We start from the raw sequence: 115,343 nt of genomic DNA on the forward strand, positions 1-115,343 counted from the left end.
GTAAAAGCGATGTCGTTGTGGGATAGAGCGATGCTGTCTAGACGTTTCATCATAGAAACCATCAACGACCAGTTAAAAAACATCTCTCAAATAGAGCACTCTAGACACCGCAGCGTACATGGTTTTATGCTCAACATGATTGCGGGACTCATCGCCTATCAATTGAAAGACAATAAGCCACAACTGAACATCACTAACGCAGAGTTTAATGCTATTACAGTTATGGCTTGTTAAACCGATCTCAGGTTAGGTAATTTCCATGACTACATGACTACATGACTATTTAGTACTTTTATATTCACTTAAAACTAAAGGGAGTCAATGCTCCCTTTATTGTTTCTAAGCTGCGCTAACTTAATTAACTATCACTGTACATGAGTTAGACTCATGGCTACAGAACTTAAATTAGTTCCACCAACCTTTTGCTGAAATCACTTCAAGGTGATTCAAGCCTTCAGGCAACTTAACTTTTTTACGCGCTGGCTTGGATAAACCGAGTGCTTTTTTGATTGAATTTAACATAGTCACTCTCCTTAACCTGATTAATGTTATGCAACTTCAGAGTTAATAAATTTAACGTAAGGATGTCCTGCGACTTCGAGAGGTTTGAACTTCACGTAAGGATGCCCAGCGATTTCAAAAGGTTTGAACTTCACGTAAGGATGCCCAGCGATTTCAAAAGGTTTGAACTTCACATAAGGATGCCCAGCGATTTCAAAAGGTTTAAACTTCACATATGGATGCCCAGTTACTTCTACTGGAGCAAGTTTAACTGCAGGTTCTTCTGAAGTAATTGACTTAGCTGCTGGTTCTAATTTAGTGCTATCTTCAAGTGCATAAGTATTTACTGCAAAACTAATTGAAGATAATAAAGTAACGGCGGCAAGGATTCCTTTCATCATTCTAATTCTCTCTCAGGGTAGTTGATATTGATTTATTATTGACACTGATAGTGCTGTTGCACTTGTTGTGCCAATGTTGTAAGTCGCAATCAAGTTGAGAGTAAATTGATTATGTAATGTTGCTTTTTGTGTTTAGCTTTATCATGTCTTCTTGGAGTAGTAAGGTAAATTCGGTCTCCTTTATGGCCTTACTAAAAATATAGCCTTGAATTTCTTCACAGTTGAGTGCCCGTAAAATGTTCAATTGTGCAGCTTGTTCTACCCCTTCACCTACAACAGAAAGCCCCATGTTATGGGCGATAGTGATAATAGAATCGACCATTTTGAGATCGCGATCAGACTTATCAATATCGTCAACAAAAGCTTTATCAATTTTTAAAGTATGAATCGGGAAACGTTTTAAGTATGAAAGGGACGAGTATCCAGTGCCGAAATCATCGAGTGCTAAACTAACGCCCATTTTAGCCAGTTGCTGCATGACAATAATAGCCGTTTCCGGCTGTTTAATGACGGTACCTTCAGTTATTTCTAATTCAAGATGACATGCAGGTAGTTTAGTGAGTCTTAATGTTGACTCTATTCGCTGTTGAATATCGGGCAGTGCAAATTGACGTGACGATAAATTGACGGCGACTCTGCCGCTGAATATGCCTTGTTCACGCCATTTCTGTGCTGCGAAACAGGCTTTGCGTAAGACTATTTCACCAATTTCAACAATTAAGCCGTTTTCTTCAGCAAGCGGAATAAAATCATTTGGGGGTATCAAGCCATGTACTGGATGATTTAATCTGACTAAAGCCTCCATACCTGCAATTTTACCGCTTTTAAGATCAACCTTAGGTTGATAATAAACTTCAAATAGATCATCTTTTAAGCCTTCACGGATAAGATTTTCTACTTCTAATTGCCTAATTGCATGTTGGTTCAAGGACTCAGAATAAAACTGGTAGCAATTACCTCCCGCAGACTTAGCATGGTACATAGCAATGTCAGCCTTTCTCAGTAATGCTTGCTCGCTTTGTTCATCTTCTGGGAACAGCACTATACCAATACTTAATCCTAGGACTAGCTGTTCATTGCTAACGTCAAATGCAGGTTTTAATCCCTCAATAATACGGTTAGCAATCGCAGCGCTGGCGCTTATATCTGAACCCTTGTCTAATACAATGGCGAATTCATCTCCGCCTAGACGATAAATACTGGTATTTTTAGGAAGTAAGGACTTAATGCGGGTAGCAACGAGCTTTAATAATGCATCCCCAATTTGATGGCCTAAGGAGTCATTAATACGTTTAAAATTATCAAGATCAAGTACCATAAGCGCATGAGCTATTTCTCGATTCACTAGGTTACTTAAGGTCACTTGTAAGTTGGAGCGATTTGGCAGTCCAGTTAAGAGATCGTTATTAGTTAATTTTCTAAGCTCTTCTTCTTGCTGCTTACGTCTTGATATATCAGAAAAAACACCAACATAGTGTGATAATTCGCCTAACTCATCATAGATAGCATCGATAGTGAGCTCCATATGGAAGTGACTGTTATCTCCTCTGGCGGCTTCGACTTCATTTGCCCAGCGACCTTGCTGTTTTAACATGGTTCTGATTTGGGTGGAGAAGGTTTCTGGATATAAATCAAATGTGAGTAAGTTGCCAATAAAGTCATTTCGGTTACGTAATGAAATTTTACAGCAAGCTTCGTTGACTTCGACAAAACGGTATTCGTTGTCGAGGATAAACATACCTTCCGAAATGTTTTCAATTGCTTTTTCAAAGAGTTTTAGTTGTTCTTCCTTTTGTTTAAACTGACTAATATTTTTAATCGTTCCAGTCATTCGCAGGGCATTATCTTTGTCATCCCGCTCTACAATTTTGGCACGGTCTAAGATCCATACCCAATTGTCGTCTTTGCCTTTTACCCTATATGCGGCTTCAAAATGATCTGTTTCACCATAAAAATGCTTATTGAGTGCTTCACGAACACGTTCTTGATCCATAGGATGTATATTACTCTCTTCATCCGATTTACCTGAACGATGTCCATCACGGGGAAATTCAAGTGCTCCCCAAATATTGGAGCGAAAAATGTTGCCAGTTTCTATATCCCAGTCCCACATTTCATCACCACTTCCCCAAAGGGAAAGTTTTAATCTTTCTTCGCTGAGTACAATCTGTCTTTGTGTTTCTCTACGACGTAGCACCGTTTTTATTACTAGATATGAGATACATAATACAATTGCAGCATAAATAGATTTTGCTTGAAATGATGACCACCAAGGAGGTGTTATAATGACAGCAAGCTCTTTTGTTGCTGCTTTTTCACCGGAAAGTGAGTTAACCGCATAAACTTGAAAAGTATAATTTCCTGGAGATAAGTTTGTATATGTTGCTGAGTTTGTTCCATTTGCAGGTATCCATATATCAGAAAGGCCAAACATCCTATAGTAGTAGTTAGTTGATGAGTCGTCTGACATGGGAGATATAAAGTTGAACGAAAATGGATAGTCAGAGTATTTCAATGATATTTTATTAGATGCTGCGATTGATTGTATTAGATAGTTACTTTCTTGATTTTGAACTATATTAAATACTAAGAAATCTGATATTTCTGTTTTATTTACCTTGCTTTTCTTTACATAGCTTACAACATCTTTAGGTGATACTAGACTAATTCCACTGATCCCCGCAAGTAGAGTGTTACCGTTTATATTAATACCATTTGGAGCATTGTACTCATATTGACTCCCATTTGATGTTTTTAAGGTATAAGATACTTTACTGTTTTTTTCAAAAATAATGACTTCACTTAGTGATGAGGCTGTTATAAAACCATCATTATCTACAATGGCGTAGATCTCTTTATTGTTAGAAAGTATTCTCGAAATTTTTTTACTGGTATCATTATAAAGCATCAGTGATGTTGATGTTCCGAAGTAAATGCCATTATCACTTTTTTCGATGCTGTAAGTTATTTCATTGTTTAAGTTTTCTAATAACCCATTTTCATATTTTTTCAGTCCATCTTGTCCGGCTATATATATTAGGTTGTCAGATGTTAACTCTACGTCAAAAATTGGCTCATTCTTTTTTGTATCAATGCTGTTAGTAATTTCACCATTTTTGATGATTAAAACTTTCCCATCAGGTGTGCCAGCAGCAATTGTTAAACTATTTTCATTAATAGAGAGTGATGATATTATATTTTTGCTAATCAACCTGGATGAATCATCTTTCTGTAAAAATAACCCTGCATTAGTACCAAAATAAAGTCCATCATCACTTAGAACTGCGTATTTGTATCCTTGAGTATGAGTGCTGAAACTTTTGATTAGGTTTAAATTTTCATCAAAAAGATTTATTTTTTCAGAGTCAGATGAAACCAGAAAGCCTTTAGTGTTTTTTGTAAGATGCCATGTGCTATCGGTGGTTAAGTTGGTTTTCTGCACTAAATTATTTACTTTTTTTACAATAGTGATGCCTTGATCAATACTTCCTAGTATAGACATATCTTCGGTTGCAAAAAATGAAGATGTTTTATCTGTGCTATCTGTGGCTAGAAGTCCTACAATGCTATTTTTAGAAATATTAACTATATTTTTATTAGTGATACCATAAATAGTGTTTTTGTGTTTCGTGAGTTGAGAAAATACTCGTGGATCAATTTTTACTATTTTATTGTCCTTATACTTATATAGTCCATCACTTAATGATATGAGTAGTGTTGAGTGATCTTCTTGCTCGAAATCAATTGTTTTTTTAGCTATCTCTTTTAATTCATTCTGGGTGAGCTTAAATAACGTACCTGCATAATCTCTTATGTAATAATCGTCGCCTACTTTTATCGTTTTTTTGATTTCACTTAGGCCTTTATTTGAAAGTTCGTATGTTTTTTCTTTGTTATTTATATCTATAATTGCTTTGTTAGTTCCAACAATTAAACTCTTATCACTTGAGTTGAGGCTCCAAACAGGAGAGCTTTTTACCGACAGTCCATACTGAGAAAAGGATTCTTGAAGTTTATCATATACGACTAAGCCACTATCGGTTCCAACATATAAAATGCCTTTATCATCAATAAGTAAACTTCTAATAAAAGAGCTGGGAAGGCCTGTTCTGGTATCATTAGCATAAAAATGCTTAAAGTTTTTCCCATCAAATCGATTTAATCCATTAAATGTTCCTATCCATATATAACCATCATTGTCTTGAACGATAGACGTAACAGTGCTTTGGGAAAGTCCTTCTGGGACACCAAAAGATTGTGATTGGAGAATAATAGGAGATTTATCAGAAAAGGGAGATGCGTTTACGTCTTCGAATGCATGCAAGCTAAAAAAAGCGAGCAAGACGATTTTAAAGAGTGCTTTAGGCATAGTGTTTGTTCTTATTATCCGAGGATGCCATGAAACAATTGTGTTACATCACTTTTCCAGAAAGTGAGCGGTTTGTCAAAGTGGAGTCTGCAGAAAATCCTTTTAACAGCATGTAGATGCAGTAAAATTGTTCGGTGCTGAAGTGGTAGAACATAGGCTAGCCATGTTTTACATCAGGATTACGCCCAACACTGAAAGATACGACTATAGTTGGACTGATTTGTAGCGGTTCTGTTTGTTTACCTAACTTTGCTCACAAATGTGTGAGCAAAAGTGTTTTTTGTTTAGAAATTAAACTTTTCTGCCGTTTGCTTAAAAACTTTAAGATCCGTGATCATTTTGTCTGACATCAGCGCGGCTTGGGTTCTGTGTTGTTCACCTGTGCTAAATAACACTAAGCGATCGCTGTGCTTAGTACGCATTTTACGCATCATGAATTTGAGTAAATCAGTGCGGGTGAGCTTAGTGATTTCGTCTACGACGAGTTCTCTTTGGTTAAATTGATAATCTCTATTGCCGACACTGACCCAATAACGTTGACTGCGAGTTTTGAGGTTCGCGTCGTGCTCCATGATTTGATTAATCAGACCTACCTTTGTGCTTTCCCATTCTTCGTTGGTGATTTGCATCACTGCATAATTAAAGTCGGCAATAAACTCATCGATGGCCTCTAATAAATGCAGTGGCCCAGTTGTGGGTGACTGAATATAGAAAATAAGTCCAGGATGACGATTGAGCGGCAGGTAACCTGTGCCTACCATATAGCCCAACTGTTTTTCAGTACGCAGCTCATGGAAAAAGGTGGACGACATAGTGTGATTCAGTAAGCTAAATAGCGCCATTTTTTCGGGTGTTGCCACGGCAGATTGGTAATACACAATAATTGCGCTATCTTGATGATCTATTGCGAGCTCTCTCAGTAACGTGCCTTGGCCTGTTAAATTCACCAATTCTCTGGTGGACTCGGCGCTCGGCGTCGAAATTAAGGATAAAATGTGCTCTAAACGTTTGCCAAGAGCTTGTGCTTCAGAGACTAACCAATCCCCGTAGACTAACCCTTCAAGATAGATCTTTTCGTAGAAGGCGCGTACATGGTTATGTAAATCTTCTAGGCTAATATCTTCCAACATTTGAGCCATGCGTGCTGGTTCATAACTGCTTTTTTGCAGTGTAACAGTCAGGCTCGTAAATAATTGTGAAATCGGTTTAGCTTGTGTTTGATTCTGCCAACTGCGCAGTAGCTGAGATTTTATGAGGGCAAAGCGCTCTTCGGTAAAATTGCGCTCTCTGGCTTTATGGATTAATAGCGCTAATAACGTTTCTTGATTGCCGGTAAAGCCCGATAAATGCAGTGTAATTCCGCCTTGATGCGGATAAATGTTATAGCTTAATCCAGCAACTTCGGCCTGATAGGTTGGCTCGGTGAGATAATCGAGTAGCATTTCAACATATAAGCGGGTGAGGGCGGCATGCCTTGGCGTTTTACTTGCCTGCTCTGAATCCAGCGATAAATACATGTGACCTTTTGGCACATTAAACTCATCATCTTTCTTATGCCAAATGCGGTATCCAGTTGATTCAGCAACTATCACTGGCACGTCAACATCGCTCTTATCCGGACGGGCAATCGAGTCGGCGACAATAAAAGGATTTGCAGCCGGTAGTTGTAATTCAGGGCGAATACTGTTCACTTGCCAACGAGCTAGGGACTGTGGCGCAATTGGGCGGACTTTGTACGGCGTGTGATACCAGTTAGCTTTACGATCGGTTTTAACCGATTGGGCTATAAGCTGCAGGCGCATATTCTGTGGCACCATGAGCTCAAGTAGCTCAATGGTTTCAGGGATATCCAGCCCATCCATCCGATAATCGCCAAAGACCAAGTCTTCGACCTCATAGTGATGCATATTAATGCTGAGATGGCTGGCTAAATCGAGTGATTTAACTTGCTCTTGATAACGAAACGCCATTTTGAGCAGGTTTGCACGCTCCAAATAACGCCATTCATCTAAGCCTTGGGTTTTGATAAGTTCAATATACTCAAAACAGCAGCTGATAATTTCATCGAGATTGCCTAGCCCTTTATCGGTTAACTGTAAACCGATACTGTAATCCTTGAAGTTATAACCATTTACACCGCCGCCCGCAGACAAGTTGTTCACTAATCCTTGTTCTTTCAGATACGACAACAGACTGCCATGACTCTCATTGCCTAAAATATGGCTGATATAAGTCAAAGGCTTACGTTTGTAGTAGTGATCAATTCCTGGGAAATTAAAACTGATGCTTAAGCGTTTTTGCTCCTTAAGCGGCACAATATCGATTTGCCTCAACAGTTCTTTTTCTGAAAATAGTGGTACTTGAGGATAGTTTTTCACTAAGTTCAAGTTTCGGATCCCACTAAAATAGTGGCAGGCTAAATCTTGTAATTCATCAAGGGAAAGCGGAGCGACTAAGCACAAGGTCATTAAGTTGGCGCTGTAATGGCTTTGATAGAAATCGAGTAATTCACTACGTACCTGTGCCTGTTCTCCGCCTAAGGTGACTAAGTTACCCACGGAAAATTTCGAAAATGGATGCAGTGGGTTGACTGTCTCTTTGAGTACTTGATAGGTTCGACGGATATCATCTTTTAGTTTTAAACTAAATTCAGATTCAATAGCTTGGCGTTCTCTATCGACTAAATCTAAATCAAATTTTGGGGCGATAAAAAATTGGCTGAATCTGTCTAAGGAGTCGGCAAACACTTCTTCATTGATGGTGAAAAAGAAGTTAGTGTGCTCTGTGCCTGTCCAAGCGTTATTGCTGCCACCATGCTGGTTGATAAAGGCGTGATACTCGCCTGAGTCTGGGAATTTCTCAGTACCTAGAAAGAGCATATGCTCTAAAAAGTGCGCCATGCCGGGTCTATCTGCGGGATCATCAAAATGACCCACGCCTACAGCCATAGATGCGGCAGCTTGGCTGGCATCTTGGTCTTCAACCAATAACACCCTGAGTGCATTATCTAATACAAGATAACGATACTGGCGGTGATCATTTGGACTTTTATATATGGACTGAGAGGCTTGCAAAGAGACACTCCGGTAACGATAGCTTGTTATATATTGATAGTCTTAATGGTTTTTAGCAAATATCTCTTGTGTTTATCGACTAAAGATTAAGTCTTGTGAGGTTTGTTGAAACGGATTTTAGGGCTACAATTGGGATAAAACAAAAACAAGTTTGAGTCGCGAGAGAAGTATGCAGCTATTTTTGATGAGACATGGTGACGCCGGATTTAATGCTCAGTCTGATAGAGACAGAACACTGACCGATGTTGGAAGGCACCATACTGTGTTGATGAGCAACTGGCTAGCTCGCAGTGTGGCTGATTTCGATCTTGTTTTAGTTAGTCCTTACTTACGAGCACAGCAAACGTGGCAGGAACTGAGTCAGCATTTTCCTGAGCCGCGTAAGTGGTTAGTCGCCGATGATCTTGTGCCTTCTGGCGATCCCGCTAATGTAGCCGCCTTGGTTGTGGCTTATGCTGAGTTATACAAAGCGGATAAAGTACTAGTGATTGCTCACATGCCGTTACTGGGCTACTTAGTCAGTGAGTTAGTGGCTGGCGTTGAGCCGCCATTATTCGCGACGTCAGGCATTACGCTCATTGATAAACATGCCGAGCAAGCCTCAATCGTGTGGCAGCACGCCCCGCATAGTATTAGCTAATCTAGGTTTATATCTCTTTTACAAAACAAACGGCCCACATTAAATGGGCCGTTTGTTTTCGCTAAATAGTAAGTGTTAAAGCCTAAGCCGATAGCTAGCTAACGTCTATGCGGCAGCTCGCCAATATCAATCAGCACTAATAACGCCGCATCGCCCCCCCATTCTTTAGGCGCCTGATGGAAAGCTTTCACCATAGGATGCTGCACTAACCACATGGGAACTTGTTGTTTCAATATGCCACTGCCATAACCATGCATAATGCAGCAGCACAGGCTCTGTTGTTTGACGCAGGCTTGGATCAGTGCCGCTAACTCAAGTTTGGCTTCCGATTGGCGATAGCCGTGTAAATCCAGCAGTAAATCTGGCTGGTAATCTCCACGTCTGAGGCGTTTGAGTTCTAAACTGTCAACACCTTCTTCTAACCAACGCATCGGCCCTTGTACAGGCAGTAGTGGCTGATAAGTATCTGAGAAATAACTGTTAGCATGCAGTTGCTGCTCTTTCAGTTCTATTTCCTGTTTGGTTTTTAAGGGCATGCGAAAGTGTCGCTTATTTTGGGTGATGGGTTTAATTCCATCAATAAGCTTTGAGAACATCGCCAAGCCTTCTTTGTCGTCGTCTTTATTCATGGCGGGTATTCTATTGAATCCTATGGTTTCTGAATAGAGTTCAGTTACAATGTTTGCGAACAAACTAGCGGGAGCACGTTTTGGATAAGATCTTTGTAGATGAAGCTGTGACAGAATTACGTACTATTGGCGATATGTTACGTTGGGCCGTGAGCCGTTTTAACGATGCCAATGTGTATTATGGTCATGGTACTGATAATGCGTGGGATGAAGCCATCGCCTTAGTTTTCCATGCCTTACACATACCCGAAGAAATCGGTCAGCAAGTGATTTTAAGTAACTTGACCAGCAGTGAAAAGCATAAAATTGTCGAGTTGATCATTCGTCGGGTGAGAGAGCGCTTACCTGTGCCTTACTTGACCAACAAAGCGCGTTTTGCTGGGCTTGAGTTTTACGTCGATGAGCGCGTGTTAGTGCCTCGTTCACCGATTGCCGAAATGATCGCTAACCGTTTTAGCCCTTGGTTATATAACAAGCCAGTCACACGTATTTTAGATTTATGTACTGGCAGCGCTTGTATCGCGATTGCCTGTGCCTATGAATTTGAAGACGCCGAAGTCGATGCGCTGGATATCAGCGAAGATGCCTTAGATGTGGCGCAAATCAATATCGAAACCTTAGGTGTGATGGACAGAGTATTCCCGATGCAATCGGATCTGTTTTCGGCCATCCCTGAAGGGCCTCAGTATGATTTGATTGTTTCAAACCCACCTTATGTGGATGCCGAAGACATTGGCGACATGCCTGATGAATATCATCATGAGCCTGCCATTGGTTTAGCCTCAGGTCGCGACGGCTTAGATTTAACCAAACGTATACTGGCCAATGCCGCGCAATACCTAACACCAACGGGTTTGCTCGTAGTCGAAGTCGGTAATTCTATGGTGCATTTGATTGAGCAGTTCCCAGAAGTGCCATTCACTTGGATTAACTTTGAAAATGGTGGCGATGGCGTATTCGTATTAACCCGCGATCAACTGGTCGAAAATCAGTCAGTGTTCGGCATTTATCGCGACGCACAATAGCCTAAGATAGCAAATTAGGTTGAGACTTTTCCCGCTGCCAGTTAGGCTTGCAGCGGGAAAATAAATTGTCCAGTGGTCGCTGGACACGGAGCGATGAACAAATAACCTAAGGTGTACAAAGCGGATGTCTGGAAACAGTATTGGTCAAAATTTTGTAGTGACGACGTTTGGTGAGAGTCACGGTGTTGCACTGGGTTGCATTATTGATGGTTGCCCACCAGGGCTTGAATTAACCGAAGCCGATATGCAGCATGATCTTGACCGCCGTCGCCCAGGGACATCCCGATATACCACGGCCCGTCGTGAGCCCGATGAAGTGCGGATTTTATCCGGCGTTTTCGAAGGTAAAACCACGGGCACCTCGATTGGACTCTTGATTGAAAATACCGATCAACGCAGTCAAGATTACTCTAATATCAAAGATTTATTCCGTCCAGGACATGCCGATTATACCTACCAGCAAAAGTACGGTATGCGTGACTACCGCGGTGGTGGCCGCTCTTCAGCCCGTGAAACCGCGATGCGGGTTGCGGCGGGTGCGGTGGCTAAAAAGTATTTAAAGCAAGTTCACGGTATCGAGATCTACGGCTATATGTCGCAGTTGGGTCCTATTTGTGCGCAGACCATTGATCTTGACCAAATTGAGCAAAATGCCTTTTTCTTCCCCGATGCTAGCAAGCTTGAAGCGCTCGATGAATACATGCGTGAGCTGAAAAAATCCGGTGACTCGATTGGCGCTAAAATCTCCGTCATCGCGACAGGTGTGCCAGTGGGTTTAGGTGAGCCAGTATTTGATAGACTCGATGCCGATATCGCCCACGCGCTGATGGGTATTAATGCCGTCAAAGGTGTTGAGATTGGTGATGGTTTTGGTGTCGTGACGCAAAAGGGCTCCGAAGGGCGTGACTTAATGTCGCCGCAAGGCTTTGAATCCAACCATGCGGGCGGTGTACTCGGTGGGATTTCGTCGGGTCAGCCGATTATTGCCCATATTGCGTTAAAACCCACATCAAGCATCAGTGTGCCAGGTCAAAGTATGACGGCGCAGGGTGAAATGGCCGAAGTGGTCACTAAAGGTCGTCACGATCCTTGTGTTGGGATCCGCGCGGTACCGATTGCCGAAGCTATGCTTGCCATTGTGTTGATGGATCACTTATTAAGACACAGAGCGCAAAATCAGGATGTGCGTAGTCATACGCCAGTGCTTGGTATGCGATAAGTGGCATGAAATAGCTGGTATGCGATAACGATACAATGAGTGGCATGAGATAAATGGAATGCGTTAATGTCAACTTCTTCTAGCACAAGCCGGCAATTGCGCTGGCTTTGTGCCTGCTATTTTTTCTTCTTTTCTATTCTCGGCACTATGGTCCCTTATCTTGGGGTCTTCTTCGAAAATCGCGGTTTTAATCCTCAAGAAATTGGCTTTTTACTCGCCATCCTGATGGCGACGCGCATCGTTGCGCCGAATGTGTGGGCTAAAGTGGCTGACCGAACGGGGATGCGCGCCGAGCTGATCAAAATGGGCGCGGGAGCCGCCGCGCTGGCGTATTTGAGTTTCTTCTACCATGGTGGTTTTGTGTATATGGCGCTGAGTTTGGCCCTCTATACTTTCTTTTGGAATGCGATCCTCGCCCAGCTTGAAGTGATCACCTTAGAAACCTTAGGCGAGAATGCCAGCCGCTACGGTCAAATTCGCAGTTGGGGCAGTGTCGGTTATATCTGTCTTGTTGTCGGTGCGGGCTTTGCCATTGGTCAGTGGGGCACTGAGGTGTTGCCTTATATCGGTTTGTCATTATTTATCGGCATGTTAGCCAGTGCGTTGCCATTACCAGCAAATCGTTTAGTGCGCGACACCAGCCAAGTGCGGCCGCCATTGCAATGGAATCGGGCGATCATTTGGTTCTTAGTCTCGGCCATGTTACTGCAAATGAGCGCGGGACCTTTCTACGGCTTCTTCGTCTTATATTTAAAGCAAGCGGGTTACTCCGAATCCTCGGCGGGGATATTTGTCGCCCTTGGCGCTATGGCCGAAATCGTGATGTTTATGTTCGCGCCGCGTTTACTGGGTCGCTTTGGCGTGAATACCTTATTGATTGTCAGTATCGGCATGACTTGTCTACGTTGGTTATTGGTTGCCTTCGGGGTAGATAGCGTGTTGTGGCTTGGTTTTAGCCAATTATTACATGCCTTTACCTTTGGTTTAACCCATGCGGCATCGATTCAATTTGTGCATAAACATTTTGATGCGAGTCACAGAAGCCAAGGTCAAGCCCTATACGCCAGTTTAAGTTTTGGGGTTGGCGGCGCGCTCGGTACTTGGATTTGTGGCTTTATTTGGGGCGATGGTAGCGGGGCGGTTTGGTCTTGGGTATTTGCCGCAGTATGCGCCTTTGCCGCTATGCTGGCGGTATTCTTTATCCCTAAGGATAAACCGAGTGTTGCAGCCCATACGGCCTAGTCATATCCATTAAAATAAAAGTATAAAAAAATCAAAAGATTGCGTTAAGTGAGGTAAAGGGTGATTCGGTTTCGTTTAGGGTTAGTTATCAATCCATTAGCTGGCTTAGGTGGCAGTGTTGGCCTTAAGGGCAGCGATGGCGTTGCCGAAGAGGCGATCGCCTTAGGCGCTGAACCCAAAGCCGCCTTGCGTATGATGCAGGCCCTCGAGGTTATCCGTGATTATAGTGATGACATTGAAGTCATTACCGCTTCAGGCATCATGGGTGAAGACGCCGCTAAAACACTCGGTTTTACCACGCGAGTGGTGTATCAAACTCCGGATAAAACTCAGGCACTGGATACGCAGGCCGTTGTGCGTGCGCTGCTGGATGAACCGCTGGATTTACTCCTTTTTGCCGGTGGCGATGGTACGGCCCGCGATGTTTACTCCGTATTTGAACAAGCCACTATCGACGACAAACTCCCTGTGCTCGGCGTGCCTGCTGGGGTGAAAATTCATTCCGGCGTTTACGGTATTACGCCCCATGCGTCTGGCATGGTGGTCAAGATGTTACTCGATGGCGAACTTGTCAGTTTGATGTCCGCCGATGTGATGGATATTGACGAAGTGGCTTTTCGCCAAGGCGCAGTGCGCGCTAAACGATTTGGTGAGCTCTTAGTGCCCGCCGAGCCGCGTTATGTGCAAGCGGTGAAGATGGGCGGCAAGGAAGTCGATGAACTCGTGCTGGCCGATATCGCCGCCGATGTGATCAATCAAATGGAAGATGAACTGTACATCATGGGCTCTGGCAGTACGGTTGCCTTTGTGATGGAAGAGTTAGGCCTCGATAATACCCTGCTCGGTGTTGATCTCATTCAAGATAAAAACCTTGTTGGCAGTGACTTAACCGCGAATAAATTACTCGAACTGACCCAAGATAAGCCGACTAAGTTGGTGATTACCTTAATTGGTGGCCAAGGCCATATCTTAGGGCGCGGTAATCAACAGTTGTCGCCCGAGCTCATTCGGCGCATCGGAAAAGACAATATTATTATCCTTGCCACAAAAACTAAGCTAAAAGCACTTGATGGACGACCACTAATTGTGGATAGTGGCGACCCTAAATTAGATAGCGAGCTTGGCGGCTATTATAAAGTGACGACGGGCTACCATGATTACGTTATGTATCAGGTGGCCAATCCAGATTTATTGGTCGCAGCAGATGTGTCGGCCAATCCAGTATTAATGGAGAGTTAGACCCATGTTAGAGCATTACGAAGACGCATTAGAACAGTGGATCGCCAGCGTTGTTAGCCATGGTGATGACGATGCTTTGTTTGCCTGTGGCTACTTACAGGGCCATGTGGCCGTAGTGTTGTCGCAATTAGAAGCGCAGGGTGAAACGGATCTTGATGCTTTAATGCTAAAAATGACCGACTGTTTAGCGCTCGCGCGCCAAGAATTAAATGATGCCGATTATGCCTTGGTTGAACAAGCATGGACACAGCTGCAGGCAAAGATTATAGGCGAATTGGATGTTGCCTAGCTCCCAGCCGATGACTGACAACGAGCACGTGACTAATACCGAAGTAACGAGTGTAGAAATGCCGAGTGCTGAATTAGCCTGTGAGCAAACGCTCGATGCCAGCGCGGTATTTATCGGTTTAGTGAATCCTAAAACGCCCGTTAACGTCGGTGGCATTATGCGCGCATCGGGTTGTTATGGCGTCGATGGCGTATTTTACACTGGCAGGCGCTACGAGTTAGCCGCGCGTTCGGGTGCAGTGCAATACCATGTCGATACTAAAGATGCTGGCGAGCGCATTCCGCTCACTGGCGTCACTTCATTGTTAGCCGCGGTTCCGGCGGACACTCAGCTTATCTGTGTCGATTTGGTGGTGGGCGCGACGCCGCTGCCGGATTTTGTTCATCCCGCGAAAGCCTTTTATGTGTTTGGTCCTGAAGATGGCACCATTGGCCAAGAGATTATCGATAAAGCCGATGCCGTAGTGTATGTGCCTACGGTCGGGTGTATGAATCTTGCGGCTTCGGTCAATGTGTTGCTATACGACAGATTGGCTAAATCCCACCGTGAGGCTGCAAGCCTGACATCGAGCCTAGTATCTGGTCTACCTTCGAACTTAAGCGGCGATGCGCTCATCCGTCAGAGTCGTGATAACAACAATCGTACTCGGGTGAAAGGGCCCAGAGCGCCGCGAAAACCTCGACATGTTGAATCCAGTAGTGTCGGGTCTAGCAGCCTTGAACCTAGCAGCATTGATAACGCGATAGCCATCACAGCAGCTTAATTGGTTTAAAAATAACATTTTTAAAAAGGGATTAAGCCATGGCTTAATCCCTTTTTTATAGCGCTCAAAAACGTTATTTTTCTAGCGATTGATTGCCTAGAGCGCTTTGCCCTTGAGCAATTTTCGCAGCCACATACGATTAGGGTTGAGTTTACACAGAGTAGCTTTATCGAGTGGTATTGGCTCGCCGCAAAGCTGCGCCGCGAGACATTCGGCGGCCAATGGCCCAGAACTTAACCCCCGTGAGCCTAACCCACCGAGAATATACAGCCCTTGATGCACCGGCGCTGGCGTGGTTTGCCAGTAGTGACGACTCTCTTTCGTGAGTTGATGTTGCGCATAATCCTTAATAATTTGCGCCACATCGGGTGCGCAGCCCATCATAGGGAAATGATCCCGCGTCACCATACGCACGCCAACACGGGCATTGTTGCCACTCATGTCGATATCTTCAAGCCAAGGCTGATTGGGATAACTCTCGTGCATTTTGGCGAGGTTTTCTTGTTGCTCCTGCGGGCAAAAATCTAGATGCTTAGGTTCTTTAACGTAACTCGCGCCAAGGCAGTGGAGTCCTTCGTGACTCGGGGTTAAATAACCGTTGGCGCACAGCACAGTCGCGAGCTGACTCAATTGAAATTGAGCGGGCACATGGCTGACTTGGCCGCGAAAAGGGCTAATTTGTAATTTGTTGCTGGCATCAAATTGCGTGAGCGCTGCGCCATTGGCGAGCACAACTTGCGCAAAGGGGCCAAAGCGATGCTTAGCGGTGATTAAATACCAACCTTCACTTTGATACTCAATTTCAAGGATCTCAGTCTCCAAATGGAGTTTGACCTCAGAAAGCTGCTGCGCTTTTTGTATTGCGGCTTCGGCATATTCGTAGGGACAAACCCAGCCAGCCAGCGGATAGAAAAAGCCTGATTTGTCAATATTAATGTTCGCAAGAGAATTAGCCTGCTGCGCATCGACTCGATAGGCAATTTCACTTGGCCAGTTCTGGCTTTGAATAATTTTATCGAGTCGTAATTGGCTGCGTTCATCGTGGGCAGTTTGCAATACCCCGCAAAAATCATGGGAAATCGGCGTTTGATTTGGGGCGGGGACAGATGTCAGCGCCTGTACTCGACGGCGGCTAAATAAAAATGCCTGCTGGAAGAAGCGGCTTAATTCATCATTTTCCGGTGTCAGCAGCGGATAAATCGCCCCTTGGCGATTGCCCGAGGCGCCTTGGCCAAGCTTGGCATCTTTACAAAAGAGCTGCGTACTTTTGCCGCGTTCCGCCAAAGACAGTGCCAAATGCGCCGAGGCTAACCCGCCGCCTATGATGGCAATCGAGCTGGGCGCGTCCGAGGGTAAGATTGCAGCCATAGGATTAAAGGCATAGGCTTTAGCATCTTGCTGGCGTAAGACGTGGCGCTCGTGTAACAAAATGGCATCAGGCTGAGGGTTTGTCTGTATTGCAGCGCAGGTAAAATCCCTCTCCTCAAAGCCGCAGGCTTGGAAACGGCTCACTGGTGTTTCGCTTAGTCCGCTTGATTCGTTTAATCCAATCGTTGCAACAGTGGCGCTATCGTCACTGAGTTTTGCCATCTGCCAATGGATCTGCTGATTTAACCCATTTTGTAGATGGGGCAATACCAGCCAGTGCTGAACGGGGTGAAGCGGAGAATGGATGAGTGAACAGAGCTGGGATTGAATATCACCAAAGTGCAGGTCGATTGTGGTACGACCGTCATCAAAAATTAATCTCTGACAACCTATAATAGCTGTCGGCTCTGTATGAAGTAAGCGTTGGGCAAGTGGCTCAAGTTCAGGCACTTTGGTTAAACCGGCGGATTGATCCCAAAGTAATTTAAGTTCGTACGCATTAATCGGATTGGGTTCGAATACGTTAAGGAGTAATCGTTGGTTAGGGTTCGTCTGAGTGCGCCACCAAGATAAGAGTTCAAGCCCGTTACCTAAACCGATTTGCCCTAATACTAAGAGTTTTTGCTGTGAATGAGCCTCAAATATCCGCTGCTGATAAATGCTCAATTTGCTGAGATAGTGTGCATCAGTGTGAGCTGTTGCGGGATAAAGGTTGATTAATTGCGGGTAATCGCGCTTAATTTGGCAAGGTTTATTGGGCTCTGCAGTCAAAGAAATTTACTCTCGGTCTCATAATTGGCATTATTTTACTCGCCTTTATGGAAAGCTGACCACTTAATTGAGTCAAAACAGATACTATTGGCTCAGCGAAAAGTAGGTACTGACATGTACACAATGGATAGCAATAAAATGAAAAGAGTCGTGATCACCGGAATGGGTGTTGTTTCAAGTATCGGTAATAACAAGCAAGAAGTGACCGAGTCACTGAAAGCGGGCCGCAGTGGTATTACGCATTCAGCTCAGTTTGAAGAGATGCAGTTACGTAGCCATGTATGGGGTGACATCAAGTTAAACCCTGCTGAGCATATCGATCGTAAGGCATTGCGTTTTATGGGTGATGCAGCAGCTTATGCCTACATTGCTATGCAAGAAGCGGTTGCCGATGCCAATTTAACTGAAGAGCAGTATTCAGATCCGCGCGTAGGTTTGATTGTGGGTACAGGCGGCGCATCATCGTCTAACCAAGTACAATCTGCCGATACATTGCGTGAAAAAGGCGTTAAACGCGTAGGTCCGTATATTGTGCCTCGCATCATGTCGAGCACGGCCAGCGCTTGTTTAGCCACGCCATTTAAAATTAAAGGCATGAATTATTCTATCAGTTCAGCCTGTGCAACTAGCGCCCACTGTATTGGTCACGCCGTTGAACTTATCCAAATGGGTAAGCAAGACATGGTGTTTGCCGGTGGTGCTGAAGAAGTGGATTGGACACTGACCATGGGCTTCGACGCTATGGGCGCACTGTCAACCAAGTACAATGCCACACCCGAAAAAGCCTCTCGTACCTATGATGCAGACCGTGATGGTTTTGTGATTTCTGGCGGCGGCGGTATTTTAGTGGTTGAAGAGTTAGAGCATGCTCTGGCTCGCGGCGCAAAAATTTACGCTGAAGTGATTGGTTATGGCGCGTCTTCAGACGGTTATGACATGGTGGCACCATCGGGTGAAGGCGCTGTGCGTTGTATGCAAATGGCGATGATGGATGTCGATACCCCAATCGATTACATCAATACTCACGGCACTTCAACGCCAGTGGGCGACGTGCGTGAATTAGAAGCGCTACGTGAAGTTTTCAAAGACAAGTGCCCACCGATTGCATCGACTAAGTCTATGACAGGTCATGCATTAGGCGCCGCAGGCGTACATGAAGCGATTTACAGCTTAATCATGATGGAAAACAGCTTTATTGCCCCAAGCATCAATATCGAAAATCTGGACGAAGCGGCGAAAGATATGCCTATCGTGCGTGAATATCGCGATGCTGAGCTGAATACTGTCATGAGTAACAGCTTTGGTTTTGGCGGTACAAACGCCACGCTAGTGATGCGTAAATTCAAATAAGTTTGTTTATCAAACGCGATAGAAGGGAAGCTTAGGCTTCCCTTTTTTATGGGCGTTTTTTGTAAACCTGTTGCATCGACAAGGATTTATCCCATTAGTCTTGTTAGAATACCGAGCATCTTGATGCCTTCCATTCCCATTTTTCAGATCAGGTGCCCATGAAGATTTTAGTCGATGAAAATATGCCCTTTGTTGAACCGTTATTTGGCGATCTCGGGGAAATTATTCCTGTTAATGGCCGCACGTTAACCGCAGCGCAAGTGCGCGATGCCGATGTGTTATTAGTGCGCTCAGTCACCAAAGTGAATGCCGAGTTGCTCTCGGACAATCATCAACTGAAGTTTGTCGGCAGTGCCACTATAGGCACAGATCATGTGGATTTAGCCTACCTTGCCGAGCGTAATATCCCCTTCTCTAATGCGCCAGGTTGCAATGCGACTGCGGTTGGGGAATTTGCTTTTATCGCTATGCTGGAGCTAGCACAGCGGTTTGATTCGCCGCTTAAGGGCAAGGTCGTCGGCATAGTGGGCGCGGGTAATACCGGTACTGCAACAGCAAAATGTTTGCAAGCCTACGGTATTAGCGTGTTGCTTAATGATCCCATCAAAGAGAAACAGGGCGATCCGCGCAGTTTTGTGAGCTTAGAAACTATCATGGCGCAGGCCGATATCATCAGTTTGCATGTGCCCATCACGCGCACGGGCGAGCATAAAACCAAACATTTGTTCGATGAGGTGCGCTTAAAGGCGCTCAAACCCAATACATGGTTAGTGAATTGCTGCCGCGGTGATGTGATAGATAACAAAGCACTTGTCAGAGTTAAACGCCAGCGTGATGATCTCAAACTTGTACTTGATGTGTGGGAAGGCGAGCCAACACCGATGCCTGAACTGGTGCCACTGGCTGAATTTGCCACCCCGCATATTGCAGGTTACAGCTTAGAAGGTAAGGCGCGCGGCACTTTTATGCTCTATCAAAAGCTGTGTCAGTTACTTAATATTGCTGCCGATAAAAGTCTGCTGGATCTCTTGCCAAGCTTTAACATTAAGGCGGTCGAACTTGCGACCGCGCCGAATGAAAAAGCGTTATTACAGCTCGCGCGTTTTGTCTATGATTTGCGCGATGATGACAAGATGTTCAGAAATACATTCTTAAATGAGAATGGCTTCGACACTATGAGAAAAAATCACCAACATAGACGCGAATTTAGTGCATTGGCGCTGGCTTATGACGGTCAATCTGAGGTAGATTGGTTGTCCAATTTAGGTTTTTCAGGAGTCGGTCAGTAGCTATGTCACAGGAATTTAATGTTGTCGTTTTAGGTGCATCGGGCGCAGTGGGTCAAACTATGATAGAGATCCTCGAAGAGCGTAATTTCCCGGTTGCCAATTTGTACCCTTTAGCCAGTAGCCGCAGCGCCGGTGAAACGGTCAGCTTTCATGGCAAACAAATTACCATTCTCGACGTAGAAACCTTCGATTGGACCCAAGCTCAAATTGGTTTCTTCTCTGCAGGTGGTGATGTTTCCGCCAAATGGGCACCGATTGCCGCTGAAGCAGGCTGTGTTGTGATTGATAACACCTCTCACTTTAGATACGACATCGATATTCCTTTGGTTGTACCTGAAGTGAATCCGCATGCTATCGCTGATTTCCGCAATCGCAATATCATTGCTAACCCAAATTGCTCAACGATTCAAATGCTGGTGGCACTTAAGCCTATTTATGATGCCTATGGTATCAGCCGCATTAATGTGGCAACGTACCAGTCAGTATCGGGCACAGGTAAAAAAGCTATTGAAGAATTAGCGCATCAGTGCACTAAATTACTGCAAGGTTTACCTGCTGACGCTGAAGTCTATCCAAAACAAATTGCTTTTAACGTATTGCCACAAATCGATAAATTTATGGATAACGGCTATACCAAAGAAGAAATGAAAATGGTCTGGGAAACCCAGAAGATTTTCGGTGACGATGAGATTTTAGTGAATGCGACCGCCGTACGTGTGCCTGTGTTTTATGGTCACTCAGAAGCCATTAATATCGAAACTCGTCAGCCTGTTGATGCCGAAGACGTTAAAGCTTTACTGCGTAATGCCGAAGGAGTGGTATTGTTTGAATCCGATGATGATTATCCAACAGCAGTGACAGATGCCGCAGGAACCGATCCGGTTTATGTGGGGCGCATTCGTAAGGATATTTCTCATTCTCACGGGATTAACTTGTGGGTCGTGTCAGACAATATTCGTAAAGGCGCAGCCTTGAACAGTGTGCAAATTGCCGAGATCTTAGTGAGAGATTATTACTAAGCATTAGATTGCATTTGATGCCCATTGAAAAGCCTGCTGTCAGCAGGCTTTTTTTGTTTTACAATTGTGAACAGTAGCAGGGCGGGGATTTCTGGTTTATAGTAATCTCAATAAATACAATTGCCTAAAGCCTGTTATCAGTGAGATAACTTTATAGCGCTTCAAAGGGAAGGATTGATGAAATTTCGCACTTCGTATCTTGTGGGTCTAATGGCCACTGTTTTAGCTGTTTCTTCTACCGCTTATTTTATTGATCCCGCCGTTGCTGCAGATACACCAAGATTAAAACCCTTAAAAATCATGGGGCCAGACGGACAGATCCGTCAAGTTAACAATCAATATGGTCCAACGACATCGAAAGACACTTTTTGGAGCATAGCGCAAAAAGTCCGTCCTGATGCCAGTGTAAGCGTCTATCAGGTGATGGCCGCCTTATACGATGCTAACCCTCATGCGTTTAACTCTGCCAGTTATAACAGTTTAGAACGCGGTATGATCCTGCTCATTCCGTCTAAAGAAGTCATGCTGTCGATCCCCAATCGTATGGCAATAGCCAGAGCAGAGCAAAGTGATAGACAATCTCGGGCTCCGGCGAAAGCAACGTCTAAACCGCCAGCTAAGGTGACGACAGCGAAAGCGCCAGTCAGGGCTCCTGCGGTGATTGTTGAAACGAAAGTGACACCACCTAAAGCGGTTGCTGAAACACCTGTTCCAGAAAAGCCCAAGATGCTGAGTTCAGATGTGACGGCGCGGTTAGAAGCGGCAGAAAGCAAAAATCTGTCATTAACCGATGAATTAGCCCGCACGCAAGATCAACTCTCAGTGCGCACTTCAGATGTTGAAGCGCTAAAAGTTAAAGTTGAAGAATTAAATCAACGGATTGCTGTGCTGGAAGAAACACTTCAAGCCAGTAAACTACAAAACCAAGCCTTGAAAGCTGAGGTTGAAGCTGCGCAAGTGCCAGAGACGACAGCTGTTGAAGCTGAAGTAGAGGCAGAGGCACCTATTGAGCCCGATGACTTGTGGCGCAATATCCTTAATAGTCCTGTGTTATTGATTGCCGCGGCTGTGATCCCTGCCTTGTTCTTACTGCTTGCTGTGTTCTGGTTCCTGCGCCGTAAACGCAATAAAGAACGTCGTGAAATGCAGACACAAGAAGCGGTTATGGCCGCCGGTGCCGCTGGGATTGCGGGTACCGCCATCATGGACATGGATGATGACGATTTAGACGATATGGCGGTACATTTAGATTCTGACCATGCGGACTCCATCGATAGTCTTCTTGATATGGGCAGTGTCGATTTACAACCTGAGCAAGATTTGACTGACTCCCACGATCAGATGGATATCGCGTCAGAGATGTTTGTCGACCCCGGTACGACTGCCGAACCTGAGGTTGAAGACGAAGGGCAATCTCTTGATGATCTGTGGGCCGAAGCCATGGGCGATCAGGAAGAGGATATTGTTGAGGAGAAACCTAAATCTGGCAATATTCTTGAGGAAGCCGATCTTGATGCACTATTAGCGGGCCTAGGTTCTGACAACAGCACTTCTGAAGACAGCACCGAAGCCGAAGAGGATTTAAGTGAATTAGAGCGTAACTTTGCGAACGATTTAGCTCAAGAAGATGACAGTAATGATGTTACTTCTAAGCTGAATGATGTTGAAGTCGCAGACACTAAACCTGCCGATGAAGCCATCGCGGATGACGATGATCTTGATGCATTACTTGCCGAGTTTAGTGTTCCTGCAGAAGATACTGAGATTGCACAAGCGCCTGCACCAGACGTGGTTGCGTCTGATGATGAAGATCTCAGTGCTGCCATCGCGGCAGAACTCAGTGATGAGCTAGATGATGAAATTGGCGGAGAAGACATTGATGATATCGATGCCTTATTAGCTGATTTCGATAAACCAACGCCAGCCGCTGAACCTGAAGTCGAACCTGATCTTGGCGCTGAAATTGCTGCTGAACTAGATGCGGAGCTTAATGAACTGGGCGTAGAAGACACCGATGACATCGATGCCCTGTTAGCCGATTTCGATAAACCTGCAGAACCTGAAGTTGAACCTGATCTCGGTGCTGAAATTGCCGCAGAGCTAGACACTGAGCTTAATGAACTGGGCGTAGAAGATACCGACGACATTGACGCCCTGTTAGCCGATTTCGATAAACCAGCAGAACCTGAAGTTGAACCCGACCTCGGCGCTGAAATTGCCGCAGAGTTAAACGCTGAGCTTGATGAGCTGGGTGTGGAAGATACCGATGATATTGATGCTCTGTTAGCGGATTTTGATAAACCGACGCCAGCGGTTGAACCTGAAGTCGAGCCCGATATTCGTGCTGAAATTGCCGCTGAGTTAGACGATGAGCTTAATGAATTAGGCGTAGAAGAATCCGATGATATTGATTCACTACTGGCGAGTTTTGATGCTGAGCCTGAACTCAAAGTCGATGCCGAAGATGATGATATCAGTGCAGAAATCGCAGCAGAATTAGAAGCTTCGTTACCGGAAGACATAAAAGGTGAAGCGTCAGGTGATGATGATTTAGATGCACTCTTAGCTGAGTTTGATGTGCCGGAGCAATTGGATGCCGATGAAGATGAATTCGACTTCGATATGGAAACGGCGCAGCTCGATTCAGAAGACAATTCAGTTGACGAAGATAATTTACTTAAAGGCATTGGTGCGGCTCACTCTATCGATGGCACCGATGATACTTTTACATTAGTCGAGGAATTGAGTGACGATAACGACGCAGATGTATTAGCGACGGCCGCAGTCACTTTGGCCGCTGCTGCAGCCGCGGCCAGTGTTAAAGAAAAAGAATCTTCTTTCTTTAATGATTTAAAAGCCAATAAGAGCAAAGATCCCCATGTGCTCGATTGGGACTCAGAGCTAGATTTTGCGCCTAAGGCTAAGCCTGCGGCAACGCAAGCAGATGTAACGGCTAATGATGTTGAGCCTAACAAAGATGCCACAGCGGTCGATTATGCTTCTCAAGAGAAGCCCATTAAGGCTACGCGTAACGATATTGATTTTAGTGAAGATTTTAAACTTGATATCAAAGAAGACGCGGATGATTTGGACCTTGAGCAAGGGCTAGACTTAAGTGACGATAATGTGCTCGCCGCTTTTACAGCCAATACAGATTATGACGATGAAGATGTGTTGACGTCGGAAGACAGTTTCTCTCTGGTCGATGATCATAATCTTACCGTCGATGAAGCCTTGGCTGCACTCGATGCCCAGGAGTCGCGAAAAGCGCAGAAAAAGTTTGTTCCTGACCATGATTTAACCAGTTTTCAAAATGAAAACGGTTTTATCGACATCGACAAGTTGCTGAATGATGCCGATGAAGAGGGGGCTGATACCGATTTGTATTCGGAAGTTGACGTTGAGATGAGTGATGTCGGTGCCTTAATCGGTGATGCCGCGATGATCGATGTTGATGATGAAGAAAACTCAGTCAACGCTAAGCTGGATTTAGCGCGTGCTTATATCGAAATTGACGACAGCGACAGTGCGAAAGCCCTGCTCAAAGAAGTGCAAATTGACGGTAACGAGCGCCAGCAGGATGAAGCTGGACGTTTGCTCAAAGAGATTAGTTAATCCCGGTTGAGAGTGTTTCAATCTAACGGCGCCTTCAGCGCCGTTTTTTTTATGGGCTGCTGTGATAAAATGCGCCGCTAAATCAATTGTGAGGATAAGTGGATGCGGATTGCATTAGGTATTGAATATGACGGTAATGGTTATTTTGGCTGGCAACGTCAGGCCGAAGTCGATTCAGTACAAGGGCAATTAGAACGGGCGTTATCGATAGTGGCCAATGAGCCTATCGGCGTCTTCTGCGCTGGCCGTACCGATGCGGGCGTGCATGCCACAGGCCAAGTGGTCCATTTTGAAACCAATGCTATTCGTAATGAAGGCGCATGGACCTTAGGGGTGAATGCTAATTTGCCCGACAATATTGCCGTTCGTTGGGTCAAAGAAGTCGACGACAGTTTCCATGCGCGCTTTTCGGCCACCGCCAGACGCTACCGCTATGTGATTTATAATCACACTTTTCGGCCTGGGATTTTACGCCATGGTGTAAGCCATTATCACGGCAATATCGATGCTGACAAAATGCACCAAGCGGCACAGGCACTCTTGGGTGAGCAGGATTTTACCAGCTTTCGCGCTGTCCAGTGTCAGTCGAAAACACCGTTTCGTAATGTGCATTGCGTTAATGTCACGCGCCAAGGTATGTATGTGATTGTTGATATCGCTGCGAATGCTTTCTTGCATCACATGGTGCGCAATATTGTCGGTTCATTGTTAGAAATCGGTCTAGGTAATCAGCCACTGACTTGGATGGGCGATTTGCTCGCGTTAAAAGACAGAAACCAAGCCGCAGCAACGGCTAAACCCCATGGACTCTATTTAGTTGATGTGACTTATCCAGAACAATATCAATTACCTAAGCTCGCCATTGGGCCATTATTCATGTTGGATTGAAAAGATCTTATTTGAGAGATAATCGAATACGAGGATATACAGACATGCTTACAGTACCAGCGTCAAATGCAGCATTGGAACAGTGGTTGGATTATTTGCTATCTATACATCCAACCGAAATCGATATGGGGTTAACCCGTGTCTCTAAGGTCGCGCAAACCCTGGGTCTTTTGGATTTAGGTACAACCAAGATAGTGACAGTGGCGGGGACGAACGGCAAAGGCACCACCTGCGCCATGCTCGAAAATATTCTGCGCCTATCGGGTTTGACTGTGGGCGTATACAGTTCGCCACACATGCTGAAGTACAACGAGCGAGTGCGTATCAATGGTAGCGATGTCAGTGATAGCGGTTTTGTTACGGCATTTGAGCAAATTGAAGCCGCGCGCGGCGATATTTCTCTGACCTTTTTTGAGTACGCTACGCTCGCAGGCTTGATACTCTTTAAAACCGCTCAGCTTGATGTGGTTATCTTAGAAGTCGGTTTAGGTGGACGGTTAGATGCTACCAATATTATCGATGCCGACATTAGCGTACTGACGTCGGTCGATTTAGACCATGAAAGTTATCTCGGTAATACCCGTGAGCTTGTGGGCCGTGAAAAGGCGGGCATTTTCCGCAGTGGTAAACCTGCCATTGTGGGTGAACCCAACTTGCCACACACTGTCAATGATGTCGCCAATGAGGTTGGCGCCATCTTGTATCCTGTCGGTAATGAATTCAGTTATCAAGCCCATGGCAATCTGTGGGATTTTCAAGGTCAAGTGCTCAAACTGCACGATTTAGCGTTACCAACTTTGCCATTACCTAATGCGGCGACTGTATTGGCAGTGATTGAACAGGGCTGGCCGGATATCACGCCTTCAATTATTGCTGAGGGTATTAGCACTGCTCGGTTAACGGGTCGATTAGAGCGGGTGAGTGAGCAGCCGTTAGTGTTACTCGATGTTGCCCATAATCCCCATGCGGCGCGGTTTTTGGTACAACAGTTAGCGCCAATCGTTGTGGGTAAGCGCGTGTTCGCCCTTTGCGGCATGTTGAAGGATAAAGATATTGCAGGTGTGTTGCCTGTGATCAATCCACTGATCGACACTTGGTATTTGGTCAGTCTGCACGGTGAGCGTGGCGCGAGTTCGGCCATGCTACGCAAAACATTAGCCACTGAGGCTGTTGCATTTGAGTTTGAGGACATATCTGAGGCTTGGTCTGCATTAAAAGCGCAAATTAACCCAGATGATGTGGTAATTGTGTTTGGCTCCTTTTACACTGTGGCAGGTTTTAAGTCTCAATTTATGCAGGAAGTCAGTTTTGTCTAGCCAGTTTCATAATCGTTTAGTCGGCACTGTGGTGCTGGTTGCGCTTGGGGTAATTTTTTTGCCGGATATTTTGGATGGCAAAAAAGATCGCCAAGAAGAGCAGTTTTCCGAAATTCCTTTGCGCCCGACCGTGATTGAGCAGCAAAAAGCCGACGATGATATGTTTGAAGTCTTGTCGGCCGAGGATGCTGCTGCGCTGAATGGGACTGAGGTCGCCTTAGCCGAAATGCCAGTTAATGCTGACAATGAAAAGTCTGTCGCCGCGCCAGTAATCGAAGTCGCAAAGCAAGATGTTAAGAAAGACGTTAAGCCTGATGTTAAAAAAGCAGAGCCTAAGCCTGAAACTAAACCTGAAGCTAAAAAAGAGCCGCCTAAAGCCACTGTAAAAACTGAGCCGGCTAAAAAAGCGGACGCTAAAGCGACTACTGTGGCTAAGGCTGAAAAGCCTAAAGCAGAAACGCCCAAAGCCAGTGCAGCCAAAGAGGATGCCGTTAAAGTGGTCAGCCGTGACAGCTTGAAAAGTGGCTTTACCTTGCAGCTTGGCAGTTTTAACAACGCAACGAATGTTAAAGCCTTGGTTGCACAGCTGCGTAAGAGTGGTTTTAAAGCGTACACTATTCCTGAAAACCCTAAAGATGGCGTATTAACTAAAGTGTTTGTCGGACCCGATGTGTCTGAGGCAAAGCTGAAGAAAGTACAAGTTGAGGTGGAAAACCTCACGCGTCTCAAGGGCTGGATTGTTCCTTTTAATCCCTTAGAATCTTAATGGTGATACAACACTCGAGACTGAAAATGATTTATTTACCTCACTAGGGGTGAGAATCGTTTCAGTCTCTGGTAGAATCGCGCCGTCTTAAAGCCCATGTCGGAAAGCCATCTCAATGGTTTGGATTGATTACGCTATCATATTCGTCATCGGATTATCGACTCTCATCAGTCTGATCCGTGGATTTGCCAAAGAAGCCATGTCCTTAGTGGTATGGTTTGCGGCTTTCTTTGTTGCCAGCCAATTTTACCAAGATCTTGCCGTTCACTTAACACAAATGAACGATGAGATGCTGCGTAATGGCGTTTCTATTGCCATCCTCTTTATTACCACTTTGGTACTCGGTGCCTTAGTTAACTATATTCTCGGACAACTTGTTGTCAAAACCGGATTATCTGGCACTGACAGGCTTTTGGGCTTGTGCTTCGGTGCTATTCGAGGCGCGCTTATTGTGAGCGCCTTGTTGTTTTTCATGGATGCTTTCACAGGATCTCCCAACTCCCAATGGTGGAAAGATTCTGTGCTAGTACCCGAATTTGGCGTTGTTATTCAATGGTTTTTTGACTATTTGGAAAATACCTCCAGCTTTGTACCCAAACTATAAGAAAGAAAATAAAATAATCCTAAGTGATAGAACATCTTACAATGAGGAAGCTTACCCATGTGTGGTATCGTCGGAATAGTTGGCCAATCATCGGTTAATCAGACCATTTATGATGCACTGACAGTGTTGCAGCACAGAGGTCAGGATGCGGCAGGTATTGTGACCATTGATCGTGGTGCTTTCAGACTACGTAAAGCCAATGGTTTGGTTAAAGACGTTTTTGAAGTCAAACATATGCAACGCCTACAAGGTAATGCTGGTATTGGCCATGTGCGTTATCCAACTGCGGGCAGTTCAAGCGCATCTGAAGCGCAGCCTTTCTATGTTAACTCGCCATTTGGGATCTCATTAGCCCATAACGGTAACTTAACCAACACAGTCGAATTAGCCGAAGGGCTGATCAAAAAACGTCGCCACGTGAACACCACTTCGGATTCTGAAGTCTTGTTAAACCTGTTGGCCGACGAACTGCAAAAAACCACGAGTTTGACCCTGACGTCGGAAGAAGTGTTCGATGCGGTCGCTAACGTACACCAACAAGCTCGTGGCGCCTACGCGGTTGTTGCCATGATTATTGGTCAAGGCTTAGTCGCGTTCCGTGACCCATTTGGTATTCGTCCTTTGGTATTAGGTAAGCACGAAACTGCCACTGGCACTGAGTACATGGTGGCTTCTGAAAGTGTGGCACTCGATGCAGTTGGCTTTGAAGTGATGCGTGATGTAGCACCGGGTGAAGCGATTTATGTTTCAATTGACGGTCAGCTGTATACCCGTCAATGTGCAGCCGAGCCTAGCTATGCACCTTGTATCTTCGAATTCGTCTATTTTGCCCGTCCAGATTCGACGATCGACAAAGTGTCTGTATATGCAAGTCGCGTCAACATGGGCGCTAAGCTTGGCGAGAAGATTAAGAAAGAATGGTACGATCACGATATCGACGTGGTTATTCCTATTCCTGAAACCTCTTGCGATATCGCGCTGGAAATTGCCCGTTGCATGGATTTACCGTACCGCCAAGGTTTTGTGAAAAACCGTTATATTGGCCGTACCTTCATCATGCCTGGTCAACAGGAGCGCAAGAAGTCAGTGCGTCGCAAGTTGAATGCGATTAACACTGAGTTCAAAGGCAAAAATGTCTTGTTGGTGGACGACTCTATCGTTCGCGGTACGACCTCAGAGCAAATCATCGAAATGGCCCGTGAAGCAGGAGCTAAGAAAGTGTACTTTGCCTCTGCCGCACCGGAAATTCGTTTCCCGAACGTGTATGGTATTGACATGCCAACGTCAAACGAGCTTATCGCCCACGGTCGTGATGCCGATGAAATCGCCAAGTTAATTGGTGCTGATGGCATTATTTTCCAAGACTTACCCGATTTAATTGAAGCGGTAAGAATGGAGAATCCTGCGATTAAACGTTTCGAAACGTCCGTATTTGATGGTCACTACATCACAAACGACGTTGACCAAGCGTATTTAGATCACTTGACGCAACTGCGAAATGACGATGCTAAAGCCGATCGAAATAAAGATATCGGCACTAACTTAGAGCTGCATAACGTCTGTCACCCATAAGGATTGTGGGTAATTCAGTATCGTAAAGTTTGTGTCCTTTTTGTTCTAAACGATACAAAAAAAGCCAGTGAGAAATCACTGGCTTTTTAATGGCTTATATTTGCTTAACGGAGCATAGTGGTAACGTCTACGTATTTATACGTTGCGCTGTTTCAGTCATTACATTTTCTTCAGCGTGTTTGCGTTCAACCCAGTAATCCGCATTTTTAATCCCCAGTTTTACCGGATCAAAAAGTGGCTCAATGCCAAGTGCCTGCTGTGATTCATAATCTTTAAGGCAAGTGAATGCGGTTTTCCTCAATAAAATAATGGCAATAATATTGAGCCATGCCATGAGTCCAACACCAATGTCACCCATTCCCCAAGCCATATCAGCCGTTTTAACTGTGCCGTATACGGTTGAGCCAATGATCACGACTTTGAGAACGACCATGAACCAAGGATGATTTACTTTACGGTTAATATAGGCAATGTTGGTCTCGGCAATGTAGTAATAAGCCACTATGGTCGTAAAGGCGAAGAAGAACAGTGCGATAGCCACAAAGATATTGCCAAATCCTGGCATCATACTTTCCATTGCCGTTTGTACGTAGCCTGGTCCTGCAGCGACTCCGGCAATGCCGGTATAGAGCGCCGCACCGTCTGGGCCCTGAACATTATACAGTCCTGTAATGAGCAGCATGAAACCTGTTGCAGAGCAAACGAATAAGGTGTCGATATACACAGAAAAAGCTTGAACTAACCCTTGTTTGGCAGGATGGCTTACCGCCGCTGCAGATGAGGCATGTGGCGCTGTACCTTGACCCGCTTCGTTGGAGTAAATACCCCGCTTTACCCCCCACATGATGGCTAAGCCTAAAATGGCACCAAAACCCGCATCAAAGCCAAAGGCACTTTTGATAATTAACCATAAAATACCCGGTAGCTGGCCAATATTTAGCGCTATGATGACACAAGCCACTATGATGTAACCCAGTGCCATAAAGGGGACGACGGCACTGGCAAAGTGAGCGATACGTTTTACACCGCCAAAAATGATAAAACCAAGAAGCATAGCCAGTATGGCTGCAGTCACATTAGGATCTATGTTGAAAGCGGTTTTTAAACTTGAACCAATCGAGTTAGCTTGTACGCCTGGCAGCAGGATCCCGCAGGCAAATATGGTCGCAATTGCAAATACCCATGCATACCATTTCATGCCTAAGCCTTTTTCAATATAAAAAGCAGGCCCACCACGATACTCGCCATTGATTTTTTCTTTATAGACTTGACCTAAGGTCGATTCAACGAAGGCGGAGCTGGCACCGAGAAAGGCAACCATCCACATCCAAAATAAAGCGCCAGGACCACCAAAGGTGATTGCTGTGGCAACCCCTGCAATGTTACCGGTACCGACTCGACCCGCTAATGTCATCGCGAGTGCTTGAAAAGACGACACTCCCGCATCAGTACTCTTACCATCAAACATCAGGCGGATCATTTCTGGCAGATGGCGCAGCTGTAAAAATCGAGTGCGAAGGGAGAAATAGAGCCCGACACCTAGGCAAAGAAAAATAAGTGCAGGGCTCCAAATTACACTATTGATCGCGTTGACAATCTCATTCATAGACTCCGATTCCTTTATTGTGTTGTTTTAGCAGAGTTTTTAGGTTTACGGTTATTCAACAGATGTTGAGTTAGGACATTCACTTTTGATTAAGACATTTTTTGTAAATATCCAAGATACTCAACATAACTATTTTTTAGGGAGCTTCATAGTTAAAGTGTTAAATATTTGAAACCAATGTGTTTTGAAATTGAGTTTTAGCATGGGTAAATAGAGCGGAGGGGCGAGTTAACTCGAAATACGGTAGTGATTTATTATGAATGTCAGTTATCCCATTACCCAAAGTAGCATCCACACGCCGAATAAGCTGCTTAAGCTATGGCGCGTGATTTGATGGCTGAGTAATAGAGATAAACTCACAGCAATAGGAATGACGAGAATGAATCCCCATGCTAACGGCATATCGATGATTTTCATTTGTCCCAGCCAGGTACTGGTGAGCATGCTTATTGCGAGTAACATTAAGCTATGGAATATCAATAACTGATTGAATCTTAATATTAATGCTGGAGTTATTGTCATAGCCTGTCGCGCATTTATTGCAAACTGTCTCATAGTCACTCCTTAGTTATTTAGTGTATCTTATGTCTTGTTGAGAATTATTCGCAATTGAATTTACACTTAAGCTTTAACATTTAAGCTCGGTGTACTACAGAAATTTGCACTCAACTGGCGTTTGGGTTAAATTATACTGTAATTATATCCAGTGTTTGGTGTTTGTATGATCCTTTATATCGCAGAGAAACCTAGCCTAGGGCGGGCCATTGCCGATGTATTGCCTAAACCCCATAAAAAAGGCGATGGATTTATCGAAGCCGCCAATGGCGATTGTGTGTCTTGGTGCGTTGGTCACTTGCTCGAGCAAGCAGAACCTGATGCCTATAATCCCGAATTTAAGTCTTGGAAATTCGAGCATTTGCCAATAGTGCCAGACAAGTGGCAACTAAAACCTAAGGCTGCGACCCGCAGCCAACTCACAGTGCTAAAACGATTAGTCAAACAAGCCAACACGCTGGTTAACGCGGGCGATCCCGACCGCGAAGGGCAGTTACTCGTGGATGAAGTGATTGCCTATCTTGGCGTGACGGGGGACAAGCTACATCAAACCCAGCGTTTACTGATCAGTGACTTAAACCCACAAGCTGTAAAACGGGCTCTAACGCAGCTACGCAGCAATCGCGAGTTTATTCCTTTATCCACATCGGCCTTAGCTCGCAGTCGTGCCGATTGGCTCTATGGCATGAATATGACGCGTGCGTACACCATCCAAGGTAGAAAGGTCGGTTATCAAGGCGTGTTATCCGTCGGCCGAGTACAAACGCCATTGCTTGGGCTAGTGGTGCGCCGTGATGAAGAGATTGCCCACTTTCAATCTAAACCTTTTTATGAAGTACTGGCGCATTTGGCGACCGAGAAGCAAGAAACCTTCAGCGCCAAGTGGCAACCTAGCGAAGCTTGTCAGCCTTATATGGATGAAGAAGGACGAGTGTTAGTGAGAGGGTTAGCGCAAAATGTGGTGAGTCGCATCAGTGATAAACCCGCTTTAGTCACTCAATTAGTGGCTAAGGACAAGAAACAGAATCCACCATTGCCCTACAGCTTATCAGCGTTACAGATTGATGCGGCCAAACGGTTTGGTATGAGTGCTAAGGATGTGCTCGATACCTGCCAAAGTTTGTATGAACGTCATAAACTCATTACTTACCCACGCTCCGACAGTCGTTATTTACCCGTTGAGCAACATAACCTTGCGCCTTCGGTACTTAAGGCGATCAGTAGCGGTGCTGCTGAGTTATTGCAAGGTGCTGATGCACCCGATCCCCGTCTTAAATCTAAAGCATGGGATGATAAAAAAGTGGACGCCCATCACGCAATCGTCCCCACAGAGAAGACGGCTAACTTATCTAGCTTGAGTCAGCGTGAGAGGCAGTTATATCTTCATGTTGCTCGCCAGTACTTAGCCCAGTTTTATCCGGCTTATTGTTACAGTGAAACCACAGTGCAAGTGACAATCGAGGGTGGCTTATTTAATACCAAGGCGCGTCAGGATAAATCCCTCGGCTGGAAGCAACTCTTTGCCCGCCAAGAGCCAAATGGCAGTAAGGCGAGTGGCAACAAGTCGACGGAAGAAAGCGCAGGTAAGGACGATGAGGAGAATGACGAGTTTATTGGCCAATTACCGCCTTTGAAATTGGGACAGGCTTTGCATTGTACTCGAGGCGAATTGTTGGAGAAAAATACTCAACCACCAAAGGCCTTTACCGATGCCACTTTACTCGGAGCTATGACGGGTATTAGCCGTTATGTGACCGATCCTGAGATCCGTAAAATTCTTAAAGAAACCGACGGATTAGGTACAGAGGCTACCCGTGCAGGTATTATCGAATTGCTGTTCAAACGCGGTTTTTTACAACGCTTAGGTAAATCTATTGTCTCGACAGACGTGGGGAAAGGATTGATTAACAGCTTGCCCGCGAGTGCGACTACGCCGGATATGACAGCGCTTTGGGAAGCGAGTCTGAATGGCATTTGCCATAAAGAAACCTCTTATCAAGCCTTTATGCAGCCACTGCTCGGCACCTTATCCACGCTTATCCAGAATGCAGGCGCCCAACTGCCAACCGCGCTTAATGGTTTACAAAGCCAAGGTTATCGTAAAACGGCAAGTAATAAATCCGGTTATCGTAAGTCGCCTTACCGCAAAGCCTCGAGCTCGGCAAAACGGGCAGGCACTGCAAGTACAGCTAAAAGCTGTGTGAAGAAGTCAGTGGCTAGTGCTGGCGCAAGGAGTCGAACACGCAAAGTGGCTACAGAGGCTTAATAGTCACGAGTGCGTTGTGATTCTGTGGTAGGGGATATTCGACCTTAAGCAATAACGCTTTCATAGCACTGAATTTGGGCAAAAAAAAGAGTAAACCAAAACGGTTTACTCATACGGAAATAGGTCGTTAAAGCTTGCCAAAATCACTCAACTGATGAGGAGCAGGCATATAATCTCAGCATTAACTTAATTAGCCCTTAAAGCTCATATTTATCTTAGGGTGTCGCCTCGGTTTAAGCTGATGAGCTTATCCAGTATGCGTTCTCCATCCATGCGGATGCCGTTGTGCTCATATTCTGATGTTAACCAATACTTTAGCCTGCCAACTTGTTTTGTGGTTTCTAAGCTGTATTGCATCTCTACAAACATATCTTCACTGTAAATGGCCGCTGCAACAGGGACTCGGTTTTGTGCCAGTTGCTCTAGATTGTAAAGTGTTGGCCAATCTGATTTATGGGCAAGGATTTCTGCCGCGGCTTTAAGCGGCACTAAGTGACTAAATTGGTCAAACATCCATGGGTATATCATCTCACCTGTGAATAAAAACGGTTTACCTTGTTGATAGTTAAAGGCGGGGAATTGCTGTCTAACCCTGTGTGCCGACCATTGTGAAGCCGAGTGTTGACAGTAGATTGCTTCATGCAACAGGGCAAAAATCGGGTTAGTGTTGTAATCGAGCATTTGACCGAAATGATTTAAAAATAACGGGTTAACGACTGTCCCTGAAGCCGTGTTGATCAAGGCTTGTTCAAGCAAATAATAAACCGATTCAGGCCCTTGCTCCATTCCAATATTAATACCCAGCAGTTGCAACATTTCAACCGTGAGGCGTTCACCCGTTGCCAAATACACTTCATTTTCAAGCAAATGTTTTGCTAAGCGAGTGACGAGATGTTGAGCATCGTGGAAGCGTTGGAAAAATTGTTTATTCTTCGCCAGTACGCGTTGATAAGTCGCAAGATAGACGTCGTCGCTGCTACGGGTTAATGATGGTATGCCACCCGTAATATAGGCTTCGCTGACGCCTTGAGGGGCGGCGCTTAAATAATGTAACACGCAAAATCCCCCGAAACTTTGGCCGAGAATCGCCCACTTATCGGCGGGACAAAGCTGGGCACGAATCGTTTCGGCATCACGAATGATATTGTCAGCCCTGAAATGGCTTAGGTAATCCGCTTGAGCTGCGGGATCTAAATGTTGCAGGCTTTGGTAATTAATCGGTGTTGATAAGCCTGTACCACGTTGATCGAGTAATAACACTCGATATTCTTTTAATGCGCGGCGGATCCAGCCGCTGTTGCTGGCGGGACGCATGGCCGCAAATCCAGGGCCGCCTTGAAAAAATACGATATAAGGTAGTTTTTTATCTTTGTTTTCTGGGCTACAGAGTTCTCTGGCAAACACTTGGATTTGCTCTGCAATTGGATTTTGATAGTTGAGGGGCAAGGTAAAAGTGTGTTTCTTCGCCAGCACTCCGGCGAGAATAATATCGGGTTTCATCAAACAACCTTAATGGCAGAGGATCATGTTATTGTGATTGGCAGATTGTATACCCAAATAAGCTGAAGATGCAGTAACCTAGGCTACCTGAAACGCGTATCTTCAGCTAACTTGGGTATAGACAAAATAGTTTATGTCGTAAGCTAGGATTATTTGATTAGCTTTTGGTGAAGATCAATTTTTTGGATATAAATTTGAGCCATGATGAGTTTCTTAGCGTAATCTATCGCTTATGGATAACACGAGATTGAAGCTATGAAGTATCAGATTATTCCAGTGACACCTTTTCAGCAAAATTGCAGCTTGATCTGGTGTGAAAAAACCAAGCGTGCTGCAGTCGTGGATCCCGGTGGGAATATTGACAGGATCCAAAACGAAGTGGCGAAACTTGGACTCGTCCTCGAAAAAATCCTCCTTACCCATGGGCATATCGATCATGTCGGTGGTGCTAAAGCCTTAGCGAAAGCCGCCAATGTGCCGATTATTGGCCCGCATATTGCTGATAAATTCTGGATTGATAACTTACCTAAGCAAAGCCAAAATTTTGGTTTTCCCCATTGCGATGCCTTTGAACCGGATCAATATCTACAGGATGGCGATATTGTTAAAGTGGGCGAGCAAAGTTTATCTGTGCTGCATTGCCCTGGGCATACGCCGGGACACATTGCACTTTTCTCTGCCCAATCTAAGTTGGCGTGGGTGGGGGATATTTTGTTTCGAAGTTCTATCGGTCGCACCGATTTCCCCCAATCAAATCATCAGGATTTAATTCACTCGATCACCGAAAAACTGTGGCCCTTAGGTGCCGAGGTTGAATTCATTCCTGGGCATGGTCCTATGTCGACCTTTGGCGAAGAGCGCGAGCATAACCCCTTTGTCGCGGACCAACTTTTACTGTAATTGAGACGCCATTCAGCATTGCTTGATTTGTGAGCGATAATCACTCGCAAATCAAATGATTATTTCAGCTAATAAACCAACCTTTTTTATGTTTTCTGTTTTTCCTTCTAGACTTAAAGCAGTTCTTCCGTCTACTGGGGTAAGTATGAAAACAAAAACAATGATGAGCGTGGTCTTTTCGACCATAGTTGCGAGTGCCGTGATTTCTGCGGTATTGAGCTTCAATGTTAAGTCTAAAATCGATCTCTTTAATGATGCGGCTAGCGTCCGATATCAGTCCTATCAAGTTGCCGATGAGTTAAGACAAAGTTCCGATGACCTAACGCGTCTCGCTCGAACTTACGCTGTTACGGGTGATGAAAAATACGAAAAAATGTATATGGATATTTTGGCTATCCGTAATGGTGAGAAGTCTAGACCTGAAAAATATCACCAGATTTACTGGGATTTGGTGTTGAGTTATGGCGATAAGCCAAAGCCCGACGGTGCTAGCATTGCGATAAACACGCAAATGAAGTCCCTCGGTTTTTCTGATGAAGAATTCCGTTACCTTGAACAAGCTCAGCAAAACTCAGATGCGTTAGTCGCCCTCGAAGTGAAAGCCATGAATGCCGTTAAAGGTATTTTTATGGACCCCAACACCCAAACCTACACGATCAAAGGTGAGCCTAACTTAACCATGGCGAGGGAGTTATTACATAGCGACCAATACCACAGAGAAAAAGCTAAGATCATGCAGCCGATTGATGAGTTTTTTACAGCATTGGATAAACGTACCGATGGTGATGTGAATAACCGACTCGATTCCCTGCATGCGGCATTAAACTGGTCCCAACTGGTGTTATTTATCGTGATTTTAGCCGCCGTTGGCGGATTTATTATCGTTAAAAGCCGGATTGTGACTCCCTTAGTGCAGACCTGTAGTGAGTTGCTCGACATTCAGCGCTCTAAGAATCTTGCGCGGCGGATCTCTGTCACCACTCAGGGAGAGATTGGCGAAATCGTTAATCAAATCAACTTGTTTATCTCTTCTCTTGCTAGTTCCTTATCGACAACGGATGGCATTGCAAAAGAGGTCGCTGATTTAGCGAAGCAAACCAAAGCATCCATTCAAGTTTCGCGTGAAAGCTCAAATCGGGTGGCGAGAGAACTGGATGCCAGCGCCAGTGCGATGGAAGAAATGACCACGACGTTAGTGCATGTGAGTGAGAGCACCTCGAACGCTGAAAGTCGCGCCGCTGAAAATGAAGCGCATGTTACTGTGGGTAAACAGACGGTATCGGAAGCGTTGAAAGCCATGTCGGTATTGGAAACTGAGTTTACCAATACTCAAGACTCTATGTCGCATTTAGTGAACGAAAGTACCCAAGTTAGTAATGTGTTGAGTGTGATTAAGGCGATTGCAGAGCAGACGAATTTGCTGGCACTGAATGCCGCGATTGAAGCCGCAAGGGCCGGTGAGCAAGGGCGAGGTTTTGCTGTGGTGGCCGATGAGGTTCGATCATTAGCCCAGCGAACCCAAGATTCCACTAAGGAAATCGATGATATTGTCGCAAGCCTTCAAAGCCGTACGAATCAAGTGGGTACATCTGTGACTCAAGCGGCGACGCTAATGCAAAAGGCGGGGGTAGAACTGCAACGTATCGTGGCAGTATTTGAGGATATTCGCCATAGTACGGAAGCGATTCATGGGATCAATACTCAGGTTGCCGCTTCAACCGAAGAACAATCCTTGGTTTCTAAAGAAATCGCTTCGAGCATGATGGTGATCCGCGATAATTCCCGTGAAGTATCACAGATTATCGAACAGATTGAATCGACATCCATTAGTCTAGACAACCAATCCCAGATACTGCGCACTAAGGCGGGCGAATACCAGTTTTAGATAAATGTGATTGATTTGCGAACAAACGCCACTCAGACATGGACGTCAATTCTTCCTCTTTAGCTTCCCCTGAACATATTTTATGCTTCAACACTTTTTGAAATCTATTACTCCTTTCAATACGCACACGCCTTTGCTAACTTGGTTGTCCATATATTTAATGCGAGCGTTTGACGAAGCAGTTTTATTTGCTGATAAAACTTGCGTCAAGCTTTGATGACAAATAGACGTCGATAGCTGCGTTATTAACGGCTGAGCGTTTCAATAGCGATAAGCGCATTAAATTTTTAAATCTCCCTAACCCAATGGAGTCCTTTCGGATGGATCACCAAATCGAAGATTTACTAGAGCATTGGCTACCACTGGCGGATGACGCTTGGGTGCTTGCGGTGATCACCCAAATTCAAGGTTCGGCCTATCGCAAACCCGGTGCCATGATGTTGTTCCATGAGTTTGGTCAAGGCGTAGGTATGTTAAGTGGCGGCTGTTTAGAAGCCGATTTACGCCGCCATGCTCAAAATGCCATGCAGACTAAGCAAGTCATGTGCGTCAGCTATGATGCAAGCGATGAGTCCGATGCCAGCTATCGACTCGGTTGTGGTGGCATAGTAGATATCATGTTGATCCCTCTGCTAAAAGAGAATCATGATCTTGGCTTAGTTGAGCTAGTGCAGGCATTTCGCCACGGTCGGTCGGGTTTTTACCAATTGCCTTTAGTCAAAGCGGGGACGGATGCACGCCAGTATCACGCTGCGTTTTATTCTGAGGAGTTGACGCCATTCCCCGCCAGCGATTTTGTACGCACGGGCGTCTTCACCCAAGACGCGGGAGAATCATTGATTATTCCCTTGAGACCAAGATTCCATCTTGGGATCTTTGGCGGTGGTATCGATGCTAAGCCCGTTGCCGCCATGGCCCACACTTTAGGTTGGCAAGTGACTGTTTTCGATGGTCGTACCGCCTATGCCAGAGCGGCGGATTTCCCCCATGCCCATATAGTGAAACTGACCGCGGGGGAATTAACCGCGAATCATATCGCTCAATTGGATTGCGCCGTGGTGATGAACCATAACTTGGGCTTAGATGCTGCGGCATTAAAGGTCATTCAAGCGCATCCGCTAGCCTATATTGCCTTGCTTGGTCCTGCCCATCGACGGGATAAAGTGCTTGGAATGGCAGGGCTCAGTGCTGAATCTTTTACTGGGGTATTTTCTGCTCCCGCGGGGCTTGCCCTTGGCGGCGAGTTACCGAGTGCCGTGGCGTTAAGTATTTTGGCGCAGTGCCACGGGGTGCTCCATGGTGCGACCTTAAAACATCTCGATGAGATAATGCGTTGATGATGTTGCCGCCAGTACAAAAGCCCACTGCGCTAACGTCGACACTGCCAGGTTCGAGACAGCCCAGTTCAGCAGTGCCAAAGTCGGCAGAGCAGGCGCCATGCTCATCCAAGCGGCTGCTGATTGTGGTACTTGCGGCGGGTGAGAGTAAGCGCTTTGATGGGGTAAAGTTAGCGCAACTTCTACCATCACATAGCGCTACGGAAATTCGCGAACAAACCATCATTAACACTCATGTTGAGCGTTTACAGCAGCTTAGTTGCCAAGATTTAGGTTTGGATCGCCAAGACACTCATTCGCTCCAGCATACGCCTTTGTTAATCATACTCGGTGCTCACCAGCACATATTGCAGCCATTATTAGTCGAGCTTCACTCCCGCCAACCCTTTGATATTTTAGTTAATCCACAGTGGCAAACAGGCTTAGCATCCTCAGTGAGTTTGGCAGCAAGTTATGCCAAGGAGCAGGGCTTTGATGCCATGCTGCTGACATTGGCAGACCAAGTGGCCTTGAGTGCAGACGATTATCGACAACTGATTTTGACATGGTATGAAACCGGTAAAGACGTTGCCGCCCATTATTTGGATGATTTAGGCGTACCTGCTATTTTTAATGCCTCTACATTACCGCAGTTCACTCACTTGAGTGGTGATCGCGGGGCGAAATCGATTCTAAAACAACAAGCACGGCAGGGAGCGTTAGTCGCTATAACACTACCCCGCGCCGCAATTGATATTGATACCCAAGCCGATCTTGCGTCGTGGTTGGCACTTAAGGAGTGAGTTATGGCAGAAGTATTATCAACCACTGCAGTTATCAAGGAAGCCAGTATCGCCGCTTCCACCCAAACACTTTTCATCAACGGTAAATCATTTACCTTAGATGCCGATCCTAAAATGCCAATCCTGTGGGCGTTACGGGATATTTTAGGGCTCACGGGCACTAAATATGGTTGTGGTGCAGGGCTATGCGGTGCTTGCACTGTGCATTTAGACGGTCAACCCGTACGCGCCTGTTTAACCAGTTTGGGGCAGGCACAGGGAAAACGACTGACGACAATTGAAGGCCTTGATAATCAAAAGCTTAAAAATGCATGGGCCGAACATAACGTGCCCCAGTGCGGCTATTGTCAGGCGGGACAATTAATGTCGGCTGCGGCGTTAGTGGCGCAGCATCCGAAACCTTCTGCAGAACAAATCAACTCTGCCATGTCGGGTAATCTCTGCCGCTGCGGCACCTATCCTAGGATCAAAGCCGCACTGCAAAACTATGCCAAACAGGAGGGCTAATATGAGTACTTTTACTGCCGTAGAAAATATCAGCCGCCGCGATGTGTTAAAACTGTTTGGCGCAGTGGGTGGCGGATTAGCATTAGGGGCGAGCGGACTAACATGGAGCCCCATGGCGCTGGCGCAGGATAAAGAAGCGCGGTTGAATCTGTTTATTGCCATTGGTGAAGACGACAAAGTGTACCTCACTTGCCATCGCTCCGAGATGGGACAGGGGATCAGAACCGGCATTCTGCAAGTCTTAGCCGAAGAGTTAGAAGCGGATTGGGATAAAATTGTCCCTATTCAAGGTTTAGCTGATAAACGTTATGCCAGCCAAAACACTGACGGTAGCCGCAGTATTCGCGAAAATTACGACCGCATGCGCCAGATGGGGGCGATGGCAAGAACCATGCTTGAGCAGGCCGCCGCCGCACGTTGGAAAGTTCCCGTGAGCGAGGTGCATACCGCCGACCATAAAGTGTTGCATGCTAAAACGGGCCGCTCGGCCAAGTTCAGCGAGTTAGCGTTAGCCGCATCAGAGCAACCCGTACCTGCCGTTGAGTCGTTAACCTTTAAAGAGGTTAAAGATTTCAAGCAGATTGGTTCATCACGTCAAATCGTTGATATGGATGCCATGTTAAGTGGCAGCGCGATTTATGGTTACGATATCAAACTCGATGGCATGCTTTACGCCAGCATAATACGCCCGCCGGTGCTCGGGAGCGATGTGGCAAGCTTGGATGATACCGCAGCGCGCAAAGTGGCCGGTGTCGTGGATGTGTATCGTTTGCCCGCCGCTAAGGGCGCTCCCGCGTTTCAGGCTTTGGGCGGCGTTGCTGTTATCGCCACAAACACGTGGAGTGCTCTTGAAGGGCGCAAAGCTTTAAAAGTCACTTGGACTCAAGCCGACAACAGTCAGCATGATTCAAGCCTTTATTTGAAAGAGTTGGTCGAGCGGGTACAGCAAAGCGGTAATGTTGTGCGCCAAGTTGGCGATGAGGTCAAAAACTGGCCCGAAGCGAATACGTTAAAGGCGGTTTATACCGTGCCTTATTTAATTCATTCTTCTATCGAGCCTCCCGTTGCCACCGCCCATGTGACTGAAAAGGGCTGTGAAATCTGGGCATCGACCCAAACGCCGCAAAGTACCCAGCAAAATGTGGCCGCTGCACTGGGTATGGAAGAAGATGCGATTAAAGTGAATGTCACCCTATTGGGTGGTGGTTTTGGGCGTAAATCCAAACCTGATTTTAGTGTTGAAGCCGCGCTGTTATCGAAGCAATTCAAGTGTCCAATTAAGGTGAGTTGGAGCCGCGAAGATGAAATTCAAAACGGTTATTACCATGCTATCAGCGCCCAGTCCTATCAGGCACTGTTTGATGCCAGCAACAAACCGACCGCGCTTTTAGCCCGTACGGGATTCCCATCGATCAGTTCAACCTTTGCCGAAGGGGTAGAATATCCCTCTGGCGGTGAGTTGGATTTAGGCTTTGTGGATGTGCCCTTTGCTTTGCCAAATTTAAGATACGAAGCGGTAAAAGCGCAGGCGCACAGCCGTATTGGTTGGATGCGCTCTGTGTGTAACATTCAGCACGGTTTTAGTGTCGGCAGTTTTGTCGATGAAATGGCTCATCGTTCTCAGGTTTCTTGCCCTGCAATGTGGCGTAGCCTGTTAGGTGAAGCAAGGCGTGAGACCTTTACCGACCAACAGTTCACTTACGGCAACTATGGCGAAGAGCTCAATCGTCACCCTGTGGACGTCAGTCGCTATTTTGGGGTCATTGATGCGGTCGAAAAAGCCCAAACTAAGGCGCCCAAGGCGGGTAAAAATCAGGGCTGGGGGTTTGCCGTGCACCGCAGTTTTGTCAGTTATGTCGCCGTGGCTATGCTGGTGGAAGTGAGTGAGGATAAACAGCTTAAAGTGCTAAATGCCATCGCTGCTATCGATGCGGGCACGATAGTTAACCCTGATAGGGTAAAAGCCCAGACAGAAGGTGCGATTATATTTGGCCTGAGTTTAGCCTTGATGGGGGAAATCACTTACAAAGAGGGCAAAGTGCAGCAATCGAATTTCCACGATTATCCTTTGCTGCGACTTCCCCAAACCCCCGATATGGAGATCATCATTATTGCATCCGATGCGCCGCCCGCAGGCGTGGGTGAGCCGGGTGTACCGCCCGTCGCCCCAAGTTTGACCAATGCAATTTTTGCGGCGACGGGGCAGAGGATCCGCGATCTTCCCGTGAATAAACTATTGCGAGTGTAAGTGTCGGCAAGAGGGTTAACTGAAAGCCGTTTGAACAAAAAAGCGCCTAATAAGCGCTTTTTTCGTTTTTTTACCACAAAAAATTTGCTTGTTAGCGATTTTACGGGCATTAATGCCGAAAATTAGCAATAGATCAGGTTTTTGTTACCAAAATAGAGGTAATTTAACCAATATGTTTACCCAAGCCACCTCAAAATATACATTTTAGAGCGCCCAAGGGTATTAAACTTCCGTGAATAGAATTACTAAAGGGGTCATCCATGGAAAATCGTTGGCAAGTCGCTATTTCTGCCGGCCTATTGGCGGCTATTTGGTGTGGCGTCGCAGATGCTTTTCATCTGGTCACTTGGATCGGCTTTTTAGGTTGTAGCACTTTTTTTGCTCAACCTAAGGCTGGCTTTCAGGGCGTGATGATGGCGTGGTGCACAAACCTGTCCGGTGTATTTTGGGCTTGGCTCATTATCTCGGGTAGCAGCTTTTTTATTTCGCCCGTATTTGGGTATATTTTTACCGGCATAGCCACTTCGGCCATGTGTTTACAGGCAAGTTATCAAAAGCTTAGCTTTATTCCCGGCGCATTTATTGGCTGTTGCACTACCTTTGCTATGGCGGGTGATGTGGCCAATGTCGTGCCGTCGTTGATCATTGGTGGCTTATTAGGTTTTAGCATGAGCCTGTTAACGGGGCAGTTGGTTACTCTGACACAAAAGTGGTCTGCCGCCACACGTAACCAAGTTGCTAGCACGGATTAGCATAATACCTGCTCAGATCTTATGACTGACATAGTTGTCGTGACAATCTGAGCTATACTGCTGATTTAGTGCCAAATAGCATTTTTTTCTTAGGAATTATCAAGATGAAACAAATCCAGTTTCGTACCATTGATGCCATATTGATCAAGTTCAGTCTCAACGGAAAGTTTTGGGTAGTGTGTTCTATGGTGGCGCTGATCACGGCCGCCGTGGCACTTGTCAACTATCAACATGCGCACCGTAACCTTGAGCAGGCCTCTATCGCTCGGGTTCAAGCTAGCGTCGATACCCTAGCGCAAGTTGCAACGGCGCAAAAGCTAGAAGCTGAGGCCTTATCTCAATTTGCCAGCCAATACGGGTTAACTGTAACTTCAAGGCAAAGTGACGCGCAGCGTCAAGGGGATAAAGTGACGGCCAGCGCCAGTGTGTCAGGTCAAGCCTTACAACTGACACAGAATGTCCATGAGTGGGAAGCCGATGCGCGTAGCGATGCTAACTTTATGTTCTGGTTAGCATTAGTGGGCTTGTTGCCTTTATTCCAACTGAGTTACTGGATTTCGACTTCACTCGGTGGTGGATTATGGGACATGTACTTAGCCATCAAACGCTTAGCCGATGGTGATTTGAGCTTTAGATTAAACTTCTTTGGTACTGACGATTTCAGTTTGATTGCTCGGGAAATCGATCGCTGCGCCGACAATATGAGTGAAATGGTGTCAGCCATTGGCAAAAATGCACAGACCTTATCATTGGCATCCGATGAATTTAATCAACAGGCGGCCACCAGTGATAAACTGATTGGGTTCCAACATCAATTCCTCGATTCCGTTGCCGTGGCGATGGCACAAATGACCTCAGCGATTGAAGAAGTCTCTGTTAATGCGAGTAATACTTCGTTGCAAACCAAGGAAAATTCAAGCCAAATGTTGGCCAGTCGTGGGCGTATTAGCCATACAGTGGAAAGCATTGGTTTACTCTCAACTAAGATTGGTGCGGCGTTTTCATCGGTGGAACAATTGTCTAAGGATGCGGCGAGTATTGATGCCGTGGTCACAACCATTAACAGTATTTCCCAGCAAACCAATTTATTAGCCTTAAATGCGGCCATTGAAGCGGCCCGTGCCGGTGAGCAAGGTCGTGGCTTTGCTGTGGTAGCCGATGAAGTGCGTACCTTAGCGGGTCGAACTCAACAGGCCACGGTAGAAATTCAGGCCATGATTGAAGGCTTACAATCTGGCACGACTCGTTTATCTAGCATTACCATGGAGATAGTCGATCAGGCCGATGAAGGTCGCAGTGCGATTATCGCCGTCGGTGATGATGTTCAAGGCATGGCGCAATCGGTCAATGCGGTATTTGATATGAGCAGCCAAATTGCCGCCTCGGCGGAAGAGCAGAGTGTCGCCGCTCGCGACATTGCCGGACAATTGAATGAAATCCGCCATCAGTCGGAAACTATCAAACAAACAGCCCAGCGCAGTGTGACCTTAGCCAATGATCTGCACCATGCCTCGGTCGAGTTAGATGGGATTTTAAAGCAGTATCATACTAGCTAATGTTCACCTTCAAGGTGAGTCGTCGGCATTGCCAGTTTTCAGCATGGGTAGGAGAGTAATAACGCCCGATACTGAGTCTCATGTTAAGTAGTAACGTATCATCAGACAATGGCGGAAATCGTAGATTTCCGCCATTTTAATTTGGAAGTACCCAAAGAACTATTTAGTTATATTGCCCCATTCCGTTCTATCAGCGTGACATTATCTAAATTGACGGTCATAGATTTCAGGGGAGAAAGTTATGTCTGAAAATGTCCTTTTTGCGGAGGGTATTTCACTGTGGTTGGCGGTGGAAATCTGTGTTTTGTAAAAATAGAATTTGGGGAAATTGATGGTTTCTATATGGCTGATTGTGTTAACCTTTATCGGAAATATTTAAGAAAAATATCAAGCAATTTTAAATTGTTCGTTGATGATAAACGCTCACCAGAGTATCACTTGTTCGCCTCGGTCAATTAAAATTGGCTTGGGACGCCGCTTAACGTTAGGCAACAATAATTATGAATAACGATCCATTTCGAAACCCGACAGATACCGAAATAACCAGCGCTGAAAGCAAACTGGGCATCAGTTTTCATGACGACTACCGATCATTTTTGAAGTCTGGCAGCGATGTTGCAAACGCTACCTTTGAGCCTGCGGTAATTTTACCTGGCTCTGGTCATCTTGATATCTTTGACATTGCTGAAACAGCCTGGAATGTCATTGGTCTTCCAAGAGACCTTTTGCCATTCATCGAGGATAATGGCGACTATTTCTGCATAGCAAAGACGGGTGAGATAATTTATTGGTCTCACAACGGCAGCACTAAGGAAGAATGGCCGAATCTTTCTGCATGGCACAAGCAGGTTTGTGTAGACCTTGAGTAACTGTGATAGCCTAAATAGTGGTTCAAATCGTTCGCTCCGCTCTCAGTGATGGGTTAAAGCCTGCCCCTTAGCCAAACGTTAACCCATACAAGCATTTAAAGCGGGACGGCTAACAGTTTGCTCGACTTCGCTTCGCTACACAATTTTAGCAAACGATTATCAGCCCCTTAAATGGGCGTTAAGCATTATGAGCAAATATCGAGATAAATTCGAATATCCGGAAAATCCAGCAAGTGCTGAAGAAATTCAGGCTCTTGAGAAATGGTTAGGAACAGATCTTCCGAGTGAGTATAAGAAGTTCTTGCTTGAAACTAATGGGGCAGAAACTCCGATTGGCGTGCAAGAACCAGATGACTCAGTTGTGCTCTGGAGCGCTAAAGAGATATCCGAATTAACAGAAGCCTATTGCTACGAGCAATACTTGCCTGGGTTGGTTGCTATTGGTTCAGATGGTGGGGGAGAGTCAATTGTCTTCGATACCACACATAATATAAGTTCAGAAGACTGGCCAGTTTATAGGGTACCTTTCGGCGATTTAACGAAAGAGTCTATGGTATTGTTGGCGGAAAATTTCAATGAGTGGGTTTCCAGTGGTTATTCGCTCAATTTCTAAAATGTTTAACAAGGCCAGTCAATCTGACCTCCGTAAACTGTCTTCTTTTTTGCAAAAAAGACGTAAAAAAGCTTCCAACTCACTCCGGCAGTTGCTGGTGGCGTTATGTTTAAAGCGGTAGAAATTAGAAAGAGGGCATCGATATGTCAGGAGAGCGAATATCGGGTGATGGAGAACGAGAACGATGTCCTGTACATGGGCATACGAGAAGGCTATCTAGCAAAGAAATTAATGAGATTAAGCACGCTGTAGAAGTTGCTAACTCACAAGCTAAACGTAAGGGAGTTACACCTAAAGATCCTCAAATTGGTCTTTTCAGTTGTAAATGTAATTGCTTCTATGTGAAAGTTGAATAATGGTCCGTCAATATGTTGATAGTATTATCAGAATGCGAACATAACAAATTGCTGTATCTGAAATTTTTCCGTTCCTTCTTTTTTGTTTGATAACACAAAAGCTTCTACTCCAAAAATGCAGCTGCGCAAGGCGTTACACCATAGAAATTTCTATGCGAAATTCACCTGTTATAGCTGATGACCTAACACGCTTTTGTCCCAAAGCATACTACCTATTTCTTTAAAACAAACAGGTTTCACCAATGCTAAACAGGTGAGCCTTGGTGATTTGCGAGACGACCGTCCGCCCCATAGCCGCTCTTTGGCGTCCATGCCATCGCGGCATTTGTGAATCCTTTCACATCAGATGGGGCGGTCGAGCATTCACGGATGGACTGGCTGCGAGTCGACGAGCAAATACCATGGCAAGCATGTGTGAGTGGATATCAGCAAACGCTAAACTCCTCACAACTAAAATTATTGGTCCCCAAACACTCGTCTTCAAGACATATCTGTCCAAAAGTGAATTACGTTCAGTATCAAGCCTGACTCATTGACTATTCATCGAACGACAAAGATGAAATATGTTTCGCCCATAAAAAAACATCGGCTTAGGCCGATGTTTTTATGTCTATGAGATGGTTAACCCTGCGGATTAGGCCTCTTTGAACGTGCTCCAGATGGGCGCGTGGTCTGAGGGTTTATCTATGCCGCGAAGATCGTAATCGACATCGGATTCGACTAAACGTGCTGCCAGTGAAGGCGTTGCTAAAATCACATCAATACGTAGGCCGCGGTTGTCATCGAACCCTTTACTGCGGTAATCGAACCAAGAATAACGTTCGATGCGCTCTGGGTGTAATTGACGGAAAGTGTCGACTAAACCCCAGTCTTGCAAGGTTTTCAACCACTCACGTTCTTCCGGTTGGAAGCTACATTTGCCGGTTTTTAGCCAACGCTTACGATTGACTTCACCTATGCCTATGTCTAAATCGGTCGGCGAAATATTGATGTCACCTATGATGGCGATATCTTCATCGTTGTTGTGATTTGTCTGCAAGTAGTGCATTAAATCCTGATAAAACTTACGTTTAGCAGGGTATTTTGTTGGGTGGTCTATGCTTTCGCCCTGGGGGAAATAGCCGTTGAACACAGTCAATGGACGACCATTCGCTTGGGTAAATGTGCCGATAATCATGCGGCGCTGGGCATCTTCATCATCGCTTGGAAAACCCTTTTGCAGTTTTTCTGGTGCGATTTTAGACAGCATGGCAACACCATAGTGAGCTTTACCGCCGTGGTAATGCACTTGATATCCCATGGCTTCGACTTCGGCTAATGGAAACGCCTCATCGTGCACTTTGGTTTCTTGCAGGCCGATAATGTCGGGCTGGTGGCTATCGATTAAGGCTTGCAATTGATGCAAGCGCGCCCGCAGACCATTGATGTTAAAGGACACTATTTTCATTAAGGCAGGACTCGTTTAAAGGGTTTAACCACAACACTTTGGTAAACGCCCGCTTCGATATAGGGATCGGCATCGGCCCAGTGTTTTGCAGCCACTAAGGATTCAAAATCTGCGACAACCAGTGAACCACTAAAGCCTGCATCACCAGGGTTTTCACTGTCGATGGCTGGGTGTGGGCCAGCGATCAGTAAACGACCTTCATCGGCGAGGGCTTGCAGGCGAGCTAAATGGGCTGGGCGTGCGGCTAAACGTTTTTCTAAACTATTCTCAAAATCTTGAGCTGAAATCATATACCACATTATTTGAGTTCCTTGCGTTGATCTTCGGGAAGGTGTTTATAAAGATAAAACACGGTCAGGACAGTATTAATTAAGGTTAAAGCGGTTAAACCAAACACTTTAAAATTGACCCAAGTTTCTAATGGCAAACTAAAGGCGACATAAATATTGACTAGGCCACAAGCGGCGAAAAAGATCACCCAATACCAAGTTACGCGAGCCCAAATTTTGTCGTCTACTTGCATTTCTTTGCCTAACATCGACTTTAATATCGATTTATTGAGCAATTGACTGACACCTAAGGCGATGGCAAACAAACTATAGATAATGGTCACTTTCCACTTGATAAAAGAATCATCGTGAAACACTAAAGTGAGTGTGCCAAACACTGTCACCATAGCAAAGGTGATTAAGTGCATCTTTTCAAGTTTCTTATATAGCGCATAGGTCACGATCAATTGAAGCGCTGTGGCTGCGATCAATGCGCCGCTGGCGATATAAATATCGAAAAATTTATAAACGGCAAAAAAGATGACGAGGGGCAGGAAATCAAGCAGTTGTTTCATAAATAATCATGTTAAAGAGACATGGGCTTGAGTGTAGCATGTGCAACATAAGGGCAAAAGCACCATGGGCCTAGGATTGCGATCTTGCCCATTAAATGGGTTTAATGGGCAAGTTAGACTTGTGCCTGTTTGGTTGCGTTTGTCTTAGCGTTAGGGCGACTTAGTAGTGGGCAATCGTGGCATTGGCCAGTGTTGGCGAGTTGATACCTTAGGCAGCAAGTACGCCGAATGCAGTGGATGTTTGTGCTGCCTTCTTTGGGTTCAACAATCAAATTGATGCTGTTATACAGTGGATTTTGGGTGCCATCAAAAAAGGTCGTTCTGCGAAACAGAGCTTGCTTAAGTTGCTGACTTTGTTGCTGAGATAATCCCAACTCTCCTAGATACCAGTGGATCAGATAGCCTAAGTGACTCCAATATAATTTAGCGGGCACGGGGCTCAAAGTGAGTAGTCGCTCAACACTCGGTTGCAGTAAGTTTAAGATAAGGCCTTGTAGGGCGAGTTCTTTATCAACTGGCGGCTTATATGAGGTTAATGGCGAGTGTACCTTAGTGTCTGTCTTGAAACTTGGCTTAGTGTTTATTTGGAAAAGTGGTTCGATGCCGTGGTGTTTTTTAAAGGTCAAAGCGGTATTTGGCTGTTGCTTTGTTATTTTAAATTCAAATTTTGCCACTCGGCCACTGGCGTGTACCTGCATAAAAACGGACTGTGGCTGCCAGTGAATAGGCTCGAAATCGGCTTTTTTTGCGTTAAAAATCCACTCCATCACAGGCGGAACTAAAAGGCCAAAATACCATTGACCCCAAAGTGAATGCAGCGCTTTGCGAGTGTCTTTTCTACTGGCCGTAGCGCTTTTACTGACCAAAGCGTGCGCTCGGCTGGTTGCAGCTGTTTTACTAACCTCGGTTTCATCTTCAGTTATAGCTTCAGTTTCACTCTGAGTTTCTGCGCTAGGGTGTGCGATGGCAAAACGTGCAATGAGTTTTTGATAAGTATCGACGTTACTCCATTCATCAAAACTGAGCCCAGTAGTGGACTGCGTTGCGCGAAGGTGCTCGCCATAGAAGGGTGCCCGTTGATGTAACAGCTGATTGAGTGACAAAATAGTTTGATTCAACGCGTTGTGGCTTGGCGAGATATCGCACAATGTTTGCAGTCTGGTGTCTCTCCGTTGGCTTGCCATAGTGACTCCTTAATGGCTGTGATTGATTGCCGCGGTTATCGATAAGTCCATGTAAATGATTACCTTGCGAGCCCAAGATTTGGGCTCACAAGGGTTTTCGAACTATCTCAATAAAAGTCTGACTTAGAAGCGATAGTCCAAGGTTAAGCTGGCACTTCGCGGCGTACCGTATTGGAATTGACTATATTGACCGACTTGGCTGTAGTAGCTTTTATCTAAGGCGTTGTGCAGGTTGGCGCTGAGCTTAAGTTGCTCGGTGAAGGCGTAACTCGCCATTAGACTCGCTAGCGCGTAAGAGCCTTGCTCTACTTCGACTTTGCCAAGTGGCGAATTAACTGTTTGGTAGACGCGGCTCTGCCAGTTAACCCCCGCACCTATTTGCAATTTATGCCAATCACCGCCAAAGGTATAAGTGGTGAAGAGTTTTAATTGCTGGCGTGGTGAAGTGGTACTGATACGTTTGCCTTCAGGATCTTCGCTAGTGAACTGGGTGTAACCTAAGTAAAGATTCCAGTCATCAGTGATTTTACCCGTCGATTCAAATTCGAATCCCTGTGTTTTTGTACCGTTTACGCCTTCATACACTTGCGTTGTTGTTCCTGGGATCACATCGCCAGTGCTGACTCCGACATTGTCTTGCCTGATCTCAAACACCGACAGCGACATATCTAAAGCCTCATCGAACAGGCTCGCCTTAATCCCGCCTTCGTAGTTTTTTCCTTTGACTGGATCTAGGTAGCTTTTATCGATTCTTTGCTTAGTTTGCGGTGCAAAAATATCCGTATAACTGGCATAGAGCGAATATTGCTCGGTCAGGGCGTAGGTGAGGCCGAAGTAAGTCGTGAGTTCGTTGCTGATGTTGAAATCGTAACGGCTGCCAAAATTATCTTGGTCGGTTTCCCACTCATTGAGGCGTAATCCGACGATGACAGCTAACGCGTCGCTGAGATTAAGCTGAGTCGCCACATAGGCTGCACTCTGTTTGGTTTCGCCAAATGAACCCGTGGTATAGGTTTCCTTCCATTGAGGTTTTGGATATTGGAAGTTCGGATCGCGAAAATCCCCCAAAGGCGGTACTGCCGCAGTGGGATAATAGTAGGGATTGGCGAACTCTTGGCGTTGGCCATTCCAGCCAAACATCAATTGATGTTCCTGACCAAAGAGTTGGTATTGTCCTTCGGCGCGCAAATCCACATTGTGTTGGGTGCGACTGCCGTCGACATAGGCGATAGAGCCTGCAGTGGCGCCGATATTGGTTACAGGATCAGGATATCCCGTGGCCCATAGTACATCGAACTCCAATGAGTTATCGCCGTAGGTGTAAGTCCCTTTTAGGTTCCAACCGTTATCTAATCTGTGTTCGAGACTCGCAAAGGTGTTGAGGCCTTGGGTATGCGCCGAGCCCCAATCGGGCGCCGTTGAAGTGGCACGATCATAATTAGTGCGATTGCCATCGCTGTAAAATAGCGGTAAACCGCCCGACATAGTGCCGCTCGGCGTAGCATCTTGGTAATCGACACCAAGGGTGAATAAGGTGCTATCGCCAATATCGGTTTCGACTATGCCGTATAGCGTTGTGCGCTGCTGCTCGTACCTGTCTTGGAATGAATCTTTATCCTGATAGGCGGCCACCACGCGACCGCGCACAGAACCCGAGTCATTTAAGCCGCTGGAAACATCGACTATACCACGCACATTATTCCATGAGCCCACACTTAACGAGGTGTTGCCCATAAACTCTTGAGTTGGGCGTTTACGGATAAGGTTAATGGCCGCCGAGGGATTACCGGCTCCCGTCATGAGGCCAGTCGCGCCGCGTACCACTTCTACTCGCTCGTAGATGGCGGTGTCGATCAGATTATCGCCATAGTTGAAGCGGGTGTCGTAGGTGGTGGGTACGCCATCGTACAAAATGCTGGTCACGGCAATGCCGCGGGCACTAATACTGTATCTGTCGTTATCCATTGGGCGGGCATTGATCCCCGCAACGCTGGTCATGGCATCAATCACGCTATTAAGCTGTTGATCATTCATCATTTGGCGGGTGATAGACGTGACCGACTGCGGCGTTTCTAGATAGGATAAATCGAGCCCAGTTGCCGTGTTCATTGCTTGGGTTTTATAACGGTTGTCGTGTAAATCCTTAGCGCCAAAGACATTGATGACTTCAATTTCTTTCTGGTGCTTTTTAGTTTTACTATCCGCATCGACAGTGTCAGCTGTGGCATAGGGAACCGTGGCGAACATGGCTGAGCACAGCAATAGCTTCGGGTTAACGAGGGCTTGCCGACAGACGAGTGCGATGCTGGAGAGAGGAAAAGTCTTCATAATGTTGATCTTTAATTCCGTTTAGGTTGGGGATTAAACAAGCTGGGCCAACATTGGCCCATGCTAAAGTTTCGGGGTTATCCACTTTGTGGTGTGTTAACGTTTCCTTTGCTCAGCGCTGCTAAGCATAGGGCGCTTAAAGGCATGGCTTTGTCTAAAGGCCGCCAAGGGATTGTCGATGCCGCCGGCGAAACGCAGGTTTTTCTCCCTGTCGGCGAGGTCTATCATTTGCTGGTTATTATTCAATTGGATACGATTGAGGCACGTGCGTACAAAGCTGTCCTTAAACAGATCGTATTGGGCAAACTTGTCGGCCAAATGTGGATGCTGGGCTTGGTAATCACGTACATTGTCTGCCACTAACTCCCAGAATTGGCTTTCACTGACACTGGTTTGCTCATCGAGCAGCGGTGCTAAGTAGCGGAAAATACAGTCAAAAATATCCAGTAAGATGTAGTTAAGCTTCATCTCTTCTTCAAGGCTTACTGCAAGGCGTTTTACATCATCAGGTAGCGGCTTCGCGCCATTGAGTACCGCGACTTCTTCACCTATGTCTTTCATCAAAATCTTGACTGGCACATATTCATCGAGCACTAAGATCAGGTTTTCACCATGGGGCATAAAGACCAGATCGTAGGCGAAAAAGGCATGTAACAGCGGCGATAAATACAAGTTGAGGTAACGGCTCAGCCAGTCTTTTGCTGGCAAACCTGAGGCGGCTATCAAGGCTGCAATAAGGGCCTTATCTTCATGATCCGTATGCAGTAGCGCAGCCATGGTCATCAGATTTTGCTTAGGATCAATGTGTGGCAGTGGGCTTTCGCGCCACAGGGCAGAGAGCATTTTTTTGTAGGCGCTATCTTGGGTGAGAGCCTGCTCGTAATAGGTGTGGTGATAACCTATTGCGGCAATTTCCTTCAGGATCACAAAGCCTTGTTGGGCAAAGTAAGGATCGTTTTCAACCAAGTTTGCAACCCAAGCATTGATCTGCGGTGTGCAGCTCATGTAAAGGGGCGATAGACCACGCATAAAGCCCATATTTAGGATAGAAAGCGCGGTTTTGACGTAGCACTTTTGCGGTGATGCAAGATTGAAGAAAGTGCGTATCGATTGCTGCACTTGGTATTGCTCATTGCCTTCACCAAGATAAACCAGATCGCCACGGGCTATGTCGCCGGCAAAGACGCGGGCAATTTTTTCACGCCACTGCCAAGGGTGCACTGGCATAAAGTAGAAGTCCTGTGGATCATGCTGCTGTGTTTTAAGACGTTGTTGGAAGTCAGTGAACTGTTGGCCAAGCTCTTCCTTTAGTAATGCGTCGTGACTCAAGTTTTCGAGGGCGGCAAACGTGGTTTTGTTTTTGCGGACACCAAGCCAGACTAACTGCATCGGCATTGCGCTTTCTGGGGCAAATTGACGGTAATCCTGCATATCAAAACCAATCCGGCCATTATTGGCAATAAACACCGGATGACCTTCTGTCATGCCCGCTTCTATGCTCTGATAATCAGCTCGCGCCAGAGTGGCGGCGGGAATCGCCTGATGCGCTAACTTGTACGCCTTGCTGTAAAGGGTGCTGGTGATTTCTTCTAAATAGGTTGGTAGTAAGGTTTCGCTGATCCCTAAGTCATTTTTAAGGGAAATGATCAGCGACATCGCATCGAGGATTTGCTCTTGTCCTGCAAGTGAAACGCGGATGGAATCAGCATCAATCGCAAGATGATCGAGCTGATAGTGCCGCGCACTAAAATAATAAGTGCTGTCTTTGAGCCGCAGTTCATAGTGATTGAGCCCCGCTTTTTGCCCGTATAGGGTCGGCGTAATGAGCTTCTCGTGGGTGAATTCGCAGAGGATTTTCTTCACTAAATGACGATTAGCCGCTTGCCAATAGGCGGGGGTTAAATGCTCTGGCATAGAAGTCGATGTTGTCGACAGCGCCGAGCTTTGTTGAGCATGTACTGCTTGAACATGATGATCTTGCGTTGGCAATGGGTTAATTAATAAGGCTTTTGTGGGTAAGTTCATCTAATTCACCTGAAGAGTCGATAATGTCATGGGAGAGATTGCAGATGCCGCGTGCGAGCTTGGCTTTGCTAGGGTTGGGCTTGATAAGTATTGTTCTGCTAAGTTTGGCAGAGCAGGCGTTGACTGAGCTGAACTTGGCAGGGCTAAGGTTGTTTGGGCTAGGCTCGTCAAAGAGGGCGTGCTCGATGGTTGAAGGCGCTGGACCGCAGTGCAAAATCCGAGGAAAGCAGCTTTAGTGTTTAACTGAATCGCTTTTTCATAGCGAATGCCTATCAGGCTATTTAAGCGATGAATTTTGCTATTGAGTTGATCGGGTTCAACCACTAGGCGATTAAAGGCCAGTTTTTCAAGCACGAGCTGCGCTATCGCATCCATCACCTTCAAGGATAAGCCGCTGACGGGTTTGCCATCTGGCGGTGCGATAATCAGATGCATACCACAATCACCCGGCGCAACACGATAGTGCTGGCCGACTTCATCGTGGACGGGATCGTAGAGTTCCACCATAAATAGCGCTTTGGCCTGCCATTCACCTATCAAGGCAAACTTGTGCTCTGTTGTTGCTAACAGATTTTTTATGGCATCAAGGTTCAAGCCCTGCATACCCCAAAACTTGGCGTAATCTTGGTTAAACCAAGACTGTAGTGTTGGGATGTCTTGTGTAAGGTCTAACGCTCTGAACTGAAAACCATTAATGCTCGAAATAGCGGATAGTTGCGTTAAACAATGGTTGCTAAATTGGCTTGCCATTATTATGCCTCCTGGTTCGGCGCCATTAAGACCGGCATATTGGTTCCCGCGCCTGAACTCACGGTTGAACTTGTGCCAGAACTTGGAATCTTGGTTGGAGGGATAGTTTGTGGCGTATCAACTTGAGTTTTTCTGTGCGGCGCCTTAGGAAAATGTCTTGGATTAAGATCCAGCGTGTTAATTGCATTGGCGCCGCAGGGCTGATGACTGGCAAGTTTGGCCGGATCGAAGGTTTGAAACGCGATATGTTCCTCAATGTGGTAGGGCGCATAACCGAGCACAGCTTTTAAGATGGTGCCGTTGCGATAACAGCCCATACCCAGATCTGGAGAGCTTATCCCATGGGTATGCAAACCGACATTCTGGACAAAAATATCCCCTCGAATATCTATGCTGTAATCACGCTGCACGCTAAGTTGTCCGGCGTCATCGAATTCGACTTGTTGTTTAATACCACTGATAAACTCGGGTAAACGATAGTGGTAACCTGTGCCTAAAATGACGGCGCCCGTTTCTTGCTCAAAGGTGTGATTTTTTTCATTGTGGTGGAAATGCAACTTGAGCATATTGGCTTGGGGCTCGATATGAGTCAGCGCCGCATTCGTCATCAGTCGGCATTGAAAATCGGCCAATAGGCGTTTTTGATATAACAAATCGTAAATGTCGTTTATCAGCTCAGAATTTATCCCTTTGTAGAGCTGTTTCTGGCTGGCGATCAGTGAGCATCTTTGATTAGGGGTCAACTCGTGGAAGTAATCGACATAATCTGGCGAGGTCATCTCTAAAGTAAGCTTGGTATATTCCAAGGGATAAAAACGCGCTGATCGTGTCATCCAATTGAGTTGATAACCATAGGTATCAATATCTTGCAGTAGATCGTAAAACACTTCCGCCGCACTCTGGCCACTACCAATTACTGTGATGGCACTCTGACTTTGCAGGTAGGTTTTTTGCTGCATATAACTGGCGGTATGCATGACCCGTGCATCTTGGATTGGGCAATCCTTTGGTAGATAAGGTTCAGTGCCAGTGCCTAGCACTAGCTTTCGGCATTGATAGGAATGGGTTTTACCACTGCGCCTATCAAAACCTGTAACTCGATAAATACTTTCACCTGCGTTGTAATCCACTTGAGTGACCTTAAAACCAAATTTAAGGTTGCTGAGTTGTTGGCTCACCCATTGGCAATACAAGTTGTATTCGTGGCGGGGTAAAAAGAAATTCTCACGAATATAAAAGGGATAAAGTCTGCCCGTTTGCTTGGCAAAATTAAGGTAGCTGTAGCGGCTGGTGGGATCGGCCATAGTCACCAGATCCGACATAAAGGGTGTTTGCAATCTTGAGGATTTGAGTAGCATGCCTGGATGCCAGTCAAAACTGGTTTTAGCATCTAAAAATAAGCAGTTAAAGCCGTCAATAGGTTCTGATAAGGCGGCGAGGCCAAGATTGAATGGGCCAATGCCTATGCCAAGTAGATCAAAGATTTCGCGATCCATTTCCCTTTGCTGTGTACTCACTTACGCCTCCTTGGCAACATGCTACTGCGCGTTGCCGATCCAGTAATCAGTTACCTAAGGACACAAACCAAAGTGAATGCGGTTATCAAAATAGACTGTTTGGCTATTTATCTTGCGTTGATCAACTCGCTATTTTTAGCTCAGTCCTTAGGCCATTTCCTGCTGTCTCTGTCCCGACAACGGTAGGTAAATTAGCATGTGAAAATATTCAAATGCAAACCATTCTCATTTGGGTGGGCTGTAGGTTAATACTTTTAACTGATAAATAAGGGGGGCGGATACGGTTAATGGTACAAATAAGTAAATGATAAAGGGGTGATAATTAGGCAGCGTTTTGGGGATATATCATTTAGGGTTTTACGAGCTCTATTTTTATAAAAGATATAAATACAGTGGGTTACATTAATGCTTGAGTTGGTTCGAGAGCAGAGGAAAATTGATTTAGGTGGGAGTCATGTCATCCTTATACAATAAACATAGGTGCCGCTAAACGGTCAGTGTAAATCCATTGTAAAGCGTGGACAGGAGGCTCAATGAGCGCTTTGATTTAATACGATTGGTATGGTGTAGGTCGTACTGTTTTAGTTTAAGTGAATATGGGCAGGGTAACAGATCGAGCAATTATCGATGTAATTTTTAGTCGCTGTACGCATAAGAGAAGGAGTTCAAGATAAAGCCGTCCTAAAACGGCTTTGAAATAAAATAGTTAAATCGGAAGATTAAGTCGTAAAACTAGCGTAAATCGACAAAATGAGCTGTGATTTTACGCACCAAAGGTAACACCATCAGCAGTGTCGGAAAGGCGACAACCCATGAGATCAGCCAAGCGCCGAGCCAGAGTTCGAGAAATTGCGGTGAAGCGCCAACGCCATTGAAAGTGCTGATCCCAGAAACGATACAACTCATGAGAATAGAGAGAAAAAATGGCATCACCACAGTGGCATACTTTGCCGGTAATTTGGGTGTCCCCAAAAAAGTACGAGGTTTGTCATCGGGTAAAGATTTAGAAATGGTCATCGGATCCTCTAATGGATATGTATCAGGCGAATGATTTGTTACAGGCTAGCACTATACCTTTTTTTATCGACTCAATTCATCCAATTTGTTACCCAAAGCTCGCCTGTTACATTGACCCAATGGCCTAGCGAGATAGGGGATTTCCCAAGTTCATTATCAAAGGGGAGCGGTAGGTTTGATTGCAACAGGTAAATTGTATCTTCGGGTGTTTGGCTGATGTCGATGATTTGTCCTGAAGCTTCAAAGTGACAGTTATGCAGCGGGAATTTCAGATGCTGGTGTGGCGTTTGTTTAATCATATCAGCTTGAAGACTGGCACTTGCTAATCGGCCAAGCAATTCAACTGTGACCCATTGGTTAACCGGAAAGCGAATTTCGGCCTGCTGATCGCTACCTTGGTAGTAAAACCAAATTGGCGCACCATTATCGCATTTACCTGCAACTTCACCTTCAAAACCACAGCCCCAAGGCGTTAATTCGAGAATATAGATCCGATACTGCATAAAAAGTCCGTTTTTCTTCGATAGGGCATTCTATCGAGGAACTGTGACTAAATAAATACGCTGTCAGTGTAGTACTGGGTGAGTGTCAGTATTGCCTTGATAGATTATGTTTGAGGGAGATAAAGGCTGAATAAACATAGAGCTTGGTAAATATAAACAAAATAAGCGAGGCGATGAGTCTACCTCACTTATTTTATTTGTAATTGAATTCTTGATTTATATTGGATTAGTTAAATCAAGACTCGCTTAGGTTGCAGCCTTCATAGCGCGAGTAAAATCGCCAAGTGTCGCCAGTAGCTTAGCTTCATCGTGCTGGTGGGTTTCGATGATTTTTACTACGGCAGAGCCAGAAATCGCCCCCGCAGCGCCCGCTTTGATGGCGGCGCTTACCTGTAAAGGCTCGGCAATACCAAAACCGAGGAGCGGTGGTGGGGCGTTAAAGGTTTTTAATTTAGATAAAATTTCCTCTACCGGCACGCCAGCTTTCGTGTCTGTGCCTGTGACTCCCGCGCGGGATAAGAGATAGGTGTAACCTTCACCACTTTTACTCACTTGCTCAAGGGTTTCACTGTCGGCATTGGGCGGCGCGATAAAAATCGGCGCAATACCATGGGCTTTAGCGGCTTCGCTAAAGGGTGCGGATTCTTCCACTGGCACATCGGCGATAAGCACTGAATCCACACCCGCTTGTTGCGCTTTGGCGTAAAACGCATCTATGCCATTAGCAAACACCAAGTTCGCATACAGCAGCAAACCGATTGGAAGTTCAGGATATTTTGCACGCACTTGCGCCAGTAATTCAAAACACGCCGTTGGAGTCGTGCCTGCGGCTAAAGAACGCAGGTTAGCGCCTTGGATCACTGGGCCATCGGCCAAGGGATCGGAAAATGGAAAGCCCAGTTCTAAGGCATCGGCGCCGTTTTGCACTAAGGTATCGATAATTTTTAGCGATAACTCAGGACTAGGATCGCCAAGGGTAACGAAGGGGACAAAAGCGCCACGGCCTTCGGCGTTGAGTTTGGCAAAGATGGCTTGGTAACGACCAGTGTTGGTAGACGTGTCACTCATGTTTATTATTCCTCTTTACCATTCAAAATGTCAGAAACGGTGAAAATATCTTTGTCGCCACGACCGGAAAGATTGACCACTAAAATGGTTTCTTTGGTGCACTCGCGCGCCATTTTGACGGCATAGGCGATAGCATGCGCCGATTCTAATGCGGGGATAATCCCTTCACAGCGCGCCAGTTGTTGGAAGGCTTCTAAGGCTTCATCGTCGGTAGCCGATTCATAACGGGCGCGGCCTGTAGCATTAAGATGCGCGTGCTGCGGGCCAACGGAGGGGAAGTCCAATCCGGCTGAAATCGAGTAAGATTCTTCGATTTGCCCTTCGCTGTCTTGCATCAAAGGCGCTTTCATGCCGAAGAAAATACCTGTCTTACCGTGTTTAAGCGGCGCGCCGTGCATTGGCGTGTCTATGCCTTTACCCGCAGGTTCGACGCCAATCAGTTCGACACTTGGTTCGTCGATAAAGTCAGCAAACATGCCGATAGCGTTGGAACCGCCGCCAACACAAGCGATAACGGCATCGGGCAGGCGACCTTCACGTTCCAGCATTTGCTTCTTGGTTTCTTCACCAATAATGCGTTGGAATTCACGCACTATGGTTGGGAACGGATGTGGCCCCGCAGCTGTGCCTAGGAGATAGTGGGCCTTTTCGTAGCTGCCAGACCAGTCGCGCATCGCCTCGTTACAGGCATCTTTTAGGGTGGCAGAACCTGAGGTGACAGGGATCACTTCCGCGCCCATCAAACGCATTCTAAATACGTTCGGTGATTGGCGCGCAACGTCTTTCGCGCCCATATAGACTTTACATTTTAAGCCTAACAGCGCGCAGGCAAGGGCGGTGGCAACGCCGTGTTGTCCTGCACCGGTTTCGGCAATAATTTCTTTTTTACCCATGCGCTTAGCCAGCAGGGCTTGGCCTAACACTTGGTTGGTTTTATGGGCGCCGCCGTGGAGTAAATCTTCCCGTTTAAGGTAGATTTTCACCATAGGATTTGGGCTTAAATTGCGGGTTAAGGTCAGTGCTGTTGGGCGACCCGCATAGTTTTTCAATAAATCGGTAAACTCGGCTTTAAAGTCTTCATCTTCCTGCGCTTCCACAAAGGCAGTTTCTAATTGCTTAAGGGCTGGCACTAAAATCTGTGGCACATACATGCCGCCGTATTCGCCGAAATAAGGGTTAAGCTTTAACTTTGACATACCTTTTTCCTTATCTTATCAATCTATTTATCAATGGCTTTACGCTCAAACATGTTTAAATGCATTGCTTTAGCTGAGCCACAGATATGAATGTTTTATCTCGCCATTTAGAGACGTAAATGGGCAAAAGCCGTTTGGATCAGTTGCGCCGATTTAATTCCTGCGGCGGTTTCTAGGCCAGAATTAAAATCTAAACCGTAAAATCCTTGGGCATTAGCACTGGCCGCATTGTCGGCGTTGAGTCCGCCCGCCAACATGGCATGGGCTTTTTGTGGGCAGAGGGATTTCGCATCAATGCTTTGCCAATTAAAGGCTTGGCCCGAGCCGCCAAATTGGTCTGCCGTTTTACTATCAAAGAGATATCGCGATGCTCCCTGAGGTAAGTTACCAAGCTCACCCGTTTGCGCATCGACGCTGACGGCTTTCCAAATTTGAGTAGTGAGTCCCGCTTGCTCAAGTCGCTCTGCGAGTTGTGCGATTTCAAGTTCAGTTTCAGTGCCATGCAGCTGTACGGCAGATAACTGCAAACTGGCTGCGGTATCCGTAATGGTGCTTGGCGCGGCATTAACAAACACACCGACGAATTCAATGGCGGGAGCCGCGGATGCGCGATATTCCCTGAGCAATTGTTCAGCGGCGTTAAGGGTTAACGCGCGCGGGGATTTTTCGGCAAAAATCAGCCCGGCATAGACGGCGCCTGCTGTTGCTGCGGCGCGAATATCTTCCATGCGGGTGAGGCCGCAGACTTTATTGTGACCGAAGATCAATTTACGGCAGGCTAAGTCGATATCAGCCTCGGCCATAATTGAGCTGCCGACGAGGAAACCATCAACCAGTGGACTCAGGCGGCGTACTTGCTGATTGTTGTAGATGCCTGATTCGCTGATCACCACGCGGTCGCTGCCAATATGTGGCGCCAGCGTTTCTGTGGTGGCGAGATCGGTACTCAAATCCCTTAAGTTACGGTTATTGATCCCGATAATCGGCGCATCTAATGCGATGGCGCGTTTAAGTTCTTCTTCGTTACTGACTTCGGTCAGCACATCGAGTTGATACTTAGCGGCTTCTTTCGCTAGGCGGTGATATTGCGCATCATCGAGTACGGATAGCATTAACAGAATGGCATCGGCACCTTGGTGGGCGGCGAGTTTAATTTGGTATTCATCGACAAAAAAATCTTTGCACAGAATAGGTTGGTTCACCCGAGCGCGCACCTTAGGGATATAGTCCATATCCCCTTGGAAAAACTGCTCGTCGGTTAATACCGAAATGCCCGCCGCATATTTTCCGTAAATATCGGCAATGGCTTCTACATCAAACACATCGCGGATAAGCCCTTTGGACGGGCTGGCTTTTTTACATTCTAAAATGTAACCCGCCTTGGGCGCCTTGAGTGCGGCAAATAAACTGCGGTCAGAGATTTTTGGCGACAGACTGGCCTCGGGGAAACGCAGCTTCAGGGCGGCAATATGGGCAGCTTTGGTGTCGACTATACGGGTTAACACATTACTTTTTGGCATAGGGTTTGTTTCTGCCTGTGGCTGAGTTCTCATATCTTGGCTATTTGTTATCAGTTCTTGAGTCATTGCCACTTATTCCTTTGTTTCACTGCTGACTTTAGCTAATTGGCTTAGTAATTCAAAGGCTTTACCGCTTTGTATGGTACTGAGCGCAAGTAAGGTTCCTGTTTTCACTGAATCAGCAATCCCACACACATATAAAGCACAACCTGCATTAATGGCGACCGCATTGGCATGCGCATCTGTGCCGTAACCTTTTAAAATTGCCTCGGTGATCAAGGCATTCTGCGCGGGTTCGCCGCCTTCTAAGTCACTGATTTGTGCTAAAGGCACACCTAAATCGGCGGGCGTGAGTTGATACTCTATGATGTCGCCGTCTTTTAATTCGGCCACTTGGGTGTTGCCGTGCAGCGCGACTTCATCTAAACCACTGCCGTGCACTACCATAGCGCGTTTTGTGCCAAGCGCCTTTAATACTTTCGCTATCGGTAAGACTAACTCAGGGCTATAAACGCCAAGTAACATAAATTCGGGGCGGGCAGGATTGATAAGTGGCCCTAACACATTGAATAAGGTGCGCGTTTTCAGTGCTTGCCTGACCGACCCCGCATGTTTTACTCCGCCGTGGTAGTGGGGCGCAAATAAAAAGCACAGGTTCAATGCGTCGAGGCAACGACTGGCGGTGTCTGGTGACATGGTTAAGTCAATGCCAAACTGCGCCAATAGATCCGATGAACCCGATTTACTCGACACGCTACGATTGCCGTGTTTGGCGACCTTGGCGCCCGCCGCCGCGGCAACAAAGGCCGCAGTGGTGGAAATATTAATGGTATTAAAGCCATCGCCACCGGTGCCAACTATGTCAACGATGCCATTGCTAAGGTTATCGCCATTCGAGTAGGGAAACGTCTTGGCGGCGGCGCGCATGGCATCGGCGGCGCCGCTGATCTCATCTATGGTTTCGCCGCGCATCTTGAGCGCGACTAACATGCCTGCCATAGTGGCTTCACTCATTTCACCGCGAATTAACGCGCCAAAAAGTTCGGCGGTGTGCTCGCGACTTAAACTCTTACCTTGGTATAAAACATCGAGTAAAGGCTGAATATGGTTTGTACTCATGCATTTACTCCTGCTGTCATGTCTTGGGTCAGAAATGCCAAGGTTTGAATGAGCAGTGTGCTGCCCAACGTCGTCAGAATCGATTCTGGGTGGAACTGAAACCCAACGGCTCTATGCTGCGGGTGCAAAATTGCCATCGGCATAGCGTCAGTGGTTGCGATCACTTGCAAGCAATCCGGTACTTGAGTGGCGACGAGACTGTGATAACGGGCAACGGGCAGGGGAGAAGGCAAACCAGCAAATACGCCAGTACCGTCATGGAAAGTGGGGCTTGCCTTGCCGTGTACCACAAAAGGTGCGCGTGCCACTGTGCCGCCATAATATTCCACCATAGCTTGATGCCCAAGGCAGATACCCAGCATAGGCACCTTACCCGCAACTTTGGCGATAAGTGCCATCATAGAACCTGCCTCATGGGGCGCACCTGGTCCTGGTGATAACACGAGGGCTGCAGGCTCTTGTTCGTTAAGCAGTTTTTCAGCTATATAATCGGCGGCAACATCGTTGCGGTAAATCACCACTTCACAGCCAAGGCTGCGAAATTGATCCACTAAGTTATAGGTAAAGGAGTCAAAGTTATCGAGTAGATAGAGTTTCATGTTTGGCTCCTATTTATATTGCACTGAAGAGGATTGTGCTGAAGTGGATTGAGCTGACGATTCATTTGCTAGCAGTCCAGCGCCCATCTTGATGGCCGAAATCACGGCTTGGGCTTTTTGACGGGTTTCATCTGCTTCGCTTTGTGGATCAGAATCAAATACCACGCCAGCGCCCGCTTGAATAAAGGCGGTGCCATTTTTGACAAAGGCGGAGCGGATCACGATGCAAGTGTCCATGTCACCAAGGGCATTAAGGTAACCCACAGCGCCGCCATAGCTGCCGCGACGGGCTTTTTCTGCTTGGCGTACCAGTTGTGATGCACGTACTTTTGGTGCGCCCACTAATGTGCCCATATTCATACAGGCCTGATAAGCATGCAGGGCATCTAAATCTTGACGCAGTTGACCCGTTACACGGCTGACGAGGTGCATCACATGGGAATAACGGTCAACTTTTAATAGTTCGGCGACTTTGCGGCTGCCGCTTTGGCTGATGCGTGCGATATCGTTGCGAGCTAAATCGACCAGCATTAAGTGTTCCGACAGTTCTTTTTTATCTAAACGCAGTTCAAGTTCAATACGGCTGTCTAAGTCAAAATCAATCTCGCCCGTGGCGGTTTTACCGCGTTTACGGGTGCCAGCAATCGGATAGACTTCGACTTGATTACTGCTGGCATCAAATTTGAGCGCACTTTCTGGTGAGGCACCAAAAAGCGTGAAATCATGGCCCCTGAAATAAAACATGTAAGGGCTAGGGTTAGTCAGGCGCAGGGCACGATAAGCCCCTAAAGTATTCGGGCAAGGCAAACTAAAGCTACGGGATGGCACTACTTGGAAAATATCGCCCGCAATAATGTGTTCTTTCAAATCGATAATGGTTTGTTTGAACACCTCATCGGAAATATTGACTTGCTCAGTTGCGTCGATGGCGACCAGTGTCGGTATATCGGCAGGTGAATTACCCAGAGTTTTACATTGTGTGCTTAACTGCTGAACTCGCTCGCTTAGCGCTGCGGTGATGGCGGCATATTGAGCTGAATCGTGACTGAAGTTATGGGTAATGATGTCGGCTTGTTTCAGTTTATGATCGATAAGGATTAAGGTTTCGGCGAGGTAAAATAAGTAGTCTGGACAATCGTTATCGCGGTTCGGTACGGCGGGCAGTGGTTCGACAGTATCAATCAAGTCGTAGGCCAGCACGCCACCTAAAAACAGATCCTCAAAGGCGGGCTTGGTCTGGCTGTCAGTATGGGCGCCACAACCAATCTGCTGTATAAACATCCGTAGACCATCGAGTGGCGAGGTCGATTTTAAGCGTGCATCTTCATCCTGCAATTGAGTGTCTTTTTGTAGTGTCACCACTAAGGTGGATTGCGCGCTTTGGCAGTGGGCGGTCGGGCTAAAAAAGCGTTCGATGGGATCAAGTAAGCTCGCGCCATTGTCGGTCAGTGCAGTGAAGGTCAGCTGATAACCGTCACAGCGGATCATCATGGCGGCATGGGTCATCACCATGCTTTTTAAGTGATCTTTACTGTCGATTTCGGCCGATTCGAGCAACATAGTATGGGGCGCATCTTGGGTGATGTGCTGATATAAGCGTAGTGGATCGCTGTGGTAGGTTAATGCCGCCTTGAGTGTGCTTGAGCGTGCGAATGTCTGTTTGGGCATGTTCATATTCCAGCTACCTTATAAAATGTCTTTAACATCATGAGTTATCTCGCTTTCTTAATTTTTTTACCCGAGTCTGCCGACATTTTTCGCACCTAACAAAAAAGCCCGCATTTCTGCGGGCTTCTTGTTGATTCTGGTCACTTTCAAATGAGCACAGAGCTTCACACCACCCGCTACGTTGGGAAGTGCCACCACCAAATGATGTTTAATGAAGCGTTAATGTGTGTCATTCAAAAGGGTCTCGCTAATTCAGTAATTGGTGTATAGAAAACCTTAGCTGGAGCTGAATGTCAATTGAATATTTTTCACTTCCTGCGATTTATTCGCTGCAATGATGCATAAAATTGATGTTACTCAGCCACAAAATACGAGATAGCAGCGCATTTGTTAACAAGTTCGCGTACAATAGCGCCATGAATACTCAAAGCATATTGGCTGATCTACATAGCCACACGACCGCGTCCGATGGTCAGTTAACGCCGTCTGAATTGGTGGCAAGAGCCCTTGAAAAGGGTGTGCAGTTATTTGCCATTACCGATCACGACACAGTGGCTGGTTTACCTGAAGCCCGTGCCTTTAATCAGGCTCAAGCTACTCCATTGAAATTGATTTCTGGCGTGGAAATCTCTACTCGCTGGAACAGTTACGATATCCACATAGTGGCGCTTAACTTCGATGCTGATAATCCAGCGTTATTAGCATTTTTAGAAAACCAGCGTGAATTACGTGAATTACGTGCTCAAGAAATTGGTCATAGATTAGCTAAAGCTGGCATTGAAGGTGCCTACGAAGGTGCTAAGGCGTTGGCGGGTGATGCGGCATTGAGCCGTGGACATTACGCTCGCTGGATGGCTGAAAATGGTCATGCTGTGGATATGCCCAGCGTCTTTAAACGCTACCTTGCCCGCGGTAAAACTGGTTATGTGCCTAATAATTGGGGTGATATGGCCAGTGCCATTGATATCATCCATAACGCAGGTGGATTAGCCGTGTTGGCGCATCCCAGTGGTTATAAGTTATCAGCTAAGTGGCTTAAGCGCTTAGTGCGTGAATTTAAAGAAGCCGGTGGAGATGCCATGGAAGTGGTACTCGGCCAGCAAACGTTAGACGACAGGGCCAATCTTGTGGCGCTGAGCTTACAAAATCAATTGCTTGCATCGATAGGGAGTGATTTTCACTTTCCGAGCAATTGGATAGAATTAGGTAAAAATCTGTATCAGCCCCAAGGTATTGATTGGGTCTGGCAATCGGAATCTTGGATGGAACGACCATGAGTCAGTTTTTTTATGTACATGAAGTAAATCCGCAAACGCGGCTTATAAGTCAGGCGGTTGCCGTATTGAAAAGCGGCGGTGTAATTGTTTATCCCACAGATTCGGGCTATGCCTTAGGCTGCCTTATTGGTGAGAAAGACGCGATGACGCGGATGGCGAGAATTCGTCAAATTGAGAACGATCATAACTTTTCCTTGATGTGCCGCGATTTATCCGAGCTTGCGACTTACGCTAAAGTGGATAATCAGGCGTATCGCATCCTAAAAAGTTGCACGCCTGGGCCTTATACGTTTATTTTCAAAGCGACTAAAGAAGTACCGCGTCGCTTACAAAATGACAAGAAAAAGACCATAGGTATTCGTGTGCCCGACAATGTGATCGCACTGGCGTTACTTGAAGCCTTAGATGCGCCGCTGATGTCGACCAGTTTAGTGATGCCGAATGCAGAATTTGCCGAGTCTGATCCTGAACAAATTCGTGATTTGCTCGAGCATCAAGTGGATGTGATTATCCACGGTGGTTATTTAGGCGAAAAGCCAACGACTGTGATTGATATGTCTGAAGATGGCGCCGAGATTTTACGTGAAGGCGCGGGTGATATCACGCCGTTCCTCTAAATTTGCCGCATTAGATTTATCGCTAATGGATGCGGGTAAGTGATTCGGATAGTGGTAGTCAACATTTGGCAGTTTTATCGCCGTAGATTTACAGGTATAATCGCGCGTTTGGCGTTAGCCTAGGTTGGATAGCGCAGTGTTAACGGAGCAAAATAGCGGATGCAGGGCACGCAACAGAGTTTACCCTTAGCCGTTATTCGTGGTCAGGCAATGACCGAAATGCCGCTGGATTTGTTTATTCCGCCTGAGGCATTGGAAGTGTTCCTCGAGTCCTTTGAAGGGCCATTGGATTTACTTTTATATTTGATCCGTAAGCAAAAATTAGACGTTGTCGATTTACCCATTCAGCAAATCACCGCGCAGTATTTAGAATATATTACGTTGCTGACTCAGGCTCGAATCGAACTTGCCGCTGATTACTTAGTGATGGCGGCAACGCTTGCAGAGATTAAATCCCGTTTGCTGCTGCCGCGTATGGTGGCCGAAGATGAGGTTGAGGAAGATCCACGGGCACAGCTTATTCGGCAGCTTAAAGCCTATGAAGTGATTAAAGAAGCGTCGCAAAAACTCGATGATTTACCGCGGCTCGAGCGGGATGTATTTCAAGCCAAAGCAGTGGCAGCACCCGACATTAAGCCGTTAATGATCCCGCCAGAAGTTTCGTTGTTTGAAATTGCCCGCGCCTTTGGTGATGTACTCAAACGTATCGATGCCTATGAAGATCATCATGTTAAGCGTGAACAGTTATCGACCCGTGAGCGCATGAGCCAGATTTTAGCCATGTTGAACTCGGAAGATTTTACGGCATTTGAACGTTTATTTACCCTAGAAGAAGGCCGTGCCGGCGTGGTAGTCACCTTCTTAGCTTTGATGGAATTAGTCAAAGAATTATTGGTCGAATTGTACCAAACAGAGCCGTTTTCAACTATTTACGTTAAGGCCTATTAATTGATGCAGATAAATCCGACTCAATTAAAACAGCTTATTGAAGCGAGTTTGTTTGTATTGGGGAAACCCTTGTCGGCGAAAATGTTGAAAGACACTGTATTGGTGGATTTCACGGTTTCCAGAGACAAAATAAAAGCTGCATTGGATGAGCTGCAGCAGGATTATCAAGACAGAGGTGTGCAACTTGTGAAAGTCGCTGGAGGTTATCGCTTCCAGACCTTAGAAGTCTTGAGTCCTTTTTTGCAGCCTCTGTGGCAAGAAAAGGCGCCTAAATATTCGCGTGCAACATTAGAAACCTTGGCGGTGATTGCTTATCGTCAACCTGTGACTCGCGGCGATATTGAACAGGTGCGCGGTGTGGCTATAAGTAGCCATATCATAAAAAGTTTGTCAGATAGACATTGGATTAAAGTAGTTGGCCATAAAGAAGTACCGGGGCGACCCGCGTTATATGCCACTACCTTAGAATTTTTAGCATATTTTGGCTTAGATACCTTAGCGGATTTACCGCCGCTGTCGGATACTGAGTCATTGCAGGCGGTTTTTTCAGGTTTGAAATCAGCGCCAGAACAGTCAGAAGAGCAAAATACTAATGAGTGAAAAGTTGCAGAAAGTCTTGGCCCGTGCAGGCCATGGCTCCCGTCGTGAGATGGAGGCATGGATTGCTGCAGGCCGAGTTAGTATTGATGGTGAAATTGCTAGCCTTGGGGATCGTATTGAAGCTGATGCTAAAGTGCGTATCGATGGCAGAGCCATTTCGTTAAAGACTGCCGAAGATGTGATTTGCCGTGTGCTGGCATATCATAAACCTGAAGGCGAAATTTGTAGTCGTAAAGATCCTGAAGGCCGTCCAACGGTATTCGATCGCTTACCTAAAGTGCGTGATTCACGCTGGGTAGCGGTTGGTCGTTTAGACATTAACACCTCAGGCTTATTGTTGTTTACGTCAGATGGTGAGTTGGCGAACCGTTTAATGCATCCATCGAACGAAGTCGACCGCGAATACGCAGTGCGTACCTTTGGTGAAATCCCTGAGGCGACAGTGCAACGTTTACGTACTGGCGTCATGTTAGAAGACGGCCCTGCGCAGTTTGATAGCATCAAACCAGCGGGTGGCGAAGGCATGAACCAGTGGTGGCATGTGTGTTTACGCGAAGGTCGCAACCGTGAAGTGCGCCGTTTGTGGGAATCTCAAGAAGTGCAGGTGAGCCGTTTGATCCGTATCCGTTACGGTATGGTTGAATTGCCAAAATCACTGCCTCGGGGTGGCTGGGTTGAATTGCCAATGGAGCAAGTTAACTACTTGCGTAAACTAGCAGGTTTAGAAGCGGAAACCCGCACTATGCTTGCTGCCGATAAACACAGCGTAGCCCGTGCTCAAGTAAAGAGTGCCAAAATTCGCCGCGCAGTACGTAAGCATAAAGTGACAGGTTCGGGAAAACCTAAGCCATCGCGTCAGCGCAGCTAAGTTGTTTTATCCCAATGAAAAAGGCCGCTTAGCGGCCTTTTTGCTTTCTGTTATTTGCAGCTATGTTATAACAAGTCTCAGTTGGATTGAGGAGTGAATGAATGAAGCTAATTTCAGTGAAACGGATTTGGGAACACGCTGCCCATAATGCGTTTACCGATTTAATCACGTTTCAGGGGGCACTGTTTTGCGTTTTCCGTGAAGGGACTGCCCATGTATCACCCGATGGTGCGCTACGAATTCTACGCTCAGCGGATTTAGGCGACACTTGGCAGAGCGTGGCACTGATCCGTTCGGATGAGGCGGATTTACGCGATGGCAAACTGATTGAGTATCAAGGGGCATTACTCTTACTCGGTGGCGGGACTTTACACGATAAGTCTGGCTTACAATCATATCTTTGGCGCTCAGCCAATGGGCTAGCGTGGTCGGATGCGTTAAAAGTCGCGGATAAAGGCTATTGGTTATGGCGCTTAACCGAGCATCAAAATGCACTCTATGGCGTGGGTTATCGCGCTGGGCCTGATGGTGATACCCGTTTGTATAAGAGTGAGGATGGGGTGAAGTTTGAAACTTGGCTAAAGCTGTTTAATAATCAAGGTTATGTCAACGAAACTGCCATTGTTTTTCATCAAGAAAACGGCTTTTGTCTATTGAGGCGCGATCCCGTATGGGGCCCAGAATTTGTCGGTTTACTCGGCCACAGTCGCGCGCCATTCACCGATTGGCAATGGCAAGAACTCGATAAGCGCATTGGTGGGCCAGTGATGTTGATGTATCAATCCCGTTTGTTGGCTGTAGTGCGTTTATACGATGAGCAAGTTCGTACGGCTTTAGTTGAAATTCATCCAGATACTGGCGTGGTTCAAGAACTACTGACACTGCCATCGAAGGGCGATACCAGTTATGCGGGCGTTGTGATTGACGGAAATGAGTTGTGGGTAAGTTATTACTCCAGCCATGAGTTAGCTGACTCACAGCTGGATACACAAAATTCGCTTGATGAGTCAAACAGAGTCGCCAAAGCTAAAACGATGATTTATTTTGCAAAAATTCAGTTAAGCTAGGATTGGCGGTGCGGTATCTTTGTCGTTCTTAATATCATCGACAAGTTCTGGGTTTCATTTTGAGAATATCTAAAATAATAAAGAGCCATAAATAGGCCCTTTAATATTGCTGAATCATACAGGCAGAAACTCAATAAGCGATTCGATTACTGTGCGTTAAACTGCTGTCCGTTGACGGCACTAGAATCTTGACCCATCAAATAGAGATAGGTCGGCATGATCTCTTCAGCGGTTTTGAGATCCAGTGGATTCTCTGCAGGGTAGGCTTTAGCGCGCATCTCAGTGCGGGTAGCTCCTGGATTGATGCTGTTAACTCGAACTGAGGTGCCATCGCATTCATGGGCGAGAACTTGCATCATACCTTCGGTGGCAAACTTAGAGAAAGCATAAGGTCCCCAATAGGCGCGGCCTTGACGACCCACACTGCTCGACGTAAAGATAATAGATGCACTGGGTGCTTGGCGCATCACAGGTAGTAATGCTTTAGTTAGCATGACTTGGGCCGTGACGTTCACTTTGAGCACGTCTTCGAGTGATGGAATATCTATGTGTTCAAACGGACCTAAGGCACCGAGTAAGCTAGCGTTATGTAATAAGCCGTCTAAATGATCGAATTGCTCGGCTATGGTATCGGCCATATCGCGATAATTTTGTTCCGTTGCGCCCTTAAGATCCAATGGCACTATGGCAGGTTTGGGATAACCGGCTTGTTCTATTACGTCGTAAACAGCTTCCAATTTTTTCACTGTTTTACCAAGTAAAATCACAGTGGCGCCGTGTTTTGCAAACTTAATGGCGGCGGTACGGCCTATGCCAGCACCAGCGCCTGTGACTAAAATCGTCTTGCCCTTGAGTAAATCTTTTGTTGCTTGATATTCCAACATGAGTCTCTTTTTCCTCTTGGCGAGAATGCCCGCCACTTCTAGAGTCGCCGAAGTGATAAACGCATGTTTCAAACAAATGAATGAAACTTTGTTATCAATAGCTAAAATCTTTGTGACAAACTTGTGGCTAACTCAATATTTTTACGTTAACTTGAAATGAGTTAGGGGCTAACATAAGCCCTATTGGTCACAGATCTAAAAGCTATTGTGACTAATTTCTTGGGGAAAACAAAACTATTACAACAAGATTTGGGGAAAAAAGATGAAAAGACTCATTTTGGGTGTTGCGATTGCATCTGCACTGGGCCTCACAGGATGTGGTGAGGACAGTTTTAATGAACTCAAGGATAAGACAGAAGTGCTCATCCCTGAATCGCACATGGTGTTCGACCCTGCTAATTCAAAAGTTCCATTACCGAATGATTTGCTGTTCAGTGGCACCAAAGATGGCACATTATCAATTCCGGGTGAAAGCTCGGGCAATTATGTTGATCCACAAATAGCGCTTGGGGCGTTAGATGGGTGGTCGACAACATCACCGATTTCTATTGATATCGATTTGGCGAAAAAACATGACGGTACACCGCTGACCTTAATGGCGGCATCGGTTGCACAACCGGGTGCTGTCAGAATGTTTGAAGCCACAGTAGGCGGCGCATTATCATCTGATCCCGAATGTAAGGCTAAACCGTCAGTTTCAGCCTGTAAAGTGGGTGCTGAGTTGCAGTTTGGCGTTGACTTTATATCAACCGCTTCGGGCAAAAAAGTGGTGATAATTCCGCTTAAGCCACTCAAAGCTGGGCAATCTTATATTTATGCGACAACGAATCTTATTCAAGATTCTGAAGGTCGTGGTATCGCTCCTTCAACGACCTATGGTTTGTTGAAGCTGGATATCAATACGTTACCTTTAGAAACACCAGATCAATTGATGCTGCAAACCTTAGTGAATAGTTATGAGAAAGGGATTGCTGCGGCCCATAAGGTCGATCCTTTAACCATCAGTTACTCTGGCTTATTTACAACTCAGTCTGTTGCTAACGTCTATGAAACCACCAAATTGCTGATGGCGAAGGGGGCTCCCTATGCACCAAGCTTTGCCCAGATGCCAACACCAACTGGATTGACTGTGGCTCAAGTGGCGGGCTTAACACCAGCTGCTGGAGCTGCCTATGTTGCCGCAAACTTGGCTGATGTGTATACGGCAAAAATTAAACTGCCTATTTACGGTGATTGTTCTTCAGTTGGTTGTTTATCCGCTGAAGGTAAACCATTAATTAATGGTCATTGGAAAGCCCAAGGTGATAGCCCTGTATCTGTGCTACTTGCACTGCAAGCGGGCACCCTCAGCCAGAATAATTTTGGTATGCAAGCGGTGGCTAATGGTATTGCTAACCCTGCTGATGCTTTAGCTAATCCCTCGTTAATGGCGGGTAAAACATGGGTTTTAGACGATGGCACGGCAGTTGATAAAACCAAACATCTGACTAAGTTCAATCCTATTCCAGCAATCAAAGGTTATGAAACAGTATCTGTACTGATTTCTATGCCCAATGCAACGAAATTGGCCGCTTTTTATCAACAGCAAGGTCGTGAGTTTATTCCTCCTACATCTGGTTGGCCAACAACAATTGCCCTTCACGGTTTAGGTGGCGGTAAAGAAATGTCATTGGCCTATGCCGGCACGTATGCGGCAATGGGGGTTGCGACTGTTGCTATTGATATGCCACTTCACGGTGCGCGTTCATTCGATGCTAACGGTGATGGTATTTATGAAGTCTCTGCGACAGATCCTGCCTTCGGTGCAGTTGTCGGTAAACCGGATGCCTTTAAAAATGGTAACCCGTTGGTGTTTGTGAATATTTCTAGCACTTTGTCGGTGCGAGATAACTTCCGTCAAGCGACGATGGACCATTTAGGGGTGCGTCTTGCTCTTACGGGCTTAGCACAGGGCTTAGCACAAGCAGGTCAGCCGCAAGTATTTGATGTGACTAAAATCAGTGCTCAAGGTCTGAGTTTAGGCGCCATTGTGGGCACCGATTTTGCGACCTATGCCAGCACAGGCATGAAGAATCCTGCAACTGGCGATGCCTTGCCAAATGCTTATGCTATCAATGCTGTATCCTTAGTTGCGCCAGCAGGTGGATTAGCAGGATCATTCGCAGGTTCTGCAACCTTTGGCCCAGTGCTGTTTAGTAATATTACGGCATCTGCAACTTTCCAAGCACAGGTCGATGCGGCTAATACAGCAGGTTATGAGCCTGGTAGCCCTGAATATGCGGCACTGGTGCAGGGGGTATATGCCCAATTTATTCCGACGTTTGCCTTTGCGGTTCAAACAGCGGTAGATTCTGCAGATCCTGTTAACCATGCTGCTATGTTAAAAGCGACAGGCTTACCTGTGCACTTAATTGAAGTGGCGGGTGATGGTAACGGTAACTTAGCAGATCAAGTGCTGCCTAATCGCGTCGATAACTTCCCATTATCGGGCACTGAGCCACTGATCGCTGCCATCGGGCTACCTTGTGCCGATAGCACGAGCAAAGGTCATGGCGTTGTGCGCTTCGCTAAAGGTCACCACAGTTCGATTGTTGATCCTAAAGAAAAGGAATCAACGGATGGTATGGCCGCGGCTGCCACGGTTGAAATGCAGGCTCAAGTGGCAACCTATGCTGCTACTGCAGGTAAGGGCGATGCGACGATTTTAGTGACAAACAGTGGGGTCATTGCGACTTGTCCTAACTAATCTTGCCTTAATCGGAAAAACCCAGCCTTTGCTGGGTTTTTTTATGGGCCTTTAGGCTGTTAGAATAGCGCGCAATTGACTGAATGATGTAACGCCCTAACGGAGAACACTTTGGAATTTTTATACGAGTATGGAATGTTTTTGGCGAAAGCCGTCACAATAGTGGTCGCAATCGTTGCCGTTATTATTGTGGTGTTGGCTTCTACTGTAAAACACAAGTCAGATAAGGGCGAGCTGAGGATCACTAACTTGTCTGAAGAGTTAGAAGAACTTAAGCATGGCTTAAAAGAAGAACTTCTGTCAAAGAAACAATTCAAAGCCTATGAAAAGCAATTAAAAGCTGACGAAAAGGCAAAAGACAAGGCCGCAGATGAAGCCTGCACGGGCAAAGTGTTCGTGATTGATTTTAAGGGCAGTATCGATGCCGCTGAGGTTGCATCACTGCGTGAAGAAATCAGTGCAATTATCGCTATCGCAGAAAAAGGCGATGAAGTGGTTGTCAATGTAGAGAGTGGCGGTGGTATGGTGCATGGTTATGGTTTAGCCTCCAGCCAGTTAGATCGCTTACGTCAATCAGATATTCCATTGACTGTCTGTGTTGATAAAGTCGCCGCCAGTGGTGGCTATATGATGACTTGTGTAGCGAATAAAATTTATGCTGCACCTTTTGCCATTGTCGGTTCTATTGGTGTTGTTGCTCAACTGCCTAACTTTAACCGCCTGCTGAAAAAGCATGAAATTGATTATGAGCAACACACGGCCGGTAATTTTAAGCGCACCTTGACAGTATTTGGTGAAAACTCCGATGAGGGAAGACAGAAGTTTCAAGAAGAACTCGAAGAAACCCACGTCTTATTTAAGGCGTTTGTTGGTAAGTATCGCCCTGAGTTGGATTTAGTGAAAGTCGCCACTGGCGAGCATTGGTACGGTCAGCAAGCTATCGAATTAGGTTTAGTTGATGCGATTTCGACCAGCGATGATGTGATAATGTCACTCGCCACAGAGCGTACTGTGTACAAGATACGTTATCAGGTGAGAAAGAAACTCGCTGATAAAATTGCCCACGGTGCCTCTTTGTCTGTGAACGCTATTTTCAATCGCCTCATAGAAAAAAATCGTCCTATGTAATTCTGTCTATTGGTGAATAAAAGTAAAAACGCCTGCATTTGCAGGCGTTTTCATTTGCTGAGCTTTCGCGGCTAATACCGAAGTGGGTTAGATTTGATAGCTGATATGTTGATGGAAGCGTACGATGAGATCTTCACGCTCCGGATCGACACCTATGTCGGCTGCGAAGGCCTTCAGAGCTGTTTCAACATTGTTCATAAAGCGACCGAAACCTGAATCATCACAGTCCTTAGTACCTGCCACTATGGTAAAGTGCGCGGCTTCGACTAAGTTATCGGCATCCCAGCGACGGATAACTTGTTGCTCAGTCGCATTAGGATCGAACCCTATCATTTGTACTTCGGCTTTGCTGTCGAGCTTTTCAAACTTACTGTTACGCACAAGCGGTGTTAAGCCGTTCGCTATCATAGCAAGGCGTGTCAGTTGTCTATTCGCTGCCGCTTTGAGGAAGCAGTCTTCAAGATGCTGATATAAAGGCGTAAAGTCAGTGGCTGAGTCAGGTAATAAACCCTGTTTGAGTTTGCGGCTCAGTGGCAAGCTCACAGTCACATAGGTGAGAGAGCTAACGTTTTCTGGTAACTCACATTTTCTGGCTTTATATCTTGGGCCGATGGCGCGCAGTTTATAACCATAGGTTTCTTTATAGCCCTTAGCTTTTGCGAACAGATCATAGGATAAATGCTGATGGTCGCGGACCTTAACCTTAAGATCGCTTATTGGCATTAAGGGCATTAATTCAGTGAGCAACTCACGCACCTTGATATGGAAACTGGCGGAATTACTGCGAATATCGTCACCTGTGGCAAGAAACACAATGCGCAGTTTGCGGGCGCGATAGTTTTCTTGCGAGAATAAGTTTTGGGCTTCGTGGTAGGCTGGGTTATAAAAAAATAGAATTTGTTCAGTGGTTTGGAAGCAATATGCTTCGGTATGGTAACGCACTACTGGCAGTTTATCGTTAGTGATCACGTGAACATTACGGAGATCGTGTTGTTCTGCCAAATTAAATATCAAACGGCTTAACGTTTGATAACAGCTTTGATAATCGGGATATTGATTGAGTAGCTCATCCGTCACCTTGATTTCGGCTGTGATGTATTGATTTGTACGGGCTTCCTTGGGTATGTACACTTTTTGCTGATGGCTAAGGGACATATTGACTCCTTGTTTGAGTTAACCATTTGCTAACACGAATTTTACTGTTTATCTATAGGGTTAATCTTGCGTTAGAACACGTTTTTATCCGTTGAGTATGAGTTTAGCTAAGTAAGCGGTTCGTTAGCTTAAAATAGCAGCTATTTTATTGGGTTAACGCATTTTCTATCCATGGTTGCATCCAAGCCGCAATCTGAGCTTGCGCCTTTTCGTTGGGATGAATGCCATCCCTTTGCATTAATTCTGGATGGGGAGCGATATCCTGCATAAAGAAGGGGATCAACACTATATCCTGGGTTTTAGATATGTCTTGATACACTTGGGTGAACTTTTGGGTATAGCGAGGGCCATAGTTAGGCGGTACCATGATCTCGGTCAGCAGCACTTTTGCGCCGCTATCTTTGGCTAGGGTAATGATTTGGATTAGATTATTTTCGAGTTGCGTTGGGGGGAATCCACGTAAACCATCATTACCTCCTAGCTCAATGACCACAAGATCGGGAGCAACAGAATCGAGCAAGGCGGGTAATCGGCGTAGGCCGCCCGCTGTGGTTTCGCCGCTCACTGAGCCATTGGTAAACTGATGTTCGGGCAGATTTTTTTGCAGTAGTGCTACCCAGCCTGACTGTTCTGCCATGCCGTAGCTAGCGCCTAAGCTATCGCCGAGGATCAGTATCTTTGCCGCGTGAGCGGGCGTGACCATGAGTACACTCAGTAGGATGAATGCCCCTAGGGTCTTCGCCATTGATTTTAATCTTAGCGTTTGATACCAGAACGATTTATATAAGAAGGATCCTATGTCTAACGTCATCTTAAAAAACAGTGCCATTAATGTTGTTAACCTCGAAAAATCAGTGATTACTCAGGAAGGAACGCTCACTATCCTCAAGGGCATTAACTTAGATGTCAAGCAAGGTGAGAGTGTGGCTATTCTCGGCCCATCAGGTTCGGGCAAATCCACCTTATTGGGATTGCTTGCGGCGCTTGATACGCCTACGTCGGGGGAGATTTGGCTCGATGGTGTGGCATTATCACCACTGAATGAAGAGCAAAAAGCGGCACTGCGTAAACAGAAGGTCAGCTTTATTTTTCAATCCTTTATGTTAGTGGATACCTTAACTGCACTCGAGAACGTCATGTTACCCGCCGAGCTTGCAGGCGTGAGCAATGCCAAGGAAAAAGCGCAGGCCATGTTGGTGCGGGTTGGTTTATCCCATCGCTTGACTCATTTACCCAAACAGCTTTCGGGTGGTGAACAGCAAAGGGTGGCGATTGCCCGCGCTTTTATCTGTGAGCCTACAGTTTTGTTTGCCGATGAACCAACAGGCAATTTAGACAGCGTCAACGGCCATAAGATTGCCGATATGTTGTTTGAGCTTAATCAAGAAAGCCATACAACCTTAGTCCTCGTTACCCATGATCTGCTGCTGGCCAAACGGTGTGAGCGTCAACTAGTGATGGATAACGGCCATTTACAGGAAGATATTACTCAAACAGAACCGCTAGCCGATGTTAAGGAGGCTTAATAATGGAGTTAAGTCTGGCATGGCGTCTGTTTAAACGCGAGTTACAGCAAGGGCAATTGTTATTGATTATCCTCGCTATTACGCTCGCGGTTTTGTCTGTGAGTGGCTTGGCGCGGGTGAGTGAACGTCTGCAAGTGGCAATTAGTGGTCAAGCTTCACAGTTTATTGCTGCCGACCGTATTATCGATTCGCCAGTTAAAATTGATGCGGCGATTTTATCCAAAGCCGAAGCGCTTGGGCTTAAGCATGTGACTAATATGCAATTTAATTCCATGGTCTATTCGGGAGATAAGTTTCAGTTAGTCACAGTACGCGCCGTAGAGTCGGGTTACCCGCTTAAGGGGGATATTGAACTCACCAGCGGTAAAACAAAGGCGTTACCTCAAGCGGGCGAAATCTGGTTTGAGACTCGCTTAGGCGGACTTTTGGGTTATCCCAAATCCATCGAACTAGGTAACAGCGAATTTGTGCTCAGCAATGAGATCAGCCGCTTACCCGACGCAGGTTTTAATCCTTTTGCTTCATCGCCTGTGGTATTGATGCGGATGGAGGATGTCGCCAAAACAGGTGTTATTCAACCAGGCAGCCGCGTGACTTATCTGTATCAATTTGCTGGAGATGAAGCCTCGCTTACGGCCTTTGAACAAAGTGTTAAACCGCTTTTGAATAGCACCCAGCGTTGGGTCGATGTGCAATCCGGTGACTCACCTATTGCGGGAGCCGTTAAGCGAGCGGAGCGCTTCTTACTGCTGGCAAGTTTGATGGGCATTGCATTGGCCTGCGCGGCGATAGGTATTGCCGCCCAGCGTTATTGTCAGCGTCATTACGATGTGGTGGCCATGCTGAAAACCTTTGGCGCCTCGGCAAAGCAAATTCGCCTGTTGTTTGGTACTCATTTATTGTTGGTAACGCTACTGGGAATTGGTCTAGGTCTTATTGGGGGGGGGTTACTCGATTTTGGGATCAGTTATCTATTGCCACCCGAAATTGCGGCCTATTCACCGCCACTCACACGACCATTATTACTCGGCATCAGCACAGGGCTCATCAGCGCCTTTATGTTTTCGGCTTATCCATTGATGCGTTTACTGGCTATTCCGCCACTGCGGGTGTTGCAGCGCCAGTTAGAAGGCTTACAGCTTGGTATGTGGCTGCATTTGCTACTGAGTCTAGGGGCTATGGCGCTATTGGGCTATTTGTATTCCCAAAGTTGGACTTTGACTCTGACTGTGGTCGCGGCTGTGCTATTGCTGGCTGCGCTATTAAGTCTGCTTGGATTTGTGATGATACGAGCAGGACACAGTGTTGGTATGAAGACTACCAATCCTTTGCAATTAGCGCTGGCGGGGCTAAGGCGTCGTGCGCGGCAAAATGCGGTGCAATTGGTCGGCTTTAGCGCTGCACTGGTACTGTTATTGACGATTTTGGCGTTAAGACAAGATTTACTTAACGAATGGCAAAAACAGTTGCCCGAAAATGCGCCTAATTATTTCCTTGTCAATATTGCGCCTGATGATGCAAAGCCCTTGAATGATTTCATGACGGCTAAGGGGATAGTGGCGACAGACATTTATCCGGTGATCCGTGGCCGATTAACTCAAATTAACGGTGAAGCGCTGATTTCGAATGAACAGTCAGAAGCGGGTGAAAAGGGAAGAGTGGGCATTTCGCGCGAGTTAAACCTAACGTGGCGCAATACACTGCCTGCTAACAACGAACTGTTAGAGGGGCATTTTAATCAAGCCGCTGATGAAGTGTCGGTGGAGTCTGGCGTGGCGGAGCGTTTAGGTATTGGTCTTGGCGATAAGCTGACTTACGTGATTGATAATCAAGAGCTCACAGTTAAAGTTGCCAGTATTCGTGCCGTACACTGGGAAACGCTGCAACCGAACTTCTTTATGATTTTCACCCAAGAAGCGCTCGCGCCTTTTGCGTATACCTCGATGGCGAGTTTTTATCTGAATGATCAGGCGACTAACGATAAGACTATTAATGCTGATGGTACGCCTAAGGGTGCAGTGATCCTTGCGCTTATTCAGCAATTTCCGACGATATCTATCATAGATGTTGGCGCTATGGTGGGGCAGTTGCGGCAGATAATTGAGCAAGTGTCGCTGTCGTTGTCTTTAGTGCTGGCCTTAGTGTTATTAGCCAGTGCCTTAGTCTTGATTGCACAGACTGAGGCTGGCATGGCAACTCGGCAATGTGAACTCGCTGTGTTGCGTACCTTTGGTGCTTCAGGATGGTTATTGCGCAGTGCAACGGGTTTAGAGTTCGCCTTACTTGGCGGTATTGCGGGTGTGTTAGCCGTAATTGTGGCCGAATTTGCGTTATATCTACTTAAGACGCAAGTATTTGAACTTAATGTATACATGCACTGGCCTTGGTGGGGTATTGCCCCAGTTTCTGGAGCCTTAATTGTCGCCTTACTTGGGGTGTGGTGTTGCCGAGAATTGCTCAGCCAATCTTGCTCTGAGCTATTAAAGGCGGGCAGCTAGTGGTTGCTTGCATGGGTTAACGCTTGAGTTTATGACGTACATAGGCTGAGTTAACAATTAAAAGCACTGATGCTGCCTAAGCTCAGTGCTTTTTTATTGTCTGGCTGATTCTGCTGAGGTTGAGCATGACTCGAACATGAATTTGAGCATGAACATGCCTTTTTACATCGGCTTACAAATTGATCTGTGCTTAAGCAGGTAGCAACAGAACTTAGTGCAACGCAATGGGTCTATCTAACTGAGAACAGCGACTAGCTTATATATGCCATAGAGGGAATATTATGTTCAAAGGAATAACAAAACTGCTTAAGGATAATCGCTCCTTTTTTCTGTTTATCAGCTTAATGTTAGTGTTCAGGAGCGCTGTGGCAGATTGGAATACTGTGCCATCGGGTTCTATGCTGCCGACTATCGTCGAGGGGGATCGCATTCTTGTTAATAAGATGGCTTATGATCTTAGGGTGCCATTTACGCATATCGCATTAGTTAAACTGGCAGATCCTGCTCGTGGCGATATTGTGGTATTTGACTCGAAAAAGGCCGATAAAAAGCTGATTAAGCGGGTAATAGCTGTGCCAGGCGATACTGTGATGATGCAGGATAATCGCTTGTATTTAAACGGCGAACTGCTCAGCTACACATCCCAAGCATTGAGTGCTTATGCTCCCGCTGATGTGACAGAAATGCAGGAAAATTTACTCGGTATGGTCCACAGTATTCGCCTTAACCCTGTACCCTCAAGGCTTGCCAATTTTGGACCTGTCACAGTGCCAGAGGCGCATTATTTAGCCCTGGGTGATAATCGTGATAACAGCGCTGACTCTCGGGTTATTGGCTTCGTGCCCCGTGATGAGATTGTTGGCCGTTCAAGTTCAGTCGTTTTCTCCCTTGATTATGATGATTATTACCTGCCTCGGCCTGAACGCTTAATGCGTGAATTCTAGTCTTAACTATTTTGAACCATGAAATAGGGCGCCAAAGTCGGCGCCCTATTTTTTAAGTGATTGAGTTATAAACAACTACTTCATAAAGCTCAGATAGCCCTGTAAGACAATTAAGTTAACTATGTCGATAAAGAAGGCTCCGACTATAGGTACTACCATAAAGGCTTGGGGTGATGGCCCTGTGCGCGAGACGAGCGCGCCCATATTCATTACTGCTGTTGGGGTTGCACCCATACCAAAGCCGCAGTGTCCACCGGTGATCACCGCAGCATCGTAATTACTGCCCATGACTTTGAACGTCACGAAATAGGCAAAAATGGCCAACACTGCGGTTTGTACCAGTAAAATCACCAGTAGCGGGATCGCTAAATCAAAAATTTCCCATAACTTTAAAGTCATTAAGGCCATTGAGAGGAAGAGTGACAGCGCGACAGTCCCTATCACATCGATGCTTTCGGTATGGGGTTTGTAACCGCGGGTGAGTTCTGTGAGATTAGCGATCAGCACGCCAAGAAAAAGAGCATATACAAAGTCGGGCATCTTTAGCCATGCAATACCCGATTGGCTGATCCACAGCGTGAGCCATTTTGATCCTGCAACACACAACAACAGTACAAACAGAGTTTCTAATATGGTTTTGGCGGTGACTTGGTCTTCTTCTAAGTGATCATAAGTGACTAAATGCGGATGTTCAGTGTGATGCTTGCGGCCAACTCCATAGCGAGAAACGAGATTATGTTTACCGATTAATCGCTGCGCGACGGGGCCACCGATGATCCCACCCATGATCAAACCAAAAGTTGCCGCGGCCATAGCAAACTCTAAGGTGTTGATACCGTAGCGCTCAGCAAAGGTTTGTGACCAAGCTACGCCGGTACCATGGCCGCCCGACAGAGTAATTGATCCTGCGATAAGTCCCATGATGGGATCGAGCCCCAATAGGCTGGCTAAACTGACGCCGACGGCATTTTGAATCACAATATACACTGAGGCCACACCTAAAAAGATGAAGACTTTTTTACCACCGCTGAGCAATAGCTTGTAGTTTGCCGAGAGGCCAATGGTGCTAAAAAACATCAGCATTAAGGTATTTTGCAGTGATAGGCTGAAATCGAGACTGATATTTTGAAAGTGAAGAAATGTGACTCCCGCGGCGACAACTAGGCCACCCACTATGGGTTCGGGGATATTATATTGCCTGAAGACACGTACATGGCGATTGATAGAGTGGCCGATAAACAGCACGAAAATGGCAATTAAAAATGATTCTAGCTCGCCAATCATATAGGTCGTGTGCATGAAAATTCCTTACAAACTGTCTTAGTGCGGGCGTTTCATTGGGCACAATGTCCAATGAGAAGTAACCCATCTTGTTATTAAGTACCTGCTAATGCTGGATGTTAAGCGCTTGATGTCGAGGACAGATCAGTGTCAATCCGATAAAAATTTAAAGGACGAGTAGGCGCGAGTGTGTATCGTTTTATGGTCTACAGACCAAGAACAGCAGATTAAATAGCCTGTTCCTGAGCATAAATAACTGTCTATTTATGAGGTGTTGCTGACTCTATCTGTGGTCAAGGCTGAGGCGGTTAATGCGTGCCTCCTATGACCGAATGGAGGCGAGTTTAGCAGAAAATGGACGGATTGTCGCTAAATCATAATATAAATCATGATGTTACACTCTTGTTTTTCTAGTGTTGCTAAAATAATGGCAAAATTGACGCTACAATATACCTGGTTGTTGAGCGGATTTGAGTACTAAGTTCCGCCTGCATCAGCCACTGATTTTATCAGTATATTTAAGCTGAGTTTAGGCTCTAGCGTACAGGCCTATTTGGCTAACACGTTTGTTAAGGCGTTATCGAGATCACTGAATTGAAACTGAAAACCCGCTTCGAGGGCACGTTTGGGGTAAACAAATTGCCCTTCTGTCAGCAGCTCCGACATTTCGCCCATCGCTAAGCGTAATGCAAGCGGTGGGGTCGTGATTAACGCTGGGCGATTAAGTGCTTTTCCGAGCACTTTGGTAAACACAGCGTTACTCACTGGATTGGGTGCTGTGGCATTAAATATGCCTTTACAGTGTTGTTGAGTGAGTAAAAAATCAATAAGGGAAATGAGATCCTGCACATGGATCCAGCTCATACCTTGGCGTCCATGGCCAATTGGGCCACCGAGTCCGAGTTTAAATGGCGGTAACATTTTCTCTAAGGCACCACCTTTACCTAGCACGATACCAATACGGATAATGCAGACGCGTGTGTGCTCTGAGGTTGCATTTAGCGCTTCTTGCTCCCATTTTCGACAGATGTCATGGCTAAACTCAACATGGGCGCCACTAGACTCATCGAGTAATTTATCATCGTGTCGCCCGTAATAACCGACTGCCGAACCACTCACCATGATCTGAGGAGGAGTGCTACTCTGCTGTATTAGCTGAGTTAATCTTGCCGTAATATCCCAGCGACTATCACAAATGCGTTGCTTCTGGTTTTTACTCCAACGTTTAGCGACTATGGGTTCACCCGCAAGATTTACAATGGCATCAATGTGATTTAAGTCGCTTAGCGCATCGAGACTCTCGAGGTAATGGTGCTGATTACCGAGCACTTTTTGTGTTTGTTGCACTGAGCGAGTTAATAACGTCAGTTGATGATATGGCGCCAGTCGTTCGACTAATTGGCGGCCAATAAAGCCGCTTGCGCCGGTGATCAGTATATTCATGGGACCTCTCTTAATTGGTTAAGCTCTGCGGATATATACCAAAATGCGGTGTGCAACGATCACTTAGTCGGAGTATTTTTAGCCAGATTATTTTTGATAACATAACTCCATCGAGACTGAATCGGCAAAGCGTAGTGCATGGGGTTTGTCTATTTCGACACTGGCAAATTCAACCCAAGGATGCTCACTGGCGATGGCCAGCGTTTGGCTGGTGAGATTTTCGAGTAATGAGAAACGGTTATTCTCAATCAGTTCAATGATCTTTTTGGTGATTGTGCGGTAATTGAGCGCATCCTCGACATTGTCACTGTTGCGGGCACGTTCGGCACAATAATGGATCACGACATTAATGATCACGTCTTGGCGATTTTGGATTTCATCTTCTTTAATGCCAATAAAAGTACGAAGTCTTAAGTTTTTAATGCGTATAATCGCGGTTTCTGGTTTCATAATGACAAATGGCTATCTTAAGCTAAAGTTGCTGAGGTTAAGTGGTTTCAAGGGTTAGCCTAACAATTTTATCTAAGATCAAGAAGGATTTTTAATAAATGACTCGACCTAATGCGCCCTCTGCTGCTTATCGTGGCTTTGCGGTTATGGCCTTTGTAGTGATTATTTTGGCAGGGATTAAGGCGGCGAGCCCGATTGTGGTGCCGTTTGTGCTGTCCAGTTTTCTTGCGGTGATTTGTAATCCTGCAATCGGTTTGATGACAAAGTTCCGTGTGCCTAAATGGCTGGCAGTGATCCTCTTGATGGGTTTTATTGTGTTGATGGGCCTATGGTTAGCCTCAGTCGTCGGCAGTTCTGTCAATGAGTTTTCTAAACAATTGCCCCAATATCGCGATCAGCTGGTGGAGCAGTTTTCGTGGATTATCCATAAATTACAGGCATTAAATATTCAGATTTCGAAGGATCAGGTATTAGCCTATTTTGACCCAGGTATGGCCTTGTCTATGACCACGAATATGCTATCGGGTGTCGGCAATGTGATGGCGAATTTATTTCTGATCATCCTCACTATCGTCTTTATGCTGTTTGAAGCTCAGTCGCTGCCAAAGAAATTGCATCTGGCATTGGACGATCCCGATATGCGCTTAAAGCAGATTGACCGCTTTTTACAATCTGTGAATCAGTACATGGTGATCAAGACCTTAGTGAGTTTGGCTACTGGGATCATCGTCGGTGTGGGGTTGACCTTCATTGGCGTGGATTACGCCATGTTATGGGCGGTGATTGCTTTCCTGTTTAATTATATTCCCAATATTGGTTCTATCATTGCCGCCATTCCAGCTGTGTTGTTGGCCTTTATTCAGCTTGGCCCTGCGGCTGCGGGGGGGACTGCACTTTTGTACGTGGGTGCCAACATGGTGATGGGCAATATCATTGAGCCTAAATTTATGGGGCGCGGTCTGGGGTTATCGACCTTAGTGGTGTTTTTATCATTAATTTTCTGGGGCTGGTTATTAGGTTCTGTGGGCATGTTGCTGTCAGTGCCATTGACTATGGTGGTTAAAATTGCCCTCGAATCGAGTAAGAGTGGTAATTGGTTAGCCATTTTATTATCAGACGATATTGAAGATAAGTTCTTGGCCAGTAACACGGAAAATTCAATTCCCAATGGCGATGAAGCCAATACAAGTGCAACTGAGAGTAAGTAATAGAAGATGCAAAGTTTTATACAAGCGCTAGCGACAATTGAGTTAGGTGATGATGCGGTGCGGTTATTTCACGGCCGCGGTGGGCATTACGTGGGTTGTGAGCACCTATGTTTAGATTGGTTTGCACCAGTGCTATTGCTGACCAGCTTTACTCCCTTGGAGGATACGGATTTAACCCTCTGCCAACAGGCGATTGCAGTGCGCTGGCAAGCTATTCGGCCAGATAGTCAATTGAATTTAGTCTACCAATACCGTAGTACGGGGGAGACGTTTACCCAATTATTGCAAGGTGAAGTGCCTGAGCCGCATATCGTTAGCGAAAATGGCGCACGGTTTCAGGTGCACCTAATGCGCGGACAAAACCACGGACTCTTCCTCGATATGGCCAATGGCCGTGAGTGGGTGAGAGCAAACGCCCGTTATAAAAAGGTGCTTAATTTGTTCGCTTATACCTGTGGTTTCTCGGTCGCGGCATTACAAGGGGGCGCCGATGAAGTCGTGAATATGGACATGAGCAAAGGCGCATTAGGCATAGGCAAGCAGAACCATTTGCTGAATGGCTTTAGCGCGGGGGCCCGTTTTTTAGGCCATGATATTTTTAAATCTTGGGGCAAACTGAAAAAGCTCGGTCCCTACGACATTGTTGTTGCCGATCCACCGAGCAATCAGAAGGGCAGTTTTGTTGCGACTAAGGATTATGTGCGTTTAATTAGGCGGTTACCTGAGTTGCTTGCCGAGAATGGCGAAGTATTACTGTGTCTAAATGCACCTGAACTCGATACCACTTTCCTGCGTCAACAGGTAGCGGAAGCAGCACCTGCACTCGAATACATAGAGCGCTTAGCCAATCCGCTAGCCTTTATGGATGTGTCTGAAGAGAAGTCACTTAAGGTGCTTCACTACCGCTTATCGACTCAAGCCTAGGCCTGATTTAGCTTAACAGGCCAGTATTAACTGGCCTTTTTGTCGGCTTAGGTTGAATGTTTAGCTTTTTACACAGTCGCTTATTACTCAGCACTTATTATTCAGTAGCTTAATCGCTCAGATAGCTGCGATCGCCCATAGGTTTTAATCACTTTACTGACTTGATGTTGGTCTAAGTGTTTTAGGGTGGACATTTCACCATAAAGCCTGCCCTGAACATCTAATGGCATTCCCTAGATTCATTTTATGTAAGTGATTTCTGTTAATCGCTTTTGTGTATAAAGCGAATGATGAAATGGCGTCAGCATGGCCTCAATATCCTCGTAGAAAAGTGAAAGTCTTTCATGTCGAATCACTGATTGTGAGCTATTTAAATGATAACCAGCCTTAAATGCTATGCTTGGCGATACAAAACTGAAAGTTTTCTGTAATTGTGGCTTTTGCTTTGTTATACTCCAGCCCACGGAATGTATCCCTTTCCTCATAGGCAAAATGTCAGCATAGAATGGCAAGCCTCTGCGACCTTACCCAATCAAGCAGGAGTTGTTATGGAAGTTCATGAATACGAAAATGCTTATTATCAAGTGAAAGACGATGTACTAACGTCTTTACCTGCTGAAAGCGAAGAAGAAGTGATCCAAGCTTAATCGATAGCGATTAAACTGACGGTACTTATGAGTCGGAAATAACAGAACAAGCACAAAAAAATAGCAACCCTAAGGTTGCTATTTTTTTGGCTGAAAGTAAGCAGAATGATTGTATGACAAGGTATGCGCGGTGAAAGCAGGCAAGAAAGGGGGTTAACCGTTAACTTTGCGCTTTTCAGGCAGAAGTTCGACGATAATCCATTGGCTACCAATTTTGTGTAGGCGTATGGTCCTGTCATCAATCCATGGTTGACCACCTTTAAGACCTTTCATTTTGACCACAACAATGACGTCTTTGGTAAATTTGCGGAAGAAGTCGATATCGATATCATCAATTTCCATTTCAACATTGGTCATAGATAGGCCGAGCATATTACGCTGTACGGCTGCGGCAATGTGGTAATGGGTGAGCACTTGTTTAATGGGATCGTCGACGTATTGCTTGGCTTGTTCAACATTACGATCAACATAAATCGCTTTAAAAAAGCCTAAGCTCACTTCTTCCGGTGATAACTGGCGTTGCTCTTGCGTTGAGGGATCGCCACAACCGAAGAGGAACAGGAGGGAGAAAAAAAATAGAGTTCGCATAAGTTTTAGTTATTGGAATTTGTTCCGAGTATCGCGATTTTAGCTGTAATGTACAAGTCTTGTCGTGATTCGCTGTCTATTGTGAAAAGCATTGACTCAAACCTCATGTGTGTGGCATATAGTTAGGAGTCATATAAAAAGGTTATCCACAGAAACTGTGGAAAACTATGTTGAAGACTTCAGTGATACTTTGTAAGTCATTGATATTGTCTTGCTTTATTTGCTGGTTAAAAAGTGACGCTTTTCTGCTTTCCATTATGTTCCACTTCTACTTGTGGATATTTTTCGCAATTTGCCGAGCTTATTCACACTGCATAATTCGATATTTCTCGTTTTTTCTTCATCTTTTGTAATTTCGACTCATCCATTAAGCGATTCTTGCGATCAACGGTATGGTTTACGCTAAATTTGAGCATAAAAAAGCACCGGTAATAACCAGTGCTTTTTTGTGCGTAACGCTATGCAGATTTAATGCTGTTAGCTTTTAGCTGCGTCGTTTTGTGCGGCTTGAATTGCCGTTAGTGCGATAGTGTAGACGATGTCATCGACTAACGCGCCGCGAGACAAGTCGTTCACAGGTTTGCGCATACCTTGCAGCATAGGACCAATACTGATCAGATCGGCGCTTCGCTGTACGGCCTTGTAAGTCGTGTTGCCTGTATTAAGGTCTGGGAACACGAAAACGGTAGCTTGACCAGCGACAGGGCTATTAGGTGCCTTAGAGCGGGCAACGTTTGGCATAACCGCCGCATCGTATTGCAATGGACCATCAATAATCAGATCTGGGCGTTTTTCTTTGGCAATACGGGTTGCTTCACGCACTTTATCCACATCAGAACCTGTACCTGAGTTGCCAGTTGAGTAGCTGATCATCGCCACTCTTGGCTCGATACCGAAGGCTTTTGCTGATTCCGCCGATTGGATGGCGATATCTGCTAACTGCTCAGCATTGGGATCTGGGTTAATCGCACAGTCACCGTAAACAAGCACTTGATCTGGCATCAGCATAAAGAAGATGGATGAAACTAAGCTTGAGCCAGGTGCCGTTTTGATCAATTGCAGTGGTGGGCGAATGGTATTGGCTGTGGTGTTAACCGCACCAGAAACGATACCGTCGACTTCGTTTTGCGCCAGCATCATAGTGCCGAGCACCATGTTGTCTTCTAACTGTTCACGGGCAACGACTTCAGTTAAGCCTTTGCTGCGACGCAGTTCCAACATAGGTTCTACGTAACGGTCGCGCACCTCTTCAGGATCGATAATGATCACGCCTTCGCCAAGCACCACATCTTGCTGGGCGGCGATACGCAGGATTTCATCTTTTTTACCTAAGAGTACACAGCGAGCAATACCGCGTTCTGCACAAATGGCCGCCGCTTTAATGGTACGCGGCTCATCACCTTCTGGAAGCACCACAGTCTTGTGGGCGGCGCGCGCCAATTCCGTGAGTTTGTAACGGAAAGCGGGTGGCGACAGGCGATGCTCACGGGGTGAGTTTTTAGTCACGCTTTCAATCCACGTTTGGTCAATGTGGCTGGCCACATAATCCTGCACCAGATCGATACGAACCGCGTCATCGACAGGTACTTCATGGTCGAAACGTTGAATGTTGAGCGAGGTTTGCCAAGTGTTACTGTCTATTAAGAACACAGGTAAACCGGTTTCAAAGGCCTGTTCACACAGCTTAAGGATTTCTGGCTCTGGCTCGTAGCTACCGGTCAACAACAGGGCACCAATTTTCACGCCGTTCATGGCCGCAAGACAGGCTGATACGATCACATCTGAGCGATCGCCTGAGGTTACAAGCAAGGAGTCAGTCTTGATATGAGTGACCATGTTCGGGATACTGCGGGCACAAAAGGTTACTTTACGCAGGCGGCGGGTATGCATTTCACCAGCATTTAGAATGCGTGCACTTAAATGTTTCGCTAAATCCGACGCACGAGGAGCGACAAGATCAAGATTGTAGGGCACGCTGCCTAAAATACGCAGTGGGCTTTTACCCGGCAGTTGGAACATGCTGGCCGCATCTGAGCGTTGAACACCTTGGTGATCAAAGACTTCAGATAGATCAGGGCGCGCGCGACCTTCGTCGTCCACGGGGGCACCAATCTTGTTAATTACAGCACCAATTAAGCGTTTATTCTTTTTCCCGCCCCAAGAGTTATAGGCGATTTCGAGGCGATTCATTAGCCCTGTAGCCGTATCACTGCCTGGTGTGGCAATAAAAATTACGTCGGCATCCATGGCTTTAGCGATGGCATAGTTCACATCATCGGCGAAGGGATGATTACGCGTTGGCACTAAACCTTCGACAATTAAGGTCTCTGTGTTGCTAGCGCAATCGGCCGCACGGGCGATGATTTGCTCCATTAAGACGTCGATTTGATCGGCGCGAATTAAGGCTTCGGCATGGGCCATGTCGAAGGGCTCTAAGGGATTTACTGTTGGCGATTTGCTCAGAATAGTGGTCGAGCGTTCTGGGCCATTATCGTTTGGACGAAGCTGAGAAATAGGCTTAAAGAACTGAACCTTAACCCCGTGGCGCTCCAGTGCGCGCACCATCCCAAGGCTTAAGGAGGTCAGGCCGACTCCGGTACCTATGGGGATTAACATAATATTACGAGACATAAAAACCTCTAGTGTCGATGGTTTTTGGCAGAATAGTTTCTGCAAATTTGCTTGTGAGTACGGCTACGTAAGGTATAAAGCCGTTTGGGTGAGCAAACGGCTTCGGCCTTTTTATTTGTTGATAAGTTTAATGGAATCTTCGGCGATAACCCATTCTTCGTTCGTTGGGATCACCATGGCAATCGTGCCTTTATCTTGGGTGATGATACCTTTCTTACCGAAACGCGCCGCTTTGTTGCGCTCACTATCGACATGGAAATTGAATATTTCCAGCATGTTGAGCACTTTTTCACGGATTAAATCTGAGTTTTCACCAATACCACCGGTGAAGACGACTGCATCTAAACGGCCCAGTGGCACAGTGTAAGAGGCGATGTACTTGGCTAAGCGGTAGCAGAAGATTTCTAAGGCTAAGGTCGCGCCTTTATGGCCCTCGGCGTAACCTTCTTCGATGCCACGGCAATCGTTGGTCAGCTCGGAAATACCCAGCAGACCACTTTGCTTGTTCATCAGGTTATTCACTTCTTCTAAGGTGTAACCCAGTTGATGAACTAAGTGGTAGATGATTGAAGGGTCAATATCGCCACAACGCGTGCCCATAACCAAACCTTCTAATGGGGTTAAGCCCATAGAAGTGTCGACACTTTTGCCGCCTTTGATGGCAGTCACTGACGCGCCATTGCCTAAATGAGCACAGATCACGTTGGTATCTTCGATGGGCTTGTTGAGCATTTTTGCCGCTTCACGGCTAACGAATAAATGACTCGTGCCATGCATGCCATAACGACGGATACCGTGTTCACGGTATAACTTGTAAGGCAGGGCGTAGACATAAGCTCTGTCTGGCATGCTTTGGTGGAAAGCGGTATCAAATACAGCAACCTGTGGCAATTTAGGGAAAGAGGCCATTGCCGCGCGGATGCCGATAAGGTGAGCAGGATTGTGCAGTGGGGCTAATGAAGCACAGTCTTCGATGCCTTTGATCACGCTCTCATCGATGATCACTGAGCGAGTGAATTTCTCACCACCGTGAACGATACGATGGCCAACGGCTTGAATTTTTGCTGCTAATTCAGGTTGTTCCGCAAGAATTTTATTAACAATGTATTCAACTGCTTCACGGTGAGCCGTAAATGCACCTAAGGCTGCTTCATGTTTTTCGCCGTTGATTTTCCATTTAATGCGAGAGTCTTCTAAACCAAAACATTCGGCTAAGCCAGAAATTTGGTCGTCACCTGTTTGCGCGTCAATGACGGCAAATTTGAGAGAAGAGCTACCGCAATTGAGAACTAAAACCAGTTTATTTGACATGTGTAAACCCTTTGCCATTGTGTTTAATATAACGATTCAAAATAATGAGGAACTGCGGTGTTTTTACCATATCAGTCTTGGGGCGATTCGCCAGATTGTGCTATGGTAAGAGCAGTATTCCATTGTAGTTGGTGTCTAAGATTGAGCATTAAGATCCTCAAAACCTTAGGTGATGGTCATCAGTATATGAAGACTTGGCCTATGGTTAGACAACTGGGTTTTTATTTTCCTGAGTATCGGGTCGTCCGAGCAACTCAGCTCGCCATACTGGTGATGCCAGTGCTGGCGATTTTTGTGAGCATGAGCCAGCTGTATATTCACGGTTGGGCATTTCTGCCCCAAGCTGTCACTCTCGGTTTATTTTTCATCAGCTTACCGTTACAGGGGCTGCTGTGGTTAGGCTGGCGAGCTCGCCATCCATTACCGTTAACGCTGTTCGACTGGATTAACCAGTTGAGTGCGAAGTTGTCATCCATGGGTATCAATTGCCACACTTTAGGCGCTAAGGCCTGTTACCTCGATATGGCACTGATTTTAAAAATAGCCTTTGAGCGTTTAGATGCCAGTTATTGGGAAGAACTTTAGGCCGTTGCCGCGGTTATCCGTTTTGGCTTTTCTATTACTGTGGATTAATAAATCGCGTTAATCCCTTGTTGGACAAATACCGCTTTGATCTTTTCCATGGTTTCTCGACTCGGGGGGGATATCCCATCGAGTTGATAGCTTTCGCCCATGGCTTCCCACTTATGTTTACCTAATTCGTGATAGGGTAGTAACTCTACCTTTTCAATGTTTTTCATGGGCTTGATAAACTCGGCCAGTTGTAATGCCGATGCTTCATCGTCGGTAAATCCGCCCACTACGACATAACGTATCCATGTCGCTTGATTACGCTCTGCTAAATACTGCGCAAACTGTAATGTTCTATGGTTGCTGACTTTAGTTAACTCAATATGTTTTTCATCGTCCATGTGCTTGATGTCGAGCAGGACCAAGTCAGTATGGTCGAGCAACTCATCAATCACTGGCGTGTACTTACGTACAAAACCATTGGTATCTAAACAGGTATGAATACCTTCTTGCTGACAGGCTGTGAATAATTCGGCGACAAATTCGGCCTGTAAAATGGCTTCACCACCACTGGCCGTAACACCACCATTGCTGGCATCGAGAAAAGGCCGATAGCTTATGATTTGACTCATTAACTCATCGACCAGAACTTCTTTTCCGCCATCAAGATCCCAAGTGTCACGGTTGTGGCAATATTGGCAGCGCATTAAACAGCCCTGCATAAAGGTGATAAACCGTATGCCGGGACCATCTACTGTGCCAAAGGATTCCACCGAGTGGATCCGACCGATAACTGCCATTGTGACTCCTGTTAAAATAAGTGAGGCTGTAGCACAGTGTACTACAGCCTTGACTAATTTAGCTTACAGACCTTTTGTGAATGTACGCGTGATCACATCTTGTTGTTGTTCTGGCGTCAGTGAGTTGAAGCGCACTGCATAGCCAGAAACACGGATGGTCAGCTGTGGATACTTGTCTGGATGCTTAACGGCATCTTCGAGCATCTCGCGGTTCATCACGTTGACGTTCAAGTGTTGGCCACCTTCTTTTTTGTCATTGTGGTCGAAGTATCCGTCCATCAATGCCGCTAAGTTGGTACGGCGAGCATCATCATCTTTACCCAGCGCATTTGGCACGATTGAGAAGGTATAAGAAATACCGTCTTGAGCGTGGGCAAATGGGAGTTTTGCCACTGAGGTTAAAGAAGCGATTGCACCTTTTTCATCACGGCCATGCATAGGGTTTGCACCCGGTGCAAATGGCGCACCTGAACGACGACCATCTGGTGTGTTACCGGTTTTCTTACCATAAACCACGTTTGAGGTGATGGTCAGAATTGACTGCGTTGGGATCGCATTGCGATACATTTTACGGTCACGAATTTTCGCCATAAAACGTTCAACTAAGTCACAGGCGATATCATCTACACGTGGGTCGTTGTTACCAAATTTTGGATAGTCACCGCTGATATCGAAATCAACTGCTATGCCGTTTTCATCACGAACCGGTTTTACGGTGGCGTATTTGATGGCAGATAGTGAGTCGGCTGCGATAGATAAACCCGCAATACCACAAGCCATAGTGCGACGTACGTCTCTGTCGTGCAGCGCCATGAGCGCGGCTTCGTAAGAGTACTTATCGTGCATGTAGTGGATTGAGTTCAGTGCAGTGACATATTGAGTCGCTAACCAATCCATTAAACCGTCTAAGCGATTCATCACATCATCAAAGTTGAGCACTTCGTCTGTGATCATGTCTGCTTTAGGGGCAATTTGGATTTTCAGTTTTTCGTCTACGCCGCCGTTAATCGCATACAGCATGGTTTTCGCTAAGTTAGCGCGAGCACCGAAGAACTGCATGTGTTTACCCACAACCATAGGGCTCACACAACAGGCGATTGCATAGTCGTCTGATTGGAAATCTGGACGCATTAAGTCATCGTTTTCGTATTGGATTGAGCTAGTGTCGATAGACACTTTGGCGCAATATTTTTTGAAACCGATTGGCAGTTTATCTGACCATAATACTGTGATGTTTGGCTCTGGACTTGGACCCATAGTGTAAAGGGTGTTCAAGAAACGGAAGCTTGATTTCGTCACTAACGTACGGCCATCTAAGCCCATACCGCCGATTGACTCCGTCGCCCAAATTGGGTCGCCTGAGAACAATTCGTCGTATTCAGGGGTACGTAGGAAACGCACCATACGCAATTTCATCACGAAATGGTCAACCATTTCCTGAGCTTGTTGCTCAGTTAAGGTGCCATTTTTCAGATCACGTTCAATATAGATGTCGAGGAATGAAGAGGTACGACCTAATGACATGGCAGCGCCGTTTTGGCTCTTCACTGCAGCTAAATAGCCGAAGTAAGTCCATTGGATCGCTTCTTGTGCATTGGTCGCTGGACGAGAAATATCGAAGCCATACTTGGCAGCCATTTTCTTCATTTGGCCTAATGCACGGTGTTGCTCGGCAATTTCTTCACGTAGTTGGATAACGTTAGATAACTCTTCACCCGCTTCGAACTGCGCTTGCAGTGAGCTAAATTGGGCAAACTTATCTTTCATCAGGTAATCGATACCGTAAAGTGCCACACGGCGATAGTCACCAATGATACGGCCACGGCCATAAGCATCGGGTAAGCCCGTTAAAATACCTGATTTACGACAGGCCATAATTTCGGGGGTGTAAACATCGAACACACCTTGGTTATGGGTTTTGCGCAGTTCTGAATAAACGTATTTAACATCTTCATCCAGTACACGATCGTAGGCGGCGCATGAGCTTTCCACCATACGAATACCACCGTTAGGCAACATAGCGCGTTTTAGCGGCGCGTCTGTTTGTAAGCCAACGATAGTTTCTAATTCTTTGTTGATATAGCCAGCGTCGTGGGAAGTGATGGTTGAAACCATCTTAGTGTCGAAATCAACAGGCGCGTGGGTACGGTTTTCCTGTTTGATGCCTTCCATGACTTTATCCCACAATTTTGTGGTCGCTTCGGTGGCACCGGCGAGGAAGGACTCGTCGCCTTCAAAAGGCGCGTAGTTTTGTTGGATAAAGTCACGTACATTGACTTCAGATTTCCAATCGCCAGGAGTAAAGCTTTCCCATGCGTTGGCAAACAGTTCAGTTTTGTCGGTCATCGTACTAATACCTTCTGGTTGAGATAAAAGGTTATTGGCGATCAGCGTTAAGCAATGCTGAGTATAAGCCAATAGCTAATTCCTGAAATAAAGCTCCCTTCATGATGACGCCCTATGATGGGAACTGGATTTTGAAGCGCTCGTCACTCCAAAAGTCTGTCTATTGATACCCGATAAGATGACAAATATTCGCTTACTTTGATTATCGGCTACTGATAAATCTTTATAATTGGTAAGACCAATTGTCCATAGGCATATTAACATAGGTCTGTCGCTATCGCATCTTAAACGGCTTGGTTTATGCTCTGTTAATCCCAAATTTGCTAGCTAGGTAGCATTTTTTTACCACAATAGGGAATACGGCACGCTTTTTAAGTTGGTGTGACATCTGAACCCCATTATCTCTTAAATCAGCCTGCCTATATTGTTCCCATTTACTGTCCACCTTTAGCGAGGATAAATCTATCCTCGTATAGGCTGATTTTGATTGGTGGGAGTCACGGCTCGATAATGGGAGCTGTCACAGTAGGCGCAGTGGTTATGATATTAAAAATAAGTTTGATGTTAGCTATTTGTATTAATTTATTTTTATTTGCTAACTTAGTGTCGATTTAGGAGACGGCATGTCATAACGCCATCAAATAAAGCATGCAATGCTTAAATCATTCAGGAAGGGTTAAAGAGTGGCTAAATACAGTAGTTTGCTATGATGCAGGCAACTTGTTACTTGCTGTTGGACTAAACTGTAAATGCTAAAGTATCGGTTCAATTTAATGAATACCGAGAGACACGCGTCAAGCTCTTGGTCATTTAATGTGTCATTGCTGAGGTTAACTTGAATCTATAGCGCATTAATTTAAGCGTTAGTTCACTAAATATGAGATGGAAACGTGCAGGATTTGCATCGTATACCATCTTAATTAAGCCACATTCTCGCGATGAAAATTGTGTCACCATGGTAAGACCAATTAACCTTTTGTGTTTTTGGCTTCAAAGTTTTCACATTTTGGGTGTGAATAGCATCACGCTTTAGCAATATCTGCTTCACAGCATAAGCGCGTTGTATGATACAAAGCGAGACTTTAGTGAATCATCATTTAAGCAAATCATTATCTCGGTTTTGATTCGTATTATCTGCGCAATGGCGCTGCTGGAGATACCTATGCTACGCGTTCAAGTTTGTTTATCTGAAGTTGGAGTTATGCAATGAAAAGCCCAAATCCATCGTCATCAGTTCCAACTGTGACAAACAGCGCACATGAAGCGCCACAGGTTTCAGCTCATTTTAGTTGTTACAATCAGGCTGAAATTTACGGGACAAGCAAAGTGGTTAAAGCACCTTGGCAGTCCTTTGGCTTAGCCGTGTTTGCTGGCGCATTTATCGCTTTAGCCTTTGTTTTTTATTTAACCGTAACCACTGGCGCAGGCGATGCGTCTTGGGGTTTAGTTCGTTTCGTTGGCGGAATAGCCTTTAGTTTAGGTTTAATTTTAGTGGTTGTTTGCGGTGGAGAACTGTTCACCAGTTCTGTGCTCAGTACCGTTGCATGGGCACAAAAACAGGTCACTGGCGCTGAATTACTCAAATGTTGGTGCCGCGTGTATGCCGGCAATTTTGTCGGAGCCATGTTGATGGTTTGCTTGATCACTGCCGCAGGTATGTATGAGCTTGATGGTGGTAATTGGGGATTAAATGCACTTAAAGTGGCACAGCACAAACTGCACCATACTTGGGTCCAAGCTTTTAGTTTAGGCATTTTATGTAACATGTTGGTGTGTTTAGGTGTGTGGATGACCTTTGCTAGCCGTGATGTACTGACGAAATCATTACTGTTAATTTTACCTGTGGCTATGTTCGTTAGTAGTGGCTTTGAACACAGTATCGCTAACTTATTTATGGTGCCTATGGGCATGATGATCCAATCTATCGCCAGCCCAGAGTTCTTCGTGTCTTTAGGGGTTACTCAAGCACAATTTGCCGATTTAACCGTGGCAAACTTTATATTCAATAATTTAATACCTGTAACCTTAGGCAATATTGTCGGTGGCGGTGTGATTGTTGGTTTAGGTTATTGGTGGATAGAGCAGGGTAAAGTCACCTTGGCTGAATCACACAAAGCTCATCATGAACACTTTTCTGCACCACATTCACATACTGAAAAAACTCAGCATCAGAGTGAGATTAAGCTGACTAAACATTCTTAAAACGTCTTTAATTATCAGTCTGAAGTGAAAGTAATGAAGTAAATAAAAACGGCATCCGAAGATGCCGTTTTTTGATTAGGTTCTAGTTCTAATTGAGAAATGCGATATTAGAACTTAACTTTGTATCCTGCAAATACTACACGACCTAAGATGTTGTGCGTATCAGTGTCGTATCCAGGGTAACCTAAGCTATAGTTAACTGTTGGCATGGCATCAAATAAGTTACGTGCACCTACAGTGACTTTCCCATAATTGTTGAAGTCATAGTTAAGTGTCATATCCCAAGTTGTAAACGAAGAGAAGTCTTGCTTATTAGTGCCGGCTTCCTGCTGTTGTGGTGTTTCACCATCATAAGAATCAATATATTTAGCGATTAAAGACGCGGAAAAATCGTCAATAGCGTAGCTAAATGTAGTATTGAAACGCAGTGGTGGATAACCTTTAGTTCCTAAAACATCATAGCGTTGAGCAATTGGACTTGCTTGCTCTGAATATTCAAGTGCATATGTACCCTCAACTGCGAACTTCAGCTCACCCATAGCGCCTAGATCGTATTTAGACGTAAAAGAGACATCAAGACCTGAGGTTTGTACGCCATCCATGTTGATGTTGCCAGCACCAATTTCATCGATTGTGCCATCAGCTTTACGTTTTACATAAATGTAGTTTGGATCGTAGGCGCCTAAACCAGCTGTCGCTTCTAAGTCGACAATAGTCTGAGCATCGATATAACTTACTTGGTCAGTGATTTCAATATTGTAGTAATCAACGACAAAATCAATATTTTCGGTGATGTTCCACACTGCACCAAATGAGTATTGAGCTGATTTTTCTGGTTCTAAATCTTTATTACCTGAACTTTTACGTAAATACTGGTTATCTTCACATGCTTTGTTACCTGCTTGTTGATCATCAGGTAAGCTTTGGCACAGAGTGGTATCAGTTATTGAATCATAACTTGTTGCTGGCTCGCCTAGTAAGTCGTCTAAAGACGGTGCTCTAAAGCCTTGTCCATAAGATGCTCTTAATACTAAGTTATCAAGCACTTCATAACGCACGTTAATTGAACTTGATAATTGGCCAACATCAGGAAGACTGTATTGGTCATAACGACTAGCAAGTTTAACGTTTAAATTTTCTAGAACTGGAAGCTCTAATTCAACAAATGCAGCTTTATAGCTTCGGTCACCAGCTGAATCACCACCATAAGTACCTAGTACATTGCCTGCCGCTTGTTGCGCATCACGAGTATCTTTGTACTCCATTTTTTGATATTCAACACCGACGGCATAGCCTAAATCGCCACCAGGTAATGCTATTGGTGCTAAAGCTGCCCAAGATAAACCTGTACCAGTTGTGTTCGATGTCGCTTTACGTGTTGCTGTATGCAAAAATGTATCTAAGGTTGCCTGTGTTGCATTGCCACCTTCCACAAAAGGGTTATACAGTTCTTTATCTACAGCTTCTTGTAACTTATCTTCAAAGACATAAGAGTCCGTTTCGATATTAACGACTTGATCAGAATATTGAACATACCAGCTTAATGAACCAGCATCTAATTCAAGATTCAAGCCAGTAACGATATCGACTACATTTGAGTCGAATTCTGTTTTGCGATCAGCTACACCTTTTAAGCGGTGATAGGCTTGAACCTCTGACGCTTGAGCTGTGCCATATGTTGGATTTAACTTGTTATCAGCAGCCATATATAGATTAGGAGTCCATAATGCTGTTGAAGATGTGGTTGATTTATCACGCATTACAATTGCTTGACCAAACCACTCTAGTTCATCAGAAATGCGATGAGTCATATTTGAAAAAATAGAGTCTTTAGTTTGTTCAGGTAAGTAATCTGTGCCATCAAAATGACTGAATCCACAGGCCGAGCCATCTTTAGTGGTAATAACTCTATCAGCAGGACAGTCTTTACCTGGAACTTGTAATCCTGTGTAAACAGGGTCATCAAATGTTCCATCAGCGCCTTTTCCTGGGCGAGATGCTACAGGACGATATGTTCCTTCTGGAGCATACAAACCACTTCGACCATATTTTTGGTCCCAGTTAGCTGTTATGTGAGGGCGTTGTCCACCTTGCAGAGGGTCAAATGCTTTATGTTCGATAACAACTAAACTACTACCTTTATCATCAGTTTTACCAAATGTAATAGAAGCAGATTTTTCATCACGTCCACCTTGTGTTGGGCTACCGAATTTTGCATCGAATGCTAAGCCATCGAATGTCTTTTTAAGAATTATGTTAATTACACCACCGATAGCGTCAGAACCATAAATAGCTGATGCACCATCACGTAAAATTTCGATACGCTCAATTGCATCCATAGGGATTAAGTTGAGGTTGGTTGAATCACCACCAAATGTTGCGGAAGGAGCGATCCGACGTCCGTTAATTAATGTTAGCGTACGGTTAGAGCCTAATCCGCGCATGCCTGAACTTGCATGGTTACTTGCTGAACTTCCAGCGTCACTAATAAAACTTCCCGCAGTATTAAATGGCATTTGAGCTAATACTGCAGAAACGTCGCTTAAGCCTGTTTTAGCTATATCTTCAGCCGATAAAACCGTAACAGGCAATGCTGATTCCATATCAGTTCTTTGAATACGAGAACCTGTTACTTCAATACGTTCAACTTTTGCACCGTCTTCAGCAGCAAATACTGCTGAAGTTGATAATGCTGCTGTAGCAACTCCGCTGATTAACGCAAAGCGAACTGCTTTGGCTAATGTAGATTTTGCGCGCATTCTATTCTCCCTTAACATTTGTTTTTTTGTTTAATTCTTATTTTATTAAAAGTCACTTTTGTAACCAATAAGTGTCACCTTTAATTAGGTTCAAGATATAACCACAAGAAAATAACAAGTGCAACATTCTAAATGTTTCTTAAATTGTTTCTGATTTGTAAAAGTTGATACTAAATGTTTTTTTTAAAAAGGGTTTGCGCATCATTAATGCCGTTAGTGATGGTTATTTGGCATTTCACGTATCTTTTTTTGTAAATTTTGTTTAAATTTTGTTTAAGTATTGAGTGTGTTATTGTTATATTGTTTTAATTTTGTTTTAATTTTGTTTTAATTTTGTTTTAATTTGTTTTTGGTTAAATCATACTTTTTTATTATTTTTATAGAGAAAATAGGAAATGTTGCTTATTTAGTTTGTCATTCCGTATATCTTCAGGTTTGCTCGTGAAGCTGAGCTTGATATAAAGGGTTCCATGCTGTTTAAGTTAGATAGTTTATTCTTTTAAATGTGCACTTTTTTAGAAGGCCTAGGATAGGTTTGGTTTGAAATTGAACAGTTTTTTTAGGGGGGTGTTTTAATATTCTTTTGAGTTTCAGTAGGTTTTTCTAATTAATGTGTGCAGAGTGCATATAATAGAGAATTAATTTTTACTTGGTTCTATTCTGTTTATTAGCTCTGCCACTTTAAATTGCAGTGGAAAGTAGTGTCCTAAATAACATAGGGCGACATAGGCAACCACTAAGGTGGCGATTACCAGTTCGAATTCTGCTAAGTATTTTATCCATATCGCTAACTCACCCATGTTATTGAACTGCGTTAACCAAGCTGCGGTTTTAAAGAGGGCGGTTGCACCGATCACCATAGGGAAGGTAAAGGCTGCGTAGCCTGGGCTAAAGGGCAGTTTTAGTAGGTGAAAGAAGGCCAAGTAGATGATGCTGGTCATCAGAATGGCGATGCTCAGTAGTAAGGCGACTAAGGGAATCGACGCCTGCTCGCAAACGGTCAGATAACCTGCAAGTGATAAACTGGCGGGCGCCGCGAGAATGGCAATGGTTGGTTTAGCGGCATCGGGTATCGCCTGACAGAAAATGAGGCGATAGAGCATCAAAGGCAGCATGATTAAGTAAGCCAACATCCCAAAAACCAAAATGACATTTGCTAACCATTGGTAGTCAGACACAGGGAAAGACACTGCCGCGACGATAATGCCAATCGGTGGTACGAACCAGCTCGGAACCATGTGCTCGAGTTTAAAATCAATGGCGCGATAATAGATAAACGCGCTTAGGAAGATCACATGGATACCAATGGCGACTAGCCACAGAGTTAAGCCTGCATGGGGGAAATAATCGCCGAGTGATTTAGACACCACCATCAAGCCCATGGCGAAGGTGGGGATTACACTACCAATCACAGGGTGACTTAGCTCGTCCTTTAAAATATTAGGATGAAGCATGAATTTACCCATGAGCAATAACAGCAACACAGAGGCTATGATGGCGCCTGTGAGTTGTCCTGCGCCATTAAGTGAAGGTGTCATGTTCTCCCATGTCCAACCTAAGCTGGCAATTGCCAATGCCAACCCAGCCATAGGGCTGGGAAGTTTAGCTGCGTGGGATGTCCAGCGTTTGCGTTTTGAAGTCATTTTGAATACCTCTCAATACTGACAATGCTTAACATCGCTTTTTTGGGGCGCTGTTTTGATGTATTTAGTGTACTGTGGGTATCAATAATAAATAAATTTGATTAATTTTATTCATTACATAATTTTTATTTACTTTGATGTTGCTATTAAACTTAAGGTTTGAGTTTACAACGTAGTAGCGTGTGCCCTAGGCCAAGATTATCTGTATCTTCATCTACATACAGTCCCGCTTGGTGAAGCAGGGCCAATAAATCCTTAGAGTGATACATGCGGCTATTGCCATTGGCCATGGCGCTGAAATAGAGGCTAGTGGCATTTACGCAATAGGCGGAGGCGGCCGATGGCTGTCTATCCCAAAAGGTTTCGACGATAAAGAGTTGGCTGCTTGATGTCATTGCCTTTGCCGTACGTTGTAAAATGCTCAGGATTTGGCTTTTTGAAAAGCAATCCAGAAATTGACTCATCCAGTAAGTATCGGCGCCTTCGACAAAGGGTTGGGAGTCGTCCAGCAGATCGGTGGCAAAGGTATGCACTCGTGCTGCAAAACCTCGTGCGAGTGCATTTTGTGTGGCTACCTCTAGTTGCCCCGGAAAATCCATAATCGTGACTTCAACGTTTGCGTCATAATCACAGCAGCTCAGTGCCCATTTTCCCGTATTGCCGCCTATATCCACTAAATGGATTGGCTTATGGGTAAACACTAATGGCAGAAGGTGTGGAAAGGCATGATCCGAATAGTAATGATCGAAGGCAAACCAGCTCTGTTTCGCTTTGGGTGGTAGATCTTTTAAGGCGGGGTAGATGGTATTCCAGTCACCGAACACCTTAAGTCCTGCGGCCTTGCCTTCGAGTAGCGCGGTATCAAGGTTAAAAAGGCCTTGATAGCAAACATCCTGCACAAAGTTAAGATTGATGGCGGCCATGTCGTCATGGAGTAAAAAGTGCCCCGTTTTATCGAGCACATAACCATTTTCATTTTGCCAAACTAAACCCATACTGAGTCCCATATCCAACAATACTCCCAAGGCATATTCACTCAGTGGGGTGGATTGCCTTAACTCGGCTGCAGTGATCCCATGATCGGCCGCGTTATCTATTTGGGCTAGCACATCGAATTTGAGTAGGCAGTGGGCGACTTGAAAGCTGATGGGGCCAAAGGCAATTTTTTGAGCTTCAAACTTCGCATTGAAGGCGCTGATATTACTTGGTGTTCGGTAAAAAGACATAAAAAGGAATGAATTGGCGAGCTGGTCCGTTCTTTATAACCAAGTTAGCCGTGAAAGCCAGTTGAGATACAAAGAACTATGAGCTGTATCCAAACTTGAGCAGTAACTTGTTTATGCTCTGTAATCGAGATCTAAATAATGGAATGCCATAAATAAAAATACCCAGCCAAAGCTGGGTATTTTAAGGACGATAAAACGTCGTTTATTGAACGTTTTCTTCGTCGCCGAATTGGCCTTGGAACAAGACTGAAGATAGGTAACGCTCGGCTGCCGATGGCAAAATCACCACAATGGTTTTGCCTGCAAACTCTGGCAACTCAGCGATGCGGTTTGCGGCGACAACGGCGGCACCCGATGAAATACCCACTAAAATGCCTTCTTCTTGCATTAAGCGGCGGGCCATGTCGATGGCTTCATCGTTAGTTACAGCCTCAACACGGTCAATCAATTCTAAATCTAAGTTACCTGGGATAAAGCCTGCACCAATACCTTGAATTTTATGCGGCCCTGGTTGCACTGGTAAACCCGCTAAGGTTTGAGCTATAACAGGAGAATCTGCTGGCTCAACCGCAACTGAGGTGATGGTTTTACCGGCCACTTTTTTCAAGTAACGGCTTACACCAGTAATTGTACCGCCAGTACCTACACCGGCAACAAACACATCCACTTCACCATCGGTATCATTCCAGATTTCTGGACCTGTGGTTTTTTCATGGATTTCTGGGTTAGCAGGGTTATTAAACTGCTGCAATAAAATGTATTTTTCAGGAGCCGATTGGCGAATTTCTTCCGCTTTATCAATCGCACCTTTCATGCCTTTTGCGCCTTCAGTCAGCACGAGAGTTGCGCCTAAGGCTTTGAGTAGCTTACGACGCTCTAAACTCATGGTATTTGGCATGGTCAGGGTCAGTTTATAGCCACGGGCCGCGGCAACATACGCTAATGCAATACCTGTGTTGCCTGATGTCGGCTCAATCAGCTCGTGATTTTTTGTTAATAGACCTTTCTTCTCGGCATCCCAAATCATATTGGCACCGATACGGCATTTAACACTGAAGCTTGGGTTACGGGCTTCGACTTTGGCCAGCACTTTACCTTGGCTAACACGGTTTAAACGTACTAGTGGTGTATTACCAATAGTATATGAATTATCTTCGAAAATTTTGCTCATGGATTGCTTGCTCCTATGTTGGCACTACTGAATCATAATCTGCTGTGGCGCTTTTAGAAGTGATTGTTTGTTCTTCTTTATTCGATTTGGTTATTAAAGGGGGTGCTGTTATTCGCAAACCCTGATTGGCAGCCAGTTTAACTGTGTTAACCTCTTGCTAACATAAAAAAGATTGTGGCATTAACAGGGATAACTTCTTGATGTCTCAATCGTAAAACTAGCCTATCACTCGTATCGGACAAGCGCAAAGATGAAGCAGCAACAAATGGATCTGGGTAAAGATCCAAAAACGATGGTAACACCAAAGGCATTTACCATTGCAGCATCCGTGTTATACACCCCATTGGCGACACCGTTGAAGCGGATGTTAGCCATACTGATTGATGGTTTGCTGATCACTGTGTTAGCTGAGCAGATGGATTGGATGTTTGTCTTGCTGGTGGTCAGTATTATCTGGATTGAAAAGCGCAGTCGTAAGTTTGGTCGTTTACTCAAGTGGGGACTTTATGCCTTGATGTTGGTTTTTATGTTGCTGACAACCGCCAATAATCTGTTTGATTTTAATGGAACAGACGTTAAAAGCAGTGAGGGAGTAGAGCAACAATTGGCATTAGGTGAACAAATCATTACGTCACTACCAGCATTGATGTCGTTGAGCCAGTGCAATAATTATGCTTGTGGTAAAACTCAAGTTCAATCCCTACATGAAGCGATAAAAAGCGCTTCAGGATCAAAGGGCATGACAGAAAATGATCAACGTGAAATAGTGCTAGCAACCATAGCCAACAGTAGTTTGCCTGCCATAGACAGTGAAAAGTTACAGGCGGAAGTGCTTAATGGCAGCCTATGGCCTGTTATTACGCTTCCTGTTGAGTTGGCGACAACAGATTCTCCGCCTGAGCCACTTCAGCCTATTCAAGCTATTTCGCCGGATGTACAGCCGCAAAGCGCGGTGGCTGATGCAGTAAATGTGAGCTCTTCGCAATATTCTCGCCTCAGAACCGTTGATGAAGCTCCAACCCATAGTGTTGTTGCTTGGGTGAAAGGCTTTCTGAGTGATATGGGGCTGGGTTTTGGTTGGGCAGCGTTTTACTTTACCGTCTTTACTGCACGATTTGATGGTCAAACCTTAGGTAAGAAGATGCTGGGCATTCGGGTGATCCAGCTCGATGGTGCCAACATCAGTTTATGGGCCGCGTTTGGCCGTTATGGCGGCTATGCCGCAGGCTTTACCACTGGCTTACTTGGCTTTATGCAAATATTTTGGGATGCCAATCGGCAGGGGATCCAAGATAAAATATCTTCAACAGTCGTGATAGACTTAGTGCAAATGCATAAAAAGCAACGATTAGAGCAACAAGCGCAGGGGCAAAATGAGTTAGCACCTGTGCTTACGAGTGATGATGCATCCTCTGCTCACCTTACAACCAGTACCCGTTTGGAGCATTTATGAAACAGGTCGTCATTTCGGGGAGTGGCCTATTTACGCCGCCCCACAGTATTTCCAATGAAGCCTTAGTTGAGAGCTTCAATGCTTATGTGGATATTTTCAATCTTGAAAATGCAGGCTTAATTGAGCAAGGCCATGTTGCGGCTTTGTCCTATTCATCGAGCGAGTTTATTGAAAAAGCCTCAGGCATCAAGCACAGATATGTGATGGTGAAAGAGGGCATTCTGGATCCCGAAGTCATGATGCCGTTGATTCCTGAGCGCAGTAGTGACGAATTATCGATGCAGGCCGAGATTGGCCTTGAAGCCGCATTGATGGCGCTTAAAAATGCCAATCTCAAGGCTGAACAAATTGACTTAGTGATTGTTGCCTGTGCTTATACTCAGCGTGCGTATCCTGCTATGGCGATTGAAATTCAACGTGCACTGGGTACGCGGGGTTATGGTTACGACATGCAGGTAGCGTGTTCATCGGCGACGTTTGCAATTGTCGCCGCGGCTAATGCCATTGCTACGGGTTCTGCCTCAAGAGTGCTAGTGATCAACCCTGAAATTTGCTCGGCACAGGTGAATTATCGCGACCGTGACAGCCATTTTATCTTCGGTGATGTAGCGACGGCTCTGGTACTGGAAGAACAAAGCTTAGCCCAGTCTGACCATGTGTTTAAGATCCTCTCAAGCCGCTGTTTTACCGATTACTCGAACAATATTCGCAGTAATTTCGGTTTCTTGAACCGCTGCGATCCGAGTGCGGCCCATCAAGCCGATAAGCTATTCCACCAACAAGGGCGCAAGGTATTTAAAGAGCTGTTGCCGATGATTTATCAACATTTGGATGAACATCTGGCCGAACAAGCGTTAACGCCACAGTCCTTCAAACGTTTGTGGTTACATCAAGCCAACATCAACATGAATCAGTTCGTGGTGAGAAAGCTGTTAGGGGATGATGTGTCAGCGGAACAAGCGCCCGTGGTGTTAGATGAATACGCCAATACGGCTTCCGCGGGTTCTGTTATTGCATTTCACAAGTTTTCCGGTGACTTTAAGACTGGCGATTTAGGTTTATTGAGTTCGTTTGGCGCAGGATATTCTATTGGCAGCGTTATTCTGCAGAAGGTCTAAGATTCTCACCGTCATAATAAAAAGCCCACATCGAGGAAGATGTGGGCTTTTTTATGTCAGTTGTTTGCCTAAGTTGCTTTCTGTTTAAGGCAATGATTGTTTATAGCAGCCATGCGTAACTTAACTTCATAAAGTAGGTTTTCTCGTCCCGCGTCAGGCGGCTTAACTCATCATTAGCCTGTAAACTATCAGAGTATCCGAGGTAGAACACACTCTGCGGATTGAGTTTATAACCGTAGAGGAGCTCATTGCCTAAATGCGCTTCCTCACTCTGAGGCGCCGAATATAAATACTGCGCCACATTGCGATTTATCCGGGTGTAAATGCTAGAAAGGCGAATAAAACTGTGTAGACTGAATTGCCAGTTGAGGCGTACATCGCTCAGATTAGCGGTAAAAAGTGCACCTTGTTCCACATCCATTTGCTGATAAAGATGGGATATATCGATAGAAAGTCCATTAGCAATTTTCCAATTGATACTCGGGTTCATTTGCGTTTTAGTGCCCAGCCTATCATTGATAAAATCAATTTCATCGCCGTAGTACATTTCAAGCTCCATACTCAGGGGCGATAACGGGGTTACTGCGCCATAAAACCACACTTGGGTTTCATCATATAGTTGACTATTTCCGGCGATAGTGAGTTGTGAAGCATCGCGGCGAGGGCCCACACGTTCACGGGTTTCTACACCAAAGGTGATTTCGCTTTGTAATGCGCCGAGGATTTCGATGTAGGCTTCATACTCTTCTTCAAGTCGTTCGCCTGCTTGGTTATGAGTGATATCCCAATCTCCCGCTAATTCCACCTTGTTAAAGGTGCCCGTAGGATACCAAATCAAACCCGCACCAGCCTCAAAGGTGCGGTAATCGATTTTTTCGACAAAGCCTAAATCGGCACGAAAATCGGGATCAACTGCGTTGTATTCACTGTAAGCAAACCAATTTCGCTCTTCGTGTTTAAAGGTTAACTGATATAAATTGCCGCCAAAGCGGCTATCAGATTGGCTACGTAATACTTGTTCGTTGAGTTGGCAGTGACCGAGTTCGCAATCAAGCTGAGATTGGCCACAGGGCAAACCATTACTAGGGTCATTTTCAGTATCAGTACAAAATTGACGATAGACTCCCGTGGGGTATTGAGTATCCGATTGGGCCACTTGTGCAGTGAAACTGTCCTGTGGTGTTGGTTGATATTTCGCATCCAGACTAATGACATAGTTGTGGTAATCGGGTTGGCTGTTAATCCCATAGTGCAGGTTATTTACTGTACCATTGTGAGTGTTGTCACTGCTCGTTTTCGCGGTAAGTAATCCACCGATGGAGAAGGTTTTGCTCATGTCGAAACGATAACGTCCCGCAAGGTTCAAACTTTCTTGATCAAGCGAGGCAACCTCTGAGCTTAAATTTCCCGGTACCAAAAACGTGGTTTGGCTATCGTTACTCGCTAGCAGAGCTAAGGTGTGATCATCGCTCTTACTTGTCAGTTTGATACCATAGTCAGGTGCAACAATATTGCGGGTGTGCAGCAGATTCACCTGTGTGTCGAAATAGTCTTTATTATCCAAAAAGAACGGCCGTTTCTCATCATAGAACAAGGAGAAAGTGCTGTTCACATCGAGCTGGCCAGCATCGGATTCCACTTGGGAAAAATCGGGATTAATGGTGGCATTGAGTAAGGTGCTGGAATTAATGCCCCAGCGTAAGTCTACACCTGGCTCGAGATTGTTATCAGCTTCCCAGCCATCCGCCTGTTTATGTTCGTTACGGTTGGCGATAAAAGTCGGGGTGATTTGTACATCCTGTCCTTGTTCTGCCCCCGCCAAGCCAGAAGCCACACCTAACTGACAAAGTTGACAACTCGTATTACGGTCAATCTTATGGGTCGATAGGCGATGTTTTTCATTGCGTGGATAATAACGAATTAACTCAAAGCCCCATTCTTGCAGGCTTTTCTTGTCGTCAAAGTTGAACAGTCTCAGTGGTAACTCGACTTCGACCTGATAGCCATCGGCGGTGATCTTGCCTGCGGATTTCCAAATACCATCCCATGCTTCGCTTTCTTCACCCGTTAGTTCGTTTTCAATTGAGTCTAATTGCACGCCAAGGGGATTAATAAAAAATTGGTACGCTAAACGGGCATTATTAAAAGTATCGAGTTTAATTCCGACTAAATCATCACTCCACAGCTTGTCTCTGTCCTTGAGTGTGGCCCGAATGAGTTTGGGATTAATGTCTTTGGCAGTAAATGCCACAAAAAGACTGGTTTTAGTCGCATAAACTCGCGCCTCGGTTTTCACTAATGCGGCAATGTTTTCCCCTGGTTGGGTTTCGTATTTGAGCTCTGTGACTGCGGCTTGTTGCCAAATGGCATCGTCCAACTCACCGTCGATATTGGCAGCACTGTTAAGTGTTGGAATAGCTAACTGAAATTGGCTGGCATAGCCAGCAAGGCAAGTTACAGGTAGAAAAGCAAGACTAGATAAGATGATGGCTAAGATTGATTTCAACAAAAAAGACTCAAATAACACATTCGTGGCGCGCATTTTGCCAGAAAACGTGAAGTTAACAATAGCGAGTAATTGTTACAAGGTTTGCGTTGATTTTAACGAGGCGAAACATGATTGGATTATTGGGTCTAAAAAAATTGGGGAGCAGTGCTGAGCCATGACTCAGCACTGCTGGTGTTACTACTCGGGTGCGATGGCATGGTTGCGATACGCTTCACGATACTTATCGACCCACATGGCCGTCGCGCCACAAATCGCCACTGGCATGACGATAAAGTTGACTATGGGGATCATCGAAAATAGCGTCACAGTTGCGCCAAAGCTAAAACTGGTGCCACGGGTTTGATTCAAGGCAAAGCGCATATCTTTAAAACTGACCTTGTGGTTATCGAAGGGATAATCGCAGTACTGAATCGCCATCATCCAAGCGCTGAACAGAAACCATAAAATCGGCGCCAGCGTCTGGCCTACCATAGGCACTAAAAACAATAACAAAAATACCAGTGCGCGGGGCAGATAGTATTTGAGTTTGATCCACTCACGCCCAAGGATACGCGGTAAGTCTTTGATTAAATCAATACCAGAACCGGTATTCAGCTGCTTACCAGTTAACAGCTGCTCGACTTTTTCAGCCAACAGACCATTAAAGGGGGCGGCGAGCCAGTTCATGACGGAGCTAAATACAAAAGCAAGCATCACCAGCATAGTGGTGACGGCGAGGGGCCAAAGCAAAAAGTTTAACCAGCTTAAATATTCAGGGAGCTGGGCATTCATCCAAGTGAATAGCGTATCTAACTGGCCTATGGCTACATAAATGACGCCAGCAAACAGCAGTAGGTTAATCATTAACGGAATAAATACGAAAGTGCGCAGGCCTTTACGTGTGATTAAACCAAAGCCATCGAGAAAATAATTAACGCCACTTTTGGCTGGGAAGGGCAAGGTTTTTTTCTGTGTCATATCGTTTTTCCAAAAAGTTAAGCGACAGCTATATGCGATTGTGATCAACTCATGGACAGATGACAAGCTAAAAGCCGCATGAATTCAATAAAAAGCGTTACAAAATGCTGCCTGCTTTGTTAAAGTTGCCAGCAGAATGCATTTGCACCGCTCGGCTCATTTTCGGGCCAGACTTCAGAGACGCGCTAACTGGCACCATGAGATTAAAACAGATAAAACTTGCCGGCTTTAAGTCGTTTGTCGATCCCACGAAAATTCCTTTTTTACAGGCATTAACCGCCATTATTGGCCCAAATGGCTGCGGTAAATCGAACGTGATCGATGCCGTGCGTTGGGTGCTCGGTGAAAGCTCGGCGAAGCACCTACGCGGTGATTCTATGGCCGATGTGATATTTAACGGTTCAAGCGCGCGAAAACCTGTGTCTGTGGCGGGTGTTGAACTTATTTTTGAAAACAAAGAGGGTCGCCTCGCTGGTCAGTATGCCAGTTATGAAGAAATCGCCGTTAAGCGTCAGGTGAGCCGCGACGGTGAGTCTTGGTATTTTCTCAATGGTCAAAAGTGTCGTCGTAAAGACATTACCGACTTGTTTATGGGCACAGGTCTTGGCCCGCGAAGTTATGCCATTATCGAGCAAGGCACTATTTCCCGCCTGATTGAATCTAAACCCCAAGACTTGCGTACCTTTATTGAGGAAGCCGCCGGGATTTCCCGCTATAAAGAGCGTCGGCGCGAAACTGAAAACCGTATTCGCCATACCCGCGAAAACCTCGAGCGTTTGGGCGATATTCGCAGTGAGCTCGGTAAGCAGTTAGATAAACTTGCGCAGCAGGCTAAAGCCGCTAAACAATATCGTGAGCTTAAACAGGCCGAGCGTAAGACCCATGCTGAACTCCTTGTGATGCGCTATCAAGAGTTGCAAGATCAGATGGCGAGCCTATCTGAGCAGATAAGTGCTATTGAAGTGCAGCAAGCGGCGGCGCAGTCACTCGCGCAAACTGATGAATTACAGACCACTGAATTGCAAGTGCAACTCGCGCAATTGGCGGAGCAAGAGCAGCGAGCGGTTGAAGCCTATTATCTGACCGGTACTGAGATCGCTAAGTTAGAGCAACAGCTACAGAATCAAAAGCAACGCGACGCCCAGCTCGAAACCCAGTTGGCGCAAGTCAAAGAGCAGATCCAACAAAACACCGATAAGCTTAACGGCTATAAAGCGAGTCTTAGCGCGTTAGAGCTTGAACTTGCCAAACTTGGGCCACAGCATGATGAGCAACAAGAGCTCATGGATGAGCTGCAATCCCAATGGGAAATGAGCATAGAACGCAGTCAGCAGCAGGCCGAAGTGGCGCGCCAACAGGCAGCGGATGTTTCTCAGCATAAGTTACAGCTTGAACTGCGTCGCAGCCAGTTAGCGCATCAGCAGCAATTACTGCAACACAAACAGCAGCAAAGTCGTGAGCAGCAGGCGCAACTTGTGGCGTTAATGGACGGTGATCTCGCATCGAGTATTACACCATTGCAGCAAGATATTGAGTCTTTGGATGATGCGCTCACACTGCAAAATGAAATTAATCATCAGCAAGAACAAAGTGTAAGTGCAAGTACGCAAGCCTTAGATGAAGCCCGCCATAGCGCTGAGCACATTCAGCAGCAATTAACTGCGACTAAAGCGCGCCATGAGCTGGTTGAACAGTGGTTGACTAAGCAAGAACAGCAGAGTGATAAACCGCAGTTATGGCAGAGTTTAACTGTTGAAAATGGTTGGGAAACCGCGGCCGAACTCGCCCTAAATGGCTTGTTGACCTTGCCCGTTGGCGTCACTGAAACTGAAATGGGGTTTCAAGCGTTAGCGTCACAATCAAGCCAAAGTGAATTTTTACAGGCTAAGGTGAATCTCGCCCCTTGGTTAGCGGGGCTTAAGTGGGCAAAGGATATCCATGCAGCGAAAGAACTGCTGCCACAGCTAACATCCGATGAACGGATTGTCACTGCCGACGGTTATCTACTGGGACAAGGTTTTTTAATCACTAAAACAGAGGGCGCCCAGTCACTGGTGCAACTCAGTAAAGAGCAAGCTCAGTTAGCGCAAAATATCCTCGATTTGCAACAATCCCTGCAGATTCGGCAAGACAAGATGACAGATCTTGCGGCTATTTTGCAGCAACAAAGACTGCAACTGACCGATGGCGCGCAAAAATTACATCAATTGCAGTTAGACAAAGCGACTAAGTCGATGCAGCTTAGTGGTTTAATCGAGCAAGTGAAGGCGCGCGTCGAACAGCAAAGTAAACTTGACGCGGCTTTAAGTACGAGTTTGATTGATATTGAACGCTTAAGCGAGCAATGCGAATTATTAGCAGAACAAGAAATGGAGCTCGATGAGACGCTGCAGGCTAGTGAAGATATTCAGCGGCAACTCATCCAAGACACACAGGCCGATAGTGTGCGCCATCAAGCATTAAAAGGGCGTATTACTGAGGTAGAACGTCAATTATCAGCCACTGCGACGGGTTTGCAAGCCGTGACGATGCGCATGGCCGTGAGCACGGAGCAAATTGAATTACAGCAAGTGCGTGTCAATGAACTCATCCACTCCCGCGAGTCTGTGTTAACAGAACTTGCCAAAGTTGCCCAATTGAGTGGGGTGCAAAATAGTGTGCAGCTGACTGAACAGTTAACGCAGTTACTAAAGCAACAACATGAGCAACAACAGGGCTTAAAAGAGGTTCGTCAGCAGCAAAGTGTGCTCACAGACACATTAAACCGTATAGGAATAAAGCAAAAACAAGAGCTTGGTAAGCTTGAGGACTTGACTCAAAGCCTGAGCACGTTAAAGTTACGTCGTGAAGGAATAAAAGGCCAAGCGAATAGTCAGCTGGAAGCCTTACAGGAACAGCAAATCATTCTGTCTGAAATCCTTGGAAACTTGCCCGCAGAGGGGATGCCAGACAAGTGGCAGAGTGATTTAGATCAAATACGGCAGAAAATTGTTCGTTTAGGTGCTATTAACCTTGCGGCGATCGAAGAATTTGAACAGCAAAGTGAGCGAAAATCTTATCTTGATCATCAAGATGACGATTTAAATAAAGGGCTTGCAACCTTAGAGGAAGCGATTCGTAAAATAGATAAGGAAACCCGAAGCCGCTTTAAGACGACATTTGACTCCGTCAACGAAGATCTCGGACGCTTATTTCCGAAAGTGTTTGGTGGCGGCCGAGCTTATTTAGCGTTAACTGACGACGATTTGTTAGAAACGGGCGTGACTATCATGGCCCAACCACCGGGGAAGAAGAACAGCACAATCCATCTTCTTTCGGGTGGTGAAAAAGCATTAACCGCTTTATCATTGGTATTCGCCATTTTTAGGCTGAATCCTGCTCC

General features: G+C 45.7%; 87 protein-coding genes and 1 other annotated feature (1 of these 88 running past the window's edge). Of the genes, 46 read left to right on the plus strand and 41 right to left on the minus strand.

The window, feature by feature from the left end; translation table 11 throughout:
• The coding region (locus L5M11_RS11955; protein ID WP_263192182.1) for a transposase at positions 1 to 234 on the plus strand (234 nt) is incomplete at its 5' end.
• Positions 235 to 548: 314 nt separating this feature from the next.
• Here the strand turns inward: L5M11_RS11955 and L5M11_RS11960 are convergent.
• The 3 genes from L5M11_RS11960 to L5M11_RS11970 all read right to left on the minus strand — a co-directional run bounded on the left by L5M11_RS11960 (position 549) and on the right by L5M11_RS11970 (position 8,345).
• On the minus strand, positions 549 to 902 hold the full coding sequence (locus L5M11_RS11960; protein ID WP_263192184.1) for a hypothetical protein: 354 nt from the start codon (positions 900 to 902) through the stop codon (positions 549 to 551).
• 109 nt (positions 903 to 1,011) lie between these two features.
• On the minus strand, positions 1,012 to 5,271 hold the full coding sequence (locus L5M11_RS11965; protein ID WP_263192185.1) for an EAL domain-containing protein: 4,260 nt from the start codon (positions 5,269 to 5,271) through the stop codon (positions 1,012 to 1,014).
• A 284-nt stretch (positions 5,272 to 5,555) separates the two neighbouring features.
• Complete coding sequence (locus tag L5M11_RS11970) at positions 5,556 to 8,345, minus strand: insulinase family protein (protein WP_263192186.1); 2,790 nt, start codon at positions 8,343 to 8,345, stop codon at positions 5,556 to 5,558.
• 169 nt (positions 8,346 to 8,514) lie between these two features.
• Between L5M11_RS11970 and sixA the strand changes: the two genes are divergently transcribed.
• Complete coding sequence (gene sixA, locus L5M11_RS11975) at positions 8,515 to 8,985, plus strand: phosphohistidine phosphatase SixA (RefSeq protein WP_028761045.1); 471 nt, start codon at positions 8,515 to 8,517, stop codon at positions 8,983 to 8,985.
• Between the two features lie 98 nt (positions 8,986 to 9,083).
• Here the strand turns inward: sixA and smrB are convergent, their stop codons facing one another.
• Positions 9,084 to 9,614 (minus strand): endonuclease SmrB, encoded by a 531-nt coding sequence (smrB, locus tag L5M11_RS11980; RefSeq protein WP_263192187.1) that lies wholly within the window; start codon positions 9,612 to 9,614, stop codon positions 9,084 to 9,086.
• Positions 9,615 to 9,694: 80 nt separating this feature from the next.
• Between smrB and prmB the strand changes: the two genes are divergently transcribed.
• The 6 genes from prmB to L5M11_RS12010 all read left to right on the plus strand — a co-directional run bounded on the left by prmB (position 9,695) and on the right by L5M11_RS12010 (position 15,391).
• Complete coding sequence (prmB, locus tag L5M11_RS11985; RefSeq protein ID WP_263192188.1) at positions 9,695 to 10,639, plus strand: 50S ribosomal protein L3 N(5)-glutamine methyltransferase; 945 nt, start codon at positions 9,695 to 9,697, stop codon at positions 10,637 to 10,639.
• A 124-nt stretch (positions 10,640 to 10,763) separates the two neighbouring features.
• Positions 10,764 to 11,858: a chorismate synthase gene (gene aroC / locus L5M11_RS11990; protein ID WP_028761043.1), complete on the plus strand. Its 1,095-nt coding sequence runs from the start codon at positions 10,764 to 10,766 to the stop codon at positions 11,856 to 11,858.
• Positions 11,859 to 11,924: 66 nt separating this feature from the next.
• Complete coding sequence (locus L5M11_RS11995; RefSeq protein WP_263192189.1) at positions 11,925 to 13,100, plus strand: MFS transporter; 1,176 nt, start codon at positions 11,925 to 11,927, stop codon at positions 13,098 to 13,100.
• Between the two features lie 60 nt (positions 13,101 to 13,160).
• A complete protein-coding gene (locus tag L5M11_RS12000) occupies positions 13,161 to 14,339 on the plus strand; it encodes an ATP-NAD kinase family protein (RefSeq protein ID WP_263192190.1) in 1,179 nt (392 codons plus the stop codon).
• 4 nt (positions 14,340 to 14,343) lie between these two features.
• Positions 14,344 to 14,628: a YfcL family protein gene (locus L5M11_RS12005; protein ID WP_263192192.1), complete on the plus strand. Its 285-nt coding sequence runs from the start codon at positions 14,344 to 14,346 to the stop codon at positions 14,626 to 14,628.
• Positions 14,618 to 15,391: an RNA methyltransferase gene (locus L5M11_RS12010; RefSeq protein ID WP_198572776.1), complete on the plus strand. Its 774-nt coding sequence runs from the start codon at positions 14,618 to 14,620 to the stop codon at positions 15,389 to 15,391. The genes L5M11_RS12005 and L5M11_RS12010 overlap by 11 nt, the downstream gene beginning before the upstream one ends.
• A gap of 96 nt (positions 15,392 to 15,487) precedes the next feature.
• On the opposite strand, the gene mnmC is transcribed toward L5M11_RS12010, so the two are convergent.
• Positions 15,488 to 17,530, minus strand: a complete 2,043-nt coding sequence (gene mnmC, locus L5M11_RS12015) for an FAD-dependent 5-carboxymethylaminomethyl-2-thiouridine(34) oxidoreductase MnmC (RefSeq protein ID WP_263192194.1) — start codon at positions 17,528 to 17,530, stop codon at positions 15,488 to 15,490.
• 138 nt (positions 17,531 to 17,668) lie between these two features.
• Between mnmC and fabB the strand changes: the two genes are divergently transcribed.
• From fabB to purF, 9 genes are all read left to right on the plus strand, one after another.
• Positions 17,669 to 18,880 (plus strand): beta-ketoacyl-ACP synthase I, encoded by a 1,212-nt coding sequence (gene fabB / locus L5M11_RS12020; protein ID WP_041408164.1) that lies wholly within the window; start codon positions 17,669 to 17,671, stop codon positions 18,878 to 18,880.
• 158 nt (positions 18,881 to 19,038) lie between these two features.
• On the plus strand, positions 19,039 to 20,169 hold the full coding sequence (locus L5M11_RS12025) for a 4-phosphoerythronate dehydrogenase (protein WP_263192195.1): 1,131 nt from the start codon (positions 19,039 to 19,041) through the stop codon (positions 20,167 to 20,169).
• A gap of 2 nt (positions 20,170 to 20,171) precedes the next feature.
• Positions 20,172 to 21,188 (plus strand): aspartate-semialdehyde dehydrogenase, encoded by a 1,017-nt coding sequence (locus tag L5M11_RS12030; protein WP_131523510.1) that lies wholly within the window; start codon positions 20,172 to 20,174, stop codon positions 21,186 to 21,188.
• A 177-nt stretch (positions 21,189 to 21,365) separates the two neighbouring features.
• Positions 21,366 to 24,803 carry a FimV/HubP family polar landmark protein gene (locus L5M11_RS12035; protein ID WP_263192196.1) on the plus strand — a complete coding sequence of 1,146 codons (3,438 nt, stop codon included), beginning with the start codon at positions 21,366 to 21,368 and terminating at the stop codon, positions 24,801 to 24,803.
• A 102-nt stretch (positions 24,804 to 24,905) separates the two neighbouring features.
• Positions 24,906 to 25,691 (plus strand): tRNA pseudouridine(38-40) synthase TruA, encoded by a 786-nt coding sequence (gene truA, locus L5M11_RS12040; protein WP_263184850.1) that lies wholly within the window; start codon positions 24,906 to 24,908, stop codon positions 25,689 to 25,691.
• Between the two features lie 44 nt (positions 25,692 to 25,735).
• Complete coding sequence (gene folC / locus L5M11_RS12045; RefSeq protein ID WP_263192197.1) at positions 25,736 to 27,007, plus strand: bifunctional tetrahydrofolate synthase/dihydrofolate synthase; 1,272 nt, start codon at positions 25,736 to 25,738, stop codon at positions 27,005 to 27,007.
• Positions 27,000 to 27,773, plus strand: coding sequence for an SPOR domain-containing protein (locus L5M11_RS12050; RefSeq protein ID WP_263175615.1), 774 nt, complete (start codon positions 27,000 to 27,002; stop codon positions 27,771 to 27,773). The genes folC and L5M11_RS12050 overlap by 8 nt, the downstream gene beginning before the upstream one ends.
• Before the next feature lie 115 nt (positions 27,774 to 27,888).
• Complete coding sequence (locus L5M11_RS12055; RefSeq protein ID WP_028761030.1) at positions 27,889 to 28,377, plus strand: CvpA family protein; 489 nt, start codon at positions 27,889 to 27,891, stop codon at positions 28,375 to 28,377.
• Between the two features lie 57 nt (positions 28,378 to 28,434).
• The gene (gene purF / locus L5M11_RS12060; RefSeq protein WP_028761029.1) at positions 28,435 to 29,949 is read left to right on the plus strand and encodes an amidophosphoribosyltransferase; all 1,515 of its coding nucleotides are present in this window, start codon (positions 28,435 to 28,437) and stop codon (positions 29,947 to 29,949) included.
• Positions 29,950 to 30,076: 127 nt separating this feature from the next.
• Here purF and L5M11_RS12065 read toward each other — a convergent pair whose 3' ends face one another.
• Positions 30,077 to 31,555 carry an alanine/glycine:cation symporter family protein gene (locus tag L5M11_RS12065; protein ID WP_105252099.1) on the minus strand — a complete coding sequence of 493 codons (1,479 nt, stop codon included), beginning with the start codon at positions 31,553 to 31,555 and terminating at the stop codon, positions 30,077 to 30,079.
• Positions 31,556 to 31,822: 267 nt separating this feature from the next.
• Complete coding sequence (locus tag L5M11_RS12070; protein ID WP_028761027.1) at positions 31,823 to 32,110, minus strand: hypothetical protein; 288 nt, start codon at positions 32,108 to 32,110, stop codon at positions 31,823 to 31,825.
• 166 nt (positions 32,111 to 32,276) lie between these two features.
• On the opposite strand from L5M11_RS12070, the gene L5M11_RS12075 reads away from it, so the two are divergent.
• Entirely contained in the window at positions 32,277 to 34,376 is a 2,100-nt protein-coding gene (locus L5M11_RS12075; RefSeq protein ID WP_263192198.1) for a DNA topoisomerase III, read from the plus strand.
• Between the two features lie 210 nt (positions 34,377 to 34,586).
• On the opposite strand, the gene L5M11_RS12080 is transcribed toward L5M11_RS12075, so the two are convergent.
• Positions 34,587 to 35,876, minus strand: a complete 1,290-nt coding sequence (locus L5M11_RS12080) for an alpha/beta fold hydrolase (protein ID WP_028761020.1) — start codon at positions 35,874 to 35,876, stop codon at positions 34,587 to 34,589.
• Positions 35,877 to 36,131: 255 nt separating this feature from the next.
• On the opposite strand from L5M11_RS12080, the gene L5M11_RS12085 reads away from it, so the two are divergent.
• The 10 genes from L5M11_RS12085 to L5M11_RS12130 all read left to right on the plus strand — a co-directional run bounded on the left by L5M11_RS12085 (position 36,132) and on the right by L5M11_RS12130 (position 47,325).
• Positions 36,132 to 36,776 (plus strand): MBL fold metallo-hydrolase, encoded by a 645-nt coding sequence (locus tag L5M11_RS12085; RefSeq protein WP_131523516.1) that lies wholly within the window; start codon positions 36,132 to 36,134, stop codon positions 36,774 to 36,776.
• A 145-nt stretch (positions 36,777 to 36,921) separates the two neighbouring features.
• Positions 36,922 to 38,661, plus strand: a complete 1,740-nt coding sequence (locus L5M11_RS12090) for a methyl-accepting chemotaxis protein (protein ID WP_263192199.1) — start codon at positions 36,922 to 36,924, stop codon at positions 38,659 to 38,661.
• 320 nt (positions 38,662 to 38,981) lie between these two features.
• Positions 38,982 to 39,998, plus strand: coding sequence for an XdhC family protein (locus L5M11_RS12095; RefSeq protein WP_263192201.1), 1,017 nt, complete (start codon positions 38,982 to 38,984; stop codon positions 39,996 to 39,998).
• Positions 39,998 to 40,780, plus strand: a complete 783-nt coding sequence (locus L5M11_RS12100; protein WP_263192261.1) for a nucleotidyltransferase family protein — start codon at positions 39,998 to 40,000, stop codon at positions 40,778 to 40,780. Before L5M11_RS12095 ends, L5M11_RS12100 begins: the two co-directional genes overlap by 1 nt.
• A gap of 3 nt (positions 40,781 to 40,783) precedes the next feature.
• A complete protein-coding gene (locus L5M11_RS12105; RefSeq protein ID WP_263192202.1) occupies positions 40,784 to 41,287 on the plus strand; it encodes a (2Fe-2S)-binding protein in 504 nt (167 codons plus the stop codon).
• A gap of 1 nt (position 41,288) precedes the next feature.
• Positions 41,289 to 43,535, plus strand: a complete 2,247-nt coding sequence (locus L5M11_RS12110) for a xanthine dehydrogenase family protein molybdopterin-binding subunit (protein WP_113940727.1) — start codon at positions 41,289 to 41,291, stop codon at positions 43,533 to 43,535.
• A 260-nt stretch (positions 43,536 to 43,795) separates the two neighbouring features.
• The gene (locus tag L5M11_RS12115; RefSeq protein WP_113940728.1) at positions 43,796 to 44,287 is read left to right on the plus strand and encodes a DUF1097 domain-containing protein; all 492 of its coding nucleotides are present in this window, start codon (positions 43,796 to 43,798) and stop codon (positions 44,285 to 44,287) included.
• 104 nt (positions 44,288 to 44,391) lie between these two features.
• Positions 44,392 to 45,843, plus strand: coding sequence for a methyl-accepting chemotaxis protein (locus L5M11_RS12120; RefSeq protein WP_263192205.1), 1,452 nt, complete (start codon positions 44,392 to 44,394; stop codon positions 45,841 to 45,843).
• A 500-nt stretch (positions 45,844 to 46,343) separates the two neighbouring features.
• Positions 46,344 to 46,712 (plus strand): SMI1/KNR4 family protein, encoded by a 369-nt coding sequence (locus L5M11_RS12125; RefSeq protein ID WP_263173836.1) that lies wholly within the window; start codon positions 46,344 to 46,346, stop codon positions 46,710 to 46,712.
• Positions 46,713 to 46,899: 187 nt separating this feature from the next.
• Positions 46,900 to 47,325 carry an SMI1/KNR4 family protein gene (locus L5M11_RS12130; RefSeq protein WP_198572796.1) on the plus strand — a complete coding sequence of 142 codons (426 nt, stop codon included), beginning with the start codon at positions 46,900 to 46,902 and terminating at the stop codon, positions 47,323 to 47,325.
• Positions 47,326 to 48,315: 990 nt separating this feature from the next.
• Here the strand turns inward: L5M11_RS12130 and xthA are convergent.
• The 16 genes from xthA to L5M11_RS12210 form a co-directional block, all read right to left on the minus strand.
• Positions 48,316 to 49,128: an exodeoxyribonuclease III gene (xthA, locus tag L5M11_RS12135; protein ID WP_263192207.1), complete on the minus strand. Its 813-nt coding sequence runs from the start codon at positions 49,126 to 49,128 to the stop codon at positions 48,316 to 48,318.
• A complete protein-coding gene (locus tag L5M11_RS12140) occupies positions 49,128 to 49,427 on the minus strand; it encodes a YciI family protein (RefSeq protein WP_028761008.1) in 300 nt (99 codons plus the stop codon). The genes xthA and L5M11_RS12140 overlap by 1 nt, the downstream gene beginning before the upstream one ends.
• Positions 49,427 to 49,972, minus strand: coding sequence for a septation protein A (locus L5M11_RS12145; protein WP_028761007.1), 546 nt, complete (start codon positions 49,970 to 49,972; stop codon positions 49,427 to 49,429). The genes L5M11_RS12140 and L5M11_RS12145 overlap by 1 nt, the downstream gene beginning before the upstream one ends.
• Positions 49,973 to 50,085: 113 nt before the next feature.
• A complete protein-coding gene (gene fhuF, locus L5M11_RS12150) occupies positions 50,086 to 51,156 on the minus strand; it encodes a siderophore-iron reductase FhuF (protein WP_263192209.1) in 1,071 nt (356 codons plus the stop codon).
• Positions 51,157 to 51,279: 123 nt separating this feature from the next.
• A complete protein-coding gene (locus L5M11_RS12155) occupies positions 51,280 to 53,484 on the minus strand; it encodes a TonB-dependent siderophore receptor (protein ID WP_263192211.1) in 2,205 nt (734 codons plus the stop codon).
• A 96-nt stretch (positions 53,485 to 53,580) separates the two neighbouring features.
• The gene (locus L5M11_RS12160; protein WP_263192212.1) at positions 53,581 to 55,509 is read right to left on the minus strand and encodes an IucA/IucC family protein; all 1,929 of its coding nucleotides are present in this window, start codon (positions 55,507 to 55,509) and stop codon (positions 53,581 to 53,583) included.
• The gene (locus tag L5M11_RS12165; protein WP_263192214.1) at positions 55,510 to 56,259 is read right to left on the minus strand and encodes a GNAT family N-acetyltransferase; all 750 of its coding nucleotides are present in this window, start codon (positions 56,257 to 56,259) and stop codon (positions 55,510 to 55,512) included.
• Between the two features lie 2 nt (positions 56,260 to 56,261).
• Positions 56,262 to 57,776 (minus strand): lysine N(6)-hydroxylase/L-ornithine N(5)-oxygenase family protein, encoded by a 1,515-nt coding sequence (locus L5M11_RS12170; protein ID WP_263192215.1) that lies wholly within the window; start codon positions 57,774 to 57,776, stop codon positions 56,262 to 56,264.
• A gap of 732 nt (positions 57,777 to 58,508) precedes the next feature.
• Positions 58,509 to 58,793: a DUF2798 domain-containing protein gene (locus tag L5M11_RS12175; protein WP_212600684.1), complete on the minus strand. Its 285-nt coding sequence runs from the start codon at positions 58,791 to 58,793 to the stop codon at positions 58,509 to 58,511.
• 71 nt (positions 58,794 to 58,864) lie between these two features.
• Positions 58,865 to 59,296, minus strand: coding sequence for a glycerate kinase (locus tag L5M11_RS12180; RefSeq protein ID WP_105252115.1), 432 nt, complete (start codon positions 59,294 to 59,296; stop codon positions 58,865 to 58,867).
• 246 nt (positions 59,297 to 59,542) lie between these two features.
• A complete protein-coding gene (trpA, locus tag L5M11_RS12185) occupies positions 59,543 to 60,364 on the minus strand; it encodes a tryptophan synthase subunit alpha (protein ID WP_263192217.1) in 822 nt (273 codons plus the stop codon).
• A gap of 5 nt (positions 60,365 to 60,369) precedes the next feature.
• A complete protein-coding gene (trpB, locus tag L5M11_RS12190) occupies positions 60,370 to 61,560 on the minus strand; it encodes a tryptophan synthase subunit beta (RefSeq protein ID WP_105252117.1) in 1,191 nt (396 codons plus the stop codon).
• A 107-nt stretch (positions 61,561 to 61,667) separates the two neighbouring features.
• Positions 61,668 to 63,146: a bifunctional indole-3-glycerol-phosphate synthase TrpC/phosphoribosylanthranilate isomerase TrpF gene (gene trpCF, locus L5M11_RS12195; protein ID WP_263192218.1), complete on the minus strand. Its 1,479-nt coding sequence runs from the start codon at positions 63,144 to 63,146 to the stop codon at positions 61,668 to 61,670.
• A 6-nt stretch (positions 63,147 to 63,152) separates the two neighbouring features.
• Complete coding sequence (trpD, locus tag L5M11_RS12200; RefSeq protein ID WP_263192220.1) at positions 63,153 to 64,199, minus strand: anthranilate phosphoribosyltransferase; 1,047 nt, start codon at positions 64,197 to 64,199, stop codon at positions 63,153 to 63,155.
• Positions 64,196 to 64,798 (minus strand): aminodeoxychorismate/anthranilate synthase component II, encoded by a 603-nt coding sequence (locus L5M11_RS12205; RefSeq protein ID WP_263166032.1) that lies wholly within the window; start codon positions 64,796 to 64,798, stop codon positions 64,196 to 64,198. The genes trpD and L5M11_RS12205 overlap by 4 nt, the downstream gene beginning before the upstream one ends.
• A gap of 9 nt (positions 64,799 to 64,807) precedes the next feature.
• The gene (locus tag L5M11_RS12210) at positions 64,808 to 66,466 is read right to left on the minus strand and encodes an anthranilate synthase component 1 (protein WP_263192221.1); all 1,659 of its coding nucleotides are present in this window, start codon (positions 66,464 to 66,466) and stop codon (positions 64,808 to 64,810) included.
• 98 nt (positions 66,467 to 66,564) lie between these two features.
• Positions 66,565 to 66,672, minus strand: a sequence feature (Trp leader region).
• Between the two features lie 210 nt (positions 66,673 to 66,882).
• On the opposite strand from L5M11_RS12210, the gene rnm reads away from it, so the two are divergent.
• The 6 genes from rnm (at position 66,883) to L5M11_RS12240 (ending at position 71,843) form a co-directional block, all read left to right on the plus strand.
• Positions 66,883 to 67,743, plus strand: a complete 861-nt coding sequence (gene rnm / locus L5M11_RS12215; protein WP_219253898.1) for an RNase RNM — start codon at positions 66,883 to 66,885, stop codon at positions 67,741 to 67,743.
• Positions 67,740 to 68,360 carry an L-threonylcarbamoyladenylate synthase gene (locus L5M11_RS12220; RefSeq protein ID WP_028760994.1) on the plus strand — a complete coding sequence of 207 codons (621 nt, stop codon included), beginning with the start codon at positions 67,740 to 67,742 and terminating at the stop codon, positions 68,358 to 68,360. Before rnm ends, L5M11_RS12220 begins: the two co-directional genes overlap by 4 nt.
• Positions 68,361 to 68,519: 159 nt before the next feature.
• The gene (locus L5M11_RS12225) at positions 68,520 to 69,308 is read left to right on the plus strand and encodes a segregation and condensation protein A (protein ID WP_105252121.1); all 789 of its coding nucleotides are present in this window, start codon (positions 68,520 to 68,522) and stop codon (positions 69,306 to 69,308) included.
• Between the two features lie 3 nt (positions 69,309 to 69,311).
• Complete coding sequence (scpB, locus tag L5M11_RS12230) at positions 69,312 to 69,908, plus strand: SMC-Scp complex subunit ScpB (protein WP_011788946.1); 597 nt, start codon at positions 69,312 to 69,314, stop codon at positions 69,906 to 69,908.
• Positions 69,901 to 70,776, plus strand: coding sequence for a 23S rRNA pseudouridine(2605) synthase RluB (rluB, locus tag L5M11_RS12235; protein WP_263192223.1), 876 nt, complete (start codon positions 69,901 to 69,903; stop codon positions 70,774 to 70,776). The genes scpB and rluB overlap by 8 nt, the downstream gene beginning before the upstream one ends.
• A 101-nt stretch (positions 70,777 to 70,877) precedes the next feature.
• Positions 70,878 to 71,843 carry an exo-alpha-sialidase gene (locus L5M11_RS12240; RefSeq protein WP_263184836.1) on the plus strand — a complete coding sequence of 322 codons (966 nt, stop codon included), beginning with the start codon at positions 70,878 to 70,880 and terminating at the stop codon, positions 71,841 to 71,843.
• 146 nt (positions 71,844 to 71,989) lie between these two features.
• Here L5M11_RS12240 and L5M11_RS12245 read toward each other — a convergent pair whose 3' ends face one another.
• Complete coding sequence (locus tag L5M11_RS12245) at positions 71,990 to 72,727, minus strand: YciK family oxidoreductase (protein ID WP_263192225.1); 738 nt, start codon at positions 72,725 to 72,727, stop codon at positions 71,990 to 71,992.
• A 262-nt stretch (positions 72,728 to 72,989) separates the two neighbouring features.
• Here L5M11_RS12245 and L5M11_RS12250 point away from each other — a divergent pair, with 262 nt between their 5' ends.
• Together L5M11_RS12250 and sohB are read left to right on the plus strand one after the other, a co-directional pair.
• Positions 72,990 to 75,473 (plus strand): VolA/Pla-1 family phospholipase, encoded by a 2,484-nt coding sequence (locus tag L5M11_RS12250; protein WP_263192227.1) that lies wholly within the window; start codon positions 72,990 to 72,992, stop codon positions 75,471 to 75,473.
• 111 nt (positions 75,474 to 75,584) lie between these two features.
• Positions 75,585 to 76,601 (plus strand): protease SohB, encoded by a 1,017-nt coding sequence (gene sohB, locus L5M11_RS12255; protein ID WP_263192229.1) that lies wholly within the window; start codon positions 75,585 to 75,587, stop codon positions 76,599 to 76,601.
• An 87-nt stretch (positions 76,602 to 76,688) separates the two neighbouring features.
• Here the strand turns inward: sohB and L5M11_RS12260 are convergent, their stop codons facing one another.
• Positions 76,689 to 77,756, minus strand: a complete 1,068-nt coding sequence (locus L5M11_RS12260; protein ID WP_028760986.1) for a DUF3083 family protein — start codon at positions 77,754 to 77,756, stop codon at positions 76,689 to 76,691.
• A 145-nt stretch (positions 77,757 to 77,901) separates the two neighbouring features.
• On the minus strand, positions 77,902 to 78,501 hold the full coding sequence (locus L5M11_RS12265) for an arylesterase (RefSeq protein WP_263163352.1): 600 nt from the start codon (positions 78,499 to 78,501) through the stop codon (positions 77,902 to 77,904).
• A 52-nt stretch (positions 78,502 to 78,553) separates the two neighbouring features.
• On the opposite strand from L5M11_RS12265, the gene L5M11_RS12270 reads away from it, so the two are divergent.
• The 3 genes from L5M11_RS12270 to lepB all read left to right on the plus strand — a co-directional run bounded on the left by L5M11_RS12270 (position 78,554) and on the right by lepB (position 82,724).
• Positions 78,554 to 79,282: an ABC transporter ATP-binding protein gene (locus L5M11_RS12270; RefSeq protein WP_212600695.1), complete on the plus strand. Its 729-nt coding sequence runs from the start codon at positions 78,554 to 78,556 to the stop codon at positions 79,280 to 79,282.
• Positions 79,283 to 79,284: 2 nt separating this feature from the next.
• A complete protein-coding gene (locus L5M11_RS12275) occupies positions 79,285 to 81,780 on the plus strand; it encodes an ABC transporter permease (protein WP_263192231.1) in 2,496 nt (831 codons plus the stop codon).
• A 281-nt stretch (positions 81,781 to 82,061) separates the two neighbouring features.
• Entirely contained in the window at positions 82,062 to 82,724 is a 663-nt protein-coding gene (gene lepB / locus L5M11_RS12280) for a signal peptidase I (protein ID WP_263192232.1), read from the plus strand.
• A 75-nt stretch (positions 82,725 to 82,799) separates the two neighbouring features.
• Here lepB and gltS read toward each other — a convergent pair whose 3' ends face one another.
• From gltS to folX, 3 genes are all read right to left on the minus strand, one after another.
• On the minus strand, positions 82,800 to 84,023 hold the full coding sequence (gltS, locus tag L5M11_RS12285; protein ID WP_263192234.1) for a sodium/glutamate symporter: 1,224 nt from the start codon (positions 84,021 to 84,023) through the stop codon (positions 82,800 to 82,802).
• A gap of 531 nt (positions 84,024 to 84,554) precedes the next feature.
• Complete coding sequence (locus L5M11_RS12290; protein ID WP_263184833.1) at positions 84,555 to 85,448, minus strand: TIGR01777 family oxidoreductase; 894 nt, start codon at positions 85,446 to 85,448, stop codon at positions 84,555 to 84,557.
• 87 nt (positions 85,449 to 85,535) lie between these two features.
• On the minus strand, positions 85,536 to 85,898 hold the full coding sequence (gene folX / locus L5M11_RS12295; protein ID WP_006082167.1) for a dihydroneopterin triphosphate 2'-epimerase: 363 nt from the start codon (positions 85,896 to 85,898) through the stop codon (positions 85,536 to 85,538).
• Between the two features lie 98 nt (positions 85,899 to 85,996).
• On the opposite strand from folX, the gene L5M11_RS12300 reads away from it, so the two are divergent.
• Positions 85,997 to 87,106, plus strand: coding sequence for an AI-2E family transporter (locus L5M11_RS12300; RefSeq protein WP_028760979.1), 1,110 nt, complete (start codon positions 85,997 to 85,999; stop codon positions 87,104 to 87,106).
• Positions 87,107 to 87,112: 6 nt separating this feature from the next.
• Positions 87,113 to 88,030: a class I SAM-dependent methyltransferase gene (locus L5M11_RS12305; protein WP_263184832.1), complete on the plus strand. Its 918-nt coding sequence runs from the start codon at positions 87,113 to 87,115 to the stop codon at positions 88,028 to 88,030.
• A gap of 800 nt (positions 88,031 to 88,830) precedes the next feature.
• Here the strand turns inward: L5M11_RS12305 and L5M11_RS12310 are convergent.
• The 3 genes from L5M11_RS12310 to ackA form a co-directional block, all read right to left on the minus strand.
• Positions 88,831 to 89,265 (minus strand): hypothetical protein, encoded by a 435-nt coding sequence (locus L5M11_RS12310; RefSeq protein ID WP_105252133.1) that lies wholly within the window; start codon positions 89,263 to 89,265, stop codon positions 88,831 to 88,833.
• A 477-nt stretch (positions 89,266 to 89,742) separates the two neighbouring features.
• The gene (gene pta / locus L5M11_RS12315) at positions 89,743 to 91,896 is read right to left on the minus strand and encodes a phosphate acetyltransferase (RefSeq protein ID WP_263184831.1); all 2,154 of its coding nucleotides are present in this window, start codon (positions 91,894 to 91,896) and stop codon (positions 89,743 to 89,745) included.
• Between the two features lie 111 nt (positions 91,897 to 92,007).
• Positions 92,008 to 93,207, minus strand: a complete 1,200-nt coding sequence (gene ackA, locus L5M11_RS12320; protein WP_219234385.1) for an acetate kinase — start codon at positions 93,205 to 93,207, stop codon at positions 92,008 to 92,010.
• Positions 93,208 to 93,348: 141 nt separating this feature from the next.
• Here ackA and yfbV point away from each other — a divergent pair, with 141 nt between their 5' ends.
• Positions 93,349 to 93,792, plus strand: a complete 444-nt coding sequence (gene yfbV, locus L5M11_RS12325; protein ID WP_081729091.1) for a terminus macrodomain insulation protein YfbV — start codon at positions 93,349 to 93,351, stop codon at positions 93,790 to 93,792.
• A gap of 44 nt (positions 93,793 to 93,836) precedes the next feature.
• On the opposite strand, the gene pflA is transcribed toward yfbV, so the two are convergent.
• Positions 93,837 to 94,577 (minus strand): pyruvate formate lyase 1-activating protein, encoded by a 741-nt coding sequence (pflA, locus tag L5M11_RS12330; protein ID WP_105252135.1) that lies wholly within the window; start codon positions 94,575 to 94,577, stop codon positions 93,837 to 93,839.
• Between the two features lie 63 nt (positions 94,578 to 94,640).
• Complete coding sequence (gene pflB, locus L5M11_RS12335) at positions 94,641 to 96,923, minus strand: formate C-acetyltransferase (protein ID WP_263163340.1); 2,283 nt, start codon at positions 96,921 to 96,923, stop codon at positions 94,641 to 94,643.
• Between the two features lie 1,206 nt (positions 96,924 to 98,129).
• Between pflB and focA the strand changes: the two genes are divergently transcribed.
• The gene (focA, locus tag L5M11_RS12340) at positions 98,130 to 99,125 is read left to right on the plus strand and encodes a formate transporter FocA (protein ID WP_263163338.1); all 996 of its coding nucleotides are present in this window, start codon (positions 98,130 to 98,132) and stop codon (positions 99,123 to 99,125) included.
• 107 nt (positions 99,126 to 99,232) lie between these two features.
• Here focA and L5M11_RS12345 read toward each other — a convergent pair whose 3' ends face one another.
• The 4 genes from L5M11_RS12345 to cysK form a co-directional block, all read right to left on the minus strand.
• Positions 99,233 to 101,884, minus strand: a complete 2,652-nt coding sequence (locus L5M11_RS12345; RefSeq protein WP_263184828.1) for a TonB-dependent receptor plug domain-containing protein — start codon at positions 101,882 to 101,884, stop codon at positions 99,233 to 99,235.
• A 638-nt stretch (positions 101,885 to 102,522) separates the two neighbouring features.
• Positions 102,523 to 103,527 carry a TDT family transporter gene (locus tag L5M11_RS12350; protein ID WP_263192235.1) on the minus strand — a complete coding sequence of 335 codons (1,005 nt, stop codon included), beginning with the start codon at positions 103,525 to 103,527 and terminating at the stop codon, positions 102,523 to 102,525.
• 152 nt (positions 103,528 to 103,679) lie between these two features.
• Positions 103,680 to 104,753 (minus strand): methyltransferase, encoded by a 1,074-nt coding sequence (locus L5M11_RS12355; RefSeq protein WP_263192236.1) that lies wholly within the window; start codon positions 104,751 to 104,753, stop codon positions 103,680 to 103,682.
• Positions 104,754 to 104,955: 202 nt separating this feature from the next.
• Complete coding sequence (gene cysK / locus L5M11_RS12360) at positions 104,956 to 105,924, minus strand: cysteine synthase A (protein WP_113940761.1); 969 nt, start codon at positions 105,922 to 105,924, stop codon at positions 104,956 to 104,958.
• A gap of 250 nt (positions 105,925 to 106,174) precedes the next feature.
• Between cysK and L5M11_RS12365 the strand changes: the two genes are divergently transcribed.
• Positions 106,175 to 107,377 carry an RDD family protein gene (locus tag L5M11_RS12365; RefSeq protein ID WP_263192237.1) on the plus strand — a complete coding sequence of 401 codons (1,203 nt, stop codon included), beginning with the start codon at positions 106,175 to 106,177 and terminating at the stop codon, positions 107,375 to 107,377.
• Entirely contained in the window at positions 107,374 to 108,495 is a 1,122-nt protein-coding gene (locus tag L5M11_RS12370; RefSeq protein ID WP_028760965.1) for a beta-ketoacyl-ACP synthase III, read from the plus strand. Before L5M11_RS12365 ends, L5M11_RS12370 begins: the two co-directional genes overlap by 4 nt.
• A 100-nt stretch (positions 108,496 to 108,595) precedes the next feature.
• Here L5M11_RS12370 and L5M11_RS12375 read toward each other — a convergent pair whose 3' ends face one another.
• Both L5M11_RS12375 and cysZ read right to left on the minus strand, forming a co-directional pair.
• Entirely contained in the window at positions 108,596 to 111,037 is a 2,442-nt protein-coding gene (locus L5M11_RS12375) for a carbohydrate binding family 9 domain-containing protein (RefSeq protein ID WP_263192239.1), read from the minus strand.
• Positions 111,038 to 111,181: 144 nt separating this feature from the next.
• Positions 111,182 to 111,961, minus strand: coding sequence for a sulfate transporter CysZ (gene cysZ / locus L5M11_RS12380; protein WP_131523549.1), 780 nt, complete (start codon positions 111,959 to 111,961; stop codon positions 111,182 to 111,184).
• A 197-nt stretch (positions 111,962 to 112,158) separates the two neighbouring features.
• Here cysZ and L5M11_RS12385 point away from each other — a divergent pair, with 197 nt between their 5' ends.
• Positions 112,159 to 115,343: the 5' portion of a chromosome segregation protein SMC gene (locus L5M11_RS12385; RefSeq protein ID WP_263192242.1), read on the plus strand. It continues 232 nt past the right edge of the window; only the first 3,185 of its 3,417 coding nucleotides appear in the window; the start codon lies at positions 112,159 to 112,161; the stop codon falls past the right edge of the window.

It is taken from the genome of Shewanella sp. SM87, from assembly GCF_025653705.1.
Taxonomy (GTDB): domain Bacteria; phylum Pseudomonadota; class Gammaproteobacteria; order Enterobacterales; family Shewanellaceae; genus Shewanella; species Shewanella oncorhynchi.

Excerpts from the sequence above, each read along its gene's own strand:
- L5M11_RS12065 (WP_105252099.1), bottom strand. The coding sequence starts at position 31,555 with ATGAATGAGATTGTCAACGCGATCAATAGTGTAATTTGGAGCCCTGCA.
- L5M11_RS12270 (WP_212600695.1), top strand. The coding sequence starts at position 78,554 with ATGTCTAACGTCATCTTAAAAAACAGTGCCATTAATGTTGTTAACCTC.
- L5M11_RS12100 (WP_263192261.1), top strand. The coding sequence starts at position 39,998 with ATGATGTTGCCGCCAGTACAAAAGCCCACTGCGCTAACGTCGACACTG.
- folX (WP_006082167.1), bottom strand. The coding sequence starts at position 85,898 with ATGAAACCAGAAACCGCGATTATACGCATTAAAAACTTAAGACTTCGT.
- L5M11_RS12145 (WP_028761007.1), bottom strand. The coding sequence starts at position 49,972 with ATGAAACAACTGCTTGATTTCCTGCCCCTCGTCATCTTTTTTGCCGTT.
- L5M11_RS12115 (WP_113940728.1), top strand. The coding sequence starts at position 43,796 with ATGGAAAATCGTTGGCAAGTCGCTATTTCTGCCGGCCTATTGGCGGCT.
- trpB (WP_105252117.1), bottom strand. The coding sequence starts at position 61,560 with ATGTCAAAGTTAAAGCTTAACCCTTATTTCGGCGAATACGGCGGCATG.
- L5M11_RS12210 (WP_263192221.1), bottom strand. The coding sequence starts at position 66,466 with ATGCCCAAACAGACATTCGCACGCTCAAGCACACTCAAGGCGGCATTA.
- L5M11_RS12080 (WP_028761020.1), bottom strand. The coding sequence starts at position 35,876 with ATGAAACCCGATATTATTCTCGCCGGAGTGCTGGCGAAGAAACACACT.
- trpA (WP_263192217.1), bottom strand. The coding sequence starts at position 60,364 with ATGAGTGACACGTCTACCAACACTGGTCGTTACCAAGCCATCTTTGCC.
- L5M11_RS12345 (WP_263184828.1), bottom strand. The coding sequence starts at position 101,884 with ATGCGCGCAAAATCTACATTAGCCAAAGCAGTTCGCTTTGCGTTAATC.
- L5M11_RS12240 (WP_263184836.1), top strand. The coding sequence starts at position 70,878 with ATGAAGCTAATTTCAGTGAAACGGATTTGGGAACACGCTGCCCATAAT.
- L5M11_RS12260 (WP_028760986.1), bottom strand. The coding sequence starts at position 77,756 with ATGTCCCTTAGCCATCAGCAAAAAGTGTACATACCCAAGGAAGCCCGT.
- pflB (WP_263163340.1), bottom strand. The coding sequence starts at position 96,923 with ATGACCGACAAAACTGAACTGTTTGCCAACGCATGGGAAAGCTTTACT.
- L5M11_RS12030 (WP_131523510.1), top strand. The coding sequence starts at position 20,172 with ATGTCACAGGAATTTAATGTTGTCGTTTTAGGTGCATCGGGCGCAGTG.
- L5M11_RS12070 (WP_028761027.1), bottom strand. The coding sequence starts at position 32,110 with ATGAGACAGTTTGCAATAAATGCGCGACAGGCTATGACAATAACTCCA.
- L5M11_RS12025 (WP_263192195.1), top strand. The coding sequence starts at position 19,039 with ATGAAGATTTTAGTCGATGAAAATATGCCCTTTGTTGAACCGTTATTT.
- L5M11_RS12220 (WP_028760994.1), top strand. The coding sequence starts at position 67,740 with ATGAGTCAGTTTTTTTATGTACATGAAGTAAATCCGCAAACGCGGCTT.
- L5M11_RS12175 (WP_212600684.1), bottom strand. The coding sequence starts at position 58,793 with ATGACCATTTCTAAATCTTTACCCGATGACAAACCTCGTACTTTTTTG.
- sixA (WP_028761045.1), top strand. The coding sequence starts at position 8,515 with ATGCAGCTATTTTTGATGAGACATGGTGACGCCGGATTTAATGCTCAG.
- purF (WP_028761029.1), top strand. The coding sequence starts at position 28,435 with ATGTGTGGTATCGTCGGAATAGTTGGCCAATCATCGGTTAATCAGACC.
- L5M11_RS12180 (WP_105252115.1), bottom strand. The coding sequence starts at position 59,296 with ATGCAGTATCGGATCTATATTCTCGAATTAACGCCTTGGGGCTGTGGT.
- fabB (WP_041408164.1), top strand. The coding sequence starts at position 17,669 with ATGAAAAGAGTCGTGATCACCGGAATGGGTGTTGTTTCAAGTATCGGT.
- lepB (WP_263192232.1), top strand. The coding sequence starts at position 82,062 with ATGTTCAAAGGAATAACAAAACTGCTTAAGGATAATCGCTCCTTTTTT.
- aroC (WP_028761043.1), top strand. The coding sequence starts at position 10,764 with ATGTCTGGAAACAGTATTGGTCAAAATTTTGTAGTGACGACGTTTGGT.
- L5M11_RS12105 (WP_263192202.1), top strand. The coding sequence starts at position 40,784 with ATGGCAGAAGTATTATCAACCACTGCAGTTATCAAGGAAGCCAGTATC.
- L5M11_RS12095 (WP_263192201.1), top strand. The coding sequence starts at position 38,982 with ATGGATCACCAAATCGAAGATTTACTAGAGCATTGGCTACCACTGGCG.
- L5M11_RS12160 (WP_263192212.1), bottom strand. The coding sequence starts at position 55,509 with ATGAACTTACCCACAAAAGCCTTATTAATTAACCCATTGCCAACGCAA.
- cysK (WP_113940761.1), bottom strand. The coding sequence starts at position 105,924 with ATGAGCAAAATTTTCGAAGATAATTCATATACTATTGGTAATACACCA.
- L5M11_RS11995 (WP_263192189.1), top strand. The coding sequence starts at position 11,925 with ATGTCAACTTCTTCTAGCACAAGCCGGCAATTGCGCTGGCTTTGTGCC.
- L5M11_RS11965 (WP_263192185.1), bottom strand. The coding sequence starts at position 5,271 with ATGCCTAAAGCACTCTTTAAAATCGTCTTGCTCGCTTTTTTTAGCTTG.
- L5M11_RS12075 (WP_263192198.1), top strand. The coding sequence starts at position 32,277 with ATGATCCTTTATATCGCAGAGAAACCTAGCCTAGGGCGGGCCATTGCC.
- L5M11_RS12250 (WP_263192227.1), top strand. The coding sequence starts at position 72,990 with ATGAAAAGACTCATTTTGGGTGTTGCGATTGCATCTGCACTGGGCCTC.
- L5M11_RS12350 (WP_263192235.1), bottom strand. The coding sequence starts at position 103,527 with ATGACTTCAAAACGCAAACGCTGGACATCCCACGCAGCTAAACTTCCC.
- L5M11_RS12010 (WP_198572776.1), top strand. The coding sequence starts at position 14,618 with ATGTTGCCTAGCTCCCAGCCGATGACTGACAACGAGCACGTGACTAAT.
- L5M11_RS12055 (WP_028761030.1), top strand. The coding sequence starts at position 27,889 with ATGGTTTGGATTGATTACGCTATCATATTCGTCATCGGATTATCGACT.
- L5M11_RS12165 (WP_263192214.1), bottom strand. The coding sequence starts at position 56,259 with ATGGCAAGCCAATTTAGCAACCATTGTTTAACGCAACTATCCGCTATT.
- L5M11_RS12370 (WP_028760965.1), top strand. The coding sequence starts at position 107,374 with ATGAAACAGGTCGTCATTTCGGGGAGTGGCCTATTTACGCCGCCCCAC.
- rluB (WP_263192223.1), top strand. The coding sequence starts at position 69,901 with ATGAGTGAAAAGTTGCAGAAAGTCTTGGCCCGTGCAGGCCATGGCTCC.
- gltS (WP_263192234.1), bottom strand. The coding sequence starts at position 84,023 with ATGCACACGACCTATATGATTGGCGAGCTAGAATCATTTTTAATTGCC.
- L5M11_RS12085 (WP_131523516.1), top strand. The coding sequence starts at position 36,132 with ATGAAGTATCAGATTATTCCAGTGACACCTTTTCAGCAAAATTGCAGC.
- fhuF (WP_263192209.1), bottom strand. The coding sequence starts at position 51,156 with ATGGCAAGCCAACGGAGAGACACCAGACTGCAAACATTGTGCGATATC.
- scpB (WP_011788946.1), top strand. The coding sequence starts at position 69,312 with ATGCAGATAAATCCGACTCAATTAAAACAGCTTATTGAAGCGAGTTTG.
- folC (WP_263192197.1), top strand. The coding sequence starts at position 25,736 with ATGCTTACAGTACCAGCGTCAAATGCAGCATTGGAACAGTGGTTGGAT.
- L5M11_RS12035 (WP_263192196.1), top strand. The coding sequence starts at position 21,366 with ATGAAATTTCGCACTTCGTATCTTGTGGGTCTAATGGCCACTGTTTTA.
- smrB (WP_263192187.1), bottom strand. The coding sequence starts at position 9,614 with ATGAATAAAGACGACGACAAAGAAGGCTTGGCGATGTTCTCAAAGCTT.
- L5M11_RS12275 (WP_263192231.1), top strand. The coding sequence starts at position 79,285 with ATGGAGTTAAGTCTGGCATGGCGTCTGTTTAAACGCGAGTTACAGCAA.
- L5M11_RS12205 (WP_263166032.1), bottom strand. The coding sequence starts at position 64,798 with ATGAAACTCTATCTACTCGATAACTTTGACTCCTTTACCTATAACTTA.
- pta (WP_263184831.1), bottom strand. The coding sequence starts at position 91,896 with ATGTCTCGTAATATTATGTTAATCCCCATAGGTACCGGAGTCGGCCTG.
- L5M11_RS12125 (WP_263173836.1), top strand. The coding sequence starts at position 46,344 with ATGAATAACGATCCATTTCGAAACCCGACAGATACCGAAATAACCAGC.
- trpD (WP_263192220.1), bottom strand. The coding sequence starts at position 64,199 with ATGAGTACAAACCATATTCAGCCTTTACTCGATGTTTTATACCAAGGT.
- L5M11_RS12155 (WP_263192211.1), bottom strand. The coding sequence starts at position 53,484 with ATGAAGACTTTTCCTCTCTCCAGCATCGCACTCGTCTGTCGGCAAGCC.
- trpCF (WP_263192218.1), bottom strand. The coding sequence starts at position 63,146 with ATGACTCAAGAACTGATAACAAATAGCCAAGATATGAGAACTCAGCCA.
- L5M11_RS12225 (WP_105252121.1), top strand. The coding sequence starts at position 68,520 with ATGCAGGGCACGCAACAGAGTTTACCCTTAGCCGTTATTCGTGGTCAG.
- ackA (WP_219234385.1), bottom strand. The coding sequence starts at position 93,207 with ATGTCAAATAAACTGGTTTTAGTTCTCAATTGCGGTAGCTCTTCTCTC.
- L5M11_RS12300 (WP_028760979.1), top strand. The coding sequence starts at position 85,997 with ATGACTCGACCTAATGCGCCCTCTGCTGCTTATCGTGGCTTTGCGGTT.
- xthA (WP_263192207.1), bottom strand. The coding sequence starts at position 49,128 with ATGAAAATAGTGTCCTTTAACATCAATGGTCTGCGGGCGCGCTTGCAT.
- L5M11_RS12245 (WP_263192225.1), bottom strand. The coding sequence starts at position 72,727 with ATGTTGGAATATCAAGCAACAAAAGATTTACTCAAGGGCAAGACGATT.
- truA (WP_263184850.1), top strand. The coding sequence starts at position 24,906 with ATGCGGATTGCATTAGGTATTGAATATGACGGTAATGGTTATTTTGGC.
- L5M11_RS12365 (WP_263192237.1), top strand. The coding sequence starts at position 106,175 with ATGAAGCAGCAACAAATGGATCTGGGTAAAGATCCAAAAACGATGGTA.
- pflA (WP_105252135.1), bottom strand. The coding sequence starts at position 94,577 with ATGGCAGTTATCGGTCGGATCCACTCGGTGGAATCCTTTGGCACAGTA.
- cysZ (WP_131523549.1), bottom strand. The coding sequence starts at position 111,961 with ATGACACAGAAAAAAACCTTGCCCTTCCCAGCCAAAAGTGGCGTTAAT.
- L5M11_RS12310 (WP_105252133.1), bottom strand. The coding sequence starts at position 89,265 with ATGCGAACTCTATTTTTTTTCTCCCTCCTGTTCCTCTTCGGTTGTGGC.
- L5M11_RS12120 (WP_263192205.1), top strand. The coding sequence starts at position 44,392 with ATGAAACAAATCCAGTTTCGTACCATTGATGCCATATTGATCAAGTTC.
- L5M11_RS12290 (WP_263184833.1), bottom strand. The coding sequence starts at position 85,448 with ATGAATATACTGATCACCGGCGCAAGCGGCTTTATTGGCCGCCAATTA.
- L5M11_RS12355 (WP_263192236.1), bottom strand. The coding sequence starts at position 104,753 with ATGTCTTTTTACCGAACACCAAGTAATATCAGCGCCTTCAATGCGAAG.
- focA (WP_263163338.1), top strand. The coding sequence starts at position 98,130 with ATGAAAAGCCCAAATCCATCGTCATCAGTTCCAACTGTGACAAACAGC.
- L5M11_RS12130 (WP_198572796.1), top strand. The coding sequence starts at position 46,900 with ATGAGCAAATATCGAGATAAATTCGAATATCCGGAAAATCCAGCAAGT.
- L5M11_RS11960 (WP_263192184.1), bottom strand. The coding sequence starts at position 902 with ATGATGAAAGGAATCCTTGCCGCCGTTACTTTATTATCTTCAATTAGT.
- L5M11_RS12265 (WP_263163352.1), bottom strand. The coding sequence starts at position 78,501 with ATGGCGAAGACCCTAGGGGCATTCATCCTACTGAGTGTACTCATGGTC.
- L5M11_RS12140 (WP_028761008.1), bottom strand. The coding sequence starts at position 49,427 with ATGTGGTATATGATTTCAGCTCAAGATTTTGAGAATAGTTTAGAAAAA.
- L5M11_RS12090 (WP_263192199.1), top strand. The coding sequence starts at position 36,922 with ATGAAAACAAAAACAATGATGAGCGTGGTCTTTTCGACCATAGTTGCG.
- rnm (WP_219253898.1), top strand. The coding sequence starts at position 66,883 with ATGAATACTCAAAGCATATTGGCTGATCTACATAGCCACACGACCGCG.
- L5M11_RS12110 (WP_113940727.1), top strand. The coding sequence starts at position 41,289 with ATGAGTACTTTTACTGCCGTAGAAAATATCAGCCGCCGCGATGTGTTA.
- L5M11_RS12005 (WP_263192192.1), top strand. The coding sequence starts at position 14,344 with ATGTTAGAGCATTACGAAGACGCATTAGAACAGTGGATCGCCAGCGTT.
- L5M11_RS12375 (WP_263192239.1), bottom strand. The coding sequence starts at position 111,037 with ATGCGCGCCACGAATGTGTTATTTGAGTCTTTTTTGTTGAAATCAATC.
- L5M11_RS12305 (WP_263184832.1), top strand. The coding sequence starts at position 87,113 with ATGCAAAGTTTTATACAAGCGCTAGCGACAATTGAGTTAGGTGATGAT.